The sequence below is a fragment of the Rhizobium sp. ZPR4 genome (assembly GCF_040215725.1).
Lineage (GTDB): Bacteria > Pseudomonadota > Alphaproteobacteria > Rhizobiales > Rhizobiaceae > Rhizobium > Rhizobium rhizogenes_D.
The window spans coordinates 564360-674557 of sequence record NZ_CP157967.1 but is presented as its reverse complement, the minus strand read 5'-3'; the positions used below and the strand labels follow the sequence as shown (position 1 = coordinate 674557).

Genomic DNA, 110198 nt, shown 5'->3' with positions numbered 1-110198 from the left:
GGCGATGGATGCGCGCCTGTCTGATACCAAAGCGCATTGGCGGTGACGAAACCGAAAACCCCGAAGAAGAGCGCGACGCCACCGGCAATGGCGGGATGACGGCCGACGGCGCTGCCGATCAGGGCGGCAAGCGCACCCGCACCGCGAAGGCCAAGGCCGCCCAGCGCGGTGCTGCCGCGCAGGCTCAGGCTGCCAAGGGCAACCGCACCACGGGAAGCGAAGCCGGGCTGCTTGCGCTTGCCCTTCCCTCTTCCCTTAGGCGATTTTCGCTTTTGCGGGGCCATTCATCAGTTCCTTGTTTCGCCCTTCATCTATCTCCACAGTATGTTTCAGACGCGGCGGAAAATCGACAGGGCGATTAACATCCACAGGCTGTTGCATCGTTACGGCACCGGAGCCGTCGAACGGAATGAGGATCGTAATGACCGTCCCCTCACCCGGCGCGCTGGCAATCGAGAAGTTTCCGCCATGCAAGCCGACGAGGCCCTTGACCAGCGAGAGGCCGAGGCCAGTGCCGGCGTAACGACGCGTGTAATCGTTCTGGATCTGCACGAAGGGCTGGCCGAGCGACGCCAGGCGCTCACTCGCAATGCCGATGCCCGTATCGCCGATCGACAGCTTCAACATGCCATCGGCCAAGGCCGCGTCGATGGTGATCGCGCCGCCCGCATCGGTGAACTTGATGGCATTGCCGACGAGGTTGATAAGGATCTGCTGGATCGCCCGCTGGTCAGCGACGATCTCGCCGAGGCCGCGCTGGATACGGCTCGTGAGCGTCAGCCCCTTTTCCTTCGCCTGCAGGCCGAGCATTGCTTCACATGTTGCGATGGTGTCTTCGATCGCGAAGGATTCGAGCAGCAACTCATAGCGGCCAGCCTCGATCTTGCTCATGTCGAGCATGGTGTTGACCACCGACAGCAGATGCGCGCCAGACTGGCGGATCAGGCCGACATATTCGCGCTGGCGGTCGTTTTCCAGCTTGCCGAAATATTCGCCGCTGAGAATATCGGAGAAGCCCAGGATCGCATTGAGCGGGGTGCGCAGCTCATGGCTGACAGCGGCCAGGAAGCGCGACTTGGCATCATTGGCCGATTCCGCCTCGGCCGCCTTGCGCGCCGCATCCTCGCGAAGCTGCTGGTCCTGAGAGATATCGCGCAGCTGGCTGACGATTGCTGTCAGGCGTCCCTCACCATCGCGGCGGGCAGTCAGCTCCATGCGAACATGGACGAACTGGTCATCACCGCCAATAACAGCCGAACGTTCCAGGCGCAGATCGGCACCATGGGCATCCCTGCCCTGGCGCAGCACGTCGATCGCCTGCAAGAAGACAATTCTGTCTGAGACATGGATCTGTTCGACGAAGCCGCGCCCGATGGGATCGCGCATCCAGCTCAGGAATTCCGCACGATCACGACCGCCGACTGTGGTCACATTACCCTGGGGATCAAGCAGCAGCACGAGGCCGAAGGCGGACTCCAGCATCAGATCGCGATGCTCGACGACGACAGCCTCTGCCGGACCAAGAGCAGGCCGCTGACGCGACAGCGCGATGCTGCCAACGGCCGAAAAGAGGAATGCGGCGCAGACCGTGGCCACGCCGGCAGGCAGCGCCACGGCCGGACTGGTGACGAGGGAGAGGCCAGCCGGAACCGCAAACAGCGCAACGGAAGAAGCAAGCGCAAGCCGGCGCAGGATCGCCAGTTCCTGCCCACGGACTTCGCCATCCCCGCTCGTCCGGGAGAGCCAGCTTCGGCCTACCCGGTCCACGAGGGCTGCAGCCCCGACAGAAATGTCACTCAATACGCGCACACTACAACCCGTCAAAACGGTCACTTATTGGACTGCACAATAGGCCCCGCCGACTTAAGGAAAGAATAAAGAAGGAACGTGCCGAGCCGCCGAAAAGGCCGCAAAATCCCGTTTTGATGCAGAATAAAGGACCTTTGTTTTTTGTGGTTAACAGCGGGTAAGCAACGGATTTTATTCGTATTTCCGCCGCGCGTTAACTTTTGCGGCAGGGCTTGCATCCGCAAAGCCCTGCATATCAACAGCATCGGGCGAGACATGCTTAACATCAATCGCTACAATTTGAACCAAATGCTGTTCAAAGCCGGAAAGCTAAAATTTGAATCAAAATTGCAGAAAATGCTGCCGGGTTTTGAAAAGCGCTGTTGTCCTCTGCCAGATAGGGTTCGAACCAGATCGGACGGGCAAGTCCGAATCGGCGCTCGAGCCGAGCGACAGAGAGGATGGGCTAGGCGATGTGGTTTCTGATTAGAGCAGGGTTCTGGTTTTCGCTGGTCCTCATGTTCCTGCCGATCTTTGCAAAACCCGAAGGCGGGCCTCGTCCGGGCGGTGAACCAACGGTACAGGTTTCCGATGCGATTTCGGCTGCATCTGGCGTCGTGCAATATGTCGGCGCCATGTGCAACGAGAAGCCGGATGTCTGTGCCAAAGGCGGCGAAACGCTGACCGCTCTCGGATATCAGGTTGGCGACGGCGCCCGCGTTGCCTACGACCTGCTTGGCCGCCACTTCAAGGATCAGCAGTCAGCCGCGGAGGCTAATGCCGCAGCAGCTCGCACAAACGCCGATCAGGTTGCCGCCGTGACCCAGCCGATGCCGGCCAAGCGCATCACCGGCACCGAAAACGCCGACGTCGTCGTGACCGGCACGGTCAAGCTGCCGTCCTCCATTCCGCTGCCGATGCCGCGCCCGCACATCTGACATTTCTTTCATTGGCCCCAACTTCAGCGCCGCTGACCTTTTTATGGTCAGCGGCGTTCTTTGTCGTCCCGGGTTCAAATCGGGCACCGTTTCGCCTATATCCAAGACAATGGACAATCTGGACTGCTGCAATGATACCGCTTGAGAAGATCATCGAAGACTTTTCCTTCCTGGACGAATGGGAGGATCGCTATCGCTTTGTGATCGAGCTCGGCAAGGCGCTGCCCGATCTGCCGGAGGAAAAGCGGACGCTGGAAAACAAGGTGCAGGGCTGTGCGAGCCAAGTCTGGCTCGTCACGCATGCATCTGGCGATCCAGACAATCCGATACTGACCTTTGAAGGTGATTCAGACGCACATATCGTGCGCGGGCTGGTGGCGATCGTGCTCGCCACCTATTCCGGCAAGCCAGCTTCGGAAATCGCGGCTCTCGACGCACTCGATGTCTTCGGGAAGATCGGGCTGGTGGAGCATCTCTCCTCGCAGCGCGCCAACGGATTGCGCTCTATGATCAAACGCATTCGCGAGGAAGCTCGTGTCAGGGCCGCGGTATAGGCCGCCGCACCTGCGACCAGCATAGGGATAACCCGACCTGAGAGCCGGGTTATCTTCAAGCTCGTTATGGAACTCTCAGCGGCCGCGCTTGCGACGCTGGCCGAGGCCCATTTCCTTTGCCAGGCGCGAACGGGCTTCCGCATAGGCTGGCGCCACCATCGGATAATCGGCAGCGAGGTCCCACTTTTCGCGATACTCTTCCGGCGAAAGACCATGATGAGTCATGAGATGGCGCTTCAAAGACTTGAAGCTACCGCCACATTCCAGGCAGGTGATCTGGTCATCCTGCACGGATTTACGAACGGATACGGCCGGCTTCTGCTTTTCGACCACGGTTACGGCAGGTGCCGGAGCCGAGGTGCTGCTCAAGGCGGAATGTACGTCGGAAATCAAATTCGGAAGGTCGCTGACCGGTACGACATGGTTGCTGACATAAGCCGCAACAATGTCGGCAGTCAGTTCAACCAGTAACTCCTGCCCGTTGCCAAGGGCCGCATCTGTCATTGTGTTCTCCTGTTCATCGGCTTGCCTGCTGCGTCCGCGCCTCCGGAGAGCACGCAGGGCACAACGTTGCTATATAATTTGCGCTTGGCTACGGAAATCTGTTGATTTCGCTATGTCCCAGCGCCGAGCAATCCGTGCGAACGCATTGCTCGTATTCGTAGCAGTCACCAGCAAGAAAACGGTGGATAAAACCAAATTTCTTTCCGCATGAAATCCACCCCTAGACCTCATACGAGAGAAAACCGCAGCTTGCCGCCTGATATCAGAATTAGCGACCGCGATAGCGATCTTTAATCGCTTACCGGAAGAAAGTTTTGCTCAGCTTTTCATCAAAGAAAGATAAAAGCATCGAGAGCTTAAACCCGGTCGAGACTAACTCAACATCAGAACTCTACTTGAATCTGAATTAGCACTCTTTATCCAAATGTCCAGTTTTTAATCCCTACATTTCTTCGCAAAAATTTCATCTATTAAAAAACAGATAACTAATAACGCGAACAGCTATTCCTTCCTGAACAATTTCCGCGTTTGTTAGCCCTTCTTTCTATACGCGCTTTTCGTGATTTGCTCCCGCGTCAGCAGTTCGTCCCGCACTGAAGGCGGCGTCAGCCGATGCCCGGCCTTGTGTGCCGCGCGTGCGAGAAGATGTGCCGCAATCGGTGCCGTCAGCACGAAAAAGACGAAGCCGGCCAATGCTCTTGCCAGGACCGATAGGTCCTGCGAGTGGATACCGACTGCAAGTAGCAACAGGCCAGACCCGACCGTACCCGCCTTCGACGCCGCATGCATGCGACTGTAGAGATCGGGGAGACGCACGATGCCAATCGCGGCGATGAGCGAGAATAGCGCACCCGAAAGTAGAAGCGCGGTTACTATGATGGCCCAAAGCAAATCCACTACCGCCCTCCCTTCTTCCGCCCGTGGTGCTTACGCGTCTTTTTGCCTTCGGCAGCGATACTCCCATCCGGCCCTGCGCCGGTCCGTCGCACGGCATCCGACTGCGCCTGTGTCAGGATAAACCGTGCGAAGGCGACGGTCGCGAGAAAGCCGACGAGGCCGAGCGAAATGGCAATATCGATATAAAGCGTAAAACCCGTCTTGATGGCGATGACCGCGATGAAGCCGATGGCGATCGCCACCAGCATATCGAGCGCGAGAACCCGGTCCGGCAAGGTCGGGCCGATCACCACACGGTAGACCGTAAGCAGGAAGGCGATGCTCAGAATGCCGAGCGCCACCATTGCGGCGGCAGAAACGACGGACGCGGCGATCATCGGAAAGCCTCCATGATGCGCCGCTCGAAGCCATCGGCAATGCTGCGTATGATGGCCTCCGGATCGGAGCAGTCGAGGGCATGAACGTAAAGCGTCTTGCGATCATCGGAGACGTCGACGGAGAGCGTGCCCGGCGTCAGGGTGATGAGGTTGGCAAGCAGCGTGATTTCGAAATCGCGGTCGACCGTCAGCGGAAAGGCGAAGATCCCCGGCTTCACATCCATCCTGGGGCTCATGACGGTCACGGCGACCGCCCAGACCGACTTGGCGAGTTCGCACACGAACACCAGAAGAAGCACGAGAATTCGGCTGATACGACCGAGATAAAGGACACCCCCATAGGACGAGCGCACAATCACCAGCGCAATTGCCGCCAAGACGAAGCCGAACACCAGATTGATGAAGGAGGTGCTGCCGGTGATGGCAACCCAGACGATGGCAAGCAGCAGGTTGACGACGAACAGGATCATTGCGCGCCTCCAGCCGCCGGGAAGACTGAGCGTAGATAAGCCGACGGCTGCTCCAGCCCGGCAGCGGCGGCCCGCGTCAGATGCAGGAGCCATTCCGGGAACAGGCCGAAGCCGACGACAAGCAGCGAAAGAACAATGAGCGGGAGCGCTGCCTGCCACGCAATCGGCTCCGCCGCCCTGACGTCGACGGTCGCAGGGCGCCAGTAGGCGAGAAGAAATACCCTTCCAAAGACGATCGTCGTCAGGAAACCGACCAAAAGGATTGTTCCGGCGAGCCACCAGGCACCCGCTGCAAGCGCCGCCTTGACCAGCACCACCTTGGGCCAAAAGCCCGAAAAGGGCGGCAGGCCGCTGATGGCGAAGAACAACACGAGAGAGAGACCGGCAAACCAGCCGCTGCGGCGATAGAGCCCGCTGAGGGCTGCGAGCGAAAACCCGCCGCCGAGCCGAGCCGCCTGCCCCGCGACCAGATAAAGCGCGGTCATCAACACCATCGAATGCAGCGCATAGAAGATCGCCCCGCTGAGACCATCGGCACTGCCGAGAGCGATGCCCGCCAGCATCGTTCCGATGCCTGAAATGACGATATAACCGAGCATCCGGCGGATATCGTTTGCACCCAGCGCACCCACCACGCCGACAAGCATGGTTGCAATCGCGATGACGGTGATGAGCGGGCTGAGCCCTGCCCGTTCGACCGGCAGCAGCATGACCAGAACCCGGATGAGCGCATAGATGCCGACCTTGGTCAGCAGTCCGGCGAAGAGGGCCGAAACGGTGATGCGAGGCGTGTGATAGGAGGCTGGGAGCCAGAAATTGACCGGGAAGGCGGCGGCCTTCATGCCGAAGGCCAGAAGGAACAGGCCGGCCAGCGTCATCAGCGGCGCGGCACTCTCCCCCGCCCTCGCCTTCATGGCGATATCGGCCATGTTGAGCGTGCCGAAGACGGCATAGAGATAGCCGACGGAGACGAGAAAGAGCGTGGTGGCGATCAGGTTCAGTACGGCATATTTCAACGCTCCGTCGATCTGCTCCGGCTCCGAGCCGAGGATGAGCAGCCCGAAGGACGAGATCAGCAATACCTCAAACCAGACATAAAGGTTGAAAACATCGCCTGTCAGAAAGGCGCCGCTGACGCCGGCGAGCAGCAACATCAGAAATGGAAAGAAACCATATCGCCGACCGCTCACTGTGATTTCGCCAATTGAATGGACACTCGCAGCAAGTGCTACGATCGCCGCGGCCAAAGCCATGAGCGCGCCGAAAATATCGACGCTGAAGGCAATGCCGAAGGGCGGCAGCCATCGCCCCATGACCATCGTCACAGCACCGTCGCTGACGACCCTGTAGAGCAAGGCCGCATCGATCAGCACCAGCAGGAGCAAGCCGGGAATAGCGATGGCCGCGTGCCATTCGGTGCGGTTGCGCAGCATCAGAAGGATCGCGCCGAGCCCGATACACAGGGCGACCGGCGATATCACCAGCCAATGCTCCAGCGGTATCGGCGCGGCAACCAGCGCGTGGGAGAGATCAACCGCGGTATCCGTGGGTCCAGCCATAGCGTCAGTACCCCAAGGGCGGCAACGGCCGCTCCTCCGGTTCGGCGAGCCGCATCTCACACGTATTGTCGGTCTTCAAGGCCTGATAGGCCCGATAAGTCAGGACAAGCAAAAAGGCGAGGAACGAGAAAGAGATGACGATCGCTGTCAGGATCAACGCCTGCGGCAGCGGATTGGCGGCTGCAAGATCGAGCGCGGTCGCACCTCTCTGAATGATGGGCGGCACTTCGGGCGTGACCCGGCCGGCGGTGAACAGCAGAAGGTTGACGGCATTGCCGAGGATCGCGATGCCGAGCATGATGCGGATCGAGTACCGCGACAGCATCAGATAGATGGCGGCGGAGAAGAAGAAGCCGACGACAACGGCAAAGACGGCCTCCATCAATCCACCTCCCGCTCTTCGAGCGCGAGCGCGATCGAGGTGATGGCGCCGACGACGACCAGATAGACGCCGATATCGAAAAGCATGACGGTGGAAAGCGGGACTTCGACGCCGAACAAGTGCGGATAGATCCAGAGCCCCGTCATGAACGGCACGCCGGCGAAGACGGAGATGAGGCCGGCAAGGGTCGAGGCGAGCAGGCCGAAGCCGGCAATCGCCAGCGGATGAAAGATGATCGCGCGCCGGACCGCCGTGACGCCGCAGGCAATGCCGTAGATCGCAAAGGCGGAGGCGGCAATCAGGCCGCCAATGAAACCGCCGCCAGGCTCATTGTGGCCACGCAGCAGCACGAAGACGGAGAAGAGCAGCATCAGGGCCGTCAGAAACGGGGCGGCGGTGCGGAAGATCAGCGTATTCATGAGCGCTTCGCCTCCATCCCTTCGCCGAGACCGGTCTTCTCCTCAAGATCAGGATCGTTGGCCGCGAGCCTGTGCTCGCCGCCGGCGCGGATGCGGATCAGCGCCAGGATGGCAAGCCCGGTCATGGCAACGACGGCGATCTCGCCGAGCGTGTCCGTGCCGCGAAAGTCGACGATGATAACGTTGACCACATTGTCGCCATGCGCGATCAGCTTCGAATATTGATTGAAGAAGGCGGTCAGCGTCAGGTCGAACGGCGCCTCAGTCGTCTTCAGCAGGAGAAGCGCAAAGCCGACGCCGCAGGCAATGGCGAGCGCGGCGTGGCCGATCCTGGCAAGCGGCGACCGGCGATCGGACGGCGAAAGGCGCAGCCGCGTCATGACAAGCGCCAGGATCACGACTGCAAGCGTCTCCACCATGAACTGGGTGAAGGACAGATCCGGCGCGCCGAACAGCAGGAAGATCACCGCGACGGCGAAACCCTGAATGCCGAGCGACACGATCGCCGTCAGCCGGTCTCGCGCAAAGACAACCGCGGCAACACCAATGATGGCGATCAGGAAGATCGTCGCCTCATGCCATTGCAGATTCGGCCAGGCCGGCATGGCGGGTAGTTCGCCGTGGACCGTAAGCGGGATCAACAGCATTGCCGCCAGGCAGAGGAAGGTGACGGTGACGTAGATCTCCAGCCTGCCGGGCTGCAGGAGGCGAGAGACACCGTGCGACAGCCGCACCAGTCCGGAGATGAAGCCGTCGAAACCGCGATCAGGTCCTGGCCCGAGGATACGCAGGATAACGGACATCAGGAAGCGGGCGCGATCGAGCTGCCAGTAGACGATGATGCCGATCAGTACGGTGACCAGCGAAAGCGCCAGAGGCAGACCAAGATGCGGGATCAGAGACACCGAGATTTCCAGCGCCTTGCCGCCAACCGCACTTGCCATCGGCGAAGAGACATAATCGTGCCACTGGCCCGAAAACAAAGCCGACAGGAGACCTAGAAGAGCAAGGACCACCGGCCCCAGCCAGAGCAGTGGCGGCGCCTCATGCGGCTGATGAGGCGTCTCGGTGAGCGGGCCAATAAAGGGCTTCAGCGCGACGGCAAAGGCGATGGCGAACATCAGCGCATTGCCGGCCACGGCGATGATCGTGAGGATGATCGGCCCGGGCGATGCCTGCGCCAGCGCTGCGTAAATCTCTTCCTTGGCAAGGAAGCCGAAAGCCGGCGGCAGGCCGCCCATCGATACAGCGGCAACCAGCGCAGCCGCAAAGGTCAGCGGCATGGCGGCGCGCAAGCCGCCCAGCCGGGTGATATCGCGCGTTCCCGTCTCATGATCAACGATGCCGGCGACCATGAACAGGGCGCCTTTGAACAGGGAATGCGCCACCAGATAGAGGACGGCAGCTTCGACGGCATAATCGGTGCCGAAGCCGGTGAGCAGCACCAGCAGGCCAAGCGAGGAAACCGTCGTATAGGCGAGCTTCAGCTTCAGATCGGTCTGGCGGATCGCAAGCAAGGTCCCGACCAGCAGCGTCGCCGCACCGAAGATCGGCAGGATCGTCTGCCAGGCCATGGTTCCGCCCATGGCCGGATTGAGCCGCATGAGAAGATAGACACCGGCCTTCACCATGGTTGCCGAGTGGAGATAGGCCGATACGGGTGTCGGCGCCTCCATGGCATTCGGCAGCCAGAAGTGAAACGGAAACTGCGCCGATTTGGTGAAGGCGCCGCCGAGCACAAGAATGAGGGCTGCGAGGTAGAACGGGCTTGCACGCAGGGCGTCGCCGGCCTTCAGAAGGTCGGACATCGCGCCGATGCCGGTCACCTGCCAGATCAGCAGCAGGCCCGCCAGCAAGAGCAAACCGCCGCCGCCGGTGACGACGAGCGCCTGCAGTGCGGCCCGTCGCGACGCTTCCCGATGATGATCGAAGCCGATCAGCAGGAAGGAGGTGATCGAGGTCAACTCCCAGAAGACGAATAGCGTGAGGAAGCTGTCCGAGACGACGAGGCCGAGCATCGAGCCCATGAAAAGAAAGATGAAGGAGAAGAAGCGGCCGAGATCGGCATGCCCCTTCAGATAGCCGCCGGCATAAAGGACGATCAGCGTGCCGATGCCGGTGATAAGCAGCGCAAAGGTCAGCGACAGGCCGTCAATCAGCCAGGAAAACCGGAGATCAAGGCTTGGGACCCAATCAAAGCCGCCGAGTTCCGCATGTCCGGCAGCAACGGCGGGAAGAAAGCTCGAGAAATGCAGAAATGCGAGAGCGGGAAGCAGCGCCAGGGGCCATGCCGCATTGTGGCCCAAACGCCGAACGACAACCGGCGCGATCAGCGCACCGAGAAAGGGCAGGCATAAAGCCAGGAATGTCAGGCCCGCGGTGGCGGCGGCCATGCTCCCCCCTAACTGAACGTTCATGCAGAATCCGGCAGAGCCGGAGCGGTCTTGAAGGGATAGGCGAAAGGACACATCGCCTCAAGTCCCGACAAGGGAAAACCGGACGTAAACCACCGAAATCGGTTTTCCATGCCAATGACCGCAGGGGTTGCAGGACATCGCGGACTTTTCGGAGGCTCGCAATGGCCGCCTGGGCCTCGCTTTACCGCAGATTACCCTGCTGATCCTGCATGGCTCGCAATGAAGCTGTAATGAATTTGCGCTAAATTACGCGTATTTCCTGAATCGCTATGGAAATCGCGCTGAAAAATGCGCTAATCTTGATCGGTTTGCAGATCCTGCCTCCCGGAAACCGCAATGCTCGCCCGCCTGATCGCCCTCCTGCTTCTTTCCCCGACCACGGCCTTTGCCGCGGACTGGTGGTCCTATGACAATGCAGGCTTCGGCTACGCGATCGAGCTGCCGTCGGAATTCCATCTCACCGCCTCTTCCGAAGATACCGACCGGCTTTCGCTGTCACCGGCAGATCGCTCCGCTTCGCTGCAGGTCTTCGGCACAATGGTTGCCAATGGTGATTTTGCATCGGAAGCGAACGGGCGCGTGGCGCTTGCCAGAGACCAGGGCTGGAAGATTTCCTACTCGAAATCGAATTCGCGCGGCATCAGCTTTTCCGGCACCAGGCAGGGGCGCATCGTCTATGTCCGTGGGGTCGCACTCTGCAATGGCGCCGCCGCCTTCTTCCAGATGGATTATTCGAAAGCCGATATGCAGCGCTACGATGCAGTCGTCATGCGCCTGGTGCGCAGCCTCCGCTCGACGAAGAAGTGCACGCCAACGGCTGAGATCGTCAAAAGTTTTCCGGCGACAGGCTGAAGCAGGTCAGCACCGCAGAGTAATGTACGGCAGCGGCGGCAACGACGAAACCATGCCAGATCGCATTCTGGAAGCGTAGCTTTTCCCAGACATGAAAAATCACGCCGAGCGAATAGATCACGCCGCCGATGACGATGAGCAGCATCGAGGCAAACGGGATATGCATGGAAACCGGCTTGGCAACAAGGATGCCGCTCCAGCCCATCGCAAGGTAGAGCAGGATCGCCAGCCGATCGAAGCGTCCCGGAAAAAGGACTTTCAGGACGATGCCGAACGCCGCAAAGACCCAGACGGAAATCAGCACGCCAAGCAGCAGTGGGTCCTCGGATCCCCGCTCCAGAAACGGCGTGTAGGTAGCGGCGATCAGAACATAGATGAAAGAGTGGTCGAAACGGCGGAGAAACCATTTCGTCCGGGATACTGGCCACAGATTGTAGGTGAAGGACATTCCGAGCGTCAGCACCAAGCCGACGCCATAGATCCATGCGGCGGCAATTTCGCCGTAGGAACTCCAGACCGTCGCATAAAAAATCAGCACGGTGGCGCCGATCAGCGCGAAGACCACGCCGACACCGTTGACGATGCCGTCTGCGATAATCTCATAACGATCATAGGCCCAACGGATGCCTCTGTACTCAGTCATTTCATCCGGTTCCGTTTCGTCGAAGACCGATCCTTGCACTAGAAACAGGAGGAGACAACTGCGCCAAACGAGTACAGCGATAAATCTTCGTGAACGCGTTGCTGCCGGCTTGCCTGTCACTCGTCAATAGAAAGCGAACGCTCAATCCGCAATTTATGGCCTTCTGTGAACAATCAAAATCGACCATATCAATATCCAAGTACAGCGGGCCAGGAGATCAAAGAGGCATATCAACCGGCGAAACCCTCCTGCCCGCCGCTGGCGGCCATTGCCGCCGACGCCGGTTGCCTTTTTCAAGATTATCGAGGTTGGAACTCACCCCATGACCGAAACCGCCCCCTCCTACGCCCTGACCCGTCCCGCCTATGTTGGCCAGTCGCATCTCGTCGTTACCGACCTGCCGCTGGTGTCCCGCTTTTATCAGAACATGCTAGGCTTGAAGGTGATCGAGAAGACTGCGAGCGGCGAGGTCCTCGGCGTCGCCGGCCGTCCCCTTCTGACACTGACCACCGATCGGGCAGCTATGCGCGCGCCGACAACGGCCGCTGGCCTGTTCCATACGGCCTTTCTGCTGCCGAGCCGCATCGAGCTTGCACGCTGGCTTCGCCATGCCGCCCATGAGAATGTGGTACTGGAAGGCGCTTCCGACCATATCGTCAGCGAGGCCATCTATCTGTCCGACCCGGAGGGCAACGGCATCGAGATCTATGCCGACCGCCCCCATGAGGAATGGACCTTCCACGATGACGGTACGGTCGAGATGGCGACGCTTCGTCTCGATCTGCAGAAGCTTTATGAAAGCGCCCCGCAGGATCGCTGGGACGGCATGGCTGATGGATCGGCTATCGGCCATATACATCTGCAGGTCGGCGATGTCGCGGAAGCGAACGCCTTCTATCGCGACGTGCTCGGCATGAAGGTCATGGCGGCGCGCTATCCCGGCGCGACCTTCCTTGCAACCGGCGGCTATCACCATCACCTCGGCGCCAACACCTGGAACAGCCGTGGCGCCGGTGTGCGCAGCGAGCATATGACCGGCCTTTCCGACTACACGCTGCGTTTCAACGACAAGGCGGCCCTGGACAAGGCCGTCGTTGCCTTGGAACAGCACGAAATCAAGACCGAAAAGCGTGACGGCGGCGTATCGCTGCGCGACCCATGGGGCATCGGCCTCAATCTCGTCGCCTGACGCCAGCACCGAATACTCCCCGGAAAGAGGCCCGTTGCGGAACCGCGGCGGGCTTTTTCGCGTTTGAGTGGTGAGGCGATCCTGCCTTGGGGAACTTTCTGGGGATGGAATTCGACAAAATCGCCACCAGCCGATCAGATGCAGCAGCGGCACAGGACGCTGGCGCAGGCATCGGCCGCAACGCGTCCCGCGCCCATGAAGACGCTGAAATTTTAGATCTTTCCGACGAGAACGGACGAGCCAAGCTCGATATCGCCGCTTCCTGGGCCACGATCGGCATTTTCCTCATGCTGGCCCTGGCCGCCGTCTACACGATGTCGCTGATCCTCATTCCGGTGACGCTCGCCGTCGTCGTCGGCATGATCCTCGGCATGGCGGCCGAGAGGCTCAGCAAGCTCGGCGTTCCCCGCGTTCTGAATGCCGTCATTCTTTCATCCGGCGTTGCCCTGGTGATCTTCCTCATCATCAATGCGCTCGCCGGCCCGGTCGCAAAGCTCGCACAGCAGGCGCCCGACTTCTTCCAGCGCACATCCGACCGGCTGATGCCCTATCTCGACCGGTTCAAATGGCTGCATATTTCGTCCGAGACCCTTCAAGGCAGCCCGATCTCGATCAGCACCCTGCTGGAAAACAGCGGCAATGTCCTGCATGTCGTGTCCACCAGCCTCACGCCGGCCATCGTGCAGATCCTGATCTTCTTTGCAGCCCTGCTGCTGTTCCTTGCCGGCAGGGTGAGCCTGCGCAAGACGATCATCATGGCCTTTTCCACAAGGACATCCCGACTGAACGCGATCCGTATCATCAATGCCGTAGAGCGGGTGCTCGGCTTCTATTTCGCAACGGCCTCGCTGATCTACGCCGGGATCGGCGTCGCGATGACTATTATCGCCTATGTCGGCGGCATGAGCGTGCCGGTTCTGTGGGGCGTTTTCGCCTTCGTATCCAGCTTCGTTCCATTCCTCGGCGTGACGACCATGACCCTTGCACTCGCAATCGCCGGCATCATCACGCATTCGGACATCATTTTCGGCCTCGCGCCCGCCATCGCGTTCTTCGCAGTGCATATGGCGGTGGAGAATCTCGTCTTTCCCGCAGTCATGGGCCGCCAATGGGAGCTCAATCCCTTTGTCGTCTTTCTGGCCATCATCTTCTGGACATGGATGTGGGGAGCGGTCGGTGCCATGCTGGCTCTGCCGTTGTCGCTGATCGTCATGGCCATCATCGACGAACTCTTCATCGAGGAAAAAGCCCAGCCGCAATTGCCGGGCTAGAGCGCTTTGGTTTTACGCATTCCGGACGAAAAACCGCTACGCACTTTTACTGGAATTACTGAAGCAGTCAGTTCGTGGTGTCGTCGTCGCCCTTTTCGGGGATATCCTGCAGACGCACGAAATCGACGCCTTTTGCCTTCAGTGCGAGGATGCTGGCCGCAACTCCCTCGCCTGCCGCATGTGTCGGCTGGTTGATATGGGAGATGATGACGTCACCATCCCTCGCGGAAGCGTATTGCTTTTCCACCATCCTGGCCGGCAGCAGCGAACCGCTGTCGCCGTTCACCGAATAGCCGGCGATCCGATAGCCCATGCCGCGAATCTGCATGATGGCCGCAGGCGTATATTTCGCGGTCGCGCCGCGGAACCAGCGCGGCTGCGGAATACCGGCCGCGATCATGGCATCCGCACCGCCCTTCACTTCCTGGGCAACCGCCTGCGGCGAACCGGCAGCGGCGATGCCATAAACCTTGGTCGGGACGTCGACCGCCGGGATATGGTTCTGCCCGTGATTTTCCAGCTCGAAGAGATCGGGATGGTCGAGGAAAACCTTCAATGCGTCCGGGTTGGTGCGCAGCCAGCGCGCCGTGACGAAGATCGTCGCCGGAATGCGTTGATCGACCAGGGTACTCAGAATTCGCGGATCGGTCTTGCCCATGCAGGCATCGAAGGTGAGCGCGATGCGGGGTGCTCCCTTGCCCGCGCGATCGACGTGCAGATGTGGCTCCACAAGTTTTATCTTCGAAACCGGCGCCTTCGGCGGCAGTTGCGGCCAACCGGCTGGCGATTGCTCCAGCTGCGCAGCAAAGGCTGCCGGCGCGGCAAGAAGGAGTGTGGAAGCGAGCAACAGGCGTTTCATCGGATGGCCACCAGGTGGATCAGGCAAACAAAATTCGGCGGGCGCGCAATCGCTGGCCCAGCCACACCGCTCGCCATCATCCGGCAAGACGCCGGAAATATGGCAAAGCGGCAGCAATAGCGCCCATTTCACATCATAACGACGTCAGAGACGAAAGCTGCAAAGTGCGGGCTTCAACCTGACCGCGTCTATGATACGATTGATATGAGCTTACCCTAGCACTATCTGCGTATCTTTCCGTGCTCCCAAAGAGAGACATGTATGAGTCGCGATCCCTATGAAATTTTGGGCGTAAAGCGGGACGCCCCGCAAAAGGATATTCAAAGCGCCTATCGCAAGCTTGCCAAGAAGCTGCACCCGGACCTCAACCCCGGCGACAAGCAGGCCGAGGACAAGTTCAAGGAAGTCTCGGCTGCCTACGGCATTCTCGGCGACGAGGAGAAGCGCGGACGGTTCGATCGCGGCGAGATCGACAGCAGCGGTGCGGAACAGGCGCCGCGCAACTACTATCGTGACTATGCCACCCAGGAAGGCCAGCGCGGCCCCTATCAGAATACGGGTGGCTTTGCCGATTTCGGCGATGCCGACGACATGTTTTCCAGTTTCTTCTCGCGTCGCAGCCGAGGCCAATCCCAGATGCAGGGTCAAGACCGTCACTATACGATGGAGATCGACTTTCTGGACGCCATCAACGGCGCAAAGAAGCAGATCAGCCTGCCCGAGGGGCCGGCGCTGGACGTTCAAATTCCGCCCGGCACACGCGACGGGCAAACGCTGCGCCTGAAGGGCAAGGGCGACCCAGGCTTCAATGGCGGGAAGCCCGGAGATGCGCTGATCGCCGTGCATGTGCGCCCGCATCGCTTCTATACCCGCGATGGCGACGACATCCGAATGGAATTGCCGATTTCGCTGAGCGAGGCGGTACTCGGCGGCAAGATTCGGGTTCCAACTCCTTCCGGCGCAGTTACTGTGACGCTGCCGCCAAACTCCAATACGGGAAAGGTGCTGCGTCTGAAGGGCAAGGGGGCGCCCGTACGCGGCAAGGACAATGGCGACGCCTATGTTTCGCTGAAGATCGTCCTGCCGGATACGCCGGATCCTGAGCTCACGCGCTTCGTTTCCGATTGGGAAGCAGGCAAGGCGCAAGACCCCAGAAAGACGATGGGAGGATAAGCGATGAACGAGAGCGAGTTTCGACTGCACCTCCGGATCGAAACCACCGTGCTGGAAATCTGGATATCCCAAGGCTGGGTGGTGCCCGAAGTCACCGATCAGGGCCGCAATTTCCGTGAAGCCGACATTGCGCGCGGCCGGCTCATCCTCGATCTCAGCAGCGCGATGGGCGTCAATGAGCCGGGCGTCGATGTGGTCATGGATCTGGTGGACCAGCTTCACAGCCTCAGAGCGACGCTGCGCGACCTGACGGATGCCGTCTGCCGGCAGCCGTCCGACGTACAGGACCACATTCTGTCTGAACTCACCCGTGTGGAGTCGCTGAGACGGCGCTAGGTCCTTGCACCATCAGGGTACGCAACCGCAGTATAGACCGTGGCCGCAGAAAAATGGTGCCCCGGGCAATCCGGACCGATCAGTCGTAGAGATAATGTTCCTGCCAGGCATCACGCGGCACCTTGTCGCCGATCTGGTAGCTCAGATCGCGGACATGGATATGCTGCGGCCCGGTCACACACGTATATGAGAGATGATACCAATCGCCCTTGCTGCGAAAGACGGCACCGGGCGCATCCATGGCGTCGGGCTTCATGTCGGGGTCGCTGAAAGTGTAGGCGATCACCTTGTCCGGCTTGAAACCCGTCTTGTCCGTGCCGATCCGCTTCATAGCCTCTGCGTCGCACGCCTGCTCCATCCGTTCCGACGGATCGAGCTTCTCCAACTGCTTCTTCATGGCCGGATCGACGGCGAAGGCGGAGGTGGCGACACTAGCCAACGGAATCAGGATGGCGAAGAGTTTCAGCATGAAGACCGGTCCCTTGTATTGTTTTGGATTTGAGTGCGTTCGCTCCATCAGAGAAGGCCTTGACCGCCTTCGTGTCGACGCACTGTATGCCGACTTCGGTAAAGAATGTGGTCTCATCAAGGCAGCGCCCCAATGCGGCCTCCCGCAAGCTGCCTGTTCGAGCAAGACTAATATCGGCTGCTTGCATGAAGCTTGAGGAACAGACTTGCCGCTTGAACCTCACCTCGCTGCCCTCTATTTCTCTCTTCACTTCACATCCGACTTTCATTCCAGAGAAAGTGCTCCCCGTGTCAGTTTTCAAGAATCTCCCCACTCCGCCCGCCGCCCCGAAAAAGCCACTTACGGATACCCGCCACGGCATTACCCGCACCGACGATTATGCGTGGCTGCGCGCCGACAACTGGCAGGCGATGTTCAAGGACCCGTCGATCCTGGCGCCGGAAATCCGGTCGCACCTGGAAGCCGAAAACACCTACATGAACGCCGCGATGGCGGACACAAAGGAGCTGCAAAAGGTTCTCTTCGGCGAGATGAAGGGCCGCATCAAGGAAGACGACAGCTCGATACCGATGAAGGACGGTCCTTACGCCTACGGCACGTTTTTCGTCACCGGTGGCGAGCAGCCCCGCTTCTTCCGCGAGCCGCGCAACGGCGGCGAACGCAAGCTGCTTTTGAACGGCGACAAGGAGAATGAAGGCAAGTCCTATTTTCGCCTTTCCGGCCTCGACCACTCCTCCGACCACAGCCATGGCATCTGGGGCTATGACGACAAGGGCTCGGAATATTTCACGCTGAAGATCCGCAACTTCGAGACTGGAGAAGATCTGGCCGACGTGATCGAGAACACCGGCGGCGATGCCGTCTGGGCGCCCGACGGCAAGAGCTTCTTCTACACGCTGCAGGACGAGAACCACCGCCCCTCGAAGATCTTCCATCACATCATCGGCACGCCGCAGTCGGACGACCGGCTCGTTTATGAGGAGGAGGACCCGGGCTTCTTCATGGGCGTCGGCGGCTCGCTGCTCGACGACTATATCTTCATCGATATTCACGATCACGAGACCAGCGAATACCGCATCATTCCGACCTCGGACCTGACCGCCGAGCCCAAGATCGTCGCCGAGCGCGAAACCGAGATCGAATATGAAATCACCGAAGGCGGCGACGTCTTCTACATCCTCACCAATGACGGCGACGCCAAGGATTTCAAGATCATGGAGACGCCGGCGAAGGAGCCGGGCAAGGAAAACTGGCGCGAGGTCGTACCTCACAAGCCGGGCACGCTGATCCTCAGCCACCTCGCCTATGCACGCCATCTCCTCTGGCTGGAACGCAAGGACGGCCTGCCGCGCATCATCATCCGCGACCGCCGCAGCGGCGAGGAACATGCGATCGCCTTCGAAGAGGAAGCATACGCTCTCGGCCTGCAGGGTGCCGCCGAATACGACACGGATATCATCCGCTTCTCCTACTCCTCGATGACGACGCCGAGCCAGCTCTACGACTACAACATGGTGACGCGCGAGCGCACCTTGCTAAAGACGCAGGAAGTGCCCTCGGGCCATAATCCGGCAGACTACGTGACGCGCCGCGTCTTCGCACCCGCCTGGGACGGCGAGACCGTGCCGGTCACGCTGCTTTATCGCAAGGACACGCCGCTCGACGGTTCCGCACCCTGCCTGCTCTATGGCTACGGCGCCTACGGTGTTACCATTCCCGCCGGCTTCAACACCAATTGCCTGTCGCTCGCCGATCGCGGCTTCATCTATGCCATCGCCCATATCCGCGGCGGCAAGGACAAGGGCTTTGCCTGGTACGAAGACGGCAAGATGGAAAAGAAGACCAATACCTTCAAGGACTTCATCGCTGCAGCCGACTATTTGAATCAGGAGAAGTTCACCTCTTACGCGAAGATCATCGCCGAGGGCGGATCGGCCGGCGGCATGCTGATGGGCGCCGTCGCCAACATGGCGCCGGAGAAATTCGCCGGCATCATCGCCGCCGTCCCCTTCGTCGACGTGCTCAACACGATGCTCGACGACACCCTGCCGCTGACGCCGCCGGAATGGCCGGAATGGGGCAACCCGATCGACAGCAAGGAAGAATACGAGCAGATCGCCGCCTACAGCCCCTATGACAATGTCGGCGAAAAGCCCTACCCGCCGATCCTGGCGCTCGGCGGCCTCACCGACCCGCGCGTCACTTATTGGGAACCGGCAAAGTGGGTCGCCAAGCTGCGTGAGAAGACGACGAGCGAAGCACCCATTCTCCTTAAGACGAACATGGATGCCGGCCACGGCGGCGCTTCTGGCCGCTTCCAGCGTCTGGAAGAAGTGGCGTTCGAATACTCCTTCGCCGTCAAGGTCGCTGAGAAGATGTAGGCCGAACAACGGAGGAAGCCATGACCGTCTTCGTCGCACTACTGCGTGCCGTCAATGTTGGCGGCACGGGAATGCTGTCCATGGCCGACCTCAAGGCACTCTGCGAGGAGATCGGCTTTCAGGATGTGCGTACCTATATCCAGAGCGGCAACGTGGTCTTTCGCACCGGGGAGGACGAGGCAACGGTGCTGGCCTGGCTTGAAAAGGCGCTGGCGGACAAGATGGGCAAGTCTCCGGGCGTGATCCTGCGCAGCTGCGCGGCTTTGGAAAAGGTCGCAGAACATTCGCCCTTCCCTCGCGCCAAGCCGAACTACCTGCTTGTGACCTTCCTGCAGGACGAGGCGCCGGAGGATGCACTCACCAAGCTCGTCGCACCCGGCGGCGAGGAAGTGCATATCGCCGGCCGCGAAATCTACGTGCATTATCCCGATGGCTCGGGACGCTCGAAACTGAAGCTGCCGGCGCTGAAGGCGGGAACGTCGAGAAATCTCAATACGGTGCGCAAGCTTGCAGAGATGGCGCGGGAGCTGGAAAGCAACTAAGGGCGCGTCATGAGAGCTGCGTAATCTCTCCTTCCGAAGACGATGTTGGTGATCCGCACGCGTTCCTCTTCAACAACATAGAGAATGACGACGCTGCGTTCGAAGACGGCCATCCGTATTCCAGCGCCGAGATCGGGGCGAGCGACGCCACCGAGAGGCGCATCGCCGATTTTTGCACATTTGTTCCGGATGCGCTTGATATAGGCGAGCGCTTTATCCCTGCTTTTGTTTGGTCCAGCACGTAGCTGAATATAGACAGAAGATCGGCTTTGGCCGTTTCGCGAAATACGACTGAGTATCGCTTCATGCGGTTACTGTTTTTCCGCCGCCAGCGTCTCGATCCAGTTGTCGATATCCTGCATGCTCAGATCCGGCCTGGGATCATCGAGCGATGTTTTCACTCTCTGTCTGATCGCTGCTATCCGTTGCTGGTATTCCTCCTCTTCCCGCAGCCAAACCCTCACGGCGGCGCGCAGCACCTCGCTCGTGGAGGCATAACTGCCCGCATCGACGCGCGCCTTGATGGCGGCAACCATTTCACTGGGGAGCGAAATGCTCAGCTTCTCGTTCATTGCAAAGTCCTCACGTCCGGTAGGATAAAGTAGGATAATTTCCTACTCGGAGCAAGCGCCTTGCGCCGCTTCCCTGTCGGCCCTACCTTAGGAACATGAGCTCTCCTCTTCACGATGATACCGCGCTTCGGGCGCCGCCGATCGCCTTCGACAATAGCTACGCGCGCCTGCCACCGCAGTTTTTCGCGGACCAGGCGCCGACGCCGGTTGCCGTGCCGCAGTTGATCAGGTTCAACGAGGTGCTGGCGCGGGAACTCGGACTGGATGTGGAGGCGCTGAAGCAAAATGCGGCGGCGATCTTTTCCGGCAACGAGCTGCTGCCGGGATCGCAGCCGATCGCCATGGCCTATGCCGGGCATCAGTTCGGCAATTTCGTGCCGCAGCTCGGCGATGGCCGGGCGATCCTTCTCGGTGAAGTCAAGAATCGCCATGGCAGGCGCCGTGATATCCAGCTCAAGGGTTCAGGACCGACGCCATTCTCCCGCCGGGGCGACGGACGCGCAGCACTCGGCCCAGTTCTGCGCGAATATATCGTCAGCGAGGCAATGCACGCGCTCGGCATTCCGACGACGCGGGCGCTCGCGGCCGTGACAACCGGAGAGCCCGTCTATCGCGAAGAAGTGTTGCCCGGCGCGGTGTTTACACGGGTAGCGGCAAGCCATATCCGCGTCGGCACCTTCCAGTTCTTTGCGGCGCGGGGCGACACGGATAGCCTGAAGATCCTGGCGGACTATGTCATCGGCCGGCACTATCCCGACATCAGGGACCGCGCAAATCCGTACCTTGCGCTGCTGGAAGCCGTTGCCGACCGTCAGGCGGCGCTGATCGCCCGCTGGCTGCATGTCGGCTTCATCCACGGCGTGATGAACACCGACAATATGACCGTATCGGGCGAGACGATCGATTTCGGTCCCTGCGCCTTCATGGATACGTATGATCCGGCGACCGTCTTCTCGTCCATCGACCGCAACGGGCGCTATGCCTATGCCAACCAGCCGGCCATCGGCCAATGGAATCTGGCGCGCCTCGGCGAGACGCTGATTCCGCTGATCGACCCCTCCGTCGATACGGCGATCGAGCTGGCGAATGTCGTCATCAAGGCCTATGGCGAGCGCTTCCAGACCTATTGGCTTGCCGGCATGCGCGCCAAGATCGGGCTTGCGGGCGAGGAAGACGGCGATCTCGAGCTGATCCAGTCGCAGCTAGCGACCATGCAGCAGCAGGGCGCTGATTTTACCCTCACCTTCCGCCGACTTGCGGCTCTCGCCGCAGACGACGACGTGATCGATTTTGCCGCTGGGTTCAACGACCCGCAAGCAGCGGCACCTTGGCTCGAACGCTGGCGCGAGCGGCTCGCTCGCGATCCGCAGACGCCGGCAGCGCGGTCGACGGCGATGCGCAAGGTCAACCCGGCCTTCATTCCCCGCAATCACCGAATCGAACAAGCCATCCAAGCTGCCGTCGAGGATGGTGATTTCTCGCTGTTCGAGGCCCTGCTGAAGGTGCTCGCGACCCCTTACGAGGATCAGCCCGCCTTTGCGCCCTATGCCGAGCCGCCATTGCCGGCGGAGCGGGTGCTACAGACCTTCTGCGGCACCTGAAAAAGCTCGAGCGCATAAGCCCCAGACAGGCTTGCAGAGTCATCGTCCCCGCAACCCATCGGGAGATATGACGATGAAAGTGCATAGCGGCACTCAAAACTATTTCAGCACGCCGATCCGCAGCTCGCAGAGCAGCGACGGCGACGACAGCACACCCTTCTCGCTGCCGGGCGACAGCAGCGGCCAGCAGGACGATTCGCAAGGGCCTTCCATCTCGTCCAGCGGCGTCCCCTCCTCCATTTCATCCGGCCTGTGGCTCAGCCAGTTCGGCAGCGCGTCGTCCTCGACATCGGACGAGAGCAGCGATCAGAACAGCGCAACGGCGTCGGGCGGAAGCAGCTCTGCATCGTCAAGCGAGCAGTCCGATCAGGATATTCTCGACGAGTTTGCCAAATGGGCGAATATGACGCCTGCCCAGAAAATCCGGGCGCAATATCTGCAGGCGCATGGCCTGACGGAAGATTCCTTCAAGTCCTTGTCGGCCGACGACCAGAAGGCAATCAACGATCAGATTGCCGATGAGATCAAACAGAAGCTCGGCGCCGGCAACGCCGATGGTGATAGCGATCAGGAAACGGACAGCGCAGCCGCGGCCTTGGCGCTCGTCTGAGCAAGCTGCCAGGTTACATGAAGACGATACGAACCCGATTCACATCTTGCCCGTATCGTCTTGTTTTTATTATAAATATTCCGCTATTGCCCGACCATGTCGACGACGATCTTGCCGACTTCGGCAAAGACAGCCTCGACGTCCTTTGCCGGCGCGGTCGCCTCGGCAACAAAGGTCGTGACCAGGATCGCACCCCGGTCCGGCGGCCAGATGACGGCGATATCGGCATAGGAACCATTATTGCCGGTGCCGGTCTTGTCGCCGACCTTCCACTCCTTCGGCAGGCCCGCGCGCAGGCGGTTGTTGCCCGTGGTATTGGCGACCAGCCAGTTGACCAGCTGATCCCTCGATGTTTCCGACAGCGTATTGCCGAGCGTCAGGAGGCCGATCGTATCCAGCATCGCATCCGGCGTGGTGGTGTCGCGCGGATCGTCCTTCACCGCCTGGTTGACATCCGGTTCGTTGCGGTCGAGGCGGGTTTCGGTGTCGCCTGTCGTACGCAGCCAAGAGGTCAACGCTGCCGGGCCACCGAAGCTTTCGAGCAGCAGATTGCCGGCCGTGTTGTCGCTCAGCGTGATCGCGGCGCTGCAAAGTTCGGCAATGGTCATGCCATCGCCGTCGGCGTGCTTTTCTGTTTCCGGCGAATAGGTGACGACCTTGTCCTTACCGTAAGTGATGCGACGGTCGAGCTTCTCGACACCCTGGTCGACGCGCGCCAGCACAAAGCCGGCAGCGAGCGCCTTGTAGGTGCTGCACAGGGGAAAGCGCTCCTCCTCCCGATGGCCGAGGGAAATGTTGGTCTCCGTGTCAAGCACGGAGACGCCAAGACGACCGCCAGTCTTCTTTTCCAGATCGGCGAGCTGCTTGTCGACATCGTCGGAAAGCTGCGAATTGTCCTGCGCTCCACTGTCGCCTTGCGGGCTCTGACTGCCGGCATCGGGCATTGCCGAATTGTCCGTTGCGGGAGGTGTCTGCACCGGCGCACCACTATCCTCAGCAAAAAGACTATCGGGGCCGAGTGTCAGGGCGGGAAGAAGCAACGCCGAACCTGCCATGAGGTGGCGGCGAGTGAGCAATGTGGGCATGTCGAGGGCCTCCAGCAGAATCGGCAGGTCTTGGGCTATGCGAGGAATATGGCAAGCCTCTGACCTCACCGATTGCTAACGGATTCTATGCCGCCTTGTCGACGGTAACTTCGACCGTGACGTGGGAGAGTTCATGGATCTCGGCAAGCCGCGCCTTGTAGAAGGACGGATCGCGCGAGACCGGCGTTGCGACCGCGACGATCGCGGCATGATGCCCGGGTCCGACCTGCCATACATGCAGATCGGTGATGCGGTCCTCATCCGTCTCGATCGCTTCGCGGATCTCCTCGGGCAGATCTTCACCTTGCGGGATGAAATCGAGGAGAACGGCGCCGGAGGCACGCAGCAGGCTCCATGCCCATTGCAGGATCACCAGGCCGCCAACCATGCCCATGACGGGATCGAGGAAGGTCCAGCCGAAACGGCTGCCGAGCAGCAGGGCGACGATGGCGAGAACCGAGGTCATCGCATCGGCGATGACATGGACATAGACGGAGCGCAGATTGTTATCCCTGCCACCTTTTTGGCCATGATCGTGGTGGTGACCGTCGTCATGATCGTGATCATGGTGATGGTCATGATCATGAGCGTGGCCATGGCTGTGCCCGTGGCCGGCATGGCCGTGGTGATGATGGCTGTGATCGTCGCGCAGCAACCAGGCGCTGACGAGATTGACGACGAGGCCGACAACGGCAATTGCGATGGCCTCGCGGAAATTGATCGCCACCGGATCGAGCAATCTCAAAATGCTCTCCCAGCCCATGATCAGCGCGATCAATGCGAGCACGATGGCGCTGGCAAAACCTGCGAGATCGCCGAATTTGCCGGTGCCGAAGGTGAAGCGCGCATTGTGCGCATGCCGGCGTGCATAGAGATAGGCAAGCGCCGAAATCAGCATCGCGCTGACATGGGTCGACATATGCCAGCCATCGGCGAGCAGTGCCATCGAACCATAAATCGTGCCCGCGCCGATCTCGATCACCATCATGACAGCGGTCAGCGCGATGACGAGCCAGATGCGGCGTTCGTTGCGCTGGTGATCGGAGCCCAGAAAAACATGGCTGTGGCCCATTTCGGAGGAAATACTCATGACATTACTCTCTCGTTGAACGCCTGAAACCATAAAACGCGTCGCGATCTTTCAGATGCACTCCTGGCGTTTTATGTCTTCGATTTTTCACATGTCGTTATCGCAAAACCGCCGCACACTTTTGCGCGACTTGCTTTGGTCACCGCAGATAGGTCTTCAGCACGTCGGCTATCTCATCGACCGCCTGACGGCGTGCCTCTTCACTTTCGGCATGCAGTATATGTTCCTGCAGATGGTCCTCCAGAACCTCCCCGGTCAGCCCTGTCAGGGCGCCGCGAATGGAGGCGAGCAGCTGCAGGATTTCCCCGCAGGGGCGCTCGGCCTCGAGCGCGCGCTCCACCGCTTCCATCTGCCCCTTGAGACGGCGGACGCGGGAGAGGAGCTTGGCTTGCTGGCGAATGGTATGGGACATCGTAGCCTCGATTATAATATAGGGGGGTATACTATTTGTGACGAGGAATTGGAAGCCACCTTTTTGTGGCGACGACCGGGCGATGAGGTAGCCGACGGAGTATCACGGCCGGCCGTCGCGGCTACCTGGCCTTGCAATTTCCACGAATGGCCTCATATGTTGCTCTAGAGACTAGAGGTATTGGAGGCCATGCAATGCTGACGATCGGCGATCTATCCAAGCGGACCGGCGTGAAAGTGCCGACGATCCGTTATTACGAGCAGATGGGACTGATCTCGGAGCCGGAACGCAGCGAAGGCAACCAGCGGCGCTATTCCAAGACGGATCTGGAGCGCCTTGCCTTCATTCGACATGGCCGTGATCTGGGCCTGACGATCGATGCCATCAAGGAACTGATCTCTCTCAGCCAGCATCCGGACCGCCCCTGCGTCGGCGCCGATCGCATTGCCAAGGAACATCTGGAAGATGTGCGCATCAAGATCGCACAGCTTAAAAGATTGGAGCATGAACTGGAGCGCATCGTTTCGCATTGCGACGGGCACAGCATCGAAGACTGCTATGTGATCCGCGCGCTTTCCGATCACGGACTATGCGAACACGAGCACTAAGGCCCCATTGACAAATGCGCTGAACCGGATCATTGATGCGCCCATGATCACGAACGCGCTCCACAATTGCTCGTATTTTTGGCTGTACCTGTAAGGGGCGGCCAAGACAGATCATATGTCAACAAGCCGCCGTCAGGCGGCTTTGTTGTATCGGCAGCGTCCTGACGGCTCATTGAAAAACAAGGACGCAAAATGCCATGCTAGACGACAGCGACATCTCACTTCTCCGCCCGCCGGTGCTCACAATCCGCAATGCGCAGCCGCGCGACCTGCCTGAGCTCAACGACATGATCCGGCTGCTTGCCGCCCATCATGGCGACCCCTCAGGCACGACGCCCGAGCAGCTCGAGCGCGATCTCTTCGGTCCGGTGCCCTGGATCACGGCGCTTGTTGCCGAAGGCGAACATGGCCTGCTCGGCTACGCCATCCTCGTGCCGCTCTACAAGGCGCAGGAAGGCCAGCGTGGCATGGATCTGCATCATCTCTTCGTGCGCGACGGCCACCGTGGCCACGGCGTCGGACAGCATTTGGTCGACCGTGCCCGCGACATCGCCCGCAAGGCCGGCTGCAGCTACCTTTCGGTCGGTGCCGCGACGGGCAATTTCCAGGCGCATCGCTTCTACGAAAACATGGATTTCAAGCCGCGTCCGGTCACCGGCATGCGCTATCTGCAGGCTCTGGCCTGATGCCGGCCTTTAACAGGATCGCCATCCGATATTGATTTTCGAGTGTTTCTGGTTTTGCGCATTCCGGACGGAAAACCGCTGCGCACTTTTCCTGGAAATGCTTCAGTGATCGATGGCGATCCCGCGGCCTGCAAAGAATCTCTCGAATGTCTCCAACGGCATCTCCGCATTCTCGCGCGTCGCATCGATGTGACCGGACGGATTGTGGAAGCGGATCGTGCTTCCGTCGGCGGCTGTCACCAGCACGAGATGGCCGCCCTTGGCCGGCGGCTCGGTCTCAGGCCAGCGGATGGAGTGGTGCACCGACGCGATGAAAAATTCGGATTGTGCGAGGATATCGGCGATGTCGGCGACTGAAATCCCGGTGGCGATCCTGGCATTCAGATCAAAGTGATCTTTAACAAAGGGGACGAAGGGCGCATAGATCAGGCCCTTGATCCGGCCATCCGCCTCCTCGACATAGCCGCCATAGTCCCGGCAGCCCATAGCGAGATCCATGATCGGCACGGCTTTGCCGGTGCGGTTGGCGAGCACCATCTTCAGGCAGGCCATGCCGCAGAGATTACCGGCCCAGCGCGCATAATCCTCAACGCTGCCGGCGCCGGAAGAGGCCCAAAGCGGGTCCTTGAGCAAGGCCGATTGCGCACCTTCGGCCACGACCGCCAGAGTCATATCAGGCGTTTCCCACTGGCTGAAATAAGGAACCTTTTGCGTCACCCTTGCGTCCACGACCGCCCTCTCCCGTTGCCGAATCCCGAAGCTGTAAGCTTGACGGGAAATGCGCTAGAAAAATGGCTATCGACCTAGGCCTGCAACTGGAGATGCGACTTGGAACAGCGATTCACATTCGATGGCGTCGCCAGCCTCTACAACATCTCCCGCCCCCTTTATCCTGATGCGCTGTTTACCGACATCATCCGTTTCGCCGGGCTGGAACCCAAAGATAAGGTCCTCGAAATCGGATGCGGCACCGGACAGGCAACGGAGGGCTTCGCCCGCCACGACCTTTCCATTCTTGCGCTCGACCCCGGCGCCGAGCTGATTGCGGTCGCGCGGGAAAGACTGGCGCAATTTCCGCAGCTGCAACTCCAGCAAACCACCTTCGAAGCATGGTCGGGCGAGCCGCGAAGCTTCAGGCTGATAGCCGCGGCACAATCCTTCCACTGGGTTTCGCCGGAGCTGCGTTTCGCCAGGACGGCCGCTCTCCTTTCGCCAGGAGGAACACTCGCCGTCTTCGGCAATGTGCCGATGCCGCCCGAGGGACCGCTTGCTGGACAATTCGCCAAAATCTATGCCCGCTATGCTCCGCAGCTTGCAGGCCCACCTGCAGAAGCCTGGTATCTACCCGATGGCCCTTTTGCCCGGGAACTACGGCAGTCCGACCATTTCGAAACACCGGTCCATCACTGTTATCGCTGGAGTCGATTGCACACGGCACAAAGCTATACCGATCTGCCGCGCACGCTCTCAAGCTACCGGCTTTTGGCCGAGGATCAGCGAGAAGCGCTGCTTTCCGCGCTTGCCGATGCGATCAACGCGCATGGCGGTGAATTCGAGCTACGTTATGAAACGCATCTCTATCTCGCCAAAGGCAAAATCGCGGCTTGAGCCTCCTGCGACTTATTTCGCCGGCAGTGCCTTTAGATAGGCTGCGATCGCCTCCCGGTCGGTTGCCGGCAGGTGGGCGATGTTCTGCTGGACTTCGGCCATCGAGCCGCCGGCCGAGTCATAGTCCGGGGTGAAGCCGGTTTCGAGGTAATTGGCGATGTCGCCGGCGCTCCAGCTGCCGATTGCCTTGGAGCCGGGTGTGATATCCGGGATCTGGCCCTTGCCTTCCGGATTGGGCGCTCCCGCCAACCATTGGCCGCTCACGAAGCCGCCGAGGCTGTCGCGCGGCGTATGGCATTCGCCGCAATGGCCCGGCCCTTCCACGAGATATTGACCACGCTTGATCTTCTCGTCGGCACTGGCAAGCACGACGCGCGGCTGATCGTTAAGATAAAGGAATTTCCAGGCACCAAGCGCCAGCCGGATGTCGAAGGGAAAGGGCAGCTCGTGCGGAGGCGCGACATTGTTGCTCTTCGGCAGCGTCTTCAGGAAGCCCCAGAGATCGTTGATGTCCTTGTCGCTCATGCGGGTATAGGAGCCGTAGGGAAAGGAAGGATAGAGATGTTCGCCGTTTTTACCGACGCCGCGCTTCATGGCATTGCCGAAATCGGCAAGCGTCCACCTGCCAAGCCCTGACTTCTCATCCGGCGAGATATTCGGGACATGGAAGGTGCCGAAGGGGCTGGCAAGGGCGAGACCGCCCGAAAGTACCAGCTTGGAATCGCCCTGCGCGCCAGGAGCCGCGTGACAGCTCGTGCAGCCGCCGGCCCAGAAGATCATCTCGCCATTCTTGACATCGGGATCGCCGAGATTGGCCCAATGGCTCGCCGGCAGGGGCGACGGCGCGGTGATGACGTAGAATGCGCCGCAGCCAAGGATGATCACGCCGAACAGACAAAGCAACCACCGGACAAACCGTGCCATCACACCTACCCCCAAGCCTTAGCTCTAAAACCAAAAGGCTCCGCACCGGGAAACCGGTGCGGATGCCAAAATCGATTTCTAGAGCCTTGCCGATTTTCTTCGAAATGCAAAAAGGCTCGATGCTTTTGCCTTCGCGCAATGCCGGACGGAAAACCGCCGCGCACTTTTCCTGGAATTGCTCTAGACGAGGCCGACCTACCGCTTAGTCCTTCTTGACGCGGTAGGCCTGATGACAGGCGCCGCAGCTGCCGCCAAGGGTCTTCAGCGTCGAACCGACGCCGGCCTTGTCAGCGGGGAGCTGGGCGAGCGCCGTCTCGGCATCGCTGGAAAGCTTGGCGGCGTGCGCCTTGAAGTCATCGAGATTGTCCCAGATCTTCGGATTGACCTCGGCATCACTCTTATCGCTCTGCGGATTGAACTGATCCGGGAAGGCCTTGGCCGTTTCGGCGATCGTCGTCAGCGACGCCTTGACGATATCGGCATCATAGGGCTTGTCGCCCTTGGCAATCGCGCCGAGAGCCCCGGTAGCGCCGCCGATCTTCTTCATCATCCCGATGCGGGAGTCATGCGTGCCATCGGCTGCGACGACCGAACCCAGTGCGATGCCGGCCAGAGCCGTTGCCATCACAATCGCTTTCAACTTCATTTCGTTCTCCTACCTCTCCGAGTGATCAGGACCGCCTACGCGGCCGGCGCATGATTACGGGCGACATGTTTGCCGGTTTCCTTTCCGGCAATGAAGTCACAAAGTGGTGAGAGCCGAGTGAAATCAGTGTCATGCTGCCGACACACTCATTCGACGCATCAGCTCTCACGCCAATTTCAGGCCCTCCCAGACCGTGAACACCGAAACCGCGACCAGCAGCAGCCCCGCCGCACGGCCCGCAAAGGCGGTTGCCCCCGGATTGGCAACCAGCAGATCGCGGCTACGCCCGGCAGTAATGGCAAGGGCTCCATAGACGGCAAATTGCGTTGCGATGGTCATGGCTCCCATGATGACGGCCTGTATCCACATCGGGCCGTAATCCGGCTTCAAGAACTGCGGATAGACAGCGAAGATAAAGAGATAGGCCTTGGGATTGATGAGGCAAGTCACCGCTCCCTGCCGGAAGGCTTTCCAGGCGGAACGGCTGCCGGCCGGCTCCTGGCCCCCAACGGTGATGGAACTGCGCATCAGCGTGTAGCCGATGAAGGCCATGTAGGCCCCGCCGATCACAAGCAGCGGATTAAAGAGTATGGGCACGAAATGCATCAGCAGGCCGATGCCGACAGCACCGTTCAGCGAATGCACCGCGCCGCCGAGCATGATGCCGCCCGTTGCGGCAAGGCCACGATTGCTGCCGCCGGTCAGGGAATTGGCGAGCACGAACAACATGTCCATGCCCGGCACGATGATAATGCCTAGGAGAAGAATGAAGAAGAGCCAGAGATTTTCTGCGTAACCCATGTCAGTTGTCTATCGCCCTCTCCAGGGAAGCAGGAGAGGAAATGGTTGATTTTCAAGTTGATAGGCAGTCTTATAAAGCGAGCCAACTGACGGGGTATTGTCAGTAGCCTTCATCTTTGAGGCAAGAAATGCGCAAGGCATCGCGCCTATTCGAGATCATCCAGATCCTCCGGCTGGCCAAGCGGCCGGTGACGGGAGCCGATATCGCCGCCCGGCTGGAGGTGACGGTACGCTCCGTCTATCGCGACATCGCAGCACTTCAGGCGATGCGGGTGCCGATCGAAGGCGAACGCGGCATCGGCTATATCCTGCGGCCCGGGTTCGACCTGCCGCCGCTGATGTTTTCCATTGAGGAAATGGAGGCGATCGTGCTGTCGCTGGCGCTCTTGGAACGTACCGGCGACGCCGAGCTGAAGCAGGCGGCCAAGCGCGTCACTGCCAAGATCGCCGGCGCCGTGCCGCCGCCGCTGCGCCAGACCCTCGATGCCAATGCCTTGCATGCCTGGGGCTTTGCCGCACCTTCAGCCTCGGCAATCGACCTTGCACTGGTGCGCCGCGCCATCCGCGACGAGGAAAAGCTCGACCTTGCCTATCGCGACGAGCTCGGCCGTGCCACGGAACGCATCATCCGGCCGATCGCGCTGATCTATTATGCCGAGACGGCCAATATCGTCGCCTGGTGCGAGCTGCGTCAGGCAATCCGCAATTTCCGCAGCGATCGGATCGAGGATTGTCAGCCGACCGGGCTCTGGTTCAAGGGCGAAGGAGATGGCCTGCGCCAGATTTGGGTGAATGGCTGGCAGATAAACACCCCAGCCGCTGCCGGCTGAGGTGCTATGGATTCCAGAGACGATGGCGAGTTAAAGGATCATGCCGCCCGAAACTTCGATGCGCTGGCCGTTGACCCAGCGATTGTCGTCCGACAGCAGCGAAGCAATCATTGGGCCGATATCATCGGGCAGGCCGGCGCGACCGAGCGCCGTCATGGACGCGACCATTCGGTTGACCTCGGGATTGTCGCGCACGATGCCTCCACTGAAATCCGTCTGGATCGCGCCCGGCGCCACCGTGTTGACGGTGATGCCGCGCGAGCCGAGCTCCTTGGCGAGGTAGCGCGTCAGCACTTCGACAGCCCCTTTCATCGCCGCATAGGCAGATGAGCCCGGATTGCTGAAACGGGCAAGGCCCGAGGAGACATTGACGATACGGCCGCCGTCGTTGATGTGCGGCAGCAGCTTCTGCGTCAGAAAATACACGCCCTTGAGATGGACGTTGTAAAGCTTGTCGAACTCGGCTTCCGTCGTTTCGGCAATGGAGGCATGATAGGAAGTGCCGGCATTGTTGACGAGGAAATCGAAGCGATCGCGGCTCCAATGCCGTTCCAGCGCGCTGCCGACCTCGGCAACGAAAGCGTCGAAGGATGCGACATTGCCGGCGTCGAGCTGCAAGGCAACCGCCTTTTGGCCGAGCGCTTCGATCTCGGCGACGGCGCTATCGGCTTCTGCCTTATTTGAATGATAGGTCAGGATGGCATCGACACCACGCTTGGCGAGATGAACGGCGGCGTTGCGACCGAGACCACGGCTGCCACCAGTGATGATTGCAATCTTTGTCTTTGATTTATCGATATTTTCAGTCGTCATTGCAGCGTCTCCAAGGAATGCTTGATGATGAAAAACTACGCCCGCAATGCCATGTCCTTGAATGCCGGAATTCTCGAATTTCTTGCCTATTCCTCCAACTGCCTTGTTCCCTCGCATCCCGCTGCTATGATGACGCAAGGCACCCTGCCCCGGAGACCGCCGATGTCGTCAGCCCTTAAAGACGCGATCACACAATTCATCGAAGCCCATGACTGCGGTGGCAATAACGTGTTTTCCACGGGCATCGATGGTTTGCACATCATGCGCTCGACCGAGCCGAAGATGCCGCATTCGATGATTTATCGACCGGCGCTCTGCGTCATTCTGCAGGGTGCGAAGCAATTGATGCTGAATGACAAGGTGATCGACTACGCCGAGATGCAGGCTCTCATCATCAGCATCGAGCTGCCTGCAGCCGGCAGGGTGATCCAGGCGAGTGTCGAGAAGCCCTATATTGCCATCTCCCTCGAATTCGATGTCGGCATGATGCGCGACGTCATGGAACAGCTCGACAAGCCACCGAAACCGACAGGCGGCGCCCACCTTGGCATCTTCGTCGAGAATCTTGGCGACCAGCTTGCTGATTGCCTCGTGCGATTGACCCGCCTGCTCTCGAACCCGAGCGCCATTCCGGTGCTCTATCCGGCGATCATGCGGGAAATCTGCTTCTGGATGCTCACCGGCCCCAATGGCGGCGAGGTCTGCAAGCTGGTGCTGCCGGATGGACAGACGCGACGTATCGCCAATGCCATTCGCCTGTTGCGCGACAATTTCGCGGAGCCGGTGCGCATCGAGCAACTGGCGGCCGCCGCGCGCATGAGCCCCTCCTCCTTCCATCAGCACTTCAAGACGCTGACCTCAATGACCCCGCTGCAATATCAGAAGCAGATGCGGCTACTCGAAGCTCGCCGCCTGATGGTCGCCGGCCAGGCTAATGTGGAGAGTGCCGCCTATCGCGTCGGCTATGAAAGTGCCTCGCAGTTCAGCCGCGAATATGCCCGCATGTTCGGCACGCCGCCGAAAAGGGATGTGACCGAAATGCGGATGGCGGCAGAATAATAGCAGATCAACTCTCGGCTTTGCGCACCGCTATAGCGCGATCGCGGTCACCAACAGGATGAAAGCGAGTAATCCTAGGACAGCGCGCGCGGCATGCGACCATTCCCAGAGATCACGCAGCATGGTCCAGTCCGCTTCGGCATCGGTCTCGATCCTATGACCACCGACTGGATCATGGGAAAAGAAGCCCGCGCCCAACCCTTTCAGCTCAGCATCCTTGAGCCAGAAATTATTTACCGGCTGTATCAGTAACCAAAAGACTGCATGCATGGTAGCCATGGCGGCAAAGGCAGCGGCAAACAGCCAGAATGCGATGATGCTGGCTGGTGTCAGGAACAGGAGAAGCAGAAGCAAAAGAGCGCCGATCGGCTCGGCAACGCCGCCGATCGTAAATCCGGGATAATAAATCCGCTGAACCGTCAGATAGTCTTCTTTCGACAGTCGCATTTTGCCCGGCAGCTCCAGCAGATGCGCCAGCGCCAGTGCCATGGCGATTGCCACGGCCAGGATTGTCAGAATTTGCAATGCCGGAAACATCGGCTCCGCCTCACAGCAGCCTCCGTTCCTAAACTTCCAGCGGTGCGGATCGTTCCGCATGTCAAACGATACAAGAGATTCATCAAGTGCCCGGCAGCGTCAGCACCCGACTATCCTCGCGCCCGAAGCCCGTAACCTCCAGCCGATCATTGTAGATGGCAACGATCGCATAGGCGCTCGTATCTTCGGTATCGACCATGCCCTTGAAGTTGACGAAATAGATTCCGTCGGACACTCCAAAATTGCCGGCGTGATTGTGGCCATTGAGATAGGCGACGACATGGTCGTGTTCAGCCAGAAGCGAAAGCATGCGGTCGCTGTTCAAAGCGTTGTGGGCATTCTCCGGAAAGACTGGATAATGGTTCAGGATAATGACCTTTTCGCCCACCGTCTTCGTCTCCCGCAGCTTTGCGGCAAGCCAGTTGAATTGCGCGTCGCCAATGGCTGCATTCCAGCGCTGGCCGTTCGTCGCGCCCGAATCTCCCAGACGCTTCATCAACTCCTTCGCCTCCTGCCGTCGCGGGTCGCCTTCCGGCGGGGCAAAGACGCTGATTTCATTGCCGTCGAGTGCGATGAAGCGATAGCCGGAATGATCGAAATCGTAATAGGCCGAGGGCATGCCCACGCGGGCTGATACGCCGCCGAGATGTTGCGATGCCACGGCGAAATCGTGATTGCCGAGGAGGAAATGCTTGCGATGACGCAAGGCTTCATAGACGGGCAAAATGGCGTCGTAGCTCTTCCATTCGCGATCGATAATGTCGCCGAGGGTCACCACGAAAGCGAGATCGTGCCGATTGAACTCCTCAATTGCCTCGCGAAGCTTGTCGATACTGTTCGCCGGATAGCGATTGAGGGTCAGATTGGGCTCAAGATCGGCATATTGCGGATCGGCGATGACACCAAAGCGGAAGAGCGGTGCTGACGACATTCAGCCTCCTTGGACGATCTCCTGGGGCCGCCAGGCGGACAGGGACACATCAATAAAAGCTGGCAGATAAGAAAACACCCGACGCCAGAAGGACGCCGGGTGCGAAAGCCAGCCTATGCGGCAAACCTTACTTCGTAGCGGCTTCGTAGCGCTCCAGGACATAGTCCCAGTTGATCAGGCTGTCGATGAAGGCTTCGAGGTACTTCGGACGCAGGTTGCGATAGTCGATGTAGTAGGAGTGTTCCCATACGTCGACGCCGAGGATCGGGTCTGCACCATGAACGAGCGGGTTTTCGCCGTTCGGGGTCTTGGAGATTTCGAGCTTGCCGTTCTTGACGGAAACCCATGCCCAGCCCGAGCCGAACTGCGTGGCGCCGGCAGCGGCGAAATCGGCCTTGAACTTGTCGTAGCCGCCGAGATCGGAAGCGAAGGCTGCTTCGAGCTTGCCCGGCAGCTTGTTGCCGCCGCCGCCCTTCTTCATCCACTTCCAGAAATGGATGTGGTTGTAGTGCTGGGCTGCGTTGTTGAAGAGGCCTGCATTGGTGCCGAAGGACTTCTTCACGATCTCCTCGAGCGACAGATCGGCAAGACCTGCTTCCGCAGCGAGCTTGTTGCCGTTGTCGACGTAAGCCTTGTGATGCTTGTCGTGGTGATATTCGAGCGTCTCGCGCGACATGAACGGCGAAAGAGCATCATAATCGTAGGGAAGTGCAGGCAATTCGAAAGCCATGGTCATATCTCCTCTTGGCAAAAAATTGCGGTCGGCAGGTGAACCGGAACATAGGAGCGGTCGCCTGGAAGAGCAACCGGCGACGTGCCAAAAAAGTTGCATGCGGGAGCAAAAATTGCCCTATTTTTCAATCATGTATAGCATCGACTTAGAAATTAACCTTATTGCATAGGATGACGCCTGGATAGATGGTGAGGCTCAGCGCCGAAATGTCGACAAAGCACGTTGTCGAGGCTAGGTTCGCGGACCTTCTGCTATTACGAGGAATGCCCGTGACGATAGCCTGCCTGCACACCGCCGAGAGCAACATTGCCGTCTATGAAGCAGCGGCGAAGGCACTCGGGCTGCCCTCCGGGATGCTGCGTCATCATGTCCGCGCCGACCTTCTTCTCGCCGCCGAAAAAGCCGGGCGATTGACGGATGAGATTTCAACGGAAACGGCAGCCCTTCTCTGGCGTCTGGCAGAGGATGCGGATGCCGTCGTGCTCAATTGCTCGACACTCGGCCCGGCAGCATCGCAGGTCGCCTCCGGTGCGAAAGCGCCGGTCATCAGAGCCGACGCCATGCTTGCCGAGGAGGCCGTCAAGGACGGCGGCAAGGTCGTCGTCCTCTGCACAGTCGAGACGACTATCGCACCGACGACAGCTCTATTCGAAGCGGCGGCGAAGGCGACAGGGGCCGAAATCGAGGTTCGGCTGGTGCCGGGCGCATGGGCGCATTTTCGCGCAGGCGATCTGTCGGCCTATCTCGCCTCCATTGCCGATGCGGTTAGCGCGGCCAATAGCGAAGGTCCCGTTACGATCGCTTTCGCGCAGGCTTCCATGACGGATGCCGCTCACCTTCTTCCAGAAGGTCATCCGCAACCGATGACCGGCCCCGCAACGGCGCTTGCGGCGGCAGTGGCGACGATCGCAGCCGGCTGAATGAAACTTTGTTTACGCAGTTCCAAATGGAAAACCGCTGAGCATTTTTCCTGGCATTGCTCTACAAATTCCGCCCGAAATAGACGTTCACCTCGGCGATACGGTCGCCGGCAAAGCGGATCAGCTCGACATTGCGAAAGCTGCCGCCATCCATCTTCTCGGCGCGATAGCCGACGATCACGTCATCGCCATCCGCGATCAGATGTTCGATGTGAATGTCACGAAAGGCTTTCTCCTTCGGCCAGCAATGCTCGAAGTACCGTTTCCGGTCGATGTGATCGTCGCGCGGACTGGAAAAGGTGAAATCCGGGGTCAGCATCGGATCGACGATATCGGGATGCTGTCCGATGTAGGCTGCAAACAGGCGCTTGACCGTATCGCAACGGGCATTTTCGAGAGCGTTCATGATTTGCCTCCTCTTTTGTAGCAAAGCGGCTTCTGTCGCTCGACCGCAAACTGATTGCGAAATGCAATCAGAAAGTAACATAAAGCATGCGAACCAACAAGGCGCTTTGCGGGCTTGGCATCGTCATCCGTGTGGTCCAAACTCCTCAGGCAATCCCCAATCAACAGGAAGCCATCGCAGTGTCCGAGGCTCATCACCACATGTTGGAAAAGCTGCGCCGCCTGGCGGCAAAGGATAATCGCCCGGCGATCGCGCCGAGCGGCATCGGCAGCTATTCCACGCTCTTCACCTTCGTCACCCGCGAACGCGAGCGCATTGCCGGCTCGGCCTTTTCACAGGTTTCAATCGTCGCCGTGCTCGAAGGTTCCAAGGAAATCGTCAGCATGGGGCGGCAGCGGCATTTTTCAGCCGGGACCGTAATCGTGCTGCCAGCCGGCTGGAGCGGCGATGTCGTCAACGATCCCGATCCGCAGACCGGCGTTTACCGGGCGATCTTCATTACCTTTCCCGAGGAGCTGACCCGGCGGGCAGCGAAAGCCTTTCCGCCCGCACAAATCGCGTCACAGGCAGATTTGCCGCTCGATCCATTGCTGGCGGCCGCCATCAATCATGCAGGCGAAGGCATTGCCGGGGGCAATATGCCGATCCCGCTCATCGAGCACAGGCTTCTCGAAATCCTCATGGTGCTCGGCATGCGCGGCGCCCTGCCCGGCTCGCCGGAGACAACAGCCGAAGCGGTGCGTGCGCTGGTGCGCTGGCAGCCGGATCGCCCCTGGACGGCCGATCTCATCGCCGCCGAGCTCGGCACCAGCAATGCGACGCTGCGCCGCCGCCTGTCGCGCGAGGGCACGGCGTTGCGTGATGTTCTGGCAAGCGAGCGGGTGGCGCTGGCGACGACCCTTCTTGCCGAAGACGGGCTGTCGCTGCGCGAAGCGGCCCTTGCCACCGGCTATCGCTCGCCACGCCGCTTCGCCGATCGACTTCGCAGCGCGTGAGCGTTTCCGACCGCATTTTGAGCGTTTGCGTGCGCAGCCGCTCGGCACGAATTTGTTAGATCCTGCCCTCGAAGGCTCAGAGGAGCCGCAACACGAAAGGGCAACATCATGAAAACCATGCTCAAAGTTCTGAACGCCATCGTCATCGCAACAGCCGTCGCCACGCCGGCGCTATCGGCCGATCTCAAGGTGACCTTTGCAAAGAGCGATGGACGTATGCTGCTGCCGGAAAACGCCTCCTGCATTTCGACAGGGTCCGACAAGTCGGCATCCGGACCGAACAAGAGCCTGGGCGTCTCATGGTCGAAGGGGCCGAAGGGAACCCGCTCCTATGCGCTGACCATGGTCGACCCCGACGTTCCCACGGATTTTTCGCTATTCAACAAGGACGACAAGACCATTCCGAAGGATTTCAAGCGGATGGAATTCGTCCATTGGGTGCTGGCCGATATCCCGGCGTCACGCGCCAGCCTTGCCGAAGGCACGGATGGAAACGGCCCCTCCTCCACCGGCTTGCCGCTTGAACGCACGGCCTATGGGCGACGCGGTCAGAACGGAGCCGGCGGCGGCAATTTGAAGAACGGGCCGCATGGCGGCTATATGGGCGCCTGCCCGCCCTGGAATGACGAACGCATCCACAGCTACCACGTCACCGTCTATGCGCTCGACGTCGACCAGCTGAATCTTCCCGATCTCTTCACCCGCGCCGATCTCATCGCCGCCGCGAAGGGTCATATCCTGGCATCGGGTAGCCAGGAATTGTTTTACACATTGAATGCAAAGGCCGAGAAATGACCGAGACGAGATGGGATGCAGCCGCACCGGCCGAGCCGGAGACCGCCCACTGGATGCGCAACCTGATTGTCGCGCTCGTCGGCTCGTTCACAACAATCGTGGCGATGACGCTGCTGCTCCCCTTCCTGCCGCTTTACGTCGAGGAACTCGGCGTCAGCGATAAGGCCGCGATCGTGCAATGGTCCGGCATCGCCTATGGCGCCACCTTCTTTGCTGCCGCCTTCGTCGCGCCGCTCTGGGGGCGGCTCGGCGATATCTATGGCCGCAAGCTGATGCTGATCCGCGCGAGCCTGGGCATGACGATCGCCATCTCGCTGATGGGCATGGCGGGCAATGTCTGGCAGCTGGTGGCGCTGCGCCTGTTCACCGGCCTTGCCGGCGGCTATGCCTCCGGATCGATGGTGCTGGTGGCGGCGCAGACGCCGAAGCACCGCTCGGCATGGGCGCTCGGCACATTATCGGCCGGCATCATGGCCGGCAATCTCGTCGGACCGCTGATCGGCGGCGCGCTGCCGCCTGTTATCGGCATTCGCGGCACATTTCTGCTTGCCGGCGGCGTGATCTTCTTCACGTTTCTGGCGACGACGTTTCTGATCAAGGAGGAGAAATCCACGGCGCGCAAGAAGGCCGCGAAGGCGAGCGGCAGCTGGGCCTCCATTCCGGACAAGCGCCCGGTTATCGCCATGCTGTCGCTCGGCCTGCTTTTGATGCTCGCCAATATGTCGATCGAGCCGATCATCACCGTCTATGTCGCGCAGTTCGTCACAGACGCCAACGTGACGATGGTGTCGGGCGTCGTCATGGCGGCTGCAGCGCTCGGCAGCATCCTGTCGTCCTCCTGGCTCGGCAAGCTCGCCGACCGCATCGGCTACTGGAGCGTCATCATGGCAGCCCTTGCCGTCGCGGCGTTGCTGTTGATACCGCAGGCTTTCGTGACCTCGGCCTGGCAGTTGATCGGCTTGCGCTTCCTGATGGGCGTGGCGCTCGGCGGTCTTCTGCCCTGCATCACCGCCGTCATCCGGCATAACGTGCCCGATGCAGCGACGGGCAGCATTCTCGGCCTTTCCATCTCGTCCCAATATGTCGGTCAGGTGGCAGGCCCGGTCATGGGCGGCTTCGTCGGCGGCCATATCGGCATGCGCGCCGTGTTCCTCGGAACCTGCGTGCTGCTGGCGCTCGGAGCCGTTTATTGCTGGTGGGTTAGCCCGAAGAAAGAAGCGGAATAGCCTGCTTCGCTCGCGCTTGATGCCCGGCATTGAAAATCCGAATCGCGGCCCAATAGCCGCGATTCTACTGAAGCCATGTTGAGCTCAAACGCGCTTTTGCTATTCTCTCACCATTGGCAGTTGTGGGGATATCTCTATGGCGCTTCCAAGCTTTGAAACCGCGCGACTGATGCTTCTGCCTCGCATCATGGCCGACCTTGACGACTGCATCGCCATGGATCGCGACCCGGACGTGACGCGCTTCATTCCCGGCCCGTGGCAGGACATCATCGCGCATCGAACCTTCGTAAAAGGTCGGATCGAAACGAGCTTCGGTGACGGTCTCGGATATTGGTCGATCCGCGCCAAAGATAATCCCAGGCAATTCCTCGGCTGGATATTGCTGATACCCGCCGACGCCATCGGGCCTGACATCGAGATCGGATGGCGGCTGAACAGGCTTGCCTGGGGTAAAGGCTATGCGACGGAAGCGGCAAAGCCCGTTCTTGCCCATGCCTTCCAGACACTTGAACTCGACCGTGTGATTGCCGATATCGCGCCCGGAAACGCTGCATCCATCCGCGTCGCGCAAAAGCTCGGCCTGTCGCAGCCGCGCCGGACCACCTATCACGACGAGCCATTCGCCTCCTACAGCATGACGAGGGCTGCCTTCGAGGCTGATAGCCGGAGGCAATGATCCCATCGCCTCGGTGGCCAGCCAAAACTCACTCTTCGCTGGCGCTGCGACCGTGAGCCCAATCCATATAAAGTTCCAGTGCCTTGCGGGCGACCGGGCCTTCCTGGAATTCGCGATCATCCAGACGGTTGACGCTGACGACCTTGGAATAGTTGCCGGTCGTGAAAATTTCGTCGGCGGCCATGAACTGTTCGACGGACAGGGTTTCCTCGCGCACGTCGAAACCTTCCTGGCGCAGCAGGCCGATGACGCGAGCGCGGGTGATGCCGGCAAGGAAGGTGCGGTTGGCGATCGGCGTATAGACGATGCCATCCTTGACCATGAAGACATTGGACGACGCCGTCTCGACGACATTGCCGTTCATGTCGCGCACCAGCGCATTGTTGAAGCCGCGGTTTCTCGCCTCAAGGATCATGCGACCGCTGTTCGGATAAAGCGAGCCGGCCTTGGCGTCGGTCATTGCTGTTTCCGGCGACGGGCGGCGGAAGGGCGAGACCGTCAGCGTGATGCCGCCGGTGCCGCCAAGGGGTGCCTCGAACAGGCAGAGGGCGAAGCGCGTCGATTCCGCATCGACGGCAACGACGCTGCCCGGCGAACCATGTTCGCCCCAATACATCGGCTTGATGTAGATCGGCGTCTTGCCGTCGAATTTCTTGATGCCTTCCCAGGCGAGCGCCTCGATCTCCTCAGACGTCTTGACCGGCTTCAGCCCCATGGCGACGGCCGAGCGATTGATGCGCTGGCAATGGAGGTCGAGATCGGGCGCGATGCCATCGAACCAGCGCGCGCCGTCGAACACGGTCGAGCCCAGCCACATGGCATGCGAGGTCGGCCCGATCAGCGGCGGATTGCCGGAAAGCCATTCTCCCTCGACATAGGTCCAGGTGGTGGTGCGGGGCGACGTATCGACGGACATGGTGGTTTCCTCTCTTGGAGCGGTTCAGCTTTTCACGGAATCTCTGAACCGCTCTATCTTTTTGTTTTCACGCAATTCCGGACGCAAAACCGCTGCGCAATTTTCCTGGGATTGCTCTGGGTGGCGAAGAGCAAATAACCGCACAACCCGAGGGTCAAGCAGAAACTGCACGGCAAAATCCATTTGCAACAAAGCGCCCGATATCGCATTCATAGCGCAATTTTCATGCGTCGAAACAACAACTTGACGAATGGGTCCATCAGCAAAAGTGATGAGCGGCACGGATCGTCAGGAGAGAGGGAGATCCCCCATGAAAGCGATGTATTACGAGGCCTTCGAGGCAACACCCGAAATCCGTACCCTGCCTGACCCGACACCGGGCGAAGACGGCGTTGTGATCGCGATCGGCGCGACCGGCCTTTGCCGCAGCGACTGGCATGGCTGGATGGGTCATGATCCGGATATCAAGCTGCCGCATGTGCCCGGCCATGAGCTTGCCGGCAAGGTGGTCGCGACGGGCCGCGGCGTCGTGCGCTTCAAGGTCGGCGATCGCGTCACCGTTCCTTTCGTTTCCGGCTGCGGTCATTGCGCCGAATGCCATTCCGGCAACCAGCAGGTCTGCCCCAGCCAGTTCCAGCCCGGCTTCACCCATTGGGGTTCTTTCGCCGAATATGTCGCGATCGACTACGCCGATACCAATCTCGTCCATCTGCCTGATGCGGTCGATGACGCGACGGCGGCAAGCCTCGGCTGCCGTTTCGCCACCTCCTTCCGCGCCGTTGCCGACCAGGCGAAGACCCGTCCGGGCGAGTGGATCGCCGTGCATGGCTGCGGCGGTGTCGGCCTGTCTGCCATCATGATCGCGAGCGCCCTCGGCGCCAATGCCATCGCCGTCGATATCTCCGACGAGAAGCTGGCCTTTGCGCGCGAATGCGGGGCTGTCGCGACCATCAATGCGGCTGAGGTCGCCGATGTGGCGGAGGCAGTGCGCGAGATCACCAAGGGCGGCGCCCATGTCTCGATCGACGCGCTCGGCCACCCCGCCACCTGCTTCAACTCCATCAAGAACCTGCGCCGACGCGGCCGGCATGTGCAGGTCGGCCTCATGCTCGGCGATTACGCGACACCGCAGATCCCGATGGCGCAGGTCATCGGTCACGAGCTCGAAATCTACGGCAGCCACGGCATGCAGGCCTGGCGCTATGATGCCATGCTCGACATGCTCGCGGCCGGCAAGATCGCGCCGCAGAAGCTCATCGGCCGCAGGATCAGCCTGGAAGAGGCCGTCCCGGCGCTGATGTCGCTCGACAAGGCCGAGGGCAAGGGCATCAGCGTCATCACGAAATTTTGAACTCTGCCGGCCTCGTTGAAGAAATCCCAGTAGTTGCTTGCACCGCTCGACTCAACCGGGCGCTGCGGAGGCATTTTCGAAAAAGTGTCATGCAATCCGGATAGACTGATTTATCCGATGCCCTTGCGCAAATGTCATTTCGTGTCCAGATTGCCGCCCATGCCCGAAAGCGAGCCTTATAGTTCCTGCTCCAGGAAAGCCGGCCCGACAAATAGCGATCCGGATAGCGACGGCTGTATGAGCCGCGCGGTAACGTCGGCGCGCGGCATCTCACCCGACAAACAGAAGGAAAGAATTGGCAGGCCCGCAACGGCCAGCGCCAAGCTTGCACATTAATGATCTTCGACTGGCTATCCGACCCTTCCGCCTGGATCGGTCTTGCTACCCTGATCGTTCTCGAGATTGTTCTCGGTATCGACAATCTCGTCTTTATCGCGATTCTGGCCGACAAGCTGCCGCCCCACCAGCGTGACGCGGCGCGCATGATCGGCCTGGCGCTGGCCCTCATTATCCGCCTCGCGCTGCTTGCCTCCATCGCCTGGGTCGTGACGCTGACGGCGCCGCTGATCTCAATCTGGGGCTTCAGCCTGTCCGGCCGCGACCTCATCCTGATCTTCGGCGGCCTGTTCCTGCTGTTCAAGGGCACGATGGAGCTGCATGAGCGGCTGGAGGGACATGAATCACAGGGCGAAAAGAAGGTGGTCCATGCCGTCTTCTGGCAGGTGATCGTGCAGATCGTCGTGCTCGATGCCATCTTCTCGCTCGACAGCGTCATCACCGCCGTCGGCATGGTGCAGGAGCTCTCCATCATGATGGTCGCCGTGGTTTTTGCGGTCGGCGTCATGCTGTTCTTGTCGAAGCCACTGATGGCCTTCGTCTCGAAACATCCGACCGTCGTCATCCTCTGCCTCGGTTTCCTGATGATGATCGGCTTCTCACTTGTGGTCGAAGGCTTCGGCTTCCATGTGCCGAAGGGCTATCTCTATGCGGCCATCGGCTTCTCGATCATCATCGAAGCGCTGAACCAGCTTGCCCGGCGCAACAAGGAACGGCTGATCACGCCGACCAATATCCGCAATCGCACCGCCGACGCCGTCCTCGGCCTGCTCGGGGCGAAACGGCCGCAGGGCGCGCATGGCGAGGCGGCCGAGAAGAGCACTCAGGAAAGCATCAGCGAAGAGGTCTTCTCCGCCGAAGAGAAAGACATGATCCACGGCGTACTCACGCTGGCGGATCGATCTGTCCGCTCGATCATGACGCCACGCACCGATATCGTCTGGCTCGATCTCGACAAGCCGCGCGAGGAACAGCAGCGCCGCGTGATCGAGATCGGCCATTCGCGCTTTCCGGTCGTGCGCGGCAGCCTCGACGACTTCGTCGGCGTCGCCAGCGCGCGCGACGTCCTGCGAGATCTCACGCAGACGGGCGAGATAGATCTGGAGCGCTCGATCCGCCAGCCGCTGGCCGTGCATGAAAGCATCAACGTGCTGAAGCTGATGGAGCGGCTGCGCCATCAGAACCAGGCAATGGCGCTGGTGCTCGACGAATATGGCGAGATCGAAGGCCTGGTGACGACGACGGACCTTTTCGAGGCCATCGCCGGCGAATTCCCCGACGAGGACAACGAGCCGCTGACGATCGACAAGGGCGAGGACGGATCGCTGACCGTCGACGGCTGGATCGACATTCGCCACCTCTCCAAGCTGGTCGGCATAGACCTTGTCGATGAGACGGATCGTTATTCGACGCTTGCCGGTTTCATCCTGTGGGGCCTCGGCCATCTGCCGCATGAGGGCGAGCGCTTCAACTCCGGCCGGCTCGCTTTCGAAGTGGTCAAGCTCAATGGCCGAAATATCGACAAAGTGCGGATTCAACCGTTGGAATATGCAATCTAGGAAGAGGATACGATTATGGCATGGTCTGCCGGCCAATATGTGAAATTCGAGGATGAACGCACGCGCCCGGCGCGCGACCTGCTGGCACAAGTGCCGCTGCAGCGCGTCGAGCGCGCGATCGACCTCGGTTGCGGCCCCGGCAACTCGACCGAGCTGATCGTCGAGCGCTATGGCGCTGTCGGCGTCTCCGGCCTCGACAGCGATGACAATATGCTGGAGGCCGCGCGCAAGCGCATGCCCGGCACACACTTTGAAAAGGCCGATCTCGCCACATGGCGACCGGAAGAGCCCGTGGATCTGCTCTTTGCCAATGCCGTGTTCCAGTGGCTGCCGAACCATCTCGACATTCTCGATGAGTTGATGGATGGGCTGAAGCCGGGCGGCGTGCTTGCCGTGCAGATGCCTGACAATCTGACCGAGCAGAGCCATTTGATGATGGAAGAGACCGCGAAGAACGGCCCCTGGAGCGATGCCTTCGCAAAGAAGAGCGTACGTCGCAACCCGTTGCCGGCACCTTCGGTCTATTACAACAGGCTGATCGGCAAGTCGCAGCGCGTCGATATCTGGCACACCAACTACAATCACGCGCTGGAAAATGCGGCAGCGATCGTCGAATGGGTGAAGGGCACGGGCCTGCGCCCCTATCTCGACCATGCCGGCGCCGAGCATCGCGATGCCTTCGCCGCCGAATATCTGAAGCGCATAGAAAAAGCCTATCCGCCGCTTGTCGATGGCAGGGTGCTGCTGCGCTTCCCGCGGCTCTTCATGGTCGCCGTGAAGAAATAGACTACTTGCCAATCCCGAAATACCGGCTGACGGCGGTGCGTCGATCCCATCGACAACCGACGTCGGCCCGCGCTAGAACACCTATAACCAAAGCTGAGACAGCAACAGCTCCGAGGAGATAGTCGATGTCGTCCAGAAGCCCCGAGTATGGCCGCCAGAAGGAGATCCGTGCATGACCACCCCAGACGTCGCACCAGCCCCACCGCTGACATTCGTGATCTTCGGCGCCGCCGGCGATCTCACCCGGCGCCTGCTGATCCCGACGCTCATCAACATGACCCGCAGCGGGCTTATCGGAGAGGATTTGCATATCCTCGGCATAGGCATCGAGACCGGTGGCGTCGAGATGCTGCTGGACCGTCTGGAATCATTCCTGAAGACCTCCGGTGACATGGACGATCCGGAGCGGCAGGCGGCGTGGGACAGCCTGCGCAAGCGCATCAGCTACATCTCCGGCGATTTCACCCAGAATGGCGTCTACAAGGAGATTTCGGACTATCTCTCGCATGCGCCGACCGCCAATGCAGCCTTTTATTTCGCCGTGCCGCCGCGCTTCTTCGGCGATATCGCCGAGAAGCTTTCCGAAAACGGGCTGATGAACGAGGCAACCGGCGCCTTCCGCCGCATTGCGATTGAAAAACCCTTCGGCAATGATCTCGCCTCGGCACAGGCATTGAACGCCCGGCTGCTGAACCACATTCACGAAAGCCAAATCTACCGCATCGACCATTTCCTCGGCAAAGAAACCGTCCAGAACATCATGACGACGCGCTTCGCCAACATGATGATCGAGGCGCTGTGGAACAACAACTATATCGACCACGTGCAGATCACGGCAGCCGAGCTGGTTGACGTCGGCACGCGCGGCAAATTCTATGACGCGACCGGCGCGCTTCGCGACATGGTGCCCAACCACCTCTTTCAGCTGCTGGCGATGGTGGCGATGGAACCGCCGAACAGCTTCGACGCCGAATCCATCCGCAACGAAAAGGGCAAGGTGCTGAAGGCCCTGCGCCCCTACTCGCGTGAGGAAGCGGCCAAGAATGGCGTACGCGGCGCCTATACGGCCGGCCCGATCGCCGGCAGGGACCTGCCTGCCTTCACCGAGACAGCCGACGTCGCACCGGACAGCAGCACCGAAACCTTCGTGGCGCTGAAGCTCTTCGTCGACACCTGGCGCTGGGCCGGCGTGCCCTTCTATCTGCGCACCGGCAAGGCAATGAAAGCGCGCGATACGGAAGTGGTCATCACCTTCCGGCCGGTGCCCTTCGCGCAATTCCCGCGCCACGGTTCCCGTCCCGAATTGCCGCCGAACAGGCTCATCATCCAAGTGCAGCCCGACGAGGGCCTGGATATGGAAATCTCGATCAAGTCGCCAGGTCTGGTGCTGAAAACCGCGCCAGTTTCGCTCGATTTCCGCTATGCCGACAATTTCGACATCGGCAAGCAGACTGGCTATGAAAGCCTGTTCTACGAACTCTTCGTCGGCGACCAAACGCTGTTCCAGCGCGCCGACGGCATCGAGGCCGGCTGGGCTGCCGTGCAGCCCTTCCTCGACCTTTGGGCCGAAGGCGGCAAGCCCGATCCTTACGCCCCCGGCAGCACCGGCCCGGCCTCCGCCGACGAACTCATTGAACGCGACGGCCGCAAATGGCACGAGATCGATGGAAAATCGAGCGGCAGAAAGGTTTAGGTTTGAAAGCCGACAGCTGCGGTGAAGGTGGTCATGCTGACACCGCAAGCTGAACGGCCAGATCCTTGCCCATAAAGGGGCGGTCCATCGTGCCGCCTTGACCATGTCCCACGCTCAATCGCTCTGGCCAGACAGTGTGCTCGAGACCGGTTGCTGACGCAGCCTTGAGCGAGTTCCATCCGCGGTCGGTCGACCTGCGGTAGAGCATGCCGCCAGGCCCCATGCCGGCGTGTAGAGCAATTTCAATATCCAATGGGCGACCGGGAGCGAAATCAGGCCCGAACCAATAATGCGGACTACGGCCAGGATCGCGGCCGAGGACCAAAGTAAGCGTCTGCCGCGGGCCACGCAAACCAAGCCATATCGGAGCAAGACCTCGAGTATCGAAGGCGGAAAACAAAGTTTGCGCAGGCGAATGAGCCTCGTTCGTCATATCCCCTGATATTCTGAGATGAACGATATGGTTGTCGCCCTTGAGACCGCCAAAGTTCGCTTCATTCCATCCTGGTGACAGATCCTGCCAGGTTTCGGCGGCTTTGAACGGCCATTGCAAGCGTTCGCGGACCACGCCATCGGTATCCAGCACCTGATAGCGTAAACCCTGCGCATCCAGCGCAGCCTGGATGCAATGCAGATACTCGACACCTTCCGGCATCCGGTGAGCGGTACCCGCTCCCGCCGTACAAAGCTGCAGGACACCACAATGAACCTGAACGTCGAAAACAAGCATGTGGCTGCAGACATAAGCCAGGACATCGGCATCCACGAGAATATCCCAGAACGGCTTTGCGTATTCGTGACCGATCTCCCGTTGGTATGTGCCCGAATAGCCGTTTACGGGGAAAACTGGGTGATGACCCAGCACGATCTTATACCTGGCATCGGAATGCGCCCTCAGCGTTGCTTCCAACCATTCCGTTTCGACATGCCCTTCACCGCCGAGCCCTGTCCACAACGTATGGACGAAGACCAGCAGCAGATCGTCGCGACGAACCCAGTAGGATAATCCCTCCTGCCCCGGTGGCCCATTCTCCGGCGGGCGAAGCACTTCCCGGAAAACCCGTTCGCTCATTTCGTCGTAGGTCGTGTGGTTGCCGGTCGTGTGCCAAAGCGGCGTTTTCTGGCGATCCAGCCACGCCATCTCATGATCGAGCCAATGCCGCCATTGCGCCCGCAGCGCGTCCGGATCAGCCGTCAGCCCGATAATCTCATCACCCGGAAACAGAATGAATTCAGGCGGCGGATCGAGCCTGCGCAGGATCTGATTGACGCTGGCAAAGGTCCTTTCATGCAGTGCGCCGGGAATGCCGGAACAGGAATCGCCATAGAGAGCGAATTGGTGACCGGACCTGCTTGGCATAAGGGCCGGGATGGGGCAGTCGGACACGAAGCGGCCTCCTCAAAAGCGACGGCCCTCGCCCAAGGGGCGAAGGCCGGGAAATCGAAGTAATCAATGCCTATACTACCGAGCACATCCGCGAATTCGACGAATGAACCGATGCGTATTGGCCAATCGCTTGCCTCGTCACCAAGAGCGCGCTTTTGCAGCTTAGATGAACTGGCTCAGGCCCGGAACGGAATTCACCACCTCGTCCACGACGTCGTTGCCGGCGTATTGGCGGGCGGTTGCGACGGTTTCCTTAGCCAGCGAAGAAATATCGCCCATGCTGAGGCCGCTGCTCATCAGCTGCTGGCCGAGGCCCATGATACCGCCGCCGGCGCCGACTGCGCTCAGCAGGCCGCCGAGGAGGCCGCCGCCTGCCTGGTCACCGCCATACTGGGCGACAAGATCGGTAGCGCCGGGAAAGGATTCGATCATCTTGGTGACGGGGCCATCCGGGGCCTCACGCTGCAGGAAGCTGAGAATCATGCCGACGGCCTTCTCCGCGAGGTCGGGAGCGATGCCGGCTTTGGTCGCGATCTGATCAATAACTTCGTTCACTGTGGCCTCCTGCCTTTTACGACGTTAACGTCAACGTAACTGAATGAAGCAACCGACACAAGCCGCGCCGGAGGCCAACATTCTACCAGAAGCGGAACCTTGACGCGAATGGTTGTCCCTCTTCATGCGAGTTCTTATAACAGTGTCAGGACAAATCGATGAATGGCCCTGGCAGCCCTTAAAAGCTGTTGTGCCGCCGCCCTAGTACCGGATGATTTTGGATCGAATCGATCCAAAATCATCCGGTACTAGAATCAAATAGGTAGAGCATGATGTCGTCCGAAAACCGGGGACACTTTTCGGCATCATGCTCGAGCATTTCCGTTTTTCCTCGAATCGCGAAAACGCTCTATCTTTTTGTTTTTACGCATTCCGGACGCAAAACCGCTTCGCACTTTTGCTGGAAGTGCTCTAAGGGAGACGACACCATGCCGCAGCAGGATGGACAGATTTTCGTCGGCGCGAGCCGCAATCCGGATGAAAGCATCAACAAGGACGAGTTCCTGACGCTGAAATTCGGCAACCGTCACGGCCTCGTCACCGGAGCGACCGGCACCGGCAAGACGGTGACGCTGCAGGTGCTGGCGGAGGGATTTTCCAAGGCCGGCGTGCCCGTCTTCTGCGCGGATATCAAGGGCGATCTCTCCGGCATCGCCGTGAAAGGAGAGCCGAAGGATTTTCTGCTCAAGCGCGCCGAGGAAATCGGCCTCTCGCCCTATGAGTTCGATCAGTTCCCGGTCATCTTCTGGGATCTCTATGGCGAAAAAGGCCATCGCGTGCGCACCACCATCGCCGAGATGGGGCCGCTGCTGCTGGCACGCTTGATGGATGCGTCCGAGGCGCAGGAGGGCGTACTCAATATCGCCTTCAAGATCGCCGATGAAAACGGCCTGGCGCTGCTCGACCTCAAGGATCTGCAGGCGTTGCTGAACTATATGGGCGAAAATGCCAGCGAACTTTCCAGCAAATACGGCCTGATCTCGAAATCCTCCGTCGGCTCGATCCAGCGCGCAATGCTTGTGCTGGAGCAGCAGGGTGCGGAAAACTTCTTTGGCGAGCCGGCGCTGAAAATCTCCGACATCATGCGGGTCAGCAATGACGGTTATGGCCAGGTTTCGGTGCTTGCCGCCGACAAGCTGATGATGAACCCGCGCCTCTACGCCACCTTCCTTTTGTGGCTGCTCTCCGAGCTGTTCGAGGAACTGCCCGAAGTCGGTGATCCGGACAAGCCGAAGCTGGTCTTCTTCTTCGATGAAGCGCACCTGCTCTTCAACGATGCGCCGAAGGTGCTGATCGAGCGCGTCGAACAGGTGGTGCGCCTCATCCGCTCCAAGGGCGTCGGCGTTTATTTCGTCACGCAGAACCCGCTCGACGTGCCGGAAACGGTGCTGGCCCAGCTCGGTAACCGCGTGCAGCACGCGCTGCGCGCCTATACGCCGCGCGAGCAGAAGGCCGTACAGACGGCGGCCTCGACCTTCCGCCCCAATCCCGCTTTCGATTGCGCTGAAGTCATCACGACGCTCGGCACCGGCGAGGCGCTGGTGTCGATGCTCGAAGGCAAGGGTGCGCCTTCCATCGTCGAGCGGACGCTGATCCGCCCGCCATCAGGCCGCATCGGTCCGGTCACGGATAACGAGCGCCGGGCCATCATCAATGGCAGCCCGGTTGCCGGTGTCTACGACCAGACGATCGACCGTGAATCCGCCTACGAAATCCTGACAGAGCGGGCACGCAAGGCAGCCGCACCGCAAAACGAAAGTGCCGGCGACGGTTGGACGCTGCCCGGCTTCGGTGGCGACAGCAGCAAACCCACCGGCCGCCGTTCGGGCTATCAGCGCGAAACGATTCTCGAAGCAACGATGAAAAGCATGGCGCGCACGGTGGCGACGCAGGTCGGGCGCGCGATTGTCCGTGGCATCCTCGGCAGTCTGAAGAGGTAGAAAACCACCCTCCCCTTGAGGGGGAGGGTCGGAGCGAAGCTCCGGGGTGGGGTGATTTCTCAAAATCTCGGAATGTCACCCCCGCCCGCCGCTTTGCGGCGACCTCCCCCTCAAGGGGGAGGTGTTATTCCCCTCAAGGGGAGGGTAAAAATCAGCGCACCGGCGCAACCAGCGAGAAGAATGCCCCCTGCGGGTCGGTGGCCTGGACGATCCAGCTGCCGCCGGGGACTTCCATCGGGCCGTTGACGATCCTGCCGCCACCTTCGTTGATGCGGGCAATCGCCGCGTCGATTGCCGGAACGTTGATGTAGAAGTTCCAGGCCGCCATCGGCATTTCCGCCGGCTTGGTCATGATGCCGCCGAAGTCGCGATCGCCGATCTTGAAGATCTTGTACTTGCCCATCGGCCCCATGTCGAAATCGGAGCTCAGCTCCCAGCCGAACATCTCACTGTAGAAATCGAAGGCCTTCGGGCCGTCGTTGGAATAAAGCTCATGCCAGCCGAAATAGCCTGGTGTTGCGGGAGCCGCAGGCTCCCAATCCTGGCCAGGCAGCGGCGTGAACAGACAGAAGGCAGCGCCATAAGGATCAGAGACGACGGAGAACCTGCCGACGCCTGGAATATCCATGGGCTCGCGATAGGTCTTGCCGCCCTTGCCGACAACCGCCTTGGTTGCTTCATCGACATTGGGAACGCCGATATAGCCGGTCCAGCAGGGCGGCGTGCCCATGGCCTTTGCTTCCTCAGGCAAGATCATCAAACCGGCAACGGGGCCTGCCCCGGCGCTGAAGAGCGTGTAATCCATGCCGACTTCGGGCATGCCGGCATCCGCCGCATCCCAGCCGACGACCTTGGTGTAGAAAGCTTCGGCCGCCTTCATATCCGTGGTCATCAGCTCGTACCAGACAAAATATCCCTTCTCAGCCATAGCATCGCTCTCCCTATTGTGGTTGTTGCGGTCATCCGTCTCCTCCTGAGCCGGATGTCGGCGCAGGCACATCATGGCCGATGAAAATGACGGCCAAACGATGGTCGATCGCCTGGCCCATCCGTCCCCGGCAGGCAAGCGACAGCTCGCCTAGACACAAAACGCGAAATTCCGCCCGCTGTTCCCCACATGGCGAATTCCGCCGCCTTGATATGCGTCAATGGCAGCAGGACTGTGCCTTTGGCGCATCCTCATATTCGTCATGGCGGCGAACGAAGTTCATCGTGCTGTCTTCGTTGCGGCCCTTTGGCGCCCGGTCGAGGATCATCAGCGTGCCGATCAATTCCTCGGGGCCGCGGGCATAGCTTGAATAGGTGTGGAAGACATTGCCGGCCTCGTCCTTATAGAAGGCGCTGAGGCCCGGCAGCTCATCGAATCCCTCGGCCGCATCCATGGGCGTGAAATTGTAAAAGACCTTTTCCCCGGCGAGCTCCTCCTTCGAGAAGGAGACATGGTAGTCGAAGTTGAAATCGTTGGCGAAGGACGACACCCAGGGAAAACCCCAGCCCATGCGTTTCTTATAGGCTTCCACCTTCTCCAGCGGCGCGCGGGACACAGCGACCAGCGTGACATCGTGGTGATTGAGATGCGGAAGCGCTCCATCGAAATGATCCGCAAGGAAGGAGCAGCCGGTGCAGCCAGCATCCCAATCCGGGCCGAGCATGAAATGATAGACAATCAGCTGGCTGCGGTCGTCGAAGAGATCGGCGAGCGTCTTGCTGCCAGCTGGCGTGTCGAAAACATAGTCCTTATCGACCTTTACCCAGGGCAAGGCCAAGCGTTCCGCATTGACGCGATCGCGAAGATGCGTGGCCTCCTTCTCCCTGGCGAGCAGTTGACGGCGGGCCTCGAGCCACACTTCCCTGGAAACGACCTGGTTCATTGTCCGCGCCCTCCTCTGGCGTTTTCAGTCCCAAATCTTGACAAATGCATTGATATCAATATTAATGAATCATGTCAAACGCAGTCGAAATCCCCTTTGAAACCACGCTGTTAGTACGCGATACCTGCCTATGCCTGCATGTTCAACGCGCGGCGCGCGCGCTTGCCCGTCGCTTTGACGAGGCATTGCGGCCGTTTGGGCTAACGAACGGCCAGTTCTCCCTGATGATGTCGCTCAACAGGCCGGTGCCGGCGTCCATGGGATCGGTCACGGCACTCCTGGCAATAGACCAGACGACGCTGACGGCCGCCTTAAAGCCGCTGGAACGGCGGGGATGGGTGAGCATCGTGCCTAATCCGAGGGATCGACGTGCCCGCCTGCTCAGCCTCACCCCATCAGGCAAGGCAGCGCTCGCCGCCGCCGTGCCGATCTGGAAGACGACGCATGCGGCCCTTGAAGAGCGATTGCCCGACGGCAATGGCGACCGCCTACGCAGCGATCTTGCTATTCTGCTTTGAATTGCGGTTCAGACAGCCGCGGATCACCGTCGAAATCCTGTCTTTCGAAGCCGATGCGACGCCGGGGGAATTCGCACAGCGCCTGTACGCCGACACGCGACAGCCGGATGCGCCAGGTCTGACGCTCGGCGGGTTCGCGGGCGGAGAAGGCCTTGGCCGTGAGCAGCGCGATGTTGCTGCCACCGCGGGGATCCCGGACGGAGCGATAGAGGATTGCCTCGATACCGCCGGTCCGCGCCGCTTCGGCAAGCGACTGACAGGCCTCATAATCGACAGGATCGGTCCATAGCTGCCGATCTCGATCCAAGGGAGGCGCGGTCAGATCGATTGCCGCTTTCGTCGCAATCGCAGCGGCAAAGGCGGTATATTCCGCAGCATTGGCGGGCAGCGGCGTGTCAGGAGAATCGCGAAAGAAGAGCAGCCGATAGAAGCTCATCTCCGCCAGCGCCGTTTCCACCTTCTCGGAGGCGTAGAAAACACCAAGTGTGCGACCGGCACGCCGAAAACGGGAACCGTGGGGATAGATGGCTCCATACCGGAAGGGTGTGGCGAGCAGATAATCGAGCCCGGCGCATTCCGGCGGCAGAACCGGCTTGCTTTCCTCGAGCACGCTTTCGAGAAGAGCCTGCTCTTCCAGCGTGTCGACAAGCTTCAGCGTCGAAACCTGATGCTGCGATTCCACCAGCCGCCAATATTGGCCGGAAATGGCCCTTGCCTCAGACGAGAGCGCGGCGGGCGTCCAGATAGGCAAGGACATCGGTCAATCCAGAAATCGAGATGATCTTGTCGATTGGCGCTACGCCAAAGGCGAGATTGCCGTTGCGGAGCCATTGCCGCGCCACAGCCTCATCTCCGCCGACGATGGCATCGAGTGAACGGAAGAGACGGACGAGAAGCACGGCAAGCTCGAACGGCTTGCTATCGCGCTCCAGCAGATGATCCTGCCGCTTCATGCGCGAAACGGTCGCCTCCGACACGCCGATGACGGCCGCGAGGATACGGGCATTCAGGCCCAGCCTCTCGGCGGCATTGACGACAGCCTTAGTGATGACGAGTGCTTCGCCGGGCATCGTCTGGCCTATTACCTGGGCTTTTATCATGGCTACGTCCTTTCCTAAGAAAAGATATAGCATTTTTCTTGCAAAAGAAAAGGAGCGACAGATAAAACTGTCGCTCCTTTTCAATATATCCTGATATCCGGCCCTCGATTGGCCGGCGGCGCGCCTCGCGTCAGACGACAGCAACCGGCACTTCGGTCGAGGTGCGCATGGCGTGGCTGTAGGGGCATACGATATGGGCGGCGGCGGCGAGCTTTTCAGCCTCGGCCTTGTCCATGCCGGGAATGTGGACGGCCAGCGAAACTTCGATTCCGAAGCCGGTGCCGTCTGCGCGCGGGCCGATGCCGACAGTCGCCGTAACCTTTGCGTCTTCCGGAATCTTGACCTTCTGCTGGCCTGCGACAAATTTCAGGGCACCCAGGAAGCAGGCCGAGTAGCCAGCCGCAAAGAGCTGTTCGGGATTGGTGCCGGTGGCGCCGTCGCCGCCGAGTTCCTTCGGCACGGTCAGCGTGACGTCGAGGACGCCATTTTCGGAAACTGCATGGCCGGCGCGGCCACCGGTGGCGGAAGCTTTGGTCGTGTAGAGAATAGGCATGTCATGTCTCCCTTCGGTTGGATGAATTTTATATACATCACGATTTAATCGTGCACAATAGATATTTCGCAATTTGATTTCGGAAAATGAATTTGTGACAATGCCACCAACAAAAGATGGCGGATGCGAATTGGCGATGACGGACAAGGCGGATGGGAACCCTACGATCCCCGATGAGGAAAAGTGGCTGGAAAGACAGCTTTGCTTTGCCGTTTACGGTGCAGCACATGCCTTCAACCGTGCCTACAAGCCGATCCTCGATCGCGTCGGCCTCACCTACCCGCAATATCTCGTCATGCTCGTGCTGTGGGAAACGAGCAATCTGCCGGTCAAGACCATCGGCGAGAAGCTCGATCTGGATTCCGGCACGCTGTCGCCGCTTCTCAAGCGGCTCGAACAGGCCGGCCTGATAAGCCGCGCCCGCGATCCGAAGGACGAGCGTCAGGTCATCATTTCACTGACGGAAAAAGGTATCGCCATGAAGTGTCAGCTCACCACGATCATGGATGCCATCGGCCAGGCGACGGGCTGCGATATGGCGGAAATGGCCAATCTGCGAGACCGGTTGCAGCAACTGAAGGTCAATTTGACGACGATTTGAAACCGATTCAGGACGCCGGATACTTCCGGTCAGAACTACAAAACAAAAAGGGCGCCCACGGCGCCCCTTTTTTCGATGGTGCGATATCAGGCAGTAACCAGGATCGGCGCACGCTCCGGCACGCGATCATAGAGATCGATGACGTCCTGGTTCAGCAGACGGACGCAGCCGGAAGAAACGGCCTTGCCGATGGAGCGCCAGTCGGGATTGCCGTGCAGGCGATAGAGCGAGTCCTGCTTGTCCTCGAAAATGTAAAGCGCACGGGCACCGAGCGGATTCATCAGGCCCGGAGCCATGCCGCCATTGGCGATGGAATACTTCACGAGCTCCGGCTGGCGGGCGACCATTTCGTCCGGCGGATTCCAGCGCGGCCACTTCTTGCGCCACTGAATGACGCCGCGGCCCTGCCAAGCAAAGCCTTCGCGGCCGACGCCGATGCCATAGCGCATCGCCGTGCCACCCTGCTCGGTCACATAGAGCATGCGCTGGGTGGTGTTGACGACCACGCTGCCGGGTGCTTCGCCTGTGGGATCGACCACCCGCTGGCGATAGAAGCGCGGATCGATCTGCTTGTAGGGAACCGCCGGAACAACGAAGCCGCCGTCCTCGACGGACGCATAGATTTCGGCCGGATCGGGTTGCTCGCCATCATAGCTGGAGAACCAGGTGCGGAACGGCCTCGGCGAACCGGTATATTGAACCGGGCTGACGACGGGGCCGTTGTCGATAGTGGAGGCGCAGCTGGCAAGCGTCGAAACGGCGCCGAGACCAGCAAGCGCGAGAAAATTACGTCGGGATAGGGATGAAGGAAGGCTCATGTCGACAGCATAGTTCCTTTTGTGGAGGAAGCGAAAACCCGTAACAACAGGCTGATTCGGTTCCCCGAGAGGTTCGCAGAGACAGACGCAAAACTAAAGAGCGCAAACCACCCCGACTATCGCACTTATGCAACATCACGAAAATTTGTGGTAAAATACTGCTACAGAACGACGATTTCCGCCTTATCGGGCACCCGGTTGTAGAGATCTATCACGTCCTGATTGAGCATGCGCACGCATCCAGAAGATGCAGCCTTGCCGATCGACTGCCAATCCGGCGTGCCGTGAACCCGATAAAGCGTATCCCGGCCGTTCTGATAGATATAGAGCGCACGCGCTCCGAGCGGGTTGGTCGGCCCTGGATTCATGCCGCCGCGCTCGGCCGATAGCGGCCTCATCTGCGGATCGCGCGCCACCATTTCGGCAGGCGGCGTCCAGCGCGGCCATTTCTGCTTCCATTGGATCAGGCCTCTGCCGTGCCAGGCATACCCTGCCGCGCCGAGGCCGACGCCATAACGCATCGCCTTGCCGCCCGGCTCGACGAAATAGAGGAAATGGTCGCGCGTATCGACGACGATGGTGCCGGGGCGCTCCTTGGTCTGGTAATCCACCTCCTGCCGCAGGAAGCGTGGATCGATGCGCTTGTAGGGAATCGCAGGTAACGTGAAGTCGTCTTCGCTGCGCTGCGCATACATGGCCTGATGCACTGGATTGAAGGTCGGCAAACCATAGGTCTGATGGAATTGTGTCTGGAAGAGATCGCGCGCCTGCGGCACAGGCTGCACGGGCAGACGCTTTACCCGGTTCGGCTCGATACCTTCCGGACGATAGAAGACCGGCGTGGTCTCCTGCACGAACCGGTCCGGATCCGTCGCGCCCGTATCGGGAATGATGCTGCAGGCAGACAATGTCGCCAGCGCAGCAGCGGTAAGCAGGTGGCGGGAAGCAGGCAGCAGATCGGCCATCATCGGAAACCAGTTGGAAGATATCGGATCGTCCACATAATGACTGCCGCGGCTGGAGCGAGGCTGGCGTCGATCGCCAGACAGCTCCAACGAAGATATTGCACCGATTGGCCAAACTCCTGTTTTCCCTTGCGGCATCATGGGCTAGACCAATGCGGTACGGAGGAGCACATGAATATCGACAGTCTCGACCCGGGCATCTTCGGCCAGAGCGATCAGAAGGCTTGGCTGAAGCTTGTCGAACGGGCGCTGAAAGGTAAGGATTTCCAGGAAACGCTGGTATCGCGAACCGATGATGGCATCGCCATCGAACCGCTTTACGAGCGGCGGCGCGATGGCGCGCCGCTTTTCCGCCAACGGGACGATCGGCCCTGGACGGTGAGCCAACGCATGGACGATCCGGATATGGAGCGGGCAATGGTGCAGCTCCGCGACGATCTTGCCAATGGCGCCAGCGGCATCTGCCTCGTCTCCGCCGATTCCGGTTCGGCCTTCGGCACCGGCATGGATGCGCCGCTTCCGCCCCTCTCCGAGGTGCTGGCGGCAGCATCAGGCAGGATTGCGACATTGCGCCTCGATGGCTTTTCGTCCGGTGTTGCCAAAACGGTAGCAGCTTCAATTTCGGGTGGGGGCTCCCAGAGATTGCACCTTGGCCTCGACGCTTTCTTGTCAGCCGTACATTTTACCAATTTTAATAGCGATATCAAATACTTAAAAGAGTTGAAACCGGTTGACACGATCGTCAATGCGGACGGCCGCATAGTGCATAATGCCGGCGGGACCGAGGCGCAGGAGTTGGCGGTCATGGCCGCAAGCCTCGTCGGCCATTTACGACTGCTTGAGGAGGCTGGACTGTCGCCGGAAGCAGCGCTTGCGGCAACCAGCCTCTGCCTCTCGGCCGATCAGAACCAGTTCACGACGATCGCCAAGATCCGTGCAGCGCGACTAATCTTTGCCCGGATCGCCGAAGCTTGCGGCGTCGCCGATCCAGCGCCGGCGCATCTTTTTGTCGAGACGAGCTATCGCATGCTGACCCGCCTCGACCCCGAGACGAATATCCTGCGCAATGCGATCGCGGTCTTTTCGGCCGGGGTTGGCGGCGCCGACGAGATTTCCGTCCTGCCGCACAGTCTGACGCATGGCATACCCGACCCACTGGCGCGACGGCTGGCGCGCAACACGCAGACAATTCTGATTGCCGAAAGCCACCTCGATCATGTCCTCGATCCCGCTGCCGGTGCGGGTGGCATCGAGGCGCTGACCGACGCGCTCGCTGAACGGGCCTGGGGGATTTTCACCGGCATCGATGGCAAGGGCGGATTGGCAAAGGTGATCGCAAGCGGTGAGCTGGCAGCGATGATCGCCGATGCGCGCGCGAAGCGTGTCGCCAAGCCGATCGTCGGTACGACGCTGTTTGCGATGAAGGCGGAGCGGCCGGTAACCGTTTCGGGACCTTTGGGTCCGATTGAGGGTAGCATGGGATTGATGCCGGTGCGGCTGGATGAGGTGGTGAAGGCATGAGGATGAACATCGTGTTTCAGGAGGTCGCGCACCCCCCTCTGTCACTTCGTGACATCTCCCCCACAAGGGGGGAGATCATTCCGCGCCAAAATCTAATCCCATCAGCGGCCACAGCCTTGATGGCCACAGATCAAGTTTTTCGTTTTTCCAATCTCCCCCTTTGTGGGGGAGATGTCGCGAAAGCGACAGAGGGGGGTATCGCGCCCTCTACACTCACGGAGACTTCAGCTCCATGACCAAAATCCCCGACTTCCGCACCATCCCCTGGGCCAAGCTACAGGCAACGGCACCAACGACCACCGCCCCAGCCTGGGAAACCCCCGAAGGCATTGCGGTCAAGCGTGCCTACAGCGAAAGCGATCTCGCCGGCCTGAACTTTTTGGACACCTATCCCGGTGCAGCGCCGTTCGTGCGCGGCCCTTACCCGACAATGTATGTCCAGCAGCCGTGGACCATCCGGCAATATGCCGGCTTCTCGACGGCCGAGGAGTCCAACGCCTTCTATCGCCGCAACCTCGCGGCCGGGCAGAAGGGCCTTTCCGTCGCCTTCGATCTTGCCACCCATCGCGGCTATGACAGCGATCATCCGCGTGTGGCGGGTGATGTCGGCATGGCAGGCGTGGCGATCGATTCCATTCTCGACATGCGCCAGCTCTTCGATGGAATTCCGCTTGATGAGATGAGCGTGTCGATGACCATGAACGGCGCGGTGCTGCCGGTCATGGCGCTCTATATCGTTGCGGCGGAGGAACAGGGCGTCTCCGAGGACAAGCTGTCCGGCACGATCCAGAACGACATCCTCAAGGAGTTCATGGTTCGCAACACCTATATCTACCCGCCGCAGCCCTCAATGCGCATCGTTTCGGACATTTTCAGCTACACCAGCCAAAGGATGCCGAAATTCAACTCCATTTCGATCTCCGGCTACCACATGCAGGAAGCCGGTGCGACGGCGGATCTGGAGCTCGCTTACACGATCGCCGATGGCGTCGAATATGCCCGCGCAGGCGTCGCCGCAGGCCTTGATATCGACAGTTTTGCCCCCCGTCTTTCCTTCTTCTGGGCCGTCGGCATGAACTTCTTCATGGAAGTCGCCAAAATGCGGGCCGGACGGCTGATCTGGGCCGCGCTGATGCAGAAGAATTTCGCGCCGAAGGACCAGAAATCACTGGCGCTTCGGACCCACAGCCAGACATCAGGCTGGTCGCTGACGGCGCAGGACCCGATGAACAACATCATCCGCACCATGATCGAGGCGATGGCTGCAACGCAGGGGCATACCCAGTCGCTCCACACCAATTCCTTCGATGAGGCACTCGCCCTGCCGACCGATCATTCCGCCCGCATCGCCCGCAACACGCAGATCCTGCTGCAGAAGGAATCCGGCACGACAGGGATCATCGACCCCTGGGGCGGCTCGGCCTATGTCGAGCGGCTGACCCATGATCTTGCGGCCCGCGCGATGGCCCATATCGAGGAGGTGGAGGCGCTCGGCGGCATGGCGAAGGCGATCGAGAAAGGCATCCCCAAGCTCCGAATCGAAGAGGCAGCGGCCCGCACGCAGGCGCGCATCGACAGCGGCCAACAGACCGTCGTCGGCGTCAATTTTTCTAAGCCGGAACAGGATATCGAGGTCGATGTCCTGAAGGTCGAGAATTCCGAGGTGCGGGCACGCCAGCTTTCCAAGCTCCAGCAGCTGAAGGGCACCCGCGAGACCGCTACGGTGGAAAGCGCATTGGATGCGCTGACGGATGCGGCGCGAAACGGCACCGGCAATCTGCTCGATTTTGCCGTCAAGGCAGCAAGAGCCAGAGCCACCGTCGGCGAAATCTCTCTGGCGCTTGAAAAAGCCTATGGCCGTCATGTCGCCGAGATCCGAACCATCTCCGGCGTCTACCGCAAGGAAGTCGGTTCCGAAGATCCGGTCTTCAATGCGGCCGTGGCCAAAGTCGAAGCTTTCCGCAGGGCACGTGGCGAAAAACCCCGCATCCTTATCGCCAAAATGGGTCAGGACGGACACGATCGCGGCCAGAAGGTCATCGCGACGGCTTTCGCCGATCTCGGTTTCGATGTCGTCGTCGGCGCCATGTTTCAGACGCCGGAAGAAGTGGCCGATGTCGCCGTGCGCGAGGGGGTCGACATCCTCGGCGCGTCGTCGCTGGCTGCAGGCCATCTGACGCTGGTGCCGGAATTGAAGGAGGCGCTCACCCGCCGTCACGCCGGCAATGTGTTGATCGCCGTCGGCGGCGTCATTCCGCCACAGGATTTCGCGGCACTGGAAGCAGCCGGTGCCGATGCGATCTTTCCGCCCGGAACCGTGATCGCCGAAGCGGCGGCGGCGTTGATGCAAAAGCTGATGGCATGACGGCCCGGCTTTAGAGCGATTCAGCTTTTCACGGTATCTCTGAGCCGTTCTATCTCCTTGTTGTCTCGCAATTCCGGACGGAAAACCGCTACGCACTTTTCCTGGAATTGCTTTAGACGGCCACGCTCTTGAAGAATTCGATGCTCTGTTCGATTTCGCCCGGCAGAGCCGAATTGTGGCTGCCCGTTACAGTCGCCATTTCCATCTTCACGCCGGCGCCCGTCGCCCGCTTTGCGAGCAGAGCCAGACGCGAATCGAAATGGGCTTCCTCGGTGCCGTGGAACAGCTTTATCGGGCTCTTGAAGCTGTGCGCATAGCAGAGCGGCGACCGCATCTGATATTCGCGCGGGTTCCTGGTGTTGAAGCGAATATCCTGCGGATAGCGACTAAAGAAGGCATAGGCGTCGGGGTTGCCGGATATCGGTGCGACCGCCCGGAACCGCTTGGTCGACATAGCGGCGAGCATGGCCAGCGTACCACCGATGCTATGACCCGCCAGGAACATGTGGTGCGGATCGACGCCCGGCAGATGCCGCAGCCGGTTGGATGCGGCCAGCACGTCGGCTACTTCATCATAAAAGCCCGAGAAATTGCCCTTCTGGCCATTTTCCCCGCGCATCGAGGGGATCATGACAACATAGCCGGCCTCGACATAGGGCTTCATCAGCTGCCAATGCCCCTGGCCGATGGCGTTGCCGCCATGCAGGAACAGCACCGCCGGCTTCGGCTTCTCCGAGCGCGTATAACGGGAAACCCAGGCGACGAGCTCCAGTTCTTCACCAACACCGCTACGATAAAAAAGCCGTTCGGCGGTCGACGGCGTAACCAGCCGCTCGTAGATATCGGGGGCCGGCCCCTTGCTCAGGAGATCGGTGCGAAACAGATGGCGCTCCTTGGCGTAGTCGCCCGAAAGCAGCGGCGGCGCATCCTCTGCCTTTTCATCGCTCCGGGCGATCGCACCCTTGGTCTCGGCGGGCTTGCTCCCTGTCGTGCTGTCGTCAGCGGCCCTGACGATGGAGGGCGCAAAAAGCGTGACGGCGATACCGGCAAGAACGCCGCGGCGATTGGGACGAAATACGTTGTCGTCAGACATGGTCATAGGCTCTGTCCAAATATCCCGGCGCAGCTCAAATCTGCACGGGTTGAAAGGCAAGGCCAACTCACTTTGTGGTGAGGAATCGCCCTGCCCTATTCATCGACAACGGGAGCCTTGGCGTCAATCATCGCGATCAAAGTTTCCAGCCTGTCGGCTTCGTAGGGAGGCTTGTCTGGCCGCAGCCGAGCGATGCGCGGAAAACGCATGGCAACGCCGGATTTATGGCGGGTGGAGCGGTTGATGCCCTCGAAGGCCACCTCGAGCACGAAGCCGAAATCGCGGTCGGCACGCACGGCCCGTACGGGGCCGAAACGATCGACGGTGTTGTTGCGCACGAATTTGTCGAGCACTTCCAGCTCCGCATCCGTGAAACCGAAATAGGCCTTGCCGACGGGCACGAGCTGCTCGCCTTCCGGCGTCATCGCCCAGACGCCGAAGGTGAAATCGGAATAGTAGCTGGATCGCTTGCCGTGGCCGCGCTGCGCATACATCAGCACCGCATCGACATTATAAGGATCGCGCTTCCACTTGAACCAGGGTCCCTTGGCGCGGCCGGCGAGATAGGAACTGTCGCGGCGCTTGATCATCACCCCTTCGATCACCGGATCGGGCGGCGAGGAGCGCAGCCGGTCAAGCTCCTCCCAGGAGGTGAAATCGACGAGTGGCGACAGATCGAAACGGTCGTGCGGTGCTGCCTCGACAATCTCGGTCAACCGCTCGCGCCGATCGAGGAAGCCACGGGCACGCACGTCCTCCGCACCATCGAACAGAAGGTCGTAGGCGCGGATGAAGGCCGGAAACTCCTCCAGCATCTTCGAAGTCACGGTCTTGCGGTTGAGGCGCTGCTGCAGATCGGAAAAGCTGCGCGTCGGGCTGTTGGAACGAACGGTGCCGCCAACCAGCAGCTCGCCATCCATGACGCCTTCGAAACTCATCGCCTCCACGATATCGGGAAAGGCACCGGATATGTCATCGCCCGAGCGCGAATAGAGCTTGCTCGTTTCCCCGGAGCGCGAAAGCTGGACGCGAATGCCGTCCCATTTCCATTCGGCGGCGAAGTCTTTCGGGTCGAGCCCGTCGAGATCACCGGGTTCGACGGGATTGGCGAGCATGACGGAATGGAAGATCGCCGGCGTCGCCAATATCGGCCGTTCGGCCTCGCCTTCCAGCCAGCGGAACAGGCTCTCATAGGGCGGTTGCAGGCCATGCCACAGCGTTTCGATTTCGGTCACATCCTTGCCGCTCAGCTCCGCTAAAGCTTGCTTGGCAAGCCGCGCCGAGACACCGATGCGCATGGCGCCGGTTGCAAGCTTCAGGAAGGCGAAACGGCCTGATGTATCCAACCTATCGAGCAGATCCCGGACGAAGCTGCGCACTTCGGTCCGCCCCAGCGCATTCATGCGGCGCACGACGTCGCCGAGCCTGGGCTGTTCGCCGGCAGGGCGTTCAATGTCGCTTTCCTTGTCCCAGACCAGCGAGATCGTCTCGGCGAGATCGCCGACATAATCATAGGAATAGCGGAACAGCACCTCGTCCATGCGCTCGAGCACGAGCTCACGCAGCATGGCGGGCTTGACGTTGCGCACTTCAAGCGTGCCTGCGATGGCGGCCAGGCCATAGCCGCGGTCGGGATCGGGCGTGTCGCGAAAATAGTCGGTCAGCAGCTTCAGCTTGCCGTTGCGGCTCGGTGTCAGCACCAGACGGTCGAGAAGGTCGGCAAAGGCTTTCATCAATCGCCCTCGTCTTCATAGCCGATGAGATGCAGCGGCTTGGCCGCGATGCCCTGCAGCTCGCACCAGCGCACCAGGGCCTCTTCGCGTCCGTGGGTAACCCAGACTTCGCTCGGTTTCAGATCGGAGATCGTCTCGGTCAGCTCCGGCCAGTCGCAATGGTCCGATATGACCAGCGGCAGCTCGACGCCGAGCTGCTTGGCGCGCTGGCGCACCATCATCCAGCCGGAGGCGAAAGCCGGCAGCGGATCATGGAACCGCCTCGCCCAGCGATCCTGGAATGCCGAGGGCGGGCCGACGACGACGGCGCCATGAAAGATCGACTGATCACGGCTTTCGATGGTAGCCGGCCTGAGTTCGCCAAGCGCGATGCCCTGGCTGACATAATAGTCGCAGAGCGTTTCCAGAGCGCCATGGATATAGATCGGCTTGTCATAGCCGGCATCGCGCAGCAGGCGAATGACGCGCTGCGCCTTGCCGAGCGCATAGGCGCCAACCAGATGTGTCCGTTCCGGAAACTGGCGAAGCGAGGCCAGCAGCTTGCACGTCTCGGCCATGGGATCGGGATGATGAAAGACCGGCAGACCGAAGGTAGCCTCGGTGATGAACACGTCGCAGGGAACTGGCACATAGGCTTCACAGGTCGGGTCCGGCCGGCGTTTGTAGTCACCGGAGACGACGATACGCAGCCCATCCGTCTCCACGGCGATCTGCGCCGAGCCGAGCACATGGCCGGCCGGATAGAACTGCACCTTCACGCCATTGATCGTCACCTCCTCGCCGAAGGCGACCGCCTGCTCCGATCCGGCAAAGCCATCGCCGTAGCGGATGCGCATGATATCGAGCGTCTGGCGTGTAGCGAGCACATGCGCGTGGCCGGAGCGGGCATGATCGGAATGGCCATGCGTGACGAGCGCGCGCTCGACCGGCTGCACGGGGTCGATGTAAAAGCCGCCGATCGGGCAGAACAATCCTTCGGGCGCGGGATAAAGCAGTTGTTCCGGTCTCATGAGTGAAGAGGATAGCGCGATTTGCTCGATTAGGTAGCGATAACAGTAGTCTTTCGATTGAAACCGCGCTCGGGTTGCCGATCGGGGAGATCAAAAAGGAGAACATCCTCGCAATAGGGCTTGGCCTTGGCGACGACGACGCCATTCGGATCGACGATGGCGCTGCTGCCATAGCTTACCCAGCCGTCCTCGTTGCTGCCAACCACATCCGATGCCATGACCCAGCATCCCGTATGCCGGGCGCATATCTGCAGGCCCGAAATGCCAGGCCTGTGCCACCTTTCCGCCTTGTGAGGCCGGAGCATCAGATTGATGGGATTGCAGATGAGGCCTGCTCCCTTTCGGGCCAGACGGTGTGCGGTATAGGGATATCTGAGATCGGCGCAGATATTGATGCCGAAGCGCCAATGGCTCTCCTCCCAGACGGGAAAATCCCTGCCGGGCATGCAGCCCTTCTCGAGCGGATGTGCCTTGGCATAGACCCCGTTGATCCGGCCGGACTTGGCGACGATGGCGCTGTTGTAGACCCCATCGCTCCTGCGCTCGAAAAGGCCGACGATCGCGGTCGTTTTCCCGGCAGCAAAGCGGCCAATGAGAGCGTTCAGATGCGGATCGTCCAAAGACATAGCGCGGCGTTTGGCGATGGCCTTATCGTAGCTGTGCCCCTGCAGGTAGCATTCGGGAAAGAGGGCGAGATCGATTCCTTCAGCCTCCGCCCAGGCCAAATCGCGCGCCAAAACCTTGGCCGTCTGCTCGACGGCATCGAAAAGTGCCAGACGTTGAAAGGCCGCTATCCGCATGCGGCAGGGGTATCATGTGCGCCGAGTCGCCCCTAGTGCCGATCGACCGCTGGCGAAGTTCCGTCTGCGCCGAACTGGTAAATGAAATGGGAGGATGTCTGAGCGTTCCGCAGTCCGAACGCCGTTAGAGACCTACTCCTGTATCAAAATGAAACAGATAGTCTTGGCATGATTTCTGCTTCGTCGGCGTCATCTACGGAGTTCGCCATGATCCAACGCCGCGCCTTCATCGTTTCCCTCGCTGCCTCGGCGGCGGCCGGCCTGCTTGCGCCCCGCGTTTTCGCCGCGCCGCTTGCCAAGATGACCGGCGCCGAGCTGCGGGGGCCGATCGATGCCATCACACTGAAAACCACGCCGGGAGCGAGCGATTTCAAGAGCGGCAAGCTGCAGGCGATGATCGACAATGCGGCGCGCACCAACATGCCGCTGTTCCTGCCGCCGGGCACATACAACATCTCCAACCTGACACTTCCCGACAATACCCGCATCACCGGCGTTCCCGGTGCCTCGCGGCTCGTCTATAGCGGCGACGGCCATCTGATGAATGCCGACAAGGCCCGGCGTATCGAGCTTTCCGGCCTCGTCCTTGATGGCGGCAATCGCTGGCTTGCCGATTATGCCGGCGGCCTCCTGCAATTTAGCGGCGTCGACGAAGTGCTCATCGACAATTGCGAAGTTACCGGCAGCCGCAAGCACGGGCTGCAGCTGGAGCGCTGTGGCGGCCGGATCGAACGCAGCCGCATTTCCGGCGCTGCCGAGGCCGGCATCTATTCCGTCCAGTCAACCGGATTGACGGTGACAGGCAATCGCGTCGAGGATTGTGGCAATGGCGGCATCCTGATCCATCGCTGGGACAAGGCGGAGGATGGCAGCAGCGTCACCAACAACCGCATTGCCCGCATCCGCGCCAATGGCGGCGGCACCGGCCAGAACGGCAACGGCATCAATGTCTTCCGAGCCGATGGCGTCACGGTTTCGGGCAACCAGATCACCGATTGCGCCTTCACCGCCATTCGCGCCAACTCGGCTTCGAATGTGCAGATCTCCAACAATCAGTGCCTGCGCTCGGGCGAAACCGCCATCTACTGCGAATTCGAATTCGTCGGCGCCACGATCAATAACAATCTGGTCGATGGCGCAGCGAACGGCATCTCGGTCACGAATTTTGACAAGGGAGGCAGGCTCGCTTCGGTGACGGGCAATGTCATCCGCAACCTGTCGCTCACTGCCCCTTACGCGCAGGATGGCGGCTTTGGCATCGGCATCTCTGCCGAAGCCGATACGCTTGTTGCCGATAATATCATCGAGAATGCGCCGCTCTGGGGCATGCGGCTCGGCTGGGGGCAATATCTCCGCAATGTCGTCGCAACAGGCAATATCGTCAGGCAGGCCGGCATCGGTTGCGTCATCTCGGTCGCCGACGGCGCCGGCTCGGCAGTGATTACAGGCAATCTCTTTCAGGAGATGGAGCAGGCAGCAATCATGGGCTTTCGCTGGGACAAGCCGGCATCCGGCGATCTCATCAAGGGAAGTACGCAGTTCCCGCAGTTGACCATTGAAAACAACAGACTCGTTTAAGCCGTTCGCCAGCTCGGCTGCCGCTTTTCGAAGAAGGCGGTAATGCCCTCCTTCGCCTCTTCAGTCTCCCAGGCATCCGCCAGCTGCTCGACGACATGATCGATCATATCATCGGTAATGGGTCTGCCGACAGAGCGCGCCAGGGCCTTGGCACGAGCGGCCGCCTGTGGAGACGCCGCCAGAAAATGACGGACTTCGGCCTCCACGGCCTCATCCAGTGCCTCCTCCGCAACGACCCGCGACAGGAGGCCCGCCGCGTGCGCCTGCCAGGCGTCAATGATCTTGCCGGAGAGAAAGAGCGGACGCGCATTCGCTTCGCCGATGCGGGCGACGACATAGGGGCTGATGGTGGCCGGGATGATGCCGAGGCGCACTTCCGTCAAGCCGAAACGGGCTGTCGATGCCGAGATTACCATGTCGCAAACGCTCAGGATGCCGATACCCCCGCCGAAAGCGTTACCCTGGACGCGGGCGATCAGAGGCTTCGGCAACTCGTTCAGCACCTTGAACAGCATGGCAAGCCGTCGCGCCTCGGCCATGCGCCCGTCCCGCGTGGCGTCGAACTGGGCACGCATCCAGCCGAGATCGCCGCCGGCACAGAAGCTGGCGCCTTCGCCGGTCAGCACGACGACCCGGACTGATTTGTCGTGGGCAAGATCGTCCGCCGCCGCCGTCAAGTCATCGATCATCTCCGCCGACAGAGCATTGTGCTTTTCCGGGCGTGCCAGCGTCAGATGGGCAACACCGCGCGCGTCGGTGGCGATGCGGATCGTTTGCGATATCATGAGGCGCTCCTGAGGTTGCGGGCAAAAGCGGCGGCGCGGGCAAGCTTGTCCTTGCCGAGACCCGTCTCGAAACCCCGCGCCGATAGATAATCGTGAACCGAAACGGTATCGACATTGCCCTTGGCGCCGGGCGCGAAAGGGCAGCCGCCGAGGCCACCGGCTGAGGCATCGAACACCCGCAGGCCGCGCTCCAGGGCGACGCCGATATTCTCGAGCGCCCGTCCGGACGTGTCATGAAAATGGCCGGCGAGGACTGCCGCGGGCAGCTCGCCCAGAACTGCGGCGAGCATCCGGTCGACGGCCTCAGGCGTGCCTTTGCCGATCGTGTCGCCGAGGCTGATCTCATAGCAACCAAGCGCCCGCAATTGCCAGGCGACGCTGACGACATTTTGCGGCGGCACCGCACCCTCGTAGGGGCATTCGACGACGCAGCTGACATAGCCGCGCAATGGAACGCCGCGATCCCGGCTGGCGGCGGCAACCGGTCGGAAGCGTTCGATGCTCTCGGCGATCGAGCAATTGATGTTGCGCATGGAAAAGGTTTCGGAAGCCGACGCGAAGATCGCCACCTCATCGGCGTCGGCTGCAAGCGCCGCTTCGAAGCCCTGCATGTTGGGCGCGAGGGCCGCGTAACGGACACCGGGACGTCGCTCTATGCCGGCCATCACGGCAGCGGCATCGCCAAGCTGCGGCACCCATTTCGGACTGACGAAGCTGGTAACCTCGATACGCTCGAAACCGCAATCGGAGAGCAGGTCGACCAGCTCGATCTTGCGCGCGGTATCGACCTGCTGCTTCTCGTTCTGCAGCCCGTCGCGCGGCGCCATCTCGACGATGGTGACGTGGTTGGAAGGCTGGTCGGTCATGCAGCATCCTCCGGGCGAAGCGACAGAAGCACGGCGCTTTCGCTGGTCTGATCGCCCTCGCCGACATGCAGGCTTTCGACGATGCCGTCGCGGGCGGCCGTCAAGGTCAGCTCCATCTTCATGGCCTCCATGACGATCAGCGCCTGCCCCTTCGCCACCGTATCGCCCTCACGCACTCGCACGATCTTGACGAGGCCCGGCATCGGCGCAATCACGCGGTCGCCGCCGCTGGCCGTCTCCTCACCGCCGTCGAGCGGATCGAGGCGGTGGAAGTGATGTGTCTGCCCGTCGAGGAACAGCGTCACGTCCGACGATGTCTCGAAGATATCGATGTGGGACTGCCGGCCGTCGATTTCGACGCGTCGAGAACCTCCCTCATCGGCAAGCAGCCGAACCGGGATGGCGTGATCATCAAAGGCGACGCTGAAAAGCGAATGCCCCGCAGCGCTCACCCGGCAGCTCCTCTGACCGCCGGCAAAATGCAGCGTGACGGGACGACTTGCATTGCCCCAGAGCTGCCATGCACCCAGCGAGAGCCAGGGATCATTGGCGGCTGTTCGAACAAATCCGCCCGCCTCGACAATGGCGGCGATGGCAAGAGCCGCGTCGTCCGGCTGCCGCGCCGAGGTCAGAGCCTCCACTTCCCGGTCGATCAATCCAGTGTCCGGGTGGCCAGCGGCGAAATCCGGCTGGCGGCTGAGGCGAATGAGGAAATCGAGATTGGTCGTGGTTCCGGCGACCTGCGTCTGCTCAAGACCACGCGTGAGCTTGGCAAGGGCGGCGGCTCGATCCGGCGCATGCACGGTCAGCTTGGCGATCAATGGATCGTAATGCGGGGTGATGGTATCGCCCTCACGCACGCCGGCATCGATGCGGACATCGCCTTCGGGAAAGCGTAAGCGCGAGATCGTGCCGGTTGCCGGCAGAAAGCCGCGCGAGGGGTCTTCGGCGTAGATGCGCGCTTCGAAGGCCCAGCCGCTTATGGTGAGTTCGTCCTGGGATTTCGGCAGCGGCTCGCCGCTGGCGACGCGCAATTGCCACTCGACAAGGTCGACGCCGGCGATCGCCTCGGTGACGGGATGCTCGACCTGCAGGCGGGTGTTCATCTCCATGAAGAAGAAGCGATCCGGCGATAGGCCGTCGGAGACATCGGCGATGAATTCGACGGTGCCGGCGCCGCGATAGTCGATGGCGCGGGCGGCACGAACGGCCGCTTCGCCCATGGCGCTGCGCATTTCCTCTGTCATACCGGGTGCAGGCGCCTCCTCGATCACCTTCTGATGCCGGCGCTGCAGGGAGCAGTCGCGCTCGAAGAGATGCACGGCATTGCCATTGATATCGCCGAAGACCTGAATCTCGATATGGCGCGGTTTGATCAGATATTTCTCGATCAGCACGGCATCATCGCCGAAGGCGGATTTCGCCTCGCGCTTTGCCGCTTCCAGCGAGGCAGCGAATTCCTCCGGCCGGTCGACGCGGCGCATGCCCTTGCCGCCGCCGCCTGCCCGCGCCTTGATGAGAACGGGAAAGCCGATGCCAGCGGCCTGCTCGGCAAGAAAGCCGGGTTCCTGCCCATCGCCGTGATAGCCTGGCACGACCGGCACCCCTGCCCGCTCCATCAGCGCCTTGGCGGCGTCCTTCAGCCCCATCGCCCGGATCGAGGCCGGCGACGGACCGATGAAGACGAGGCCAGCGGCCTCGACGGCTTCGGCAAAGCCCGCGTTTTCCGAGAGAAAGCCGTAGCCCGGATGGATGGCTTCCGCTTGGGTGCGCTTTGCCGCCGCAATGATCTTTTCCTTCGAAAGATAGCTTTCGCTCGCCGCCGCCGGGCCGATATGAACGGCCTCGTCGGCCAGTGCCACATGCAGGGCATCTCGATCGGCGTCGGAATAGACGGCGACCGTGCGGATGCCCAGGCGCCTTGCAGTGTGGATGACACGGCAGGCGATTTCGCCGCGATTGGCGATCAGTATCTTCGAAAACATCGGCAGACCCTATTGCGCGGCAATGACTTCGACTTCGAGCAGCCAGGCGGTATCGAAAATGCCAGCGATTACGACAGTCATGGCTGGCGTGAGCGGGCCTAGATATTCGGCGCGGATCTCGCGGTTCTCCATCGTATGGTGTCGATCAGCGAGAAAAGTGGTGACCTTGACGATATCGTCCTTGGTCATGCCGGCCGCCTTCAGCTGGGCATCGACATTCAGCCAGGCCTGGCGAGCCTGGGCCTTGAACCCCTCGGGAAGCGTATCATCCGACGTCATCGGGATCTGACCGCTGACAAACAGCAATCGCTCGAAATTCTCAAGCTTTACGGCTTGGGCATAACCGCCGCGGGGCTGCGGCGCATTCTTGGCATTGATGGCATCGCGTTTCATCTCCGTCTCCTCACATCCTGAACAGACCGAAGCGTGTGTCTTCGATCGGCGCGTTGAGTGCTGCTGAAAGCGACAGAGCCAGCACATCGCGGCTCTTGCGCGGGTCGATAATACCATCGTCCCAGAGGCGGGCCGAGGCATAGAGCGGATGGCTCTGGGTTTCGAACATCTTGAGCGTTGGCGCCTTGAAGGCCGCCTCTTCTTCGGTCGTCCAGGGCTTGCCGGCACGCGCCAGCGCCTCGCCGCGCACCGTGGCGAGCACACCCGCCGCCTGTTCTCCGCCCATGACGGAGATGCGGCTGTTGGGCCAGGTCCAGAGGAACCGCGGCGAATAGGCGCGACCGGCCATGCCGTAATTGCCGGCACCAAAGGAGCCGCCGATGAGCATGGTGACTTTCGGAACCTTGGTGGTGGCAACCGCCGTCACCAGCTTGGCGCCGTTCTTGGCGATGCCCTCGGTCTCGTATTTGCGGCCGACCATGAAGCCGGTGATGTTCTGCAGGAAGACCAGCGGGATCTTGCGCTGCGAGCAGAGCTCGACGAAATGCGCGCCCTTGAGAGCCGATTCCGAGAACAGGACGCCGTTGTTGGCGATGATCCCGACGGGAATGCCGTGGATATGGGCGAAGCCGCAGACCAGCGTCGTACCATAGCGCGCCTTGAACTCATCGAGGCGGGAGCCATCCACCACGCGGGCGATGACCTCGCGCACATCATAGGGCGTGCGCAGGTCGGAAGGGACGATACCAAGGATTTCTTCGGGATCGTAAAGCGGCGCCTCCGGGGTGCGAAGCTCGACACCCTCGGGATTGCGGCGATTGAGATTGGCAACTGCCTGCCGGGCAAGCGCAAGAGCATGGGCATCGTCGCGCGCCAGATGATCGGCGACGCCGGAAAGGCGCGTATGGACATCGCCGCCGCCGAGATCTTCGGCCGAGACCACCTCCCCCGTCGCCGCCTTGACGAGTGGCGGACCGGCCAGAAAGATCGTTCCCTGCTTCTCGACGATGATCGTTTCGTCCGACATGGCCGGCACATAGGCGCCGCCCGCCGTGCAGGAGCCCATGACGACGGCGATCTGCGGAATGCCGGCCGCCGACATATTGGCCTGATTGTAGAAGATGCGGCCGAAGTGATCGCGGTCCGGAAAGACCTCATCCTGGTTCGGCAGATTGGCGCCACCGGAATCGACGAGATAGATGCAAGGGAGGTTGTTTTCCGTCGCAATCTCCTGCGCCCGCAGATGCTTCTTCACCGTGATCGGATAGTAGGTGCCGCCTTTGACCGTAGCATCGTTGCAGACGATCATGCAGTCGCGGCCGGAAACGCGGCCGATGCCGGCGATCAGGCCGGCACCCGGCGCCTCGTCGCCATGCATTCCATAGGCCGCCGTCGCACCGATTTCCAGAAACGGCGTGGCAGGATCGATCAATCCGGCAACGCGATCGCGCGGCAGCATCTTGCCGCGGCTCACATGCCGCTCGCGCGCCTGCGCCCCGCCGCCTTCTGCCGCCTTCGAGGCCGCAGCCTCGGCGACACCGATCGCCTCCAGCAACGCGGCGCGGTTGTCGCGAAAGCGGTCCGAATGCGTCGATATCTCTGATTTCAGGACGGTCATGCGGCCTCACCGGTCAAGTAAAATGGAATTCGAAATCAGGCCGTTTCGCCGAACAATTCGCGGCCGATCAGCATGCGCCGGATTTCGGAGGTACCGGCGCCGATCTCATAGAGCTTGGCGTCGCGCAGCAGCCGGCCGGCGGGATAATCATTGGTATAGCCATTGCCGCCGAGCGCCTGAATACATTCGAGCGCCAGCGTCGTCGCCTTCTCGGCGGAATAGAGAATGCAGCCGGCCGCATCCTTGCGGGTGGTCTCGCCGCGATCGCAGGCGGCGGCCACAGCATAGACATACGCGCGCGACGCATTCATCGTCACATACATGTCAGCAAGCTTGCCCTGCATCAGCTGGAACTCGCCGATCGACTGGCCGAACTGCTTGCGCTCGTGCATGTAGGGCAGAACCACATCCATGCAGGCGGCCATGATGCCGACAGGGCCGCCGGAGAGTACGACGCGCTCATAGTCGAGGCCCGACATCAGCACGCGAACACCGCCATCGATCTGCCCCAGGACGTTTTCCTCCGGCACTTCGCAATCGACGAAGATCAGCTCGGATGTATTCGAGCCGCGCATGCCGAGCTTGTCCAGCTTCTGGCCAACCGAAAACCCTTTGAAACCCTTCTCTACGAGAAATGCGGTGATCCCTCTCGGGCCGGCATCCGGCGAGGTCTTGGCGTAGACGACAAGGACATCGGCATCGGGGCCGTTGGTGATCCACATCTTGCTGCCGTTCAGCACATAATGATGGCCGCGCTTTTCGGCATGCAGCTTCATGGAGACGACATCGGAGCCCGCACCCGGCTCCGACATGGCCAAGGCGCCGACATGCTCGCCCGAAATCAGCTTCGGCAGATAGCGCTCCTTTTGCGCGGTCGTGCCGTTGCGATGGATCTGGTTGACGCAGAGGTTGGAGTGAGCGCCATAGCTCAGGCCGACAGAGGCGGACGCACGGCTGATCTCCTCCATGACGACCGTGTGGGCCAGATAGCCGAGCCCGGCACCGCCATAAGCCTCATCGACGGTGACCCCGAGCAGGCCGAGATCGCCCATCTCCCGCCACAGATGCATCGGGAAATTGTTGTTGCGATCGATCTCGTCGGCAAATGGTGCGATGCGGTTGGTGGCAAAACGGCGCACCTGCTCGCGCAGTGCATCGATGTCCTCGCCTAGCGCGAAGTTCAATCCCCCAGAAAACATCCGGCTTTCTCCTCCCGATCTTCCCGAACGTCCAATCACTTTGAACGTATGTCTCGTTGTGCCTGCTTCAAGTTTCCACTGCGGCCATCACGCCGCATCCGCGGGTACGTGCTGTCTCTCCCGCGTCATCTCGTAGGCTTTCAGCCTGTCCGCGATCGTCAGCATGATTTTCCGGGCAGCCTCCTCCTTGACCGGTCCGAAGCCTCTTATCTCATCGAACAGCGAGAGGATGGCAAGGGCTTCGACCTCGTTGTCGTGGCGCAGGCCGGCAAGCACGCGCTTGGCGATCCCTTCGTAATCGGCAATCAGGCGGCGCTCCATCCGGCGTTCCGCCATGTAGCCGAAGGGATCGAAGGGGGTGCCGCGCAGCCGTTTCATTGGTGCAAGCACCCGCAGCAGCGGCAATATCCAGGCGCCGAACTCGCGCTTCCTCGGCCGGCCGTTCGGATCCCTGCCGCCGAGGATGGGCGGAGCAAGATTGAGGACCAGCTTGAAATCGCCCTCCATCTCCTCGCGCAGCTGCGCTTCAAATGTGGGATCGATCAGAAGCCGGGCGACCTCGTATTCATCCTTGTAGGCCAGAACCCGCGCATAGGTGACGGCGACGGCAAAGGGCACCTTGTCCGAAAGCCGCTCCCTTATCGCCAGCGCGTTGGCATGGGCGACGAATGCGGCATAGCGATCGGCAAGTGCTGCATCCTGATAGGCGGTCAGATGCGCCGAACGATGCTTGATGAGTTCATCGAGGCTCATGTCCGCCAGCGTCTTTCCTGCATCGGGCGCGGCCATCAGGGCATGAACAGCCTGCGGATCATGCGCCAGAAGCCGGCCCCAATGAAACGCGGAGAGGCTCGGCTTGACGGCGACGCCGTTAAGTTCGATCGCCTTTTCGATTGCCTCCAGCGACAGCGGTAGCAGGCCGCGCTGCCAGGCAAAGCCGGTCAGCAGGATATTGGTCGATATGGCATCGCCGGTCACTTCTGTCGCGACATGGCCAAAATCGAGGAAGACGGATTTGTCGCTGACGGTCTTGGCGATCGTGTGCTGGATCGATCCGGTCTTGAAATCGAAATCACGGTTGCGGACAAAATCGGCAACCGGCATCAGCCCGGTGTTGACGATGGCCGTCGTCCGCGCCGGTGAGCAGAGCGTGATCGCATCCTTGGACGCGCCCACGACCTCATCGGCTGATAACAGCAGATCAGCGCCGCCATTGACGATGCGCGAGGAGGTGACGTCGGCCTGACTATGCCCGATGCGAAGATGGCTCATGACCGCGCCGCCCTTCTGGGCGAGGCCGGCCATGTCGAGGATCATCGGCACTTTGCCATCCAGATGCGCGGCCATGCCGAGAATGGCGCCGATGGTCAGAATGCCGGTGCCGCCGACGCCGGCAATCGCGATATTCCAAGGGCGATCGGCGATGACGGGGATTTCCGGCATCGGCACCGCAACATTCCCATGGTCCAGCGCCTTCCGCTTGCGGCGCTTGCCGCCATGAACGGTCACGAAGGATGGGCAGAAGCCTTTGACGCAGGAAAAATCCTTGTTGCAGCTCGACTGGTTGATCTGGCGCTTGCGGCCAAACTCAGTCTCCAGCGGCTCGATGGAAATGCAGTTGGATTGCACCGAGCAATCGCCGCAGCCCTCGCAGACAGCCTTGTTGATGAAGACACGCTTGGCCGGATCTTCCATCAAGCCACGGCTGCGGCGACGGCGTTTCTCGGCCGCGCAAGTCTGGACATAGACGATCGCCGAACAACCTTCGGTCTCGCGCAGCGTCAGCATCACCTGGTCGATATGATCGCGATGCAGGATCTTGACGCCGGGCGCCAGCTCGGAAGCGCGATAGGCATCAGGATTATCGGAGAGCAGATAGATCGGCCTGACGCCTTCGTCATGCAGCTGTTTCGTCACCAATTGCGGCGTCAGATGGCCATCGATCTGCTGACCGCCGGTCATGGCAACGGCGTCGTTATAGAGCAGCTTATAGGTGACGTTGACCTTGGCAGCGACGGACTGGCGGACAGCGAGAATGCCGGAATGGAAATAAGTGCCGTCGCCGAGATTAACGAACATGTGCTTTTCGTCGGTGTAGCGCGCGATCGCCGTCCACGGCACGCCTTCCCCGCCCATTTGCGTAAAGGTCTCGGTGCTGCGGTCCATCCAGGTGGCCATATAGTGGCAGCCGATACCGGCGATGGCGCGGCTGCCTTCGGGGACGCGAGTGGAGGTATTGTGCGGACAGCCGGAACAGAAGAAGGGCGTGCGGTTCAGCGGCGCGACATGACTGCGGCTGATCTGGCCGCGCTCGGCAAGATAGGCAAGCTTGGCAGCTATCCGATCATGCAGGCCCTGATCGAGATCGAGCTTGACGATGCGGCCGGCGATGGCTCTGGCGACCGCGCCGACGGTCAATGCCGAGGACAGGCTGAGATAGGGCCTGTCGTGCTCGTCGAACTTGCCGACAATGCGCGGGCGGACATCGGCGCGCCAGTTGAAGAGCTGCTGCTTGATCTGGTTTTCGATGATCTCGCGCCGCTCCTCGACGACGAGCACCTCGTCCAGCCCTTCGGAGAAATGCCGCACGGCCTCCGGCTCCAGCGGCCAGGGCATGCGCACCTTCAGGATACGCAGGCCGATCGCTGCCATTTCTTTCGGGCCGATCTCGAGTTCGCGCAGCGCCTGCAGCACGTCCTCATAGGCCTTGCCTGAAGAAATAATGCCGAAGCGGGCATTGGGTACGTCATGGGTGATTTCATCGACGCGATTGGCGCGGGCAAAGGCGATGGCCGCATAGGCCTTGTAGTTCTGCAGGCGGTCGTCCTGCATCAAGGGTGGGTCGGGCCAGCGCAGGTTGAGGCCGCCGGGAGGCATCTCGAAATCAGTCGGCAGGACGAATTGCCGCCGCTCGCCGGAGAGATCGACGGCCGCCGTCGTCTCGACCGTGTCGGCGATAAACTTCATGCCGACCCAGCAGCCGGAGTAGCGCGACATGGCGATGCCGAGCAGGCCGTATTCCAGGAATTCGTGGATGGACGAGGGATAGATGACCGGCATGACCGCCGACATGAATTCATGGTCAGTCTGATGCGGAATGGTCGAGGATTTGGCGGAATGATCGTCGCCGGCAAAACAGAGGACGCCGCCATGCCTGGAGGTGCCGGCGGCATTGCCATGTTTCAGCACGTCGCCAGATCGATCGACGCCGGGGCCTTTGCCGTACCAGATGCCGAGCACACCATCCTTGCGGGCGCCTGGGGAAAGGCCGACCTGCTGCGAGCCCCAGACGGCGGTGGCGGCAAGGTCTTCATTGATCCCGGGCTGGAAGGTGACGTCATGAGTGTCGAGGTAAGTCTTGGCTTTCAGAAGCTGCTGGTCGTAGCCGCCAAGCGGCGAGCCGCGATAGCCTGAAATGAACGTTGCAGTATTGAGCCCGGCGGCGCGGTCACGCCGCATCTGGGTCATGGGCAGCCGCACCAGCGCCTGCAGGCCGGTCATGAAAACGCGGCCATCCTCAGCGGTATATTTGTCGTCTAGCGAAACGCCGGTCGCAAGCATCTGCTCTCCTCCCGAGATCGCAGTTACCGATTGCCCATGTGCATTTCACCGAATGCCTCCTACCGCATCCGACGAAAGCCGTAATCGAACGGTAACATGCAGCGACGCTAATTTCTGAACGAAGGCTAGGCCTCGGCAGCATGATTTGCAAAGATTGCGGCGGGTTGGTGGATATTTTCGTGCTTGCGCGGCGCCGGCCATCCGCCATCCATCACAAGCTTTCATCGAGATATCAACGGCAGGGCCTTCCGCTGTCCCCGAGTGCCCAATAATGTCGCGCCGACTCGAATCTGGGAGACCCTCATGCTGACGATCTACGGTGTCTATCGCTCGCGCGCCTCGCGCAATTACTGGATGGCTAGGGAGATCGGCGTCGAGTTCAAATCCGTGCCTGTGATCCAGGCCAGCCGGCTTGCCAACCCACTCGCCGCCGACGCCCCGATCAATACGATGTCGCCGGAGTTTCTGGCCGTCAATCCGATGGGCATGATCCCCTGCATCAAGGATGGCGATCTCGCCATGCACGAGTCGCTCGCCATCAATCTCTACCTCGCGCGCAAATATGGCGGCCCGCTGGCTGGCAAGACGGCCGAAGAAGAAGGGCTGCTGGCGATGTGGACGATGTGGGCGGCGACCGAAGTCGAGCCCTACAGCGTCGCGCTCGTGCGCATCTATGACAATGCCAAGGAAAATAGCGAGCAGGGTAAGGCCGGGATCACGGTTGCCTGCCGCTCGCTGAAGAAACCGCTCGACGTACTGGAGAAGCACCTGCAGAATCAGGACTACCTCCTCGGGGATCGCTTTACCGTCGCCGACCTCAACCTGGCCGAAGTGATGCGCTACGCCCAGACCGAACAGGAATTGTTCGATGCACGTCCGAAGATGAAGGCCTGGATCGAGCGCTGCCAGTCGCGTGATGCCTACAAGGCAATGCAGGCGACCCGCGGCAAGGAGCCGACCTGACATGGATCATTGGAAGAGACGCATGCTCTCTTCCATTTCCTCGCGTATCCAGGCCTTGAAGGCGGAGACCTTCTTCGGCTCACGCACGCCTGCGGCGGTGACGAAGTAGTGACCGAAACCGATTTTGGCGCGGATGCCAAAGGGATCGACGAGACATTTCTGCTGGAGGGCATAGGCCGCCAGCGTCTGCCAGGCGAGCATCACCCCTTGCCCCGCTATGGCGGCATCCAGGCAGAGCGACGCATCGTTGAAGATGTGCCGCTCCTCCATGCAATGGCCCGATAGTCCCGCCTTGCGCAGCCACACCTCCCAGCCGAACATCGCATGTCCGTCGATGACGGCGGGGACTTTCAGGAGATCAGCGGGCTCCCGGAGCGTGGCCGCGATCTGCGGGGTAACGACCGGGAACACCTCCTGCGCCAGCAAGAGCTCGGACCTGACCCCGGGCCATTGCCCATTGCCAACTCGAATGCCGATATCGACATCCGATGTCGCCGGATTGATCAGACGTGTGGTGGCATCGATGCGCAGGCGGATATCCGGGTGGCGGCTGGCGAAGCGGTCGAGCCGGTACACCAGCCAGCGGGCAGCGAAAACCGGCGCGACCGAAATGGTGAGAATGTTCTCATCCTTGTGCTGCGCAAGCGCGATTGCCGCCGAAAGCGACTGGAAACCTTCGCCAAGCCTCGCCAGAACCGCCAATCCCGACGCAGTGACCATCATGCCTTTGGAGGTGCGCTCGAACAGCGGCCGGCCGAGCTGCGCCTCGGCCTTGATGACCTGCTGACTGACCGCGCCGACCGTCACGCCAAGTTCGTCGGCCGCCGCCTGCAGTGAACCGAGCCGCCCAACCGCCTCAAGGGCGCGCAAGCCATTCAGATGAACGTTATTGAGGTTTCTCATTATAGAATATCTATAACAGCATCTCGTCATTCTCAATTGCGCAAAGCGCGAATACGCGCGATTATTGCAGCATGGAATTGAAAACCACCGCTGTTCCGCCGGTAGACGCCCTTATGGTTGCATCGATGCGGAAATCCAAGGAGGCATTGCATGTCGATCTTGAAGCTTTTCTTTAGTCATCTGCTGGAAGAGGATCGCGAACAGGAAAACGATCCGCTGCTGCACCCAATGCTCGCCGCCATGTCGCTGGAAGAACTGGCCGACCTGCCGCTGATGCCGGAAAATCTCGGGCGCCCCATGGACAAGCGGACCGTTCAGCCGGAAGAATGCGCCTAAGAGAGACCTGCTCCACACGCGCAAACATGACATCGACCATCGATATGGACGCCATCGCCGAACGATTGCAGCGGCTTATAGCTCAAGCCCGGCTGCCGGCGGTTGAACCTGGCCTGCATTACGGCCTGCCGGCCTTCAAGGTCGGCGGCAAAGCCTTCGTCACGGTGAAGAACAACGAAACCGTCGTGCTGTCGCTGCCGATTGACCGCAAGGAACAGCTGATGGAAATGGCGCCGGAGATCTATTTCCAGACCGATCACTATGTCGGCTGGCCTTCCCTGCCCTTACGCATCGGCGCGATCGGCGACGAGGAACTGTTGGAGCGATTGATCGAGGCGTGGCAATACCGCGCCCCGAAAAAGCTCCTGGCAACATTCGGCTGACGGGATCAGCCTTCCTCGATGGCGAGCGCCTTCTTGACGGCCGGGCGCTCGAGCATGCGCTGGTAGTGGGCGTCCACCTTGGCGAACCGGCTGCGATCGACACCGTCTCCCGGAAGCCACGTCTCCATGGTGAAGAGATAGCCGTCAGCAACAGTATATTGTTCACCCATCACCCAGGGGCCTTTCAGCATCTTGTCTTCGATCAAGGCGAAGGCCTCGGTCATGGTCTGCGGCACCTTGGCCTTCATTGTCTCGATGGCCGCGGCATCGTCGGTCCAGCGATAGCCGCGACCCTTGTGCGAATGGTTCACATGAACGGTGGAGGCGATATAGCTGTTGAAGGACTGCATCTGGGCGAATTCGAAGGGGTCGTCGAGCGGTGCCAGCTTTGCGGCCGGCGCAATCTGGGCGATATAGGTCATGATCGCGATATTCTCGGTGATGACGCCGCGATCGGTCACCAGCGCCGGAACCCGGCCCTTGGGGTTGATGGCCAGATAATCCGGCTGGCGCTGATCGCCATTGGCGAGGTTGAGGCGTCGGTGTTCGTAAGCAAGACCCGACTCTTCCAGGGCGATGAGACTGGCGAGCGCGCAGCTTCCCGGCGCAAAATAGAATGTCAGCATGTTCCGTTCCTCGATTGAATTCTGCGAGGAAGCTAAAGCGAACCCGGCCAATACGGAAGTGGCTGATGCTGATGGGCGCTACAAAAGGTTTTGATCGGTCGGACCGCATCCCCATGCCCATCCCCATCGGCTGGCTTAGTGGGGATGGGCGGTCGATCTTAGGCGCAGCCGGGCACGTCTTCCAGCCTGTGCCAGACCGGAATGCCACGCTCGCGGGCGATGCGGACATCGTTGTCGGCGCCCTTGGAATCACCAGGCAACCTCAGAACACCCTCGCAAAGCTGCAGCAGCCGGCCGGCTGTCGGGTGGAAGATCTCTTCATAGAGACCGTCGCCGATGCTCTTGCCGCCGGCGGCGTGCCAGACCGGCAAGGCAACCCATTCGCCGATCATTGGCAGATGCCCGGCCTTGAACAGGGCATAGGACGGTTCCTCCAGGCGCTTGAGGTTCTCGGCCATCTTCTTCGGATCATCGCCGGTGCCGGAGCGATAAGGTCCCGCAATCAAGATCAACATGTCATATCTCCTTTTTCCTTCCCGCATCCTGCAGGAATTTGCACGAATATGCGCATATTTTCTTGAATGTCGAATCGATTCTGATAAATTCACGATTGTTCGTGAACTATCGTGCAGAGATCGACATGCTGACCAGCCAACGCAAAACCCTCATTCTCGACAGATTGCGCCGGGACGGCCAGGTGATCGCCAAGGCGCTGGCCGACGATCTCGGCCTTTCCGAAGACACGATCCGCAGGGATCTGCGGGAGATGGCAGCTGAAAAACTGCTGAAGCGGGTGCATGGCGGCGCGCTGCCGCTGTCACCGGAGCTGCCCGATTTTACAGCGCGACAGGCGGTTTCATCCGACGCGAAACGGCGACTCGGCGCCTATGCAGCCAATATGATCGAGCCGGGCCAGACCGTGTTCGTCGATGGCGGCACGACGAATGCCGAGATCGCCCGTCAGCTTCCAAAAGATCTTGCCGTCACTATCGTCACCCATAGCCCGACGATCGCTGGCGAGCTGGAGCATCATCCTCTGGCCGAGGTGATTCTGATAGGCGGTAAGCTCTACAAGCATTCGATGGTGGCGACGGGCGCTGTCGCCATGGCGGCCATCTCCTCCATAAGGGCCGATATCTTCTTTCTGGGCGTCACGGCCATCCACCCGGCTCGCGGCTTTTCGACCGGTGATTTCGAGGAGGCGGCGATCAAGCGGCATATCGCGCAATGCTCGGCGGAAACCTATGTGCTGGCGACGGTCGAGAAGCTCGATGCTGCCTCGCCATGCCAGATCCTGCCTTTGAGGAGCATTTCCGGCCTGATCGTGCCGTCGGATGCTCCGGACGAAAGTCTGGCGCCTTACCGGGACACCGACATGCCGATCTTCCTGGCCTGAGGCCGCCAGCGCGACAGCGAGCAAAGCAAAATCCACACCGCGATCTGCAGCGTCGTCATCATGATGCGGTCGAAGATTGATCCTATGCAGGCAGGATATCGGCCTGCCTTGTTGTCATCGCCGATCAGGCCTACCTCACTATGTCCAAGAGGTTATGATCGACCATGAACGAACGCCGCATTCACCAGCTCTTCGAAATCAGCGTTCTGTTGAAGGGCGCGCATGCCCTGATCGAATGTCTTGGCGGCATTGTGCTGGCGCTGGTCAGCACGGAATCCATCCTGCGTCTCGCAAACAGGATTGCGCAGCCCGAGCTGCTCAACGATCCCCATGATTTCATCGCGACGCACCTGCTGACCTGGGCGCGGGACTTTTCCGTCGGCACCAAGAACTTCTATGCCTATTACCTGCTGAGCCATGGGCTGGTGAAGGTGCTGCTGGTCATCGGCCTGCTCCGGGGCAAGATGTGGGCCTATCCGGCATCGCTGGTGGCACTCGGGCTTTTCATCGCCTACCAACTTTACCGCTTCACCGACACGCATGGCATCGGGCTCATCATCCTCACGATCTTCGACCTCGTGGTCATGATCCTGATCTGGCAGGAATATAAGGTCGTCCGGCAACATGTGCCGGCGCGACAGGTCGGGGGCTGATACAAGACGCGGAGTTATGCCGTCAGCGCCGCTGCCGGCCTGATATCGCCGACATGAATGCCGTTCCAGTTCTTGAACGACCTGTCGGCCATTGCCGTGAGAGCGTTGTGAATGGCGCCGTCCTTTTCGAAGAAGCGAGCCAGCGTTGCCGCTACCATGACCTCGGCCGCGCGGCCGGTACCGTCATCGCATTTGAGCGCGACGGCAATGCCCTGTTCCGGGATCGCCGCGCAGAACACGCCTTCGGCGCCGGTCTTGGCGAAGATGCGGCCGGGAGCGATCTGCATGAGTTTGGTGCAGGCGCGATCGGTGCCGGCCACGTAAAACGGTTCGGCCATGCAGGCCTCGAACAGACGGCGCGATGCCTTGGCGCGCAACGGCTCCAGCCCGACACCGGTCGCCATTTTGGCAAAGCCATGCGCCAGCCCCTTGAGCGGCACGGCATAGGTCGGGATCGAGCAGCCGTCCGTGCCGCAATTGTCGTGCGCAAGAACAGCGCCGGTCAGGCTCTGCATCGTCTCGCGGATCTGCTGCTGCAGCGGGTGATCGTAGCCGACATAGCCGGTTGGATCGATATCCTGATGACAGCAGGCGCAGACGAAGCCGGCATGCTTGCCGGAGCAATTGTTGTGCAGCGCCGTCGGCTTGTCGATGGTGCGGGCCTGGTGAATTGTCGTCTTCAGGTCGGAAGACCAATGCGCGCCACATTCGAGCGTGCCGACATCGCGGCCGGCGCGCGCCAGCATCGAGGCAGCGAGGGCAACATGCTCGTCCTCGCCATTGTGGGAGGAACAGGCGAGCGCCAATTCCTTGTTGTCGAAGCCATAGGCGTCCGCGGCACCGCTTTCGACCAGCGGAAGGGCTTGCATCGCCTTGCAGGCAGAGCGGGGAAAAACGCCGCTTTCGATATCGCCGAGCGAGAAAACCAGCTTTCCATCGCCATCGACAACGACGACAGAGCCGCGATGGCGGCTTTCGACCAAATTGCCACGGGTAACTTCGACGCAGACGGGATTGGACATGACGGGAGGCAGCCTTTGATTTGCGGGATGGCCAGTGATAGCCGCTGCACTGCGCATTGCCAATCGCCGATGCTGGCGGGCAGCATCAAAAAGCGACCTCTCAGGCTGCGTCGCGGATCCTGTAGGCGCAGCGCCTGGCGCCGAGCAGGATGTGCTCCTCCCGCTCGACTTCCGCGCCGAGCACCATGCGGAAGGTTTCAAGCTCGGAACGGCAGAAGCCGGCACAGGCACATGCGGCCGCACAGATGGGGCAATGATTCTCCACCAGCATCAGCGAACCATCATCGTCCTGCCAGTGATCGGCCATGTAGCCTTCCTGCGTGCGGATCGCCGCGAGGCTCGCGACGCGCGACGGCAGATCGGCCATAAGATCGATCTCGCTGCGATAGCGTCGGAGCGTCTCCGTTTCACGGGCGGAAATGACGGCATCGACGGCACCCTGCCCCAATTGGCTGACCATGGTCGCAAGCAGGGTAGCGGTCAGATCGGCATGGCCATCCGGAAACTGCCTGTTGCCGGCAGCCGTCAGATGCCAGAACTGACGCGGCCTGCCCCGGCCGGCGGCAGCCTCCGCCACCGGCTCGACCAACCCTTCTTCAGCCATCTTCGTCAGCTGCTGACGGGCCGCCTCCGACGATATGCCGAGCGCATCGCCGATGGCCGCTGCCAATTGCGGCCCATCGGTTTTCAACAGGATCAGGATTCGATTAGCAGGTGACTGGCGCATTTTTCCAAGTTTTCTCTTGTTTTAATCCGACAAGGATGTAATTTTCCAAATTATAACTTGGAAAATAATCAACCGCTAGGGAAAATACCGAGGATCGCCCGATGTCCAGCATCGAAAACACCGCCCCCACCCCATCCTCCTCCGTCTTCACATTGTTTTCGCCGAAACTTCTGCCGGCAACGCTGATGCTCGGCGGCGGCGTGACGCTTTATGCCGTCGAGTCCTACATCACGGCTACGATCGCGCCGTCGATCGTCCGGGATATCGGCGGTCTCGAACTCTTTTCATGGATGACGACGCTCTTCGTCGCCGCTGGCGTGCTCGGCTCGATCACGGTCGCAACCCGGCCGAAAGGCATGGGCCTGCGTGCCGTCTATGTCGTGGCGGCGCTCACTTTCGGCGCCGGTAGCCTGGCATGCGCCATCGCGCCGACCATGCCGGTGCTGCTCGTCGGACGTGCGGTTCAGGGTTATGGCTCCGGCATGCTGTCCGGCCTTGCCTATGCGTTCATCCGTTTCATCTATCCCCAGCCCCTGTGGCGCAGGGCGTCCACACTCTACGCCGCCATATGGGGGGTGGCGACGGTACTTGGACCGACCCTCGGCGGCCTCTTCGCCGCCGGAGGCGCCTGGCGGGAGGCCTTCATCATTCTGGTGCCGCTGGCCGTCATCATGGCGTTTTCGGCCCGCCGGTTGCTGCCCGATGTCGCGGATGATCGGACCGACACCAGAACGCCGCTTCTGCAGATCATATTGCTGCTCGCCGCAGTCCTACTCGTCAGCATTGCCGGCACGATCGAACATGGATCCTATAAGGCCGTGCTGATCGCAGTTTCCATCGCTCTCGTTGCAGCGACGGTGCTGATCGAGCGCAAGAGCGGGGTGCGCCTCCTCCCCTATGGGGCCGTCATGCTCAGCAATCCGATCGCGCGGCTCTACCTGACGATATTCACGATGATGCTTGTGCTGACGAGCGACATCTACATTCCCTATTTCCTGCAGACGCTCCACGGCGTGACGCCACTGATATCGGGCTATCTCGTCGCGCTTGTCGCGCTTGGCTGGACCACCGCGGCCTTCTTCAGCGCTTCGTTCTCGGGCCGGCAGGCAGCCATCGCCATCGTGACCGGTTGCATTCTTGAAACCGCAGCCACGGCCTCGCTGATTCCATTCCTGGCGACCGCGACGCCCTTCACCGTACTCGCGGAATTTGCGCCGGCTGTTATTGCCATGTTCCTGATGGGCTTCGGCGTCGGCCTGGGCTGGGCACACCTCGTAACCAGGATCATCGGCATCGCCAGGAAAGCCGATGAGGACAAGGCCTCGGCCGCCATTTCGATGACGCAGTCGCTTGGCGGCGCGTTCGGCGCTGCCCTTGCCGGCGTCATCGTCAACGGCGCCGGCCTAACCCATCCGGGCGGCATTGCCGGCGGCCTTTCGGCTGCAAATTGGCTCTACACGCTGATGGCGATACCCGGCCTGCTCGCCATCATCCTGTCCTTCACGATCAAGCCAGCTTCAACATGATCTTGCCGATGTGGTCGCTGGTTTCCATCAACCGATGCGCCTCGACCACGTCGTCGAAAGAGAAGGTCCGATAAATGACCGGGGCGACTGTGCCCTGGTCGAGCAGCGGCCAGACCTGCGAAAGAAGGTCGTCGCGGATGGCCCGCTTTTCCTCAGCCGTGCGCGGACGCATGGTCGATCCGGTCACCGTCAGGCGTTTGACCATGATCGGCGCCAGGTTGACTTTCTCCGCCACCGCTCCGCCAAGGAAAGCAATGATCGAAAGGCAGCCATCGCGGGCGAGAGAGGCGAGATTCTTTTCAAGATAGGCAGCACCGATCATGTCGAGGATGATATCGACGCCATCACCCGTCTCGGCCTTGATGACCTCGGCGAAATCCTCTTCTTTATAATTGATCGCCCGCTTGGCGCCGAGCTTCTCGCAGGCCTCGCATTTTTCCTTCGATCCGGCGGTCGCATAGACCGTTGCGCCGAAAGCGCGGGCAAGCTGGATCGCCGTCGTGCCTATGCCGCTGGAGCCGCCGTGGATCAGCACGCTTTCGCCTTCGGTGAGGCCCGCCATCTGGAAGAGATTGGCCCATACGGTGAAGAATGTCTCGGGCAAAGCCGCTGCGCGCACGGCGTCATAGCCGTTCGGGAAGCGCAGCGCCTGGCCGGCTGGCAGCACGCAATATTCCGCATAGCCGCCGCCATTGGCAAGGCCGCAGACCTTGTTGCCGATCGCAAATTCCGTGACGCCAGGTGCCACGTCAACGACTTCGCCTGATATTTCGAGGCCGAGGATTGGGCTTGCTTCCTTCGGCGGCGGATAGGTACCCTGCCGCTGCGCCACATCAGGCCGGTTGACGCCGGCGGCCTCGACACGGACCAGGATCTCGCCCGGCTTCAAGACCGGCAAGGGCTTGCGGGCGATGGTCATGACCTCGGGTCCGCCAAAGGACGGCAAATCCACGAAACGCATTTCAGACGGCAAGGGCATGGCGCAATCTCCTCTCCCAGCAAAGCAGTGGAGATAGTTTAGCGCAGCGCGCTTGAAAAGGACCGAGTGCGAGAGGGCGTCAATTCGTCTCGGCCAAGCCGAGGAATGCGACGCCGATGGCGCTTTCCTTTGCCTTCGCTTTGATACCCGCGATGGAGGTGCTGACGCGGTTGATGTTGTCGATCACCAACCCTTCCGGCAGCTGCAGGATGCCGATCGAGCAGCGCATCAGTGGAAACTCCGCGACTGCGCCGCTGCGGTCGTGACCATGGATGCGCCCGGCAGCACGGTCTTCGGCGGAATAGAGTTCGAGGACGTCGGCATGGAAATCGGCAAGCAGCCGATCCAGAACCTCGCGAAGCTCCTGCGTGCTCCAGCCTGTGACGCCGATGAAGAAATCGTCGCCGCCGACATGGCCGAGGAAATGGCCTTCGGCGAAGAAATAGCGACGCATCAGCGCGGCAAACAGCGAGATGGCATGGTCGCCGAGATGGAAGCCGTAGGCATCGTTGAACGGCTTGAAATTGTCGAAGTCGCAATAGCAGAAATGCCTGATTTCATCGCCATCGCGGCCGGCACTCTGCATGAAATCATGGATCGCCCTGTTGCCCGGAAGACCGGTCAGCGGGTTCTGGTCCTGGGCGATCTTCAGCTGCTTCTCGTTGATGACCTTGATGAGCGAGGCCGCCGAGACGATGCCGGCATAATGCGTGCCTTCGGTCACGATCAGGCAATCGCTGCTTTCCATGTTGGCGAAGATCGTCATCAGCGTGTCGGCATCGGAATCAAGCCCGACGATCGGCGCCATCTCGACGAAATGCGATATCGAGCGCTCATAGACCTTGTTCTTCAGCAGGTCGCGGCCGAAAGGCTGATAGATATATTCCTTGAGCTGATATTCGTGGATGATGCCGCGCGGCTCATCATTGGCGTTGACGACCGGAAAATAGGCGCGGCGGGGATTGCGGCGGAATAGCTCGAAGACGCTGTCGATACTGTCGCTTTCGCGGATGGTCGGCAGCACCTCGATCTGCTTGCGGATGAGGATCTCATCGAGCGACTGGCTGTTGCGCGCCGTCTTGCCGAGATCCTGCAGATGCGGAAAGCTCGACTTGAGCTCGTTGACGAGCACCGTCGGGCGGGCAATGAACCAGCCCTGGACGAGATCGACGCCGAATTCGCGGCAGGTCAGGAACTCCGCCTCGGTCTCGATGCCCTCGGCGATGACGCGCGTCCCGAGGACATGGGCGATATTGACGAGATTCCTGAGGATATGCCGCTTGCGGGCACTGCGGTCGATATCGACGATGAAGTGCCGGTCGATCTTGAGATAATCGACGGGATAATCGGAGAGCAGCTTCATTTCACCGCGACCGACGCCAAAATCGTCGATGGCGAGCTTGAAGCCGGCGTTGCGCATCTTGGCAACCAGCGCCGAGAACTCTGGCACGATGGTATTGTCGAAACGTTCGGAGAATTCGAAGCAGACGGAGGACGGGGCGATGCCGGCCTTTCTCATATGCTGCAGCAGGCCGTCGACCAACGCGGCGCCTTGCGCAATCAAGCGGACATCCAGGTTGAGGAAAAGCGTCGTGGTGGCGATGTTGGCCAGAGTGGCAAATTTCGCCAGCGCGCGGCTCGTGACCATCTGCTCCAGCCCGAGAAGCTGGCCGGTGCGCTCGGCTTCGTCGAGTATCTCCACAGGGCTGCCGAAGCCGATACGTTCCTGCCCGCGCATCAGGGATTCATAGCCGAAAACCGCGCCGGTGCCGGCCTCCACGATCGGCTGAAATGCGTTTTCGATCACGAGTTTGGCGAGAGTGACGATCTGGTCGCTGGCATATCGGCGCAATACGCCCGGTTCGACTGCGGCAGTCAGGGACATGCCCATCTCCACTTGCGGATTCTAATCTAATTTATTTAAGTAAAACTTTGGATTTACCGCGTTTTCAACCTAAGATGCGCCATAAGGCGTCAACGAAACCTTTCCCCTATGTGAAAGTTTGATGAATGGTAAAGCAATGTTAACCATTCGCCGGGGCGCAAGACCAACACACGGCAGCCGAGCGGCTGCCGTGATACGTGAGAGTTCTGGGCTAATTACTTGAGTGCCGCTCCGCCTCATAGTCGGCAAACATATCGGCAACGCAGCGGCCGCTCTTTGCCGTCTCGCCGCCATCGTTGGCGGCTCGCGGCACCTCGCAAATGTCACCGCGTTTGCGGGCTGCATCCCACATGCGCAAGGCCTCCCGCACGACTTCGCTGCTCGAGGCATAGGTGCCGGTATCGACGGCTGCCCGAATGCCGGCTGCCTGAAGCGGAGAGATGGAAACCGTTACCATCGGCATGATATTCCTCCCTTGACGTTGCCACGCGGAACTTTGGCTGGAAGCATGTTCCGCGGCTTCGACCAATGCCTTCATGGCATGTCCTCGGACATGCGTATCCAGATGAAGGTATTGTCGTTACATCAACTCAACGCCGCTCCGCCTCGCAAGACGGAAAGCAGAAGAGTAGCGCCGCTCACGCTTCTTGTCAAAAAGTAGCAGTCCGTTACCCCTTTTGGGAGGTGCCCTACCGCCTGAGCACGAGACCGAAGACCACCAGCGTCCAACCCTGAAAAATCAGATCAAATGCCAGGAAAAGACCGAGAATCCAAAGACTGTTGACGGGCCAGCCAAGAGCGATGGCGATGCCGGCGACAGCAGTCGCAAGGCCGCTGACAACAATCCAGACCCAACCACGCTCCGGCTTCAGCTTGCGGCCGACCCAAACGCGGAACGTGCCGGCGATGAGGAGTGCTATGGCAAGGAACAGGGTCAATGCTTCGGAGGCCAACAGCGGATTGGCGAAGGCAAGGATACCGGCAACCGTATAGAGCAGGCCGCTTAGCACCCAGAACAGGATATGCTCCCAGCCCCTCACCTGAAAGGCATGGGCCAGATGCACGATGCCGCCGATCAGCATCAGCATGCCGACGTAATAGACTGACGCCACCGTAGCGATGAACAGATTGCCAAGCGCGATACCGCCGCAGATCAGCAGCAATATGCCGAGCGCAACAAACCAGCCCCATTTGTCGCGCATTGCGGATGGGGGAACTTCATCAAGAATATCAACCATGACTGCACCTCCTCCTATGAGGAAGTATGGCACAGAAATGCTTTGCGGAAAGAGGTTGCGGTTTTTTCGCCGTGGAGCGTACGGCGCCTGATTTTTTTATTGATTGATCAGTCAATCAAAAATACACTCAGGCCCAGCCTTGGGGATTGATGCATGCCGAAAGTCGGAATGGAACCGGTGCGCCGCAAGGCGCTGGTGGATGCTGCGATGCGCGTGATCGGCGATCACGGCTCGCTGACCGTCACCATGTCCGAAATCGCCAAGCAGGCCGGCGTTTCCCCTGCCCTTGCGCATCACTATTTCGGCAGCAAAGAACAGCTGCTCATCGAGACCGTCCGTGTGCATCTACAGCGCCTGCGCGACAGCGTCGTGACGGCGCTGCGCGCGGCAAAAACGCCGCGCGAAAAGCTCTCGGCCGTCATCCGCGTCAGCTTCCAGGCCGATCAGTTCGCCCCGGAAACGATCGCTGCGTGGCTCGCCTTCTATGCCGAGGCGCAGCGCTCGGAAGAGACGCGCCGCTTTCTCGTCATCTATGCACGCCGCCTGCATTCGAATCTCGTTGCCAATCTCAAGGCTCTGTGCCCAGCCGGCGATGCCGGACGGATTGCGGAGGGTGCGGCTGCGATGATCGACGGGCTCTATATCCGCCAGGGTCTCAGATCCGCGCCGATCAGCACCGAGGCGTCGATCGCGCTGACGGAGGATTATCTGACGACCCATCTCAACGCGTTGAAAGGCTGACGCCATGCTGACCGTATGGGGCCGCAAATCATCATCCAACGTGCAGGCGCTGATGTGGTGCATCGGCGAGCTGGGTCTCGCCTATGAGCGCATCGATGCAGGCTTCACATACGGCGTCAATGACACACCTGAATTCCTGGCGATGAACCCGAACGGCACCGTTCCGGTGCTGCGCGACGGCGAGGGGGATCCCTTATGGGAAACCGGCGCGATCCTGCGCTATCTCGCCACCCAATATGGCGAGGACGACTTCTGGCCGAAGGATGCCCGCGATCGCGCCCAGATCGACAAATGGACGGAATGGGCCAAGATCAATATCGCCCAAGGTTTCACCGGTCCGGTGTTCTGGCGCGTGGTGCGCACGGCCCCCGCTCTCCAGGACGAGAAGGCAATCGTCGCGGCGGTTGCCGCGCTCGCTGCGAAGCTTGACATCGCCGAGTCGCAGTTCGGACGACATCGCTTCCTCGCCGGCGATAATCTGACGCTTGCCGACATACAGTTCGGGCACGTTCTCTATCGCTATTTCGACATCGACATCCAGCGCCCTGCCCATCCGCGGCTTGAGCGCTACTACGAAAACCTGACCGAGCGGCCTGCTTTCCAAGAGCATGTCATGGTGTCCTACGAAGAATTGAGGGTTCTATAATGCGCGCACAACCGAAAGCCTCGCATTTCATCGACGGCGAATATGTCGAGGACACCGAAGGCACCCTTATCGAAAGCATCTATCCCGCGACCGGCGAGGTGATCGCCCGCCTGCACGCCGCGACGCCAGCCATCGTCGAACAGGCAATCGCTGCCGCCAAGCGTGCGCAGCCAGAATGGGCCGCCATGAGCCCGACGGCGCGCGGCCGTATCCTGAAGCGGGCCGCCGATATCATGCGCGAGCGTAACCGCGAGCTTTCAGAACTGGAGACCCTGGATACCGGCAAACCGATCCAGGAAACCATCGTTGCGGACCCGACTTCGGGCGCCGACAGCTTCGAATTCTTCGGCGGCATCGCGGCCGCCGGCCTCAACGGCTCCTATATCCCGCTCGGCGGCGACTTCGCCTATACCAAGCGCGTGCCGCTTGGTGTCTGCGTCGGCATCGGCGCATGGAACTACCCGCAGCAGATCGCCTGCTGGAAGGGTGCACCGGCTCTCGTCGCCGGCAATGCCATGGTGTTCAAGCCTTCGGAGAACACGCCGCTCGGCGCGCTGAAGATCGCCGAGATCCTCATCGAAGCCGGCCTGCCCAAAGGCCTATACAATGTCATCCAGGGTGACCGCGAAACCGGGCCGCTCCTCATCAACCATCCCGACGTTGCCAAAGTGTCGCTGACCGGCTCCGTGCCGACGGGCCGCAAGGTCGCGGCCTCCGCTGCGGGCAACCTCAAGCACGTCACCATGGAACTCGGGGGCAAGTCGCCGCTCATCGTCTTCGAAGATGCCGATATCGACAGCGCCATCGGCGGCGCGATGCTCGGCAATTTCTATTCGACGGGCCAGGTCTGCTCCAACGGCACGCGCGTTTTCGTCAACCGTAAGATCAAGTCCGAATTCCTGAAGCGGCTGAAGGCCCGCACCGACGCCATGCTCATTGGCGACCCGATGGACGAGGCAACCCAGATCGGCCCGATGGTGTCCTGGGCGCAGCGCGAGAAGGTGCTCGCCTATATCGAAAAGGGCAAGGCCGAGGGCGCGACGCTGCTGACCGGCGGCGGCATCCCGAACAATGTCTCCGGCGAAGGCTATTACATTCAGCCGACCGTCTTTGCCGACGTTACCGACGATATGACGATCGCCCGCGAGGAGATCTTCGGGCCGGTCATGTGCGTGCTCGATTTCGATGACGAAGCCGAGGTGATCTCCCGCGCCAATGCCACCGAATTCGGCCTTTCCGGCGGCGTCTTCACTGCTGATCTGACCCGCGCCCACCGCGTCGTCGACCAGCTCGAGGCCGGCACGCTCTGGATCAACGCCTACAATCTCGCGCCGGTGGAAATTCCCTTCGGCGGCTCCAAGCAATCCGGTTTCGGCCGCGAAAACTCGCTGGCGGCGCTGGAGCACTATTCGGAACTGAAGACCGTCTATGTCGGCATGGGGCCGGTACAGGCGCCTTATTGATCCACCTCCCCCTTGAGGGGGGTGTAGACCACTTCGATTTATGCCTGTTGCCACCTGGAGCACATCGTCATGCAAGCAGATTTCGTCATCGTTGGCTCTGGTTCGGCCGGCTCCGCCATGGCTGCGCGCTTGTCGGAAGACGGTAAGCATTCGGTCATTGTTCTGGAGTTCGGCGGCAGCGACTTCGGCCCGTTCATCCAGATGCCGGCAGCACTTGCCTGGCCGATGAGCATGGATCGCTACAATTGGGGCTATCTTTCAGAACCCGAGTCACAGCTCAACAATCGGCGCATCACCGCGCCACGCGGCAAGGTGATCGGCGGCTCCTCCTCGATCAACGGCATGGTCTATGTGCGCGGGCACGCCGAGGATTTCAATCGCTGGGAGGAGCTCGGCGCCCAGGGCTGGGCCTATGCCGACGTGCTGCCCTACTTCAAGCGGATGGAGCATTCGCATGGCGGCGAAGAGGGGTGGCGCGGCACGAACGGCCCGCTGCATGTGCGCCGGGGCGATGCCCGTAACCCGCTCTTCCACGCTTTCATCGAGGCAGGCAAACAGGCGGGCTTCGAGGCGACGGAAGACTATAACGGCGGCAAGCAGGAAGGCTTCGGCCTGATGGAGCAGACGACTTGGATGGGCCGGCGCTGGTCTGCGGCGACTGCCTATCTCAAGCCCGCCCTGAAGCGGCCGAACGTGCAGCTCATCCGTTGCTATGCCCGCAAGATCGTCATCGACAACGGCCGCGCGACCGGCGTCGAAGTCGAGCGGGACGGCAAGATCGAGGTGATCAAGGCGAACCGCGAGGTGATCGTCTCCGCCTCCTCGTTCAATTCGCCGAAGCTGCTGATGCTTTCGGGCATCGGACCTGGCCAGCATCTGCGCGATATGGGGATCGAGGTGAAGGTCGACCGGCCCGGCGTCGGCGCCAACCTGCAGGACCATATGGAATTCTATTTCCAGCAGACGAGCCTGAAGCCGGTGTCGCTCTATTCCTGGCTGCCCTGGTACATGCAGGGGATCGCCGGCGCGCAATGGCTGTTCTTCAAGAAGGGGCTTGGCACCTCAAACCAGTTCGAGGCCTGTGCCTTCCTTCGTTCCGCGCCGGGCGTCAAGCAGCCGGATATTCAGTATCACTTCCTGCCAGTCGCCATCAGCTATGACGGCAAGGCCGCCGCCAAGAGCCACGGCTTCCAGGTGCATGTCGGCTACAACCTGTCGAAATCGCGCGGGAACGTCACGCTCCGCTCCTCTGACCCGAAAGCCGATCCAGTCATCCGCTTCAACTATATGAGCCATCCGGAAGACTGGGAAAAATTCCGTCACTGCGTGCGCCTCACCCGCGAAATCTTCAGCCAAAGGGCCTTCGACGACTATCGCGGCGCGGAAATCCAGCCGGGGGCGAATGTTCAGACGGACGACGAGATCGACGCCTTCCTGCGCGAGCACCTGGAAAGCGCCTATCATCCCTGCGGCACCTGCAAGATGGGCTCAAAGGACGATCCGATGGCGGTGGTCGATCCCGATACTCGCGTCATCGGCGTCGACGGCCTGCGCGTCGCCGACAGTTCGATCTTCCCGCACGTCACCTACGGCAACCTGAACGGCCCTTCGATCATGATCGGCGAAAAGGCCGCCGATCATATCCTCGGCAAGCCGCGGCTGGCACGCTCGAACCAGGAGCCGTGGATCAATCCGCGGTGGGAGACGAGTGATCGGTAAAATTGGCGAGCATCAATGATAATCTTCTTCTCGCTGATGCCTGAGCGCCAATATCGTGACCGTCTCGCTATCTTCGATCTCGAATAGCGCTACATAGCCCGAAGATCCGAACGAAATGACGAGTTCGCGGAGCAGTGCGTTGTCCGCCAACGCCTTACGGCAATTGAACGGAAAATTCTCCAGAAGTTCCGTTGCCTTGGCGATTGCCTGATAGGCCCTTTCCGCAAGCTCGATATCTCTTTCAAGCAAATAGTCATAGAGCCGCTCGAGATCTTCGAGTGCACCTTGAGAATAGCGGACGGCAAATGTCATTTATGCTTGGAAGCTTTCGCGGCTTCAAGCTTGCTCCTCAGCCTACCGAGCACACTATCTGCGCTGTGATACACACCAGTTCTGCGTGCCTCCTCACGCGCGGCAAGACCGCGAGCGATGAATTCGGCCGTTGTCCGCCGATGCTCGATTTGAGCACGTAGCGAAGTTTCCACAAATGCGGACAAGGTCTCGCCCTCCTGCAGCACGCTTTCAGCTGCGGCACGCAAGGCTGGATCAACTCGCAAGGAAGGAATGGAGGCGGATTTCATGTATCAGCTCCTTTGCGTTGCAATTGCGATGCATTTTATTCGATCACGGACAAGCGTCAACACGCGGATTAAGTCTTGGCCATAATGGGAAATTCTGTAAGAAAGGCCGATATCGCAATCCGAGCCACCCGAAGGAATGTCTTCAAGAGACATGCGGGCCAGCCTGCCGGTCATACGTCCCATGCCCCCAATCTACCGCAAGTCCAAACTGCTTCGTCGTTCCCGTGTCATCTGGGGCTCTTTCAATCTTTGGCGGCCGCGCCTGGTGTTCTGGACGGGGGCTCTGGCGATCGGCGTCATCAGTGTCGGCTTTGCCAAACTGGCGGATCTGGCGCAACGGGCTTTTGCCGGCGTGACACAATCGGGCGAGTGGATGTGGCTACTGCCTCTGCTGCTGACGCCGCTCGGCTTCATTCTCTCGGCCTATCTCGCAGCGACGCTGTTTCCTAACTCGCAGGGAAGCGGCATTCCACAGGCAATTGCCGCACGGCACCTGCATCATGACGAGGATCGCACGAAGCTGCTGTCGCTCCGATTGGCTTTCGGCAAGATCGTGCTGACCATATTGGGGCTACTCAGCGGCGCCTCCATCGGCCGCGAGGGACCAACAGTGCAGGTCGGCGCTTCCTTCATGCTGGCCGTTGCCCGGTTCGGCGGCATGGCGCAGGCCAAGGGGCTGATCCTCGCCGGCTCTGCCGCCGGCATCGCGGCGGCCTTCAATACGCCGCTCGCCGGTATCGTCTTTGCCATCGAGGAGATGAGCCGCACCTATGAAGCGCGCGCCAATGGCCTGGTCCTGACCGCCGTCATTCTTTCCGGCCTCGCCGCACTCGGGCTTTCCGGCAGCTACAATTATTTCGGCACGGCCGACGCCGCCCCAACGATGTTTCGGGATTGGATCGTCATGCTGATCTGTGGTGTCGGCGGCGGCGCGCTTGGCGCCACCTTCAGCGGGCTGGCGCTCTATGCCGGCATCCGCATCCGCCGCTGGGCGCAACCGCAGCCGCTGAAACGCATGTTGATCCTTGCCGGGTTCTGCGGCCTCGTCGTTGCGGCCGTCGGCGTCATTTCCGGCGGCCAGACCTTCGGCACCGGTTATGAACAGGCACGCGGCGCAGTGGAAGGACATGCGCTGCCGCCGTTCTTCTTCTTCGAGAAGTTGCTTGCAAGCTTCCTGTCGATGATCTCGGGCATTCCCGGCGGCATCTTCGCGCCCTCGCTTGCCGTCGGCGCCGGCTTCGGCAGCACGGTCGGCACGCTGGTCGGCGGCGGCGTGGCGCTTGCGGCGATCCTCGGCATGGCCGGCTATTTCGCCGGCGTCGTTCAGGCACCGATGACCGCCTTCGTCATCATCCTGGAAATGACCGGCGACCATCAGGCCGTCATCCCGATCATGGCGGTATCGATGATCGGCTATGTGACCTCACGGCTGCTGTCGCGCGAGCCCTTGTACCATGGCCTGTCGCGCGTCTTCATTGCAGCGGCGATCCGCGCCCGGCGCGCCATGGAAAAGGAAAGCGGCGAGGAACACCCCGCCCACTGAGTACCGAAGCCCTGCAATGGCCGAAGGGAGCCCTCCAAAGGACTTCCTTGAACTTGATCGTCAGGCCATCAGCCTGGCAACTTCCGCACCCTCGGGCTGAGCGATCGCATCGGCGATGGTCGTCGAGAACAGCACTTTGCGGGTCGCATCCGCCACCCGGGCAAAGACGTGGCGAATTTCGCAGGTCTGCTCACCATCGCAATCGTCACAGCGACGATAGGCGGTGAGCGACAGACAGGGCAGCGGCGCCAACGGTCCATCGATGACCCGCAGGATCTCGCCGAAGGTGATTTCGTTTGCCGGCTTGCGCAGGAGATAGCCACCCTGCTTGCCACGTCGGCTGATGACGATACCCTGATGTTTCAGGTCGAGAAGGATCTGTTCCAGGAATTTCTTCGGGATCTTCTGCTGGGCTGCGATGTCGGAAATCATCATCGGCTCGCCCGCCTCGGATTGGGCCAAGGCAGACAGCGCCCGCAGCGCATATTTTGCTTTCTGAGTAATCATTTCGAACCGCTTCACACACACATGCGATACGTTCGGCCGATCGATTCGGCCGGTCCGCTATAGAACTCCTCAGCCCTCGTCCCCGGGGCAATTTCGAAGCACTCACACCCTTGGCGCAATGCCAGGAAACGCTAGCAACCCAGACTTGTTATCATTCTTCGTCGCTATGCCCATAGTTTAGCGCAAAATTCACCGCAGCGCATCATTTTGGGCATCACTTCCGATTTCCGTTTGACAAGCTATGTGTAACTCTACTATTTCTATAGACATTAAAGCAAGCACTTAAACATGGCCCGCCATATCAGGTGCTTCCGAAAGGCCGCGTCCGGCGGCAAAACGTCTTGGTTAACAGCCGAGGCGGTCGCTTTTCCTTATCGGCGCCGCTTCATGGAGATATTTACCCTCCAGCCGCTCCCTTTCGAAATCTATTTTTCTGTCCGCTGCCCTGACTAACTGCGATACTCCGGGCAACATCAGGACAGGACCCCCCATGACTGCCATTACATCCATTGAAGATGCCGCGACGCTTAACAGCCAGCTCGCATCGCTCGATCTTGCCGGCCGTCTGTCTCTCGTGGCCGGCCTCGGTGGCCGCGCCGTGTTCACGACCTCGCTCGGGATCGAGGATCAGGTGATCACGGCGGAGATCGGCAATCACCGCCTGCCGATCGAAGTGGCGACCCTGCAGACCGGCCGTCTCTTTCCGGAAACGCTCGCTCTGATCGACGAGACGGAAAGCCAATATGATATCCATATCGTCCGCTACGAGCCGGAGCAGGCCGATATCGATGCTTACGCGGAAAAATACGGTCTGAACGGTTTCTACGAGAGCGTTGAAGCCAGACATGCCTGTTGTGGCGTGCGCAAGCTGAAGCCGCTTGCGCGTGCACTTTCGGGCGCCAGCATCTGGATCACCGGCCTGCGCCGCGGCCAATCCGCCAACCGCGCCGATACGCCCTTTGCCGAGTTCGACCCCGAGCGCAATCTCATCAAGGTCAACCCGCTTGCCGATTGGGACATCGACGTCATTCGCACCTATGTCGCCGACAACAGCGTTCCGGTAAACCCGCTGCACGCACGCGGTTATCCCTCGATCGGCTGCGAGCCCTGCACCCGCGCCATCAAGCCGGGCGAGCCCGAGCGCGCCGGCCGCTGGTGGTGGGAAAACGACGAAAAGCGCGAATGCGGTCTGCATGTCCACGAAGAAGGCGCTGCCGCAACAGCACAATAAAGCACCCGCCGGTTCCCTGCATCGATGTGAAGCGCGTCACCTACGCCGCCGATATCCAGGGAACCAACGCATCCATTCTTTCCGGCCAAGCTTCGGTCGGGACATTTGAAAGTTCTGGAGTGATAAATGCCCGATAGCCGTCCGGATACAGAAATCTCCAATCCGCAAAGCGTCAAGCCACCGCTCGATCCGCATCTGAAAGCGCTGGAAAACGAAGCCATTCACATCTTCCGCGAGGTTGCGGCCGAATTCGAGCGTCCCGTCATGCTCTATTCGATCGGCAAGGATTCGTCGGTGCTGCTACATCTGGCGCGCAAGGCCTTCTATCCCGGCCGCATCCCCTTCCCGCTGCTGCATGTGAACACCGGCTGGAAATTCGCCGAGATGATCACCTTCCGCGACGAGATCGTGAAGAAATACGATCTCGATCTGATCGAGCATATCAACCCGCGCGGCAAGGCGGAGAACATCACGCCCTTCACCTATGGCTCGGCGCGCTACACCGACATCATGAAGACCGAGGCGCTGCGCCATGCGCTTGATGCCGGCCAGTTCGACGCGGCTTTCGGCGGCGCCCGCCGCGACGAGGAAGCCTCTCGCGCCAAGGAGCGCATCTACTCCTTCCGCACGCCGGACCATCGCTGGGATCCGCGCAACCAGCGCCCGGAACTCTGGAATGTCTATAACGGCCAGATCCGCAAGGGCGAAAGCGTTCGCGTCTTCCCGCTCTCCAACTGGACCGAGGTCGATATCTGGCGCTACATCCAGGCCGAGGATATTCCGATCGTGCCGCTCTATTTCGCGGCAAAGCGCCCGATTGTCGAGCGCGACGGCATGATGATCATGGCCGCCGATCCGCGGCTCGAACTGCTACCCGGCGAAGTCAAGCGCGAGGAGCTCATCCGCTTCCGCACGCTCGGCTGCTTCCCGCTGACCGGCGCGATCCGCTCCACCGCCACAACCCTTGAAGAAATCATTGCAGAGCTGGAAATCGCCACGGTTTCCGAACGGCAGGGACGCGCGATCGACCGCGACCAGTCCGGCTCCATGGAAAAGAAGAAGCGCGAAGGATATTTCTGAGATGACCGTCAACGCAAACGTCGTCGCCATTCCCGCAGCCGAACCGGCCAAGGCACTTCGCGATTCGCGCCCGCTTCGCCTGATCACCTGCGGCAGCGTCGATGACGGCAAGTCCACGCTGATCGGCCGACTTCTCTGGGATACCAAAGCGGTCAAGGAAGACCAGGCCGCCACGCTCCAGCGCGATTCCACCGGCAAGCAGAACGATCTCGGCCTGCCCGATTTCGCATTGCTGCTCGATGGCCTCCAGGCCGAGCGCGAACAGGGCATCACCATCGATGTCGCCTATCGCTATTTCTCGACCGATAAGCGCTCCTTCATCGTCGCGGATACGCCCGGCCACGAGCAATATACCCGCAACATGGCAACCGGCGCCTCGACCGCCGATCTCGCCGTGCTGCTGGTCGATGCGCGCATGGGCATCCTCGAGCAGACCCGCCGGCACGCGACCATCGCCTCCCAGCTCGGGATCAAGCAGTTCGTACTGGCCATCAACAAGATCGACCTGACGAATTACGACCGCGCCGGTTTCGAGAAGATTTCCAACGACTTCCGCGAATTCGCGCTGTCGCTCGGCGTCAAGCAGATCACCGCCATTCCGATGTCGGCGCTGAAGGGCGAAAACGTCGTCTATTCCGGCCAGGCTGCCATGCCGTGGTACACTGGCCCGACGCTGGTCGAGACGCTGGAACTCGCGACCGTGCGCTCGGCGCAGACGGTCGGTTTCCGTCTTTCGGTGCAGCGCGTCTCCCGCCCTGGCGAGAGCTTTCGCGGCTATCAGGGCACGGTCGCTGGCGGCTCGGTGAAGCCGGGCGACAGCGTCATGATCCTGCCGTCGGGCATGGTCGCCAACGTCTCGAAGATCGTAACCTTCGATCTCGTACGCAACGCGGCTGTTGCCGGCGACGCCATCACGCTCGTTCTTGACCGCCAGGTGGATGTGTCGCGCGGCGACATGATTGTCGCCATCGATAGCCAGCCGCAGACAGGCCTCTCCTTCGACGCCCAGATCGTTGCGCTGCAGCCGGAAGGCATTGAGCCGGGCAAGCGCTACTGGCTGAAGAGCGGCAGCCGCCGCCAGCGCGTCCAGGTACAGCCGATCGCCCAGCTTGAATTGAAGACCGGCGCATGGGCACCGGCGCAGGCGCTCTGGATGAACGCCATCGGCAAGGTTCGCCTGACCTTCGACGAAAGCGCCATCTTCGACCCCTATGAGCAGAACCGCTCGACCGGCTCCTTCATCCTGATCGACCCCGAAAGCAACAACACGGTTGCCGGCGGCATGATCACTGGCAAGCGCTCCGATCTCGGCGGCATCCACAAGGATGGCCAGCGGGTTCTCCTGTCCCTGCCGGCCGATCTCGCCGAGCAGATCATGGCAAGCGAGCTCTTCGTCAGCCGCCGTGATGAAACGGATGTGCGCCGCGTCACCGCCGCGCAGGCAGCGGAAATCTGGGCGAATGCGGCAAGCGACATCTGATCGCTACTGCGTCTAAAAAGTAAGGCGGCGGGCTCGGCTCAGCCGCCTTTTTCATTTGGAGAAGCCGCTCCGAGCGAAAGCTTGGTGATGTGCTTAGAGGCTCGCGACAACGGCAGCCAGCGTTGCCATGCGAGCTTCATCGCGCTTGTAGAAAATCCACTGTTTGATGCGCTTCGGCCGCACTAGGCCCGCTTGCACCAGAATGCGCATGTGCTCGCTCAGCGTTGCCTGGGATATTTTCAGCTTCTCGGCAATGAGGAGCGCACAGACACCATCCTCCACAAGATCGCCGTCGAGTTGCGGCGCAAAATGGGCACACGGATCCTTCAGCCAGCGCAGAATGGTGAGACGGCGTTCGTTGGCCAAAGCCTTGATGAGATCGAGCTCTTGCATTTCGTCACTTTGCTAAGTAACAAAGTTATTGTCAACTTCCGTCTGCGAGATGCCAATGCTTTCCGACACGATGATCATCCCCGCCCGCATTGCAGAGACCGAAAAGCGGATCCGCCCGCATATCCGCCACACGCCGGTTCTGCATTCGGACCTGGCGGATTTCGGCCTTGCTCCGGGTTATCTCGGCTTCAAACTTGAATTTCTGCAACATTCCGGCTCATTCAAGGCGCGCGGCGCCTTTTCCAGTCTGCTCGGCAGAGATGTGCCGGCGGCCGGTGTCGTTGCGGCCTCCGGCGGCAATCATGGTGCAGCAGTCGCTTATGCAGCGATGCGGCTCGGCATTCCCGCAACGATCTTCGTGCCGAGCGTGACCTCGCCGGCCAAGGCCGAGCGTATCCGCGGCTATGGTGCGAACCTGATCATCGGCGGGGAACGCTATGCCGATGCGCTTGCCGCCAGCCAGCATTGGGTGGAGGAGCGCGGCGCCATGGCGATCCACGCCTATGACCAGCCCGAGACCTTGCTTGGGCAAGGGACGATCGGGGTCGAGATCGAGGCGGATATTCCTGATATCGATACGCTGCTGGTCGCGGTCGGTGGCGGTGGACTGATTGGCGGCATCGCTGCCTGGTTTCAGGGCCGCGTCCGGGTCGTTGCCGTCGAGCCGGAAGGCGCACCGACACTCTGGCAAGCCTTTGAGGCAGGGCACCCGGTCGATGCTCCCGCCGGCAGCATCGCCGCCGATTCACTGGCGCCAAAACGCGTCGGCGAGCTCATGTTTCCGATCGCCCGGGCCTATGCGCAACGTCCCGTGCTGGTCACCGATGATGAGATCCGCCAAGCGCAGGAGGCTTTGTGGGATCGGCTGAGGATCGTCGCCGAACCCGGTGGCGCAACGGCCTTTGCCGCGCTGTTTGCCGGCAAATATGTCCCGGTCCCGGACGAGCGTGTGGCCGTGCTGCTTTGCGGCGCCAACACGACCGCTGTTCGATTTGATTGAAACCACTCCCGGTTCGCTGGAACTAGCCTCGGAACGATCGTCCGAGGCTGCCGGTCAATGCAATATCTCGCCAAGCGCCGCCACCAGCCGATCGCATTCCTCATCCGTGCCGATGCTGATGCGCAGGAAGTCGCCGATACGCTCTGCCGAAAACCGTCTTATCAAAATCCCCCTGCTCCGCAGCTCCGCCGCAAGCTCCGCACCTGCCCGGTTCGGATGCCGAGCGAACAGAAAATTGGCGGATGACGGGAGGACGTGAAAACCGAGCTCCTTGAGCGCGGCGGCCAGCCGTTCCCGGCTGGCGATGATCATGGCACGATGACGCTCGAACCAGTCCCGATCCTTCCAGGCGGCGACGGCGCCGGCCAAAGCGAGCCGGTCGAGAGGATAGGAATTGAAGCTGTCCTTGACCCTTTCCAAAGCCTCGATGAGCGGCCGCTGGCCGACAGCGAAACCGACACGCAAACCGGCAAGCCCGCGCGACTTCGACAGGGTCTGGATCACCAAGAGATTCGGATTGCTTCGGACAAGCGGAACGGCGCTTTCGCCGCCGAAATCGACATAGGCTTCATCGATCACCACAACCTGATCGGGATGATCCCTAAGAAGGCTCTCGATATCAGCCAGAGGCAGGCCGATGCCTGTGGGCGCATTAGGATTGGGCAGGATGATCGCGCCGCAGAGCTGGCGATAGTCATCGACGCGGACACACATCTCGGCATCGACCGGGACCTGCTGGAACCGAACGCCAAAGAGGCGGCAGTAGGTCGGATAGAAGCTGTAAGTGATGTCGGGGAAAAGCAGGGGCTCTTCGTGATTCAAGAGTGCCTGGAAGGTATGAGCCAGAACCTCGTCCGATCCATTGCCGACGAAGACCTCATCCTTGTCGAGCCCAAAACTCTCGGCGATTGCGACGCGCAGTTCTCGCGCCGTCGGGTCCGGATAGAGGCGAAGCGTATTGGACGTGGCCCTCGAGATCGCCTCGAGGGCAAGCGGCGAAGGACCGTAGGGGCTCTCATTGGTGTTGAGCTTGGTTATCCCGCCCGCGGTAGGCTGCTCGCCGGCGACATAGGGGGTCAAGGAATGAACAATCGGGCTCCAGAAGCGGCTCATCGTGATTTCCAAATTTGGCTGCACAAGCCGCGGATCAGCGCGGCAAATCTGCGTATCAAGCCGACACCGTCGCAAAATCGAACTCCGACGACAACTGCTTCTCAGGCAATTCCAGAAATTATCTCTCCGATCAAACAGACGTTATTCGGACTGGCCCAAAGACCTCTGTCTCAGGCAGCAGTCGTCGCCGGCAAAACATCACAGCTCTTCGCGAAAAGCCGCTCGCTCAGAAAATCGACGAAAACCCGAACCTTGGGCGACATGTGGCGATTGGACGGCCAGAGCAGATGGAAGTGGCCGGGCTCGTCGATGAAATCATCGAGAACCGTCTGCAGTTTTCCTTCCACAAGTGTACTGCGCACGAGAAAATCCGGCATGCAGCCGATGCCGAGGCCGGCGACCGTTGCGCCGCGCACCGCCTCCATATTGTTGCAGGAGAAGGCCGTCCGCATTCGCAGATCCAGCTCACCCTCCGACATTTTCAATGGCCAATCCTGCAGCTTGCCGCTGTTTGGGAAGCGAAACCGGATTGCCAGATGCTCGTTGAGATCGCGCGGGCAATCGGGAAGACCGAAGCGTTCGAGATAGCTGGGCGCTGCGCAGAGCAGCATCTGGAACGGCCGCAAGGTGCGCGATATCAGCCGCGAATCCGGCAGGTCGCCACTGCGGATCGCGACGTCGACCCCCTCCTCGATCATATCGACGATGCGGTCGTTGAAATCGATGTCGAGTTCGACTTCGGGATAACGGGCGACGAATTCCGGCACGACGGGCAAAAGGAAGTGGTAGCTGACGATCGGCACGCTGACGCGCAGCCGCCCGCGTGGCACGGCGACCGCCTGCGCAAGCGAGGCCTGCGCATCGTCGAGATCGTCGAGCACCCGCCGGCAACGCTCGTGAAAGAGACGCCCCTCCTCGGTCAACCGGATGCTGCGCGTGGACCGCTGCAGCAGCCGCACGCCAAGCTGATGCTCCAGATTGCTAACCGCCTTGCCGACGGCGGACGCCGAAAGATCGAGCACGCGCCCGGCGGCCGCGAAGCTGCCAAGATCCGCTGTGCGAACGAAGGCCGTCAAGCCGCTCAAACGATCCATAGCGCACTCCATTCGAGAGTTTTATTCCGGTATATATGGAAAACTAGCGCAATTATCATCTGATTACAGCAAATATATCCTGCTTGGGTCATTTGAAGCGCGCGGACGCCGGCCTTTGGCCACCACCACTCCCAGGATTGCCCGCCGCTTCCCCTTTGCTCGAACCTCACGGTAATCCGATGACCTCTCCCCAGACAAAGGTCGCAAATCCGACCGAGAAATTCTTTGTCCTCGTCGCCGTCTGCTGTGCGGCGGCGGCGATGCCGCTCACTTTCACCGGCCCGGCCGTTGCCCTACCGGCCATCAGCCGCGCGCTCGGCGACAGCCCGATCGCGCTCAACTGGGTCACCAATGCCTTCATGCTGACCTTCGGCAGCTGCCTGATGGCATCGGGCGCGCTGGCGGACAGTTTTGGCCGGCGGCGCATTTTTCTGACCGGCGTCGGCTGCTTCGCGCTATTCTCCGCTGGATTGGCGCTCGCCGGCAACATCGTCTGCTTCGACATATTGCGCGCTCTACAAGGCCTTGGCGCCGCAGCCGCCTTTTCCGGCGGCATGGCCTCGCTGGCTCAGGAGTTCGACGGCACGGCGCGGATGCGGGCCTTCAGCATTGTCGGCTCCAGCTTCGGCGTCGGCCTCGCCTTCGGACCGATCGCCTCCGGCCTGATGATCGATGCCTTCGGCTGGCCGTCTATCTTCATTCTCGTTGTTGCGCTGGCATTGCTCGCACTTGGCCTCGGCGCCTGCTTTCTGCGCGAATCCAGAGATCCCGATGCGGCAGGGCTGGATTGGCCAGGCGCGCTGAGCTTCACGCTCGCCTTGACGCTCTTTACCTATGGCGTGCTGCGCGCGCCGGAAACCGGCTGGAGCGATGCGCTCGTCATCGCCCTGCTGGTCGGCGCTGCATTGCTCTTTCTCGCCTTCGGTATCATCGAGCGCGTCGTGAAGCGACCGATGCTGGATCTCAGTCTGTTTCGCTATCCGCGTTTCGTCGGCGTGCAGCTTCTGGCGGCCGCACCCGCCTATGCCTTCGTCGTGCTGCTGATCCTGCTGCCCGTGCGTTTCGTCGGCATAGAGGGCATGAGCGAGATCGCCGCCGGGCGCATGATGGTCGCGCTCTCGGCGCCACTGCTCATCCTGCCCATCGTCGCCGGGCTTCTGACGCGCTGGTTCAGCCCTGCAACGATCTGCGGCACAGGCCTCATCATCTCGGCGGCAGGCCTTTTCTGGCTCAGCCACTTTACCACCGGTTCGGCCCCAGCCGCTCTCATCGGTCCGCTGCTAACGATCGGCGTCGGCATCAGCCTGCCCTGGGGGCTGATGGACGGGCTTGCCGTCAGCGTCGTTCCCAAGGAGCGGGCCGGCATGGCAACCGGCATCTTCAGCACCACCCGCGTCGCCGGCGAAGGTGTCGCGCTTGCAATCGTCAGCGCCATCCTCTCCGCCTTCATTCAATCGAACCTCGGCGCAGCCGCTGGTGAGCACGCCGCGATGGCTGCACAGCAGCTCGTGACAGGCAATCTGACCGCCGCGACGTCGAATGTACCGGCGATCGGGCATGACGCTCTCATTCAGGGTTATAGTGACGCCTTCAGTGCGCTACTCTGGCTTCTGACCGCCATCACCGTTCTGACAGCCGTCGTCGTCTTTTCCTTCCTCGGCCGCTCGTCATCGACCGCCGCCGCAGAAGATGCGGAACAATTGCAAGAGGACGAAGATACGCTCCGCGTATCGAAAGCTTAAGCAGCACTGATGACTGGCTGGGCAATTTTCCGGCCAGTCCGACCACCGTCGGCGGCATAGCAACGAGGCGAATCGAAGGCCGGGCACGGCCGAAAATCCTACCGCGTCGCAACAGAATATTTCGAAACCACATAAAATGTGCGCACCAGATCCATGCGCGAACGATCTTCGCAGCGGCATCAGACTGGCGTTTATATTCACCGCTGCTATATCATATCCCCATGATATCAGACCGGTTTTTGAAGATTATAGCCTGGACCTATATTGCGACGCTCATCGGCGTGACCTTTGCGCATCTCAATTGGCAGGCGACGTTCGGCAATCCGTTCGATATCTTTCGCGCCGCCGCACTCTGCATAGCAGGAATGCTTGCCCGGCTCGCCTACCCGCAATCTCCCTCCTTCACCTGCCTATTGATGATTGGCAGCGTGCTGCTGCTTTCCGTGTCGCATTTGCTGGCAAACGGCAATTTTGGCTCGACGCTCGACATCATCGTCGGCATGACCAGCGGGCTCTGGGGCATTATGATCGGCTCGATGCTGAGCAAACTCATCATCACGGCCTCCAAGCGACCAGCCTCATACTAACCATACCGCAAGAGCCAGCGATCGCTCGAATATACACCCCTCAGCTGCCGCGGGAGGGTGATGATCGCCGTATAAACAATCAAATGGGCAATTGCGTCTGGCTGACCGCGTGACGATAAATATTATCAACTAATATTCGAATAAAATAAAACTCCATATTCTACCCCAAAATGACTATTCGGCAGCCAATATTATGCAGTACTTACCATCTTTGTTTGTATATGTTGCTTTCTTGCAACTAAAACTTAAATTTCACGAAAAAGTCATCTGCAGAAAAATATATCATATAACTTTGCAGGAATTCGTCTTTAATGGCGACCAGAAGCGGGTGGGGCCCGTTTCTCCCGAGTCGGGGTTTTTAAACAGGGATAGGGTTAAGGCACGTCGATTTTTCGGCGCGATTGCCTGTGCCCAATCTATATTGGATTGGAGTATTTATGAACATCAAGAGCCTTCTTCTCGGCTCCGCTGCTGCTCTCGCAGTAGTTTCTGGCGCCCAGGCGGCTGACGCTATCGTAGCTGCCGAGCCGGAACCGTTGGAATATGTCCGCATCTGCGACGCATTCGGCGCTGGTTACTTCTTCATCCCGGGCAGCGAAACCTGCCTCAAGATCGGCGGTTATGTTCGTACCGAAGGCAAGTGGTACGACGCTTACAACCCGCGCTCGACCAACGGCACCTACTGGCGCAGCCGTGCACACCTGACCGTCGACACTGCATCCGACACGGAATACGGTGCGCTGAAGACCAACACCGTTCTGCGTTTCGACTGGAACGATGGCGGCGCGACCACCACCAAGCTGATCTTCGCCAACATCAGCCTCGGCGGCTTCACCGTCGGTAAGCTCGACTCTCAGTACAACCTCTACACGGGTTATGCTGGCGGCGTCATCAACGACGACGTGGTCTATGACGGTCCGTACGAACTCAACCAGTTGACCTACAACTACGACGCAGGCAACGGCTTCACCGCTGTCGTCTCGCTCGAAGACAGCAACTCCGGCGCTGGCGCCACGGGCGTAAACGGCCGCAGCAGCACCAACCACTACACGCCGGACGTCGTTGCGGGTCTCGGTTACAAGGCCGGCAACTTCGGCTTCAAGATCGTCGGCGGTTATGACTCCATCGTCGAAGAAGGCGCCATCAAGGCTCGCGTCGATGCCGACTTCGGCATCTTCAAGGCCTTCCTCATGGCTGGCTGGAACACCGACGGCGACCAGCTGAACAAGTACGCCAGCGCGAACGGTGCAGGTCCGGCCAAGAACATCGGCTGGGGCGACTGGGCTACCTGGGGCGGCGTAACCGTTCCGATCAACGAAAAGCTGCAGGCAAACGCTCAGGTTGCCTACACCGACTCGAAGATCTTTGCCGCCACGGCGAACCTCAAGTTCACCCCGGTCAAGAACTTCCAGATCACGCCGGAAGTATCCTACACCAACTGGGACTCCATCAATCAGGACCAGTGGTCGGGCGTGCTGCGCTTCCATCGCAGCTTCTAATAGCTCGTTTACGAGATCTGATCTGACTTGACCCCTGATCGGATGGGGGCCGGCCTTACTTCCAGCGAAGTCGGGCCGGTCTTTCCGAGGCAGGGGTTAGTCATTTTTCTGAGGGCCGATCAGGGATTGTTTTGGCAGGAGACTTCGGCGAAACGCGAGCGGAAGCCCGGCGGACAGATAATTGGCTGCCGAATGGCGACGCCGTAGCGCGGCCTCTTCAATTATCATTCTCCCTCATCGACACCAGGCATTTTTTATCGTAGAGACAACTCATGTCTTTGACCTTCGCATATGCCGCGCGATTTTATTCGTACCGCTGCTCTCAGCGGAGGCGGGCCTGTGCGTAGTTAAAAGAGACACGACAGCAAAGACCCGAACCAGCCGCTAGTCTACCTGGCGGCTTTTTTGTCGCCACGGTATGACCCCAAAAGGAACCGATACCGTGTTGAATTCCACTGATGACCTGCGCATTGTCGAGATCACGGCGCTGACGCCGCCCTCTCGGATCATAGATGAAATTCCCCGCGACGAGGCCGTGACGGCGACCGTTAGCGGCGCCCGCAATGCCGTTCACAACATCCTACACGGCGAGGACGACCGACTGATCGTCGTGATCGGCCCCTGCTCCATCCATGATCCGGCTGCGGCCCACGAATATGCAGCACTCCTCAAGGAACAGCGCGACCGCTTCGCCGACGATCTCGAAATCATCATGCGCGTCTATTTCGAGAAGCCGCGCACGACTGTCGGCTGGAAGGGTCTCATCAACGATCCGCATCTCGACGGCAGCTACCGCATCGAGGAAGGACTGCGCATCGCCCGCAAGCTGCTGTTCGATGTCAACGAGATCGGCCTGCCGGCGGGCTGTGAATATCTCGATACGATCACGCCTCAGTACATTTCCGACCTGGTCAGCTGGGGCGCGATTGGCGCGAGGACGACCGAGAGCCAGGTGCATAGGCAGCTGGCATCGGGCCTCTCCTGCCCCGTCGGCTTCAAGAACGGCACGAATGGTGACGTGCGCATCGCGCTTGACGCGATCGTTGCGGCATCGCAGCCGCATCACTTCCCGGCCGTGACCAAGGAAGGGCTTGCAGCGATC

The 110198-nt window shown here is 60.6% G+C and carries 112 protein-coding genes (2 of these 112 cut by a window edge); 50 read left to right on the top strand and 62 right to left on the bottom strand.

Going from position 1 to position 110198, the window contains the following annotated elements; all coding sequences use genetic code 11:
• Both ABOK31_RS03310 and ABOK31_RS03305 read right to left on the bottom strand, forming a co-directional pair.
• Positions 1-284, bottom strand: the 5' end (the start) of a protein-coding gene (locus ABOK31_RS03310; protein ID WP_349957777.1) for a peptidoglycan-binding domain-containing protein. The gene continues 754 nt to the left of window position 1, outside the view; only the first 284 of its 1038 coding nucleotides appear in the window; the start codon lies at positions 282-284; its stop codon lies off the left edge, out of view.
• Complete coding sequence (locus tag ABOK31_RS03305; RefSeq protein ID WP_349957776.1) at positions 256-1809, bottom strand: ATP-binding protein; 1554 nt, start codon at positions 1807-1809, stop codon at positions 256-258. Before ABOK31_RS03305 ends, ABOK31_RS03310 begins: the two co-directional genes overlap by 29 nt.
• A 452-nt stretch (positions 1810-2261) precedes the next feature.
• Here ABOK31_RS03305 and ABOK31_RS03300 point away from each other — a divergent pair, with 452 nt between their 5' ends.
• Entirely contained in the window at positions 2262-2726 is a 465-nt protein-coding gene (locus tag ABOK31_RS03300; RefSeq protein ID WP_349957775.1) for a DUF5330 domain-containing protein, read from the top strand.
• A gap of 131 nt (positions 2727-2857) precedes the next feature.
• A complete protein-coding gene (locus ABOK31_RS03295; protein ID WP_174174001.1) occupies positions 2858-3280 on the top strand; it encodes a SufE family protein in 423 nt (140 codons plus the stop codon).
• Positions 3281-3355: 75 nt separating this feature from the next.
• Here ABOK31_RS03295 and ABOK31_RS03290 read toward each other — a convergent pair whose 3' ends face one another.
• From ABOK31_RS03290 to ABOK31_RS03255, 8 genes are all read right to left on the bottom strand, one after another.
• Positions 3356-3784 carry a MucR family transcriptional regulator gene (locus ABOK31_RS03290; RefSeq protein WP_069616071.1) on the bottom strand — a complete coding sequence of 143 codons (429 nt, stop codon included), beginning with the start codon at positions 3782-3784 and terminating at the stop codon, positions 3356-3358.
• A gap of 531 nt (positions 3785-4315) precedes the next feature.
• Positions 4316-4681: a monovalent cation/H(+) antiporter subunit G gene (gene mnhG / locus ABOK31_RS03285; protein WP_174174000.1), complete on the bottom strand. Its 366-nt coding sequence runs from the start codon at positions 4679-4681 to the stop codon at positions 4316-4318.
• Entirely contained in the window at positions 4681-5058 is a 378-nt protein-coding gene (locus ABOK31_RS03280) for a cation:proton antiporter (protein WP_349957774.1), read from the bottom strand. The genes mnhG and ABOK31_RS03280 overlap by 1 nt, the downstream gene beginning before the upstream one ends.
• The gene (locus ABOK31_RS03275; RefSeq protein ID WP_349957773.1) at positions 5055-5528 is read right to left on the bottom strand and encodes a Na+/H+ antiporter subunit E; all 474 of its coding nucleotides are present in this window, start codon (positions 5526-5528) and stop codon (positions 5055-5057) included. The genes ABOK31_RS03280 and ABOK31_RS03275 overlap by 4 nt, the downstream gene beginning before the upstream one ends.
• Positions 5525-7087, bottom strand: a complete 1563-nt coding sequence (locus ABOK31_RS03270) for a Na+/H+ antiporter subunit D (protein ID WP_349957772.1) — start codon at positions 7085-7087, stop codon at positions 5525-5527. Before ABOK31_RS03270 ends, ABOK31_RS03275 begins: the two co-directional genes overlap by 4 nt.
• A gap of 4 nt (positions 7088-7091) precedes the next feature.
• Positions 7092-7469, bottom strand: a complete 378-nt coding sequence (locus ABOK31_RS03265) for a Na+/H+ antiporter subunit C (RefSeq protein WP_349957771.1) — start codon at positions 7467-7469, stop codon at positions 7092-7094.
• On the bottom strand, positions 7469-7888 hold the full coding sequence (locus tag ABOK31_RS03260) for a Na+/H+ antiporter subunit B (protein ID WP_174173995.1): 420 nt from the start codon (positions 7886-7888) through the stop codon (positions 7469-7471). Before ABOK31_RS03260 ends, ABOK31_RS03265 begins: the two co-directional genes overlap by 1 nt.
• Complete coding sequence (locus ABOK31_RS03255) at positions 7885-10281, bottom strand: putative monovalent cation/H+ antiporter subunit A (RefSeq protein ID WP_349957770.1); 2397 nt, start codon at positions 10279-10281, stop codon at positions 7885-7887. The genes ABOK31_RS03260 and ABOK31_RS03255 overlap by 4 nt, the downstream gene beginning before the upstream one ends.
• A 360-nt stretch (positions 10282-10641) precedes the next feature.
• Between ABOK31_RS03255 and ABOK31_RS03250 the strand changes: the two genes are divergently transcribed.
• Positions 10642-11157, top strand: a complete 516-nt coding sequence (locus tag ABOK31_RS03250; protein ID WP_349957769.1) for a hypothetical protein — start codon at positions 10642-10644, stop codon at positions 11155-11157.
• Here the strand turns inward: ABOK31_RS03250 and ABOK31_RS03245 are convergent.
• Positions 11132-11800, bottom strand: coding sequence for a hemolysin III family protein (locus ABOK31_RS03245; protein ID WP_349957768.1), 669 nt, complete (start codon positions 11798-11800; stop codon positions 11132-11134). The genes ABOK31_RS03250 and ABOK31_RS03245 overlap by 26 nt on opposite strands.
• 322 nt (positions 11801-12122) lie before the next feature.
• Here ABOK31_RS03245 and ABOK31_RS03240 point away from each other — a divergent pair, with 322 nt between their 5' ends.
• The gene (locus tag ABOK31_RS03240; protein WP_349957767.1) at positions 12123-12989 is read left to right on the top strand and encodes a VOC family protein; all 867 of its coding nucleotides are present in this window, start codon (positions 12123-12125) and stop codon (positions 12987-12989) included.
• 104 nt (positions 12990-13093) lie between these two features.
• Complete coding sequence (locus ABOK31_RS03235; RefSeq protein ID WP_349957766.1) at positions 13094-14260, top strand: AI-2E family transporter; 1167 nt, start codon at positions 13094-13096, stop codon at positions 14258-14260.
• A gap of 67 nt (positions 14261-14327) precedes the next feature.
• Here the strand turns inward: ABOK31_RS03235 and ABOK31_RS03230 are convergent, their stop codons facing one another.
• Positions 14328-15119: a polysaccharide deacetylase family protein gene (locus ABOK31_RS03230; protein WP_349957765.1), complete on the bottom strand. Its 792-nt coding sequence runs from the start codon at positions 15117-15119 to the stop codon at positions 14328-14330.
• Positions 15120-15380: 261 nt separating this feature from the next.
• Between ABOK31_RS03230 and ABOK31_RS03225 the strand changes: the two genes are divergently transcribed.
• Both ABOK31_RS03225 and ABOK31_RS03220 read left to right on the top strand, forming a co-directional pair.
• Positions 15381-16292 carry a J domain-containing protein gene (locus tag ABOK31_RS03225; RefSeq protein ID WP_349957764.1) on the top strand — a complete coding sequence of 304 codons (912 nt, stop codon included), beginning with the start codon at positions 15381-15383 and terminating at the stop codon, positions 16290-16292.
• A 3-nt stretch (positions 16293-16295) separates the two neighbouring features.
• On the top strand, positions 16296-16628 hold the full coding sequence (locus tag ABOK31_RS03220; RefSeq protein ID WP_174173987.1) for a chaperone modulator CbpM: 333 nt from the start codon (positions 16296-16298) through the stop codon (positions 16626-16628).
• A 79-nt stretch (positions 16629-16707) separates the two neighbouring features.
• On the opposite strand, the gene ABOK31_RS03215 is transcribed toward ABOK31_RS03220, so the two are convergent.
• Positions 16708-17097, bottom strand: coding sequence for a DUF930 domain-containing protein (locus tag ABOK31_RS03215; protein WP_349957763.1), 390 nt, complete (start codon positions 17095-17097; stop codon positions 16708-16710).
• 287 nt (positions 17098-17384) lie between these two features.
• On the opposite strand from ABOK31_RS03215, the gene ABOK31_RS03210 reads away from it, so the two are divergent.
• On the top strand, positions 17385-19478 hold the full coding sequence (locus tag ABOK31_RS03210; protein WP_349957762.1) for a S9 family peptidase: 2094 nt from the start codon (positions 17385-17387) through the stop codon (positions 19476-19478).
• Positions 19479-19498: 20 nt separating this feature from the next.
• Complete coding sequence (locus ABOK31_RS03205) at positions 19499-20020, top strand: DUF1697 domain-containing protein (RefSeq protein WP_349957761.1); 522 nt, start codon at positions 19499-19501, stop codon at positions 20018-20020.
• Between the two features lie 311 nt (positions 20021-20331).
• On the opposite strand, the gene ABOK31_RS03200 is transcribed toward ABOK31_RS03205, so the two are convergent.
• Positions 20332-20592 (bottom strand): ribbon-helix-helix domain-containing protein, encoded by a 261-nt coding sequence (locus tag ABOK31_RS03200; RefSeq protein WP_075852026.1) that lies wholly within the window; start codon positions 20590-20592, stop codon positions 20332-20334.
• Between the two features lie 95 nt (positions 20593-20687).
• Here ABOK31_RS03200 and ABOK31_RS03195 point away from each other — a divergent pair, with 95 nt between their 5' ends.
• Both ABOK31_RS03195 and ABOK31_RS03190 read left to right on the top strand, forming a co-directional pair.
• The gene (locus ABOK31_RS03195; RefSeq protein WP_349957760.1) at positions 20688-22193 is read left to right on the top strand and encodes a protein adenylyltransferase SelO; all 1506 of its coding nucleotides are present in this window, start codon (positions 20688-20690) and stop codon (positions 22191-22193) included.
• A gap of 73 nt (positions 22194-22266) precedes the next feature.
• On the top strand, positions 22267-22803 hold the full coding sequence (locus ABOK31_RS03190) for a hypothetical protein (RefSeq protein ID WP_174173981.1): 537 nt from the start codon (positions 22267-22269) through the stop codon (positions 22801-22803).
• Positions 22804-22886: 83 nt separating this feature from the next.
• On the opposite strand, the gene bla is transcribed toward ABOK31_RS03190, so the two are convergent.
• The 3 genes from bla to dmeR all read right to left on the bottom strand — a co-directional run bounded on the left by bla (position 22887) and on the right by dmeR (position 25390).
• A complete protein-coding gene (gene bla / locus ABOK31_RS03185; RefSeq protein WP_349957759.1) occupies positions 22887-23888 on the bottom strand; it encodes a class A beta-lactamase in 1002 nt (333 codons plus the stop codon).
• An 85-nt stretch (positions 23889-23973) separates the two neighbouring features.
• A complete protein-coding gene (gene dmeF / locus ABOK31_RS03180; protein WP_349957758.1) occupies positions 23974-24978 on the bottom strand; it encodes a CDF family Co(II)/Ni(II) efflux transporter DmeF in 1005 nt (334 codons plus the stop codon).
• 139 nt (positions 24979-25117) lie between these two features.
• Positions 25118-25390 carry a Ni(II)/Co(II)-sensing transcriptional repressor DmeR gene (gene dmeR / locus ABOK31_RS03175; RefSeq protein WP_174173978.1) on the bottom strand — a complete coding sequence of 91 codons (273 nt, stop codon included), beginning with the start codon at positions 25388-25390 and terminating at the stop codon, positions 25118-25120.
• Positions 25391-25584: 194 nt separating this feature from the next.
• On the opposite strand from dmeR, the gene ABOK31_RS03170 reads away from it, so the two are divergent.
• Both ABOK31_RS03170 and ABOK31_RS03165 read left to right on the top strand, forming a co-directional pair.
• The gene (locus ABOK31_RS03170) at positions 25585-25998 is read left to right on the top strand and encodes a helix-turn-helix domain-containing protein (protein ID WP_047627497.1); all 414 of its coding nucleotides are present in this window, start codon (positions 25585-25587) and stop codon (positions 25996-25998) included.
• 197 nt (positions 25999-26195) lie between these two features.
• Positions 26196-26684 (top strand): GNAT family N-acetyltransferase, encoded by a 489-nt coding sequence (locus ABOK31_RS03165; protein WP_075852020.1) that lies wholly within the window; start codon positions 26196-26198, stop codon positions 26682-26684.
• Positions 26685-26786: 102 nt separating this feature from the next.
• Here ABOK31_RS03165 and ABOK31_RS03160 read toward each other — a convergent pair whose 3' ends face one another.
• A complete protein-coding gene (locus ABOK31_RS03160; RefSeq protein WP_349958837.1) occupies positions 26787-27356 on the bottom strand; it encodes a C39 family peptidase in 570 nt (189 codons plus the stop codon).
• A 156-nt stretch (positions 27357-27512) separates the two neighbouring features.
• Here ABOK31_RS03160 and ABOK31_RS03155 point away from each other — a divergent pair, with 156 nt between their 5' ends.
• The gene (locus ABOK31_RS03155; RefSeq protein WP_349957757.1) at positions 27513-28292 is read left to right on the top strand and encodes a methyltransferase domain-containing protein; all 780 of its coding nucleotides are present in this window, start codon (positions 27513-27515) and stop codon (positions 28290-28292) included.
• A gap of 12 nt (positions 28293-28304) precedes the next feature.
• Here the strand turns inward: ABOK31_RS03155 and ABOK31_RS03150 are convergent, their stop codons facing one another.
• The 3 genes from ABOK31_RS03150 to ABOK31_RS03140 all read right to left on the bottom strand — a co-directional run bounded on the left by ABOK31_RS03150 (position 28305) and on the right by ABOK31_RS03140 (position 30663).
• Complete coding sequence (locus ABOK31_RS03150) at positions 28305-29219, bottom strand: cytochrome c (protein ID WP_349957756.1); 915 nt, start codon at positions 29217-29219, stop codon at positions 28305-28307.
• Between the two features lie 199 nt (positions 29220-29418).
• Positions 29419-29862 (bottom strand): cytochrome c, encoded by a 444-nt coding sequence (locus tag ABOK31_RS03145; RefSeq protein WP_174173974.1) that lies wholly within the window; start codon positions 29860-29862, stop codon positions 29419-29421.
• A gap of 165 nt (positions 29863-30027) precedes the next feature.
• Positions 30028-30663, bottom strand: coding sequence for a LysE family translocator (locus ABOK31_RS03140; protein ID WP_349957755.1), 636 nt, complete (start codon positions 30661-30663; stop codon positions 30028-30030).
• A gap of 128 nt (positions 30664-30791) precedes the next feature.
• Between ABOK31_RS03140 and ABOK31_RS03135 the strand changes: the two genes are divergently transcribed.
• Positions 30792-31493 (top strand): YafY family protein, encoded by a 702-nt coding sequence (locus tag ABOK31_RS03135; RefSeq protein ID WP_349957754.1) that lies wholly within the window; start codon positions 30792-30794, stop codon positions 31491-31493.
• A gap of 30 nt (positions 31494-31523) precedes the next feature.
• On the opposite strand, the gene ABOK31_RS03130 is transcribed toward ABOK31_RS03135, so the two are convergent.
• Complete coding sequence (locus ABOK31_RS03130) at positions 31524-32306, bottom strand: SDR family oxidoreductase (RefSeq protein ID WP_349957753.1); 783 nt, start codon at positions 32304-32306, stop codon at positions 31524-31526.
• A 162-nt stretch (positions 32307-32468) separates the two neighbouring features.
• On the opposite strand from ABOK31_RS03130, the gene ABOK31_RS03125 reads away from it, so the two are divergent.
• The gene (locus ABOK31_RS03125; RefSeq protein ID WP_349958835.1) at positions 32469-33365 is read left to right on the top strand and encodes an AraC family transcriptional regulator; all 897 of its coding nucleotides are present in this window, start codon (positions 32469-32471) and stop codon (positions 33363-33365) included.
• Between the two features lie 30 nt (positions 33366-33395).
• Here ABOK31_RS03125 and ABOK31_RS03120 read toward each other — a convergent pair whose 3' ends face one another.
• From ABOK31_RS03120 to ABOK31_RS03110, 3 genes are all read right to left on the bottom strand, one after another.
• Positions 33396-33962, bottom strand: coding sequence for an anthrone oxygenase family protein (locus ABOK31_RS03120; RefSeq protein ID WP_350019267.1), 567 nt, complete (start codon positions 33960-33962; stop codon positions 33396-33398).
• A 22-nt stretch (positions 33963-33984) separates the two neighbouring features.
• A complete protein-coding gene (locus ABOK31_RS03115; protein ID WP_349957751.1) occupies positions 33985-34833 on the bottom strand; it encodes a metallophosphoesterase in 849 nt (282 codons plus the stop codon).
• Between the two features lie 127 nt (positions 34834-34960).
• Entirely contained in the window at positions 34961-35563 is a 603-nt protein-coding gene (locus ABOK31_RS03110) for a superoxide dismutase (RefSeq protein WP_075852010.1), read from the bottom strand.
• Between the two features lie 272 nt (positions 35564-35835).
• Between ABOK31_RS03110 and ABOK31_RS03105 the strand changes: the two genes are divergently transcribed.
• Entirely contained in the window at positions 35836-36486 is a 651-nt protein-coding gene (locus ABOK31_RS03105) for an aspartate/glutamate racemase family protein (RefSeq protein ID WP_349957750.1), read from the top strand.
• A gap of 61 nt (positions 36487-36547) precedes the next feature.
• On the opposite strand, the gene ABOK31_RS03100 is transcribed toward ABOK31_RS03105, so the two are convergent.
• Entirely contained in the window at positions 36548-36892 is a 345-nt protein-coding gene (locus tag ABOK31_RS03100) for a nuclear transport factor 2 family protein (RefSeq protein WP_174173966.1), read from the bottom strand.
• 179 nt (positions 36893-37071) lie between these two features.
• On the opposite strand from ABOK31_RS03100, the gene ABOK31_RS03095 reads away from it, so the two are divergent.
• The 4 genes from ABOK31_RS03095 (at position 37072) to ABOK31_RS03080 (ending at position 40584) form a co-directional block, all read left to right on the top strand.
• A complete protein-coding gene (locus ABOK31_RS03095) occupies positions 37072-37887 on the top strand; it encodes a helix-turn-helix domain-containing protein (RefSeq protein ID WP_174174963.1) in 816 nt (271 codons plus the stop codon).
• 108 nt (positions 37888-37995) lie between these two features.
• Positions 37996-38682, top strand: a complete 687-nt coding sequence (locus tag ABOK31_RS03090; protein WP_349957749.1) for a YbhB/YbcL family Raf kinase inhibitor-like protein — start codon at positions 37996-37998, stop codon at positions 38680-38682.
• Entirely contained in the window at positions 38679-39908 is a 1230-nt protein-coding gene (locus ABOK31_RS03085; RefSeq protein WP_174173964.1) for an MFS transporter, read from the top strand. The genes ABOK31_RS03090 and ABOK31_RS03085 overlap by 4 nt, the downstream gene beginning before the upstream one ends.
• A gap of 136 nt (positions 39909-40044) precedes the next feature.
• Positions 40045-40584, top strand: coding sequence for a GNAT family N-acetyltransferase (locus tag ABOK31_RS03080; RefSeq protein WP_174173963.1), 540 nt, complete (start codon positions 40045-40047; stop codon positions 40582-40584).
• Positions 40585-40612: 28 nt separating this feature from the next.
• On the opposite strand, the gene ABOK31_RS03075 is transcribed toward ABOK31_RS03080, so the two are convergent.
• A complete protein-coding gene (locus tag ABOK31_RS03075) occupies positions 40613-41500 on the bottom strand; it encodes a branched-chain amino acid aminotransferase (RefSeq protein WP_174173962.1) in 888 nt (295 codons plus the stop codon).
• A gap of 310 nt (positions 41501-41810) precedes the next feature.
• Here ABOK31_RS03075 and ABOK31_RS03070 point away from each other — a divergent pair, with 310 nt between their 5' ends.
• The 4 genes from ABOK31_RS03070 (at position 41811) to zwf (ending at position 47225) form a co-directional block, all read left to right on the top strand.
• Complete coding sequence (locus ABOK31_RS03070; protein ID WP_174173961.1) at positions 41811-42851, top strand: zinc-dependent alcohol dehydrogenase family protein; 1041 nt, start codon at positions 41811-41813, stop codon at positions 42849-42851.
• 335 nt (positions 42852-43186) lie between these two features.
• Positions 43187-44746: a TerC family protein gene (locus tag ABOK31_RS03065; RefSeq protein ID WP_349957748.1), complete on the top strand. Its 1560-nt coding sequence runs from the start codon at positions 43187-43189 to the stop codon at positions 44744-44746.
• Positions 44747-44761: 15 nt separating this feature from the next.
• Positions 44762-45532: a trans-aconitate 2-methyltransferase gene (gene tam, locus ABOK31_RS03060; protein ID WP_349957747.1), complete on the top strand. Its 771-nt coding sequence runs from the start codon at positions 44762-44764 to the stop codon at positions 45530-45532.
• Positions 45533-45704: 172 nt separating this feature from the next.
• Positions 45705-47225, top strand: a complete 1521-nt coding sequence (gene zwf, locus ABOK31_RS03055) for a glucose-6-phosphate dehydrogenase (RefSeq protein WP_349957746.1) — start codon at positions 45705-45707, stop codon at positions 47223-47225.
• 31 nt (positions 47226-47256) lie between these two features.
• On the opposite strand, the gene ABOK31_RS03050 is transcribed toward zwf, so the two are convergent.
• Together ABOK31_RS03050 and ABOK31_RS03045 are read right to left on the bottom strand one after the other, a co-directional pair.
• The gene (locus ABOK31_RS03050) at positions 47257-48585 is read right to left on the bottom strand and encodes a metallophosphoesterase (protein ID WP_349958833.1); all 1329 of its coding nucleotides are present in this window, start codon (positions 48583-48585) and stop codon (positions 47257-47259) included.
• A gap of 189 nt (positions 48586-48774) precedes the next feature.
• Entirely contained in the window at positions 48775-49167 is a 393-nt protein-coding gene (locus tag ABOK31_RS03045) for a hypothetical protein (protein WP_349957745.1), read from the bottom strand.
• Between the two features lie 428 nt (positions 49168-49595).
• Here ABOK31_RS03045 and ABOK31_RS03040 point away from each other — a divergent pair, with 428 nt between their 5' ends.
• Positions 49596-51107: a helicase HerA-like C-terminal domain-containing protein gene (locus tag ABOK31_RS03040; RefSeq protein WP_349957744.1), complete on the top strand. Its 1512-nt coding sequence runs from the start codon at positions 49596-49598 to the stop codon at positions 51105-51107.
• Positions 51108-51258: 151 nt separating this feature from the next.
• On the opposite strand, the gene ABOK31_RS03035 is transcribed toward ABOK31_RS03040, so the two are convergent.
• Together ABOK31_RS03035 and ABOK31_RS03030 are read right to left on the bottom strand one after the other, a co-directional pair.
• Positions 51259-52035 carry a VOC family protein gene (locus tag ABOK31_RS03035; RefSeq protein WP_349957743.1) on the bottom strand — a complete coding sequence of 259 codons (777 nt, stop codon included), beginning with the start codon at positions 52033-52035 and terminating at the stop codon, positions 51259-51261.
• Positions 52036-52252: 217 nt separating this feature from the next.
• Positions 52253-52978: a thioredoxin family protein gene (locus tag ABOK31_RS03030; protein ID WP_349957742.1), complete on the bottom strand. Its 726-nt coding sequence runs from the start codon at positions 52976-52978 to the stop codon at positions 52253-52255.
• Between the two features lie 71 nt (positions 52979-53049).
• Between ABOK31_RS03030 and ABOK31_RS03025 the strand changes: the two genes are divergently transcribed.
• Entirely contained in the window at positions 53050-53496 is a 447-nt protein-coding gene (locus tag ABOK31_RS03025; protein WP_113232355.1) for a MarR family transcriptional regulator, read from the top strand.
• On the opposite strand, the gene ABOK31_RS03020 is transcribed toward ABOK31_RS03025, so the two are convergent.
• From ABOK31_RS03020 to ABOK31_RS03010, 3 genes are all read right to left on the bottom strand, one after another.
• Positions 53483-54253 (bottom strand): RES family NAD+ phosphorylase, encoded by a 771-nt coding sequence (locus tag ABOK31_RS03020; protein WP_349957741.1) that lies wholly within the window; start codon positions 54251-54253, stop codon positions 53483-53485. The genes ABOK31_RS03025 and ABOK31_RS03020 overlap by 14 nt on opposite strands.
• On the bottom strand, positions 54213-54596 hold the full coding sequence (locus tag ABOK31_RS03015) for an MbcA/ParS/Xre antitoxin family protein (RefSeq protein WP_349957740.1): 384 nt from the start codon (positions 54594-54596) through the stop codon (positions 54213-54215). Before ABOK31_RS03015 ends, ABOK31_RS03020 begins: the two co-directional genes overlap by 41 nt.
• A 130-nt stretch (positions 54597-54726) precedes the next feature.
• Positions 54727-55149 carry an organic hydroperoxide resistance protein gene (locus ABOK31_RS03010; protein ID WP_069613858.1) on the bottom strand — a complete coding sequence of 141 codons (423 nt, stop codon included), beginning with the start codon at positions 55147-55149 and terminating at the stop codon, positions 54727-54729.
• Positions 55150-55285: 136 nt separating this feature from the next.
• Here ABOK31_RS03010 and ABOK31_RS03005 point away from each other — a divergent pair, with 136 nt between their 5' ends.
• A complete protein-coding gene (locus ABOK31_RS03005; protein ID WP_349957739.1) occupies positions 55286-55750 on the top strand; it encodes a MarR family transcriptional regulator in 465 nt (154 codons plus the stop codon).
• Between the two features lie 86 nt (positions 55751-55836).
• Here the strand turns inward: ABOK31_RS03005 and ABOK31_RS03000 are convergent, their stop codons facing one another.
• Both ABOK31_RS03000 and ABOK31_RS02995 read right to left on the bottom strand, forming a co-directional pair.
• Entirely contained in the window at positions 55837-56568 is a 732-nt protein-coding gene (locus ABOK31_RS03000) for a L,D-transpeptidase family protein (RefSeq protein WP_174173951.1), read from the bottom strand.
• A gap of 161 nt (positions 56569-56729) precedes the next feature.
• Positions 56730-57533 (bottom strand): L,D-transpeptidase, encoded by an 804-nt coding sequence (locus tag ABOK31_RS02995; RefSeq protein ID WP_174174960.1) that lies wholly within the window; start codon positions 57531-57533, stop codon positions 56730-56732.
• Positions 57534-57704: 171 nt separating this feature from the next.
• On the opposite strand from ABOK31_RS02995, the gene ABOK31_RS02990 reads away from it, so the two are divergent.
• Positions 57705-59054 (top strand): methylmalonyl-CoA mutase family protein, encoded by a 1350-nt coding sequence (locus ABOK31_RS02990; protein WP_349957738.1) that lies wholly within the window; start codon positions 57705-57707, stop codon positions 59052-59054.
• Between the two features lie 232 nt (positions 59055-59286).
• Complete coding sequence (gene scpA, locus ABOK31_RS02985; RefSeq protein ID WP_349957737.1) at positions 59287-61419, top strand: methylmalonyl-CoA mutase; 2133 nt, start codon at positions 59287-59289, stop codon at positions 61417-61419.
• A gap of 112 nt (positions 61420-61531) precedes the next feature.
• On the opposite strand, the gene ABOK31_RS02980 is transcribed toward scpA, so the two are convergent.
• The 4 genes from ABOK31_RS02980 to ABOK31_RS02965 all read right to left on the bottom strand — a co-directional run bounded on the left by ABOK31_RS02980 (position 61532) and on the right by ABOK31_RS02965 (position 66055).
• Positions 61532-62518: an alpha/beta fold hydrolase gene (locus ABOK31_RS02980; protein WP_349957736.1), complete on the bottom strand. Its 987-nt coding sequence runs from the start codon at positions 62516-62518 to the stop codon at positions 61532-61534.
• A gap of 89 nt (positions 62519-62607) precedes the next feature.
• Complete coding sequence (locus ABOK31_RS02975; protein WP_349957735.1) at positions 62608-64245, bottom strand: cisplatin damage response ATP-dependent DNA ligase; 1638 nt, start codon at positions 64243-64245, stop codon at positions 62608-62610.
• Entirely contained in the window at positions 64245-65255 is a 1011-nt protein-coding gene (locus tag ABOK31_RS02970; RefSeq protein WP_349957734.1) for a ligase-associated DNA damage response exonuclease, read from the bottom strand. Before ABOK31_RS02970 ends, ABOK31_RS02975 begins: the two co-directional genes overlap by 1 nt.
• Before the next feature lie 29 nt (positions 65256-65284).
• A complete protein-coding gene (locus tag ABOK31_RS02965; RefSeq protein ID WP_349957733.1) occupies positions 65285-66055 on the bottom strand; it encodes a carbon-nitrogen hydrolase family protein in 771 nt (256 codons plus the stop codon).
• A gap of 207 nt (positions 66056-66262) precedes the next feature.
• Between ABOK31_RS02965 and ABOK31_RS02960 the strand changes: the two genes are divergently transcribed.
• A complete protein-coding gene (locus tag ABOK31_RS02960) occupies positions 66263-67633 on the top strand; it encodes a TIGR03808 family TAT-translocated repetitive protein (protein ID WP_349957732.1) in 1371 nt (456 codons plus the stop codon).
• Here the strand turns inward: ABOK31_RS02960 and ABOK31_RS02955 are convergent.
• From ABOK31_RS02955 to ABOK31_RS02925, 7 genes are all read right to left on the bottom strand, one after another.
• Positions 67630-68418: a crotonase/enoyl-CoA hydratase family protein gene (locus ABOK31_RS02955; protein ID WP_349957731.1), complete on the bottom strand. Its 789-nt coding sequence runs from the start codon at positions 68416-68418 to the stop codon at positions 67630-67632. The genes ABOK31_RS02960 and ABOK31_RS02955 overlap by 4 nt on opposite strands.
• Positions 68415-69284, bottom strand: a complete 870-nt coding sequence (locus tag ABOK31_RS02950) for a hydroxymethylglutaryl-CoA lyase (protein ID WP_349957730.1) — start codon at positions 69282-69284, stop codon at positions 68415-68417. The genes ABOK31_RS02955 and ABOK31_RS02950 overlap by 4 nt, the downstream gene beginning before the upstream one ends.
• Entirely contained in the window at positions 69281-71269 is a 1989-nt protein-coding gene (locus ABOK31_RS02945; protein ID WP_349957729.1) for an acetyl/propionyl/methylcrotonyl-CoA carboxylase subunit alpha, read from the bottom strand. The genes ABOK31_RS02950 and ABOK31_RS02945 overlap by 4 nt, the downstream gene beginning before the upstream one ends.
• A 9-nt stretch (positions 71270-71278) precedes the next feature.
• Positions 71279-71662: a RidA family protein gene (locus ABOK31_RS02940; RefSeq protein WP_037153079.1), complete on the bottom strand. Its 384-nt coding sequence runs from the start codon at positions 71660-71662 to the stop codon at positions 71279-71281.
• A gap of 10 nt (positions 71663-71672) precedes the next feature.
• Entirely contained in the window at positions 71673-73280 is a 1608-nt protein-coding gene (locus ABOK31_RS02935; protein WP_349957728.1) for a carboxyl transferase domain-containing protein, read from the bottom strand.
• Between the two features lie 35 nt (positions 73281-73315).
• Complete coding sequence (locus ABOK31_RS02930; protein WP_349957727.1) at positions 73316-74479, bottom strand: isovaleryl-CoA dehydrogenase; 1164 nt, start codon at positions 74477-74479, stop codon at positions 73316-73318.
• An 87-nt stretch (positions 74480-74566) separates the two neighbouring features.
• Positions 74567-78040, bottom strand: coding sequence for an indolepyruvate ferredoxin oxidoreductase family protein (locus ABOK31_RS02925; protein WP_349957726.1), 3474 nt, complete (start codon positions 78038-78040; stop codon positions 74567-74569).
• A gap of 303 nt (positions 78041-78343) precedes the next feature.
• On the opposite strand from ABOK31_RS02925, the gene ABOK31_RS02920 reads away from it, so the two are divergent.
• Positions 78344-79003, top strand: coding sequence for a glutathione S-transferase family protein (locus ABOK31_RS02920; RefSeq protein WP_349957725.1), 660 nt, complete (start codon positions 78344-78346; stop codon positions 79001-79003).
• Positions 79004-79009: 6 nt separating this feature from the next.
• Here ABOK31_RS02920 and ABOK31_RS02915 read toward each other — a convergent pair whose 3' ends face one another.
• The gene (locus tag ABOK31_RS02915) at positions 79010-79906 is read right to left on the bottom strand and encodes a LysR substrate-binding domain-containing protein (RefSeq protein WP_349957724.1); all 897 of its coding nucleotides are present in this window, start codon (positions 79904-79906) and stop codon (positions 79010-79012) included.
• A gap of 150 nt (positions 79907-80056) precedes the next feature.
• Here ABOK31_RS02915 and ABOK31_RS02910 point away from each other — a divergent pair, with 150 nt between their 5' ends.
• Together ABOK31_RS02910 and ABOK31_RS02905 are read left to right on the top strand one after the other, a co-directional pair.
• Positions 80057-80242 carry a hypothetical protein gene (locus tag ABOK31_RS02910; protein WP_174173935.1) on the top strand — a complete coding sequence of 62 codons (186 nt, stop codon included), beginning with the start codon at positions 80057-80059 and terminating at the stop codon, positions 80240-80242.
• Positions 80243-80268: 26 nt separating this feature from the next.
• Positions 80269-80625, top strand: a complete 357-nt coding sequence (locus ABOK31_RS02905) for an MmcQ/YjbR family DNA-binding protein (RefSeq protein WP_349957723.1) — start codon at positions 80269-80271, stop codon at positions 80623-80625.
• A gap of 5 nt (positions 80626-80630) precedes the next feature.
• Here the strand turns inward: ABOK31_RS02905 and ABOK31_RS02900 are convergent, their stop codons facing one another.
• Together ABOK31_RS02900 and ABOK31_RS02895 are read right to left on the bottom strand one after the other, a co-directional pair.
• The gene (locus tag ABOK31_RS02900) at positions 80631-81251 is read right to left on the bottom strand and encodes a glutathione S-transferase N-terminal domain-containing protein (RefSeq protein WP_349957722.1); all 621 of its coding nucleotides are present in this window, start codon (positions 81249-81251) and stop codon (positions 80631-80633) included.
• 158 nt (positions 81252-81409) lie between these two features.
• On the bottom strand, positions 81410-81766 hold the full coding sequence (locus ABOK31_RS02895) for a DUF4406 domain-containing protein (protein ID WP_174173932.1): 357 nt from the start codon (positions 81764-81766) through the stop codon (positions 81410-81412).
• Between the two features lie 125 nt (positions 81767-81891).
• Here ABOK31_RS02895 and ABOK31_RS02890 point away from each other — a divergent pair, with 125 nt between their 5' ends.
• A complete protein-coding gene (locus ABOK31_RS02890; protein ID WP_349958832.1) occupies positions 81892-82647 on the top strand; it encodes a DeoR/GlpR family DNA-binding transcription regulator in 756 nt (251 codons plus the stop codon).
• A gap of 164 nt (positions 82648-82811) precedes the next feature.
• Positions 82812-83300 (top strand): DUF2127 domain-containing protein, encoded by a 489-nt coding sequence (locus ABOK31_RS02885; protein ID WP_349957721.1) that lies wholly within the window; start codon positions 82812-82814, stop codon positions 83298-83300.
• A gap of 14 nt (positions 83301-83314) precedes the next feature.
• On the opposite strand, the gene ABOK31_RS02880 is transcribed toward ABOK31_RS02885, so the two are convergent.
• Positions 83315-84322 (bottom strand): asparaginase, encoded by a 1008-nt coding sequence (locus ABOK31_RS02880; RefSeq protein ID WP_349957720.1) that lies wholly within the window; start codon positions 84320-84322, stop codon positions 83315-83317.
• A gap of 100 nt (positions 84323-84422) precedes the next feature.
• On the bottom strand, positions 84423-85049 hold the full coding sequence (locus ABOK31_RS02875) for a MarR family transcriptional regulator (protein ID WP_174173929.1): 627 nt from the start codon (positions 85047-85049) through the stop codon (positions 84423-84425).
• Between the two features lie 101 nt (positions 85050-85150).
• On the opposite strand from ABOK31_RS02875, the gene ABOK31_RS02870 reads away from it, so the two are divergent.
• Entirely contained in the window at positions 85151-86575 is a 1425-nt protein-coding gene (locus tag ABOK31_RS02870) for an MFS transporter (RefSeq protein ID WP_349957719.1), read from the top strand.
• On the opposite strand, the gene ABOK31_RS02865 is transcribed toward ABOK31_RS02870, so the two are convergent.
• The 4 genes from ABOK31_RS02865 to ABOK31_RS02850 all read right to left on the bottom strand — a co-directional run bounded on the left by ABOK31_RS02865 (position 86556) and on the right by ABOK31_RS02850 (position 90677).
• Positions 86556-87554 carry an NAD(P)H-quinone oxidoreductase gene (locus tag ABOK31_RS02865; protein ID WP_349957718.1) on the bottom strand — a complete coding sequence of 333 codons (999 nt, stop codon included), beginning with the start codon at positions 87552-87554 and terminating at the stop codon, positions 86556-86558. The two genes, ABOK31_RS02870 and ABOK31_RS02865, sit on opposite strands and share 20 nt — an antisense overlap.
• A 79-nt stretch (positions 87555-87633) precedes the next feature.
• A complete protein-coding gene (locus ABOK31_RS02860) occupies positions 87634-89439 on the bottom strand; it encodes an EAL domain-containing protein (protein WP_349957717.1) in 1806 nt (601 codons plus the stop codon).
• 211 nt (positions 89440-89650) lie between these two features.
• Positions 89651-89902, bottom strand: coding sequence for a type II toxin-antitoxin system ParD family antitoxin (locus ABOK31_RS02855; protein ID WP_075851962.1), 252 nt, complete (start codon positions 89900-89902; stop codon positions 89651-89653).
• 226 nt (positions 89903-90128) lie between these two features.
• On the bottom strand, positions 90129-90677 hold the full coding sequence (locus tag ABOK31_RS02850) for an HdeD family acid-resistance protein (RefSeq protein ID WP_174173925.1): 549 nt from the start codon (positions 90675-90677) through the stop codon (positions 90129-90131).
• Between the two features lie 153 nt (positions 90678-90830).
• On the opposite strand from ABOK31_RS02850, the gene betI reads away from it, so the two are divergent.
• The 4 genes from betI (at position 90831) to betA (ending at position 95246) form a co-directional block, all read left to right on the top strand.
• Positions 90831-91418: a transcriptional regulator BetI gene (gene betI, locus ABOK31_RS02845; RefSeq protein WP_174173924.1), complete on the top strand. Its 588-nt coding sequence runs from the start codon at positions 90831-90833 to the stop codon at positions 91416-91418.
• Positions 91419-91422: 4 nt separating this feature from the next.
• Positions 91423-92064, top strand: coding sequence for a glutathione S-transferase family protein (locus ABOK31_RS02840; protein WP_174173923.1), 642 nt, complete (start codon positions 91423-91425; stop codon positions 92062-92064).
• Positions 92064-93527, top strand: coding sequence for a betaine-aldehyde dehydrogenase (gene betB, locus ABOK31_RS02835; protein ID WP_349957716.1), 1464 nt, complete (start codon positions 92064-92066; stop codon positions 93525-93527). Before ABOK31_RS02840 ends, betB begins: the two co-directional genes overlap by 1 nt.
• Positions 93528-93596: 69 nt before the next feature.
• Entirely contained in the window at positions 93597-95246 is a 1650-nt protein-coding gene (gene betA / locus ABOK31_RS02830) for a choline dehydrogenase (protein ID WP_349957715.1), read from the top strand.
• A gap of 12 nt (positions 95247-95258) precedes the next feature.
• Here betA and ABOK31_RS02825 read toward each other — a convergent pair whose 3' ends face one another.
• Positions 95259-95558 carry a type II toxin-antitoxin system RelE/ParE family toxin gene (locus ABOK31_RS02825; RefSeq protein ID WP_174173920.1) on the bottom strand — a complete coding sequence of 100 codons (300 nt, stop codon included), beginning with the start codon at positions 95556-95558 and terminating at the stop codon, positions 95259-95261.
• A complete protein-coding gene (locus ABOK31_RS02820) occupies positions 95555-95827 on the bottom strand; it encodes a YlcI/YnfO family protein (protein WP_349957714.1) in 273 nt (90 codons plus the stop codon). Before ABOK31_RS02820 ends, ABOK31_RS02825 begins: the two co-directional genes overlap by 4 nt.
• 181 nt (positions 95828-96008) lie before the next feature.
• Here ABOK31_RS02820 and ABOK31_RS02815 point away from each other — a divergent pair, with 181 nt between their 5' ends.
• Complete coding sequence (locus tag ABOK31_RS02815) at positions 96009-97370, top strand: chloride channel protein (RefSeq protein ID WP_349957713.1); 1362 nt, start codon at positions 96009-96011, stop codon at positions 97368-97370.
• Between the two features lie 60 nt (positions 97371-97430).
• Here the strand turns inward: ABOK31_RS02815 and ABOK31_RS02810 are convergent, their stop codons facing one another.
• The gene (locus tag ABOK31_RS02810; protein WP_174173917.1) at positions 97431-97877 is read right to left on the bottom strand and encodes an Rrf2 family transcriptional regulator; all 447 of its coding nucleotides are present in this window, start codon (positions 97875-97877) and stop codon (positions 97431-97433) included.
• Positions 97878-98367: 490 nt separating this feature from the next.
• Between ABOK31_RS02810 and ABOK31_RS02805 the strand changes: the two genes are divergently transcribed.
• From ABOK31_RS02805 to cysN, 3 genes are all read left to right on the top strand, one after another.
• On the top strand, positions 98368-99108 hold the full coding sequence (locus ABOK31_RS02805) for a phosphoadenylyl-sulfate reductase (RefSeq protein WP_349957712.1): 741 nt from the start codon (positions 98368-98370) through the stop codon (positions 99106-99108).
• A 126-nt stretch (positions 99109-99234) separates the two neighbouring features.
• Positions 99235-100188 (top strand): sulfate adenylyltransferase subunit CysD, encoded by a 954-nt coding sequence (gene cysD, locus ABOK31_RS02800; protein ID WP_174173915.1) that lies wholly within the window; start codon positions 99235-99237, stop codon positions 100186-100188.
• A gap of 1 nt (position 100189) precedes the next feature.
• Entirely contained in the window at positions 100190-101668 is a 1479-nt protein-coding gene (gene cysN, locus ABOK31_RS02795) for a sulfate adenylyltransferase subunit CysN (RefSeq protein ID WP_349957711.1), read from the top strand.
• 93 nt (positions 101669-101761) lie between these two features.
• Here the strand turns inward: cysN and ABOK31_RS02790 are convergent, their stop codons facing one another.
• Positions 101762-102061 (bottom strand): helix-turn-helix domain-containing protein, encoded by a 300-nt coding sequence (locus ABOK31_RS02790; protein ID WP_174173913.1) that lies wholly within the window; start codon positions 102059-102061, stop codon positions 101762-101764.
• A 55-nt stretch (positions 102062-102116) separates the two neighbouring features.
• Here ABOK31_RS02790 and ABOK31_RS02785 point away from each other — a divergent pair, with 55 nt between their 5' ends.
• Positions 102117-103061 carry a threonine/serine dehydratase gene (locus ABOK31_RS02785; RefSeq protein WP_349957710.1) on the top strand — a complete coding sequence of 315 codons (945 nt, stop codon included), beginning with the start codon at positions 102117-102119 and terminating at the stop codon, positions 103059-103061.
• 54 nt (positions 103062-103115) lie between these two features.
• Here the strand turns inward: ABOK31_RS02785 and hisC are convergent, their stop codons facing one another.
• On the bottom strand, positions 103116-104174 hold the full coding sequence (gene hisC / locus ABOK31_RS02780; protein WP_349957709.1) for a histidinol-phosphate transaminase: 1059 nt from the start codon (positions 104172-104174) through the stop codon (positions 103116-103118).
• 170 nt (positions 104175-104344) lie between these two features.
• On the bottom strand, positions 104345-105268 hold the full coding sequence (locus ABOK31_RS02775; protein WP_349957708.1) for a LysR family transcriptional regulator: 924 nt from the start codon (positions 105266-105268) through the stop codon (positions 104345-104347).
• A 179-nt stretch (positions 105269-105447) separates the two neighbouring features.
• On the opposite strand from ABOK31_RS02775, the gene ABOK31_RS02770 reads away from it, so the two are divergent.
• The 4 genes from ABOK31_RS02770 to ABOK31_RS02755 all read left to right on the top strand — a co-directional run.
• Entirely contained in the window at positions 105448-107010 is a 1563-nt protein-coding gene (locus ABOK31_RS02770) for an MFS transporter (RefSeq protein WP_349957707.1), read from the top strand.
• A gap of 239 nt (positions 107011-107249) precedes the next feature.
• Complete coding sequence (locus tag ABOK31_RS02765; protein WP_174173907.1) at positions 107250-107597, top strand: hypothetical protein; 348 nt, start codon at positions 107250-107252, stop codon at positions 107595-107597.
• A gap of 437 nt (positions 107598-108034) precedes the next feature.
• Complete coding sequence (locus ABOK31_RS02760) at positions 108035-109096, top strand: porin (RefSeq protein WP_174173906.1); 1062 nt, start codon at positions 108035-108037, stop codon at positions 109094-109096.
• A gap of 442 nt (positions 109097-109538) precedes the next feature.
• Positions 109539-110198, top strand: the 5' portion of a protein-coding gene (locus ABOK31_RS02755; RefSeq protein WP_349957706.1) for a 3-deoxy-7-phosphoheptulonate synthase. The gene runs 399 nt beyond the window's last position; the window shows 660 of its 1059 coding nt (coding positions 1-660); its start codon is at positions 109539-109541; the stop codon falls past the right edge of the window.

Excerpts from the sequence above, each read along its gene's own strand:
- betI (WP_174173924.1), top strand. The coding sequence starts at position 90,831 with ATGCCGAAAGTCGGAATGGAACCGGTGCGCCGCAAGGCGCTGGTGGAT.
- ABOK31_RS03030 (WP_349957742.1), bottom strand. The coding sequence starts at position 52,978 with ATGAACCAGGTCGTTTCCAGGGAAGTGTGGCTCGAGGCCCGCCGTCAA.
- ABOK31_RS03165 (WP_075852020.1), top strand. The coding sequence starts at position 26,196 with ATGCTAGACGACAGCGACATCTCACTTCTCCGCCCGCCGGTGCTCACA.
- ABOK31_RS03205 (WP_349957761.1), top strand. The coding sequence starts at position 19,499 with ATGACCGTCTTCGTCGCACTACTGCGTGCCGTCAATGTTGGCGGCACG.
- ABOK31_RS02935 (WP_349957728.1), bottom strand. The coding sequence starts at position 73,280 with ATGACCGTCCTGAAATCAGAGATATCGACGCATTCGGACCGCTTTCGC.
- ABOK31_RS03200 (WP_075852026.1), bottom strand. The coding sequence starts at position 20,592 with ATGAACGAGAAGCTGAGCATTTCGCTCCCCAGTGAAATGGTTGCCGCC.
- ABOK31_RS02825 (WP_174173920.1), bottom strand. The coding sequence starts at position 95,558 with ATGACATTTGCCGTCCGCTATTCTCAAGGTGCACTCGAAGATCTCGAG.
- ABOK31_RS03290 (WP_069616071.1), bottom strand. The coding sequence starts at position 3,784 with ATGACAGATGCGGCCCTTGGCAACGGGCAGGAGTTACTGGTTGAACTG.
- tam (WP_349957747.1), top strand. The coding sequence starts at position 44,762 with ATGGCATGGTCTGCCGGCCAATATGTGAAATTCGAGGATGAACGCACG.
- ABOK31_RS02965 (WP_349957733.1), bottom strand. The coding sequence starts at position 66,055 with ATGCGGATAGCGGCCTTTCAACGTCTGGCACTTTTCGATGCCGTCGAG.
- ABOK31_RS03065 (WP_349957748.1), top strand. The coding sequence starts at position 43,187 with ATGATCTTCGACTGGCTATCCGACCCTTCCGCCTGGATCGGTCTTGCT.
- ABOK31_RS03025 (WP_113232355.1), top strand. The coding sequence starts at position 53,050 with ATGTCAAACGCAGTCGAAATCCCCTTTGAAACCACGCTGTTAGTACGC.
- ABOK31_RS03170 (WP_047627497.1), top strand. The coding sequence starts at position 25,585 with ATGCTGACGATCGGCGATCTATCCAAGCGGACCGGCGTGAAAGTGCCG.
- ABOK31_RS03235 (WP_349957766.1), top strand. The coding sequence starts at position 13,094 with ATGGAATTCGACAAAATCGCCACCAGCCGATCAGATGCAGCAGCGGCA.
- ABOK31_RS03250 (WP_349957769.1), top strand. The coding sequence starts at position 10,642 with ATGCTCGCCCGCCTGATCGCCCTCCTGCTTCTTTCCCCGACCACGGCC.
- ABOK31_RS03225 (WP_349957764.1), top strand. The coding sequence starts at position 15,381 with ATGAGTCGCGATCCCTATGAAATTTTGGGCGTAAAGCGGGACGCCCCG.
- dmeR (WP_174173978.1), bottom strand. The coding sequence starts at position 25,390 with ATGTCCCATACCATTCGCCAGCAAGCCAAGCTCCTCTCCCGCGTCCGC.
- ABOK31_RS03035 (WP_349957743.1), bottom strand. The coding sequence starts at position 52,035 with ATGGCTGAGAAGGGATATTTTGTCTGGTACGAGCTGATGACCACGGAT.
- ABOK31_RS03115 (WP_349957751.1), bottom strand. The coding sequence starts at position 34,833 with ATGTCGTCAGCACCGCTCTTCCGCTTTGGTGTCATCGCCGATCCGCAA.
- betB (WP_349957716.1), top strand. The coding sequence starts at position 92,064 with ATGCGCGCACAACCGAAAGCCTCGCATTTCATCGACGGCGAATATGTC.
- cysN (WP_349957711.1), top strand. The coding sequence starts at position 100,190 with ATGACCGTCAACGCAAACGTCGTCGCCATTCCCGCAGCCGAACCGGCC.
- ABOK31_RS03160 (WP_349958837.1), bottom strand. The coding sequence starts at position 27,356 with ATGACTCTGGCGGTCGTGGCCGAAGGTGCGCAATCGGCCTTGCTCAAG.
- ABOK31_RS02990 (WP_349957738.1), top strand. The coding sequence starts at position 57,705 with ATGAATATCGACAGTCTCGACCCGGGCATCTTCGGCCAGAGCGATCAG.
- ABOK31_RS03230 (WP_349957765.1), bottom strand. The coding sequence starts at position 15,119 with ATGAAACGCCTGTTGCTCGCTTCCACACTCCTTCTTGCCGCGCCGGCA.
- ABOK31_RS03125 (WP_349958835.1), top strand. The coding sequence starts at position 32,469 with ATGTCGTCAGCCCTTAAAGACGCGATCACACAATTCATCGAAGCCCAT.
- ABOK31_RS02995 (WP_174174960.1), bottom strand. The coding sequence starts at position 57,533 with ATGGCCGATCTGCTGCCTGCTTCCCGCCACCTGCTTACCGCTGCTGCG.
- ABOK31_RS03005 (WP_349957739.1), top strand. The coding sequence starts at position 55,286 with ATGACGGACAAGGCGGATGGGAACCCTACGATCCCCGATGAGGAAAAG.
- ABOK31_RS03080 (WP_174173963.1), top strand. The coding sequence starts at position 40,045 with ATGGCGCTTCCAAGCTTTGAAACCGCGCGACTGATGCTTCTGCCTCGC.
- ABOK31_RS02775 (WP_349957708.1), bottom strand. The coding sequence starts at position 105,268 with ATGGATCGTTTGAGCGGCTTGACGGCCTTCGTTCGCACAGCGGATCTT.
- ABOK31_RS03145 (WP_174173974.1), bottom strand. The coding sequence starts at position 29,862 with ATGAAGTTGAAAGCGATTGTGATGGCAACGGCTCTGGCCGGCATCGCA.
- ABOK31_RS02920 (WP_349957725.1), top strand. The coding sequence starts at position 78,344 with ATGCTGACGATCTACGGTGTCTATCGCTCGCGCGCCTCGCGCAATTAC.
- ABOK31_RS03070 (WP_174173961.1), top strand. The coding sequence starts at position 41,811 with ATGAAAGCGATGTATTACGAGGCCTTCGAGGCAACACCCGAAATCCGT.
- ABOK31_RS03270 (WP_349957772.1), bottom strand. The coding sequence starts at position 7,087 with ATGGCTGGACCCACGGATACCGCGGTTGATCTCTCCCACGCGCTGGTT.
- ABOK31_RS02950 (WP_349957730.1), bottom strand. The coding sequence starts at position 69,284 with ATGACCGACCAGCCTTCCAACCACGTCACCATCGTCGAGATGGCGCCG.
- ABOK31_RS03120 (WP_350019267.1), bottom strand. The coding sequence starts at position 33,962 with ATGCGGAACGATCCGCACCGCTGGAAGTTTAGGAACGGAGGCTGCTGT.
- ABOK31_RS03110 (WP_075852010.1), bottom strand. The coding sequence starts at position 35,563 with ATGGCTTTCGAATTGCCTGCACTTCCCTACGATTATGATGCTCTTTCG.
- dmeF (WP_349957758.1), bottom strand. The coding sequence starts at position 24,978 with ATGAGTATTTCCTCCGAAATGGGCCACAGCCATGTTTTTCTGGGCTCC.
- ABOK31_RS02890 (WP_349958832.1), top strand. The coding sequence starts at position 81,892 with ATGCTGACCAGCCAACGCAAAACCCTCATTCTCGACAGATTGCGCCGG.
- ABOK31_RS02955 (WP_349957731.1), bottom strand. The coding sequence starts at position 68,418 with ATGATATCGCAAACGATCCGCATCGCCACCGACGCGCGCGGTGTTGCC.
- ABOK31_RS03020 (WP_349957741.1), bottom strand. The coding sequence starts at position 54,253 with ATGTCCTTGCCTATCTGGACGCCCGCCGCGCTCTCGTCTGAGGCAAGG.
- ABOK31_RS02960 (WP_349957732.1), top strand. The coding sequence starts at position 66,263 with ATGATCCAACGCCGCGCCTTCATCGTTTCCCTCGCTGCCTCGGCGGCG.
- ABOK31_RS03245 (WP_349957768.1), bottom strand. The coding sequence starts at position 11,800 with ATGACTGAGTACAGAGGCATCCGTTGGGCCTATGATCGTTATGAGATT.
- ABOK31_RS03265 (WP_349957771.1), bottom strand. The coding sequence starts at position 7,469 with ATGGAGGCCGTCTTTGCCGTTGTCGTCGGCTTCTTCTTCTCCGCCGCC.
- ABOK31_RS02910 (WP_174173935.1), top strand. The coding sequence starts at position 80,057 with ATGTCGATCTTGAAGCTTTTCTTTAGTCATCTGCTGGAAGAGGATCGC.
- scpA (WP_349957737.1), top strand. The coding sequence starts at position 59,287 with ATGACCAAAATCCCCGACTTCCGCACCATCCCCTGGGCCAAGCTACAG.
- ABOK31_RS03135 (WP_349957754.1), top strand. The coding sequence starts at position 30,792 with ATGCGCAAGGCATCGCGCCTATTCGAGATCATCCAGATCCTCCGGCTG.
- ABOK31_RS03010 (WP_069613858.1), bottom strand. The coding sequence starts at position 55,149 with ATGCCTATTCTCTACACGACCAAAGCTTCCGCCACCGGTGGCCGCGCC.
- ABOK31_RS03300 (WP_349957775.1), top strand. The coding sequence starts at position 2,262 with ATGTGGTTTCTGATTAGAGCAGGGTTCTGGTTTTCGCTGGTCCTCATG.
- ABOK31_RS03195 (WP_349957760.1), top strand. The coding sequence starts at position 20,688 with ATGAGCTCTCCTCTTCACGATGATACCGCGCTTCGGGCGCCGCCGATC.
- ABOK31_RS02940 (WP_037153079.1), bottom strand. The coding sequence starts at position 71,662 with ATGAAACGCGATGCCATCAATGCCAAGAATGCGCCGCAGCCCCGCGGC.
- ABOK31_RS02900 (WP_349957722.1), bottom strand. The coding sequence starts at position 81,251 with ATGCTGACATTCTATTTTGCGCCGGGAAGCTGCGCGCTCGCCAGTCTC.
- ABOK31_RS02865 (WP_349957718.1), bottom strand. The coding sequence starts at position 87,554 with ATGCCCTTGCCGTCTGAAATGCGTTTCGTGGATTTGCCGTCCTTTGGC.
- ABOK31_RS02945 (WP_349957729.1), bottom strand. The coding sequence starts at position 71,269 with ATGTTTTCGAAGATACTGATCGCCAATCGCGGCGAAATCGCCTGCCGT.
- ABOK31_RS02770 (WP_349957707.1), top strand. The coding sequence starts at position 105,448 with ATGACCTCTCCCCAGACAAAGGTCGCAAATCCGACCGAGAAATTCTTT.
- hisC (WP_349957709.1), bottom strand. The coding sequence starts at position 104,174 with ATGAGCCGCTTCTGGAGCCCGATTGTTCATTCCTTGACCCCCTATGTC.
- ABOK31_RS02880 (WP_349957720.1), bottom strand. The coding sequence starts at position 84,322 with ATGTCCAATCCCGTCTGCGTCGAAGTTACCCGTGGCAATTTGGTCGAA.
- ABOK31_RS02790 (WP_174173913.1), bottom strand. The coding sequence starts at position 102,061 with ATGCAAGAGCTCGATCTCATCAAGGCTTTGGCCAACGAACGCCGTCTC.
- ABOK31_RS03000 (WP_174173951.1), bottom strand. The coding sequence starts at position 56,568 with ATGAGCCTTCCTTCATCCCTATCCCGACGTAATTTTCTCGCGCTTGCT.
- ABOK31_RS03100 (WP_174173966.1), bottom strand. The coding sequence starts at position 36,892 with ATGAACGCTCTCGAAAATGCCCGTTGCGATACGGTCAAGCGCCTGTTT.
- ABOK31_RS03085 (WP_174173964.1), top strand. The coding sequence starts at position 38,679 with ATGACCGAGACGAGATGGGATGCAGCCGCACCGGCCGAGCCGGAGACC.
- ABOK31_RS02870 (WP_349957719.1), top strand. The coding sequence starts at position 85,151 with ATGTCCAGCATCGAAAACACCGCCCCCACCCCATCCTCCTCCGTCTTC.
- ABOK31_RS03220 (WP_174173987.1), top strand. The coding sequence starts at position 16,296 with ATGAACGAGAGCGAGTTTCGACTGCACCTCCGGATCGAAACCACCGTG.
- cysD (WP_174173915.1), top strand. The coding sequence starts at position 99,235 with ATGCCCGATAGCCGTCCGGATACAGAAATCTCCAATCCGCAAAGCGTC.
- ABOK31_RS03295 (WP_174174001.1), top strand. The coding sequence starts at position 2,858 with ATGATACCGCTTGAGAAGATCATCGAAGACTTTTCCTTCCTGGACGAA.
- ABOK31_RS03140 (WP_349957755.1), bottom strand. The coding sequence starts at position 30,663 with ATGGGTTACGCAGAAAATCTCTGGCTCTTCTTCATTCTTCTCCTAGGC.
- ABOK31_RS02980 (WP_349957736.1), bottom strand. The coding sequence starts at position 62,518 with ATGACCATGTCTGACGACAACGTATTTCGTCCCAATCGCCGCGGCGTT.
- ABOK31_RS02850 (WP_174173925.1), bottom strand. The coding sequence starts at position 90,677 with ATGGTTGATATTCTTGATGAAGTTCCCCCATCCGCAATGCGCGACAAA.
- ABOK31_RS03075 (WP_174173962.1), bottom strand. The coding sequence starts at position 41,500 with ATGTCCGTCGATACGTCGCCCCGCACCACCACCTGGACCTATGTCGAG.
- ABOK31_RS02810 (WP_174173917.1), bottom strand. The coding sequence starts at position 97,877 with ATGATTACTCAGAAAGCAAAATATGCGCTGCGGGCGCTGTCTGCCTTG.
- ABOK31_RS02855 (WP_075851962.1), bottom strand. The coding sequence starts at position 89,902 with ATGCCGATGGTAACGGTTTCCATCTCTCCGCTTCAGGCAGCCGGCATT.
- ABOK31_RS02930 (WP_349957727.1), bottom strand. The coding sequence starts at position 74,479 with ATGTTTTCTGGGGGATTGAACTTCGCGCTAGGCGAGGACATCGATGCA.
- ABOK31_RS02840 (WP_174173923.1), top strand. The coding sequence starts at position 91,423 with ATGCTGACCGTATGGGGCCGCAAATCATCATCCAACGTGCAGGCGCTG.
- ABOK31_RS02915 (WP_349957724.1), bottom strand. The coding sequence starts at position 79,906 with ATGAGAAACCTCAATAACGTTCATCTGAATGGCTTGCGCGCCCTTGAG.
- ABOK31_RS03240 (WP_349957767.1), top strand. The coding sequence starts at position 12,123 with ATGACCGAAACCGCCCCCTCCTACGCCCTGACCCGTCCCGCCTATGTT.
- ABOK31_RS02760 (WP_174173906.1), top strand. The coding sequence starts at position 108,035 with ATGAACATCAAGAGCCTTCTTCTCGGCTCCGCTGCTGCTCTCGCAGTA.
- ABOK31_RS02975 (WP_349957735.1), bottom strand. The coding sequence starts at position 64,245 with ATGAAAGCCTTTGCCGACCTTCTCGACCGTCTGGTGCTGACACCGAGC.
- ABOK31_RS02885 (WP_349957721.1), top strand. The coding sequence starts at position 82,812 with ATGAACGAACGCCGCATTCACCAGCTCTTCGAAATCAGCGTTCTGTTG.
- ABOK31_RS03015 (WP_349957740.1), bottom strand. The coding sequence starts at position 54,596 with ATGATAAAAGCCCAGGTAATAGGCCAGACGATGCCCGGCGAAGCACTC.
- ABOK31_RS02805 (WP_349957712.1), top strand. The coding sequence starts at position 98,368 with ATGACTGCCATTACATCCATTGAAGATGCCGCGACGCTTAACAGCCAG.
- ABOK31_RS02820 (WP_349957714.1), bottom strand. The coding sequence starts at position 95,827 with ATGAAATCCGCCTCCATTCCTTCCTTGCGAGTTGATCCAGCCTTGCGT.
- ABOK31_RS02875 (WP_174173929.1), bottom strand. The coding sequence starts at position 85,049 with ATGCGCCAGTCACCTGCTAATCGAATCCTGATCCTGTTGAAAACCGAT.
- ABOK31_RS03050 (WP_349958833.1), bottom strand. The coding sequence starts at position 48,585 with ATGCCAAGCAGGTCCGGTCACCAATTCGCTCTCTATGGCGATTCCTGT.
- ABOK31_RS02815 (WP_349957713.1), top strand. The coding sequence starts at position 96,009 with ATGCCCCCAATCTACCGCAAGTCCAAACTGCTTCGTCGTTCCCGTGTC.
- ABOK31_RS02860 (WP_349957717.1), bottom strand. The coding sequence starts at position 89,439 with ATGTCCCTGACTGCCGCAGTCGAACCGGGCGTATTGCGCCGATATGCC.
- ABOK31_RS03215 (WP_349957763.1), bottom strand. The coding sequence starts at position 17,097 with ATGCTGAAACTCTTCGCCATCCTGATTCCGTTGGCTAGTGTCGCCACC.
- ABOK31_RS03190 (WP_174173981.1), top strand. The coding sequence starts at position 22,267 with ATGAAAGTGCATAGCGGCACTCAAAACTATTTCAGCACGCCGATCCGC.
- ABOK31_RS03130 (WP_349957753.1), bottom strand. The coding sequence starts at position 32,306 with ATGACGACTGAAAATATCGATAAATCAAAGACAAAGATTGCAATCATC.
- ABOK31_RS03255 (WP_349957770.1), bottom strand. The coding sequence starts at position 10,281 with ATGGCCGCCGCCACCGCGGGCCTGACATTCCTGGCTTTATGCCTGCCC.
- ABOK31_RS02895 (WP_174173932.1), bottom strand. The coding sequence starts at position 81,766 with ATGTTGATCTTGATTGCGGGACCTTATCGCTCCGGCACCGGCGATGAT.
- ABOK31_RS02785 (WP_349957710.1), top strand. The coding sequence starts at position 102,117 with ATGCTTTCCGACACGATGATCATCCCCGCCCGCATTGCAGAGACCGAA.
- bla (WP_349957759.1), bottom strand. The coding sequence starts at position 23,888 with ATGCCCACATTGCTCACTCGCCGCCACCTCATGGCAGGTTCGGCGTTG.
- ABOK31_RS02970 (WP_349957734.1), bottom strand. The coding sequence starts at position 65,255 with ATGAGACCGGAACAACTGCTTTATCCCGCGCCCGAAGGATTGTTCTGC.
- ABOK31_RS02925 (WP_349957726.1), bottom strand. The coding sequence starts at position 78,040 with ATGCTTGCGACCGGCGTTTCGCTAGACGACAAATATACCGCTGAGGAT.
- ABOK31_RS03275 (WP_349957773.1), bottom strand. The coding sequence starts at position 5,528 with ATGATCCTGTTCGTCGTCAACCTGCTGCTTGCCATCGTCTGGGTTGCC.
- ABOK31_RS03280 (WP_349957774.1), bottom strand. The coding sequence starts at position 5,058 with ATGATCGCCGCGTCCGTCGTTTCTGCCGCCGCAATGGTGGCGCTCGGC.
- ABOK31_RS03040 (WP_349957744.1), top strand. The coding sequence starts at position 49,596 with ATGCCGCAGCAGGATGGACAGATTTTCGTCGGCGCGAGCCGCAATCCG.
- ABOK31_RS03090 (WP_349957749.1), top strand. The coding sequence starts at position 37,996 with ATGAAAACCATGCTCAAAGTTCTGAACGCCATCGTCATCGCAACAGCC.
- zwf (WP_349957746.1), top strand. The coding sequence starts at position 45,705 with ATGACCACCCCAGACGTCGCACCAGCCCCACCGCTGACATTCGTGATC.
- betA (WP_349957715.1), top strand. The coding sequence starts at position 93,597 with ATGCAAGCAGATTTCGTCATCGTTGGCTCTGGTTCGGCCGGCTCCGCC.
- ABOK31_RS03260 (WP_174173995.1), bottom strand. The coding sequence starts at position 7,888 with ATGAATACGCTGATCTTCCGCACCGCCGCCCCGTTTCTGACGGCCCTG.
- ABOK31_RS02905 (WP_349957723.1), top strand. The coding sequence starts at position 80,269 with ATGACATCGACCATCGATATGGACGCCATCGCCGAACGATTGCAGCGG.